We start from the raw sequence: 99,133 nt of genomic DNA on the forward strand, positions 1-99,133 counted from the left end.
GCGGGACAGCGCCCCCCTCTGTCCTGCCGGACATCTCCCCCACGAGGGGGGAGATTGGCCGTCACCGTCGACGGTGCTCACTCCAACCCGGCCAAGCTCTCTTCCTCGACCACCTCAGCGCCACCCAGTCTGAACGGCGCGAACGAGGTCCGGTGCAGCCTTGCCACCGGGCCATGCGCCTCGATGGCGGTGCGGTGCCGGACCGTCGCATAGCCCATGTGCACTTCGAAACCGTAGTGTTCGTGATGGCCGCCGCAGCCGCACATCATGCGGTCGCGCATCACCTTGGCGATGATCGAGGCGGCGGCAATCGACTGCGAGCGCTGGTCGCCCTTGATCAGCGCGCGGCCCACGCAGGTGAGGCCTGGCGGGACGTCGCGGCCGTCGGCCAAGGCGAGTTTCGGCTGCAGCGAGAGACCCGCGGCGGCGCGGCGCATCGCCTCGAGACTGGCTTTCAGGATGTTGCTGTTGTCGATGCCTTCGGCGCTGATCGAGGCCATCGATACGCTGAGCGCCGAGCCAAGGATCTTGAGGAACAGCGCCTCGCGCTGCAAATGGGTGAGGCGTTTGGAATCGTCGAGGCCTTCCGGGATATTCGCCGGATTGAGCACCACCGCCGCAGCCACGACCGGACCCGCCAGCGGCCCGCGGCCTGCCTCGTCCATGCCCGCGACCGGCCACAACCCGTCGGCCATCGCCTTCGTCTCGATCGAGAAGTCGGGCTTCTCGACCATTTCAAAGAGAAGCGGAGAATCGGAACGCGCGCGAGCCATGGTGCGGCGAGGTTCGCATCGGCTCCGATTCTCCGCAAGTCCCTCCGGGTCGGGTGGGGCGCCGGACCGGGAGGGCACCGTCTCACGGCCGGGGGGACAAGGGCCGGACGGAATTCTTGAAACAAGAGCAATTCCAGACGGAAAATCGCTTTGCCTGGAACTGCTTAGGGCCGGCCGTCGGGGCCGGCGCCATCTTCACAGCAGCATCAGCTGCTCGCCGGCGCCGGAGCCTGCGACGAATTGATCGACGCGAAGCTGCCGCCGTTCGACATTGAGGCCGAGGCGCTTGGCCGCGATCTCGAAGCGCCGGCCGATCTGCCAGGCATAGGGTCCGGCGCCTTTCATGCGCTTGCCCCACTCGGAATCGTAATCCTTGCCGTCGCGCATCGAACGGATCAGCGACATCACATGCCGGTAGCGGTCCGGATAATGCCGCAACAGCCAGTCCTTGAAGATCGGCGCCACTTCCAGCGGCAGGCGCAGGATGACGTATCCGGCCTCCCGGGCGCCGGCGGCCCGCGCCGAATCGAGGATGCGCTCCATCTCCGGATCGTTGAGGCCCGGAATGATCGGCGCCACCATCACCGAGGCCGGGATGCCGGCGTCCGACAATTGCCTGATCGCCTCCAGCCGCTTCGTCGGGGTCGACGCGCGCGGTTCCATGGTGCGGGCCAGCATGCGGTCCATCGTCGTCACCGAAAGCGCCACCTTGGCAAGGCCGCGCTCTGCCATGCGCGACAGGATGTCTATGTCGCGCGTCACCAGCGCCGACTTCGTCACGATGCCGACCGGGTGTCCGCGCGCCTCCAGCACCTCGAGGATCTCGCGCATGATGCGGTACTGCTTCTCGATCGGCTGGTAGGGATCGGTGTTGGTGCCGATGGCGATCGTGCGCGGCTGGTAGCCCGGCTTCGACAGCTCCCGGTCCAGCATGCGCGCCGCGTCCGGCTTGGCGAACAGCTTCGATTCGAAATCGAGCCCCGGCGACAGGCCCATGAAGGCATGCGTCGGCCGGGCGAAGCAGTAGACGCAGCCATGCTCGCAGCCGCGATAGGGGTTGATCGAACGGTCGAAGGAAATGTCCGGCGACTCGTTGCGGGTGATGATGGTGCGCGGCTTCTCGACCTGCACTTCCGTCTTGAACGGCGGCAACTCCTCCAGCGAGTTCCAGCCGTCATCGAAGACATGCCGGCTAACCGGCTCGAACCGGCCGGACGGGTTGATGCCGGCCGAGCGGCCGCGATTGCGGTCGGGCCGCACGCGCATGCCGCTCTGCTCGATCATCGCGTTCGCCATCTCGGCTCTGCCTGCTCCGAAAGCGGCAATGTCGGCGCGCACGATCTGTTCCATTTTCGCCCTCTCCCAGGGACTGTCGGCAGGCTGTCGAATCGCTCTGTTCATGAAACTATTCCTATTTTCTTGATGGGAACAAAGCAAGAACTTTTTCGCTTGAAGCGCGCAACTGGCGCATCGCCGCACTTTCCGCTATTCGGCTAGGCATGCTCAGCGTTCTTATCGAGACCCGCAACGACGAAGAGGGACTTGCCCGCACGCTCGCCTCGCTGGTCGGCGGCGCGGTCGAAGGCGTCGTGCGCGACGTGATCGTCTGCGATCAAGGCTCGACCGACCAGACGCATCGTGTGGCCGAGCATGCCGGCTGTCATTATGTGAGCGGTGGGATCGGTTCCGGCATCGGCCAGGCCAAGGGCGACTGGCTGCTGCTTCTGGAACCCGGCGCCCGGCTCGCCGAAGGCTGGATCGACGAGGTCGTGGCGCACACGGCGAAACAGACCATGCCGGCGCGTTTCTCACGCGCCCGCGCCGACCGCTCGCCCTTCCTGGCCCGCGTCTTTTCGGGCAGCCGGGCGCTCGCCGAAGGTCTTGTCATCAGCAAGCGCCAGGCGTCCGCTCTGGCAAAGAGCGCGCGCAGCGCCGAAGCTCTGGCTCGCGGCCTCGCGACCAGGCGGTTGAACGCCGAAATCTGGGTGGCGCCGCCGAAGTGACGCCTGCGCCCCTTACGAAGTGGGCTTGCCGCCGCGCCTGAGATGCTCGTCCAGCCGCGGCATGATCTCGACGAAGTTGCAGGGCATGTGCCGGTAGTCGAGCTGTGCCTTGATGATGCCGTCCCACGCGTCCTTGCAGGCGCCGGGCGAGCCCGGAAGCACGAAGACGAAGGTGGCGTTGACGACGCCGCCGGTCGCACGGCTCTGGATCGTCGAGGTGCCGATCTTGTCGTAGGAGATGCGGTGGAAAACTTCCGAAAAACCGTCCATGCGCTTTTCGAAGATCGGCTCCAGCGCCTCCGGCGTCACGTCGCGGCCGGTGAAACCGGTGCCGCCGGTGGTGATCACGACGTCGATATTGTCGTCCTTTGACCAGCCGAGGACCTTGTCGCGGATCTTTTCGCGGTCGTCGGTGACGATGTCGCGCGCCGCAAGCACATGGCCGGCTTCCGCGATGCGGTCGGCCAGCGTCTGGCCCGACTTGTCGTCGGCAAGGCTGCGCGTGTCGGATACCGTCAGCACCGCGATGCGCACCGGAATGAACGGTCGGCTCTCATCAAGTTTCGCCATCGCTCACGTCCATGCTGCGCGTGGCGGCCACGAACCAGTCGGGATGACGCGCGCGGATCTCGATCGCCGCGCGCTTGGCCACATTGCCGGTCTCGAACAGGCCGAAGCAGGTGGCGCCCGAGCCGGACATGCGCGCAAAGGCTGCGTCGGCGCGTTTGAGCGCTTTGAGCGCCTCGCCCACCGCAGGTTCGATCGAACTGGCGGCGCCTTCGAGATCGTTGCGGGTCGTTTCCAGCCAGTTGCGGACGGCATGGAAGTCGAGGCGCCTTGGCAGCGGCGGCAGCGCGTCATTATCGCGACGGGAGAGCGCCTTGAACACGTCCGGTGTCGAGACCGCGACGCCCGGATTGACCAGGACCAGACCTAGCGCCGGAAACGCGGAGAGCGGCGACACTTCATCGCCGATGCCGCGCGCGACCAGCGGCTTCGACTTCAGGCACATCGGCAGGTCGGCTCCGAGCGAAAGCCCGATCCGCGCCAGCGAAATCTCGTCGATATCGAGCTTCCAGAGCCGCACCAGGCCGTTGAGCGCGGCTGCCGCGTCGCTGGAGCCGCCGCCGACTCCCGAGGCGACCGGCAGGTTCTTCTCCAGCCGGATGGCGACCGGCGGCGTGCGCTGCACGCCGGCTTCGCGGCGCAGGGCATCGCGCGCCTTCACCACCAGATTGCCGTCGTCGAGCGGCAGGCCGGCGGCATATCGGCCGGACACCGAGAATTCATCCTGCTCCGCCGGTTCGATTTCCAACCGGTCGCCGAAGCGGGTGAACACGGCAAGGCTGTCGATGAGATGATAGCCGTCGCCGCGCCGTCCGGTGACATGCAGCGCCAGGTTGATCTTGGCCGGCGCAAGCCATGTCCGGACCTCTGTGCCGGGCTCCAGAATGTCGGCTGCTGGCGAGATGGGATCAGTCCTTGGCGAGACGATATTCGCCGGTCTTGGGATCCTTGACCAGCGTGCCCATCGTGCCGTTCGCCGCCTGTTTCTCGGTGCGCCGGATCTTGGCCGTCACGCGCTCGGCCTCGCGCACGAAAGCGCGGTAGCCGAAATAGGCGGCGGCGCCGACAACAGCGAAGAAAATGATCTGCGGCATATCCAAACTCCTCCCGCGTTCTCGCGGCAAGGCCGGCCGAAGGGCTCGGTCAAGCGATCATGCTATCCGCAATCATGGCTTTTTCAAAGCCCGAAGCGCGCCCACAGCGCGCGTTCTTCCGCCGCATCGAGGACGCCGTTTGCGGCCGCAGCAGCGATATCGGGCGCCGAGAAGCGCGAGCCGAACAGGCCGAAACGGCCGAACAGGCCACGCGGCGCGGTGATCAGCTTGAGCTGCGTCTTGTCGCCGAAACGGGTCTTGAGCACGCTGCGCATGTCGCCCAGCGCATCGACAAGGCCGAGCTCGAGGCCGCGCTTGGCGGTCCAGAACAGGCCGGTGAACAGGTCGGGGTCGTCTTTCAGCTTGCTGCCGCGCCGCTCCTTGACGAGGTCGATGAAGGTCTCGTGCACTTCGAGCTGCAGCGCTTTCAGCCGCTCCACGTCTTCCTTCTTCTCGGGCTTGAACGGATCGAGCACCGCCTTGTTCTGCCCGGCGGTGTGGACGCGCCGCTCGACGCCAATCTTCTTCATCAGCTCGGGGAAGCCGAACGAGGCCGAGACCACGCCGATCGAGCCGACGATCGAGGACGGGTCGGCGAAGATCTCGTCGCCGGCGACCGCGATCATGTAGCCGCCGGAAGCCGCGACATCCTCGACGAAGACCAGCACCTTCTTGTTCTTTTCCGCCGCCAGGTCGCGGATGCGCTTGAAGATCAGCCGCGACTGCACCGGCGAGCCGCCCGGCGAATTGATCGAGATGGCGATCGCCGGCGCGTCGAAGCCGAATGCCTTTTCGATGAGGCCGGCCGTCGAGGCGAGCGACAGGCTCGGCCGGAACTGGCCGCCGCCGGCCATGATGGTGCCCTGCAGCCGGATGACCGGAATGGTGACGACTGTCGAGCGCCAGGATTTCGGCAGCAGGCGGTTGAAAAGGCGTTTCACGAACGGGTGTCTCCGGACAAGATGCAAAGGAGCAGGGTAAGATCAGGCAAGTCGGTAATGTCTTTCGGGCGCGATGTCACCTTGCCTGCCATGTAGGCATTTGCCAGCCAACGGCAATGCCGCATCGCGCGGCTGGGATCAATCGCCGAACAGCGATGCCAGGCCGTTGTTGATCATTTCCGTCCGCTCGGTCGGCGCGTTTCCGGATGGTCCGTGCAAGGCGAGCGGCGGGCGGATCGACAGTTTCCCGCGCGCGCCCAGCACCGCCCTGATGACGATGCGGATCGCCGCCGCGTCCGGACGCGGATGCACGCACAGCAATTCGGCATCGCCAAAGCGCCCTTGGATTGCATCGAGAATGGCGACCAATTGCTCGGGCCGGGCGATGACTGCCAGACCGCCGCGCGGCCTGGCGACGGCGGCGGCGCTCCTGATCCAGCTTTCGAACAACCCGTCCTCCGCCACATGCGCCTGCCGGCGCAGCGCGTCGGGCGTCGAGCGGTCCTGCGCCGCGTTGAAAGGCGGGTTCATGATGACGAAGTCGAAGGAATTGTCGGCCAGTCCGGCTTCGACTCGTGCCCGGCCGGTCAGCGTCACGTCGGCCGTCAGCAGCGAGGCGCGGTCGCCGAGATGCGCATTGCCGGGATGCGAAAGCGTGGCGGCGGCGAACCCTGCCATTTCGGCGGAGCGCTCGACGAGCACGGCCTGGGCCGACGGGCAGCGCGAGAGCACGGCAAGCGCGGCAGCACCAGCCCCGGCGCCGAAATCGGCGAGCCGCCCGGAAAAATCGGCCGGCACGGCGGCCGCCAGCATCATGGCGTCCATGCCGGCGCGATGACCGCTCCGGCTCGGCTGCACCAGCCAGAAACGTCCGCGATGGAAGGCATCGACCGTGTGCGCCGGCGTATCTGGGGCGGTTGTCGCAGCCATTATTTCTGGCGGATCTCGTTTTCGATGCCGGCATCCTTGAGGATGCGGCGCGCGGCATCGGCCTTCTCGGCGTCGACCATGACGCGCTTCTGCAAAAGGCCGATCGACCCTTCGAGCACGCTCATATTCTGGTCGGCGACGAAACAGGCGATGCCGGCGTCGCGCATCAGCGATTCGACAAAGGAGATCACGACGGCGTCATTGGTGCGGACAAGCTCGATCATCGAACGAAAATCGCAGGTTGCGGCGTTCGTGTAAACGTGCGGGTAAACACAGCGTCGGCAGAGCGCGCCAATTCGCCTCTTGCCGTGCCCGGTTGTGCCGCCCTAGAGTCGGTGCGGGATCAAGGGTGCCGTGGGTGCGCGCTGCTCGTGCGCGTCAATGTAGACGGGAGTTGTCGTGGTGGGTGTCGTTCTCAACATCGAAGGCAAGCGGGAACCCGCTTCCATCAAGGATCTGATCGATCTGACGGCCGCCGACATGGGACGCGTCAACGAACTGATCCTGTCCAAGGCGGGCTCCGACGTGGAGATGATCCCGGAGATCGCCAACCACCTGATCTCTTCCGGCGGCAAGCGCCTGCGCCCCATGTTGACGCTGGCCGCCGCGCAGATGTTCGGCTATTCGGGCGAAGGCCATGTCAAGCTCGCGACCGCCGTCGAGTTCATGCACACGGCGACGCTTCTGCATGACGACGTGGTCGACGAGAGCGCGCTGCGCCGCGGCAAGAAGACGGCGCGCATGATCTGGGGCAACCAGGCGAGCGTGCTCGTCGGCGATTTCCTGCTCGGCCAGGCTTTCCGCATGATGGTCGAGGTCGGCTCGCTGGAAGCGTTGGACATCCTGTCGGCCGCCGCCTCCATCATCGCCGAGGGCGAGGTGATGCAGCTTGCCGCCGCCAAGAACCTCGACACCACCGAGGACGAGCATTTCGCCGTCATCAAGGCCAAGACCGCGGCGCTGTTCTCGGCTGCCGCCGAAGTCGGGCCGGTGATCGCCCAGGCCTCGCGCACCGATCGCGCCGCGCTGCGCTCTTACGGCATGAATCTCGGCCTTGCCTTCCAGCTCATCGACGACGCGCTGGATTACGGCGGGTCGAGCACGGATCTCGGCAAGAATGTCGGCGACGATTTCCGCGAGGGCAAGGTGACGCTGCCGGTGATCCTCGCCTATCGGCGCGGTACCAAGGCCGAGCGGACCTTCTGGAAGCGCGCCATCGAGGAAAACGTCACCGACGATGCCGGGCTCGAAAAGGCGATCGGCCTGATGGCCCGCCACGGCGCCATCGCCGACACGATCGGCCGCGCCCGCCATTTCGGCGAGATCGCCCGCGACGCGCTGGCGCCGCTGGAGGCGACGCCGCAGAAATCGGCGCTGATCGACGTCATCGATTTCTGCATCAGCCGGGTGAACTGAGGCTGCTTGGCACCCTGCGCCTGGCTGGCATCCGCCGGGCAGGGCGCTTGTGAATCCCGCTTTGGCCGCCTCGACAAAAGGCCGTTGGCCAAATTATCTATAAATATGGCCAGCACAGAAGACACGATCGCCGTCCGCATCAGCAAGGAACTGGCGGACCGCATCATTTCAGGCGCGATCGAGCCCGGGTCGCGGCTGCGCCAGGACCATGTCGCCGAGGAATTCAAAACCAGCCACGTCCCGGTGCGCGAGGCCTTTCGCCGTCTGGAGGCGCAAGGCCTGGCGATCAGCGAGCCCAGGCGCGGCGTGCGCGTCGCCTCCTTCGACCTCGGCGAGGTCCGGGAGGTGGCCGAGATGCGCGCCGCGCTCGAAGTGCTGGCGTTGCGCCATGCCGCGCCGCATCTGACGGCATCGATCCTCGACCAGGCCGAGGAGGCGACCAAGGCCGGCGACAAGTCCCGCGACGTCCGCTCCTGGGAAGAGGCCAACCGCACCTTCCACCGGCTGATCCTGGCGCCCTGCAACATGCCGCGCCTGCTCTCCACCATCGACGACCTGCACGCGGCGAGCGCGCGGTTCCTGTTCGCCGCCTGGCGCTCGGAGTGGGAAACCCGCACCGACCAGGACCACCGCGCGATCCTCAGCGCGCTGCGGCAAGGCAACACCGAATCGGCCGCCGCCACGCTCGGCCGCCACGTGCAATGGATCGGCCAGAAGCCGGTCAAGACCGCCTCCGGCCGGACCCGCGACGCCTTCGCCATCGTGGGGTAGTGGGCTGCGGCGATTGGCCTGAGGCCTCTCAGCCTCGCCACCGTCGGAGCGACTGGTCGAGGCCTCTCGGCTTCGTCATTCCAGGGCGGAGCAAGGAGCGAAGCGACGCGCGCAGACCCTGGAATCCATGCCGTTACGTCAAAGCTTTACAGCGGTGCAGAACGACCCCTGTTCTGCGCCGCTTTTGCCATTCGATCCTCGGGTCTCCGCGTCCGCTTCGCTCCCGCTCCGCCCGTGGATGACGAACCTGCGGGCTTGCCATCGTCGCGAAAATATGGATTCGATAATAGATCGAATAAAGAAATTATCTATAATTTCACACAAGCCAGGGAAGACACCGTGACCAACGCAGCCATTTCGACCCAAAAACCCTCCTTCAGCCCGCTCAAGCTGCACAGCCGTTCGCTCTCCTGGCGGATCGGCGCCATTGTTCTCGGCTCGCTGTTCCTGGCGCTGTCCTCCTATATCGAGGTGCCGATGGTGCCGGTCCCGGTGACCATGCAGACCTTCGCCGTCACGCTGGTCGGCGCGCTCTACGGCTGGCGCTTCGGCGCGCTGACCATCGCCGCCTGGCTGGTCGAAGGCGCGGCAGGGTTTCCGGTGCTGGCCGGCGGAGCGGCCGGAATACAGCATTTCGTCGGCCCGACCGGCGGGTACCTCCTCGCCTTCCCGGTCGTCGGCGCCGTCGTCGGCTGGCTGGCTGAGCGCGGCTGGAACGGCAACCGCGTCATGCTTGCCTTCGCCGCCATGCTCATCGGCAACCTGCTCTGCCTGGTTCTGGGCACCGCCTGGCTTGCCGTTATGATCGGCGCCGAGAAAGCAATCACCTTCGGCTTCCTGCCCTTCATCGTCGGCGGACTGCTCAAGTCGGCGCTGGGCGCGGCGACGCTGAAGCTGTTTTCGAGCAACCGACCAGCCCATCCCCGGTAAGCCGCCGGGTGGATGACCGAACCCGACACCAGATGACCGTCAGGCTGCGCGCCCATCATCTGCTCTGCCTGTTGACCTATGTCGGCAAGGGCTACTCGCCGGCCTTCACCGCCAACTATGACGTTGTGGTGGAGCGCCTGGCCGGCGGCGAGGATATCTTGATCGTTTCCGGCCCGGACGACATCTGCGCCCCGATGCTGGACGAGAGTGAGCCGCACTGCCTGGGCGAAAACGCCGCCGGGCGGGACGCCGTCGCGGCTCGCGATGTCGCCGGTCTTCTCGGCCGGCCGCTCCCGGCCGGCGCTTGGCTCGAGCTCGATCCCTCGACCCTCGCGCGCATGCGCGAGGCATTTTCTTCCGGCCTGACGCGCAAGGCGTGCCCGGGCTGCGAATGGTTCGACCTGTGCGGCGCGGTCGCGGCGAGCGGCTTTCACGGAACGCGCATTTAGACGCATATGGCGAAATTCGGCCGCCGATCCGCATATTTTCGCTGGCTGGCATCGTTTTTTAAGCCGGATGATTGCATTGTGATTCGCTCGGCGATTGAAGCCCGACCCCAAAAAGGCCATGCTTTGGCCGGAAAAGATCGAGTCTGTGGGCGGTCCGCCGAGGGCGGGATCGCATCTGGCTGAAAGGGATACGATGCGGCAAGGACGTGCGCGCTGGCTGACGAGGCTGGCATTTTTGACCGGAGTGGCGCTCTGGGTGCTGCCGGTCCAGGCCAAGGAAGAAGCCCAACCGCTGCAGATCACGTCTTTCTCGGGCGCCTATCTTGCGGCCCATATCGCCGAAAGCGACAACGACCTCGACGACGCGATCGCCTATTACAAGCAGGCGCTGGCCTTTGCGCCGGACGACAAGGACCTGCAGCAGAGCCTGATGCTGGCGCTGGTCTCGCAGGGCCGCTTTGAGGAATCGCTGGTCTATGCCGACAAGCTGAAGGAAGTGCCCGATGTCGAGCGCTTCTCGCGCCTCGCGCTGGCCATCGATTCCTTCCACAAGAAAGACTACGCCAAGGCGCAGTACTGGCTGAAGCTGTCGCTCGAATCCGATCTCGACCGGCTGCTCTCCGGCGTCATGGACGGCTGGGCCAAGCAGGGCGCCGGCAATGCGTCCGAGGCCATGGATGCCATCGACAAGCTGAAAGGCCCCGATTGGTTCGGCCTGTTCAAGTCGTTCCACCGCGCGCTGATCGCCGATGCCGCCGGCCTCAGCGACAAGGCCGATGCGATCTACGCCGCCACGCTTGCCGACACCGCCGCCGGCGGCTCCGCGCCCGAAACCTGGATGCGCAATGCCCAGGCCTATGCCTCCTTCCTCGCCCGCAAGGGCGACAAGTCGAAGGCCGAGGCGGTGTTGAACCAGGCCGAAACCTTCGCCCCGGGCAAGCTCGAGATCACCACGCTGCGCGACCGCATCGCCAAGGGCGACAAGATCGAACCACTGGTCGCCGGCCCGGCCGACGGGGCATCCGAAATCCTGCTCGACCTTGCCACCGCGCTCAACCGCGGCGGCGGCGAGCCTTTCGTGCGGCTTTATCTGCAATACGCGCTGGCGCTGAAGCCGGACAGCGATGCTGCCCTTGTGCAGCTTGCCGCCGTTGCCGAGCAGCTGAAGGACGGCGAGGGCGCGGTCGCGCTCTACCGCCGCATTCCGGCGTCCTCGCCGCTGAAAGAGCTCTCCGACCTGCAGATCGGCCTCAACCTTGCCGATCTCGACAAGCATGACGAAGCGATTTCCCATCTCAAGGCCTATCTCGACAAGCACCCGGACGACATGCGCGCCTATCTGGCGCTTGGCGGCGTCTATGGCTCGAAAGAAGATTTCCGCTCGGCCGCCAATCTCTACGACAAGGCCGTCGAGCAGCTGAAGACGCCGACCGCCGCCAACTGGAACATCTTCTACCAGCGCGGCATCGCCTATGAGCGGCTGAAGGAGTGGCCGAAGGCGGAGCCCAATTTCCGCAAGGCGCTGGAGCTGCAGCCCGACCAGCCGCAGGTCATGAACTATCTCGGCTATTCCTGGGTCGACATGAACATGAACCTCAAGGAAGGCCTGGCGATGATCCAGAAGGCCGTGGATCTGCGGCCGAACGACGGCTACATCGTCGATTCGCTCGGCTGGGCCTATTTCCGCATGGGGCGCTTCGACGACGCCGTGCGCGAGATGGAGCGCGCCGTCTCGCTGAAGCCGGAAGATCCCGTCCTCAACGACCATCTCGGCGACGCCTACTGGCGTGTCGGCCGCAAGCTCGAGGCCACTTATCAGTGGACCCAGGCGCGCGACCTGAAGCCCGATCCGGATGTGCTCGCCACTTTGCAGCAGAAGCTGCTCAAGGGCTTGCCGCCGATCGAATCCAACACAGCGCAGGAAACCCCCAAGGTGAAACCGGACCCGACGCCCGCGCCGAAGGGCTGAGCGTTGCGCTATTGATCTTCTGGCGGGGCCCTTCGGGGCCTCGCGGCATTTTCAGAACATCTTTCTGTAAACGACGAACCCGGACTTCTCGGCGACCTTGTCGTAGAGCTGCATCGCTGTGTGGTTCGTCTCATGCGTCAGCCAGTAGACGCGGTTCGCGCCCGCTTCACGGGCGCGTTCGTAGACGTCTTCGATCAGCGTCCTGCCGACGCCCTGGCCGCGCGCGGCCTGCGTGGTGAAGAGATCCTGCAAATAACAGCTCGGCGTGATCGACGTCGTCGAGCGATGATAGAGATAGTGCACGAGGCCGAGCAGGTTGCCTTCGCGCTCGGCCACCAGCGCATGCACCGGCTCATAGGCGTCGAAGAAACGCGACCAGGTCATCTGCGTGATCTCGCCGGCAAGCGCCGTCGGGCCGGAGCGCCCGTAAAACGCGTTGTAGCCGTCCCACAGCGGCAGCCATTGCTCGTAATCCTGCCTTGTGATGGGGCGGACGGCAAGTTGACCGGACATGGCGAAACCTCTGTCGTTGACGTGGAACGGAGCAAACGGCGACCGCCGCTCGACGGCAATGGGCCAGCCTGCCGCAAAGCTTTCCGCCTTGCCGGACCTGAGCCACCGCCTTGACGCTCGCCGGCCCGGCAACTAGGGAAGCGTCATCTTGCGCTTTCCGAGGCCGCCGTGACCATCGAGATCCCCGCCCATATGCATCCCAGCCGCTCCTTCCAGGGGCTGATCCTGACCTTGCACAACTACTGGGCGGACTATGGTTGCCTCATCCTGCAGCCCTACGACATGGAGGTCGGCGCCGGCACTTTCCATCCGGCGACGACCTTGCGCGCGCTGGGCCCGCTGCGCTGGAACGCCGCTTACGTGCAGCCCTCGCGCCGCCCGAAGGACGGCCGCTACGGCGAGAACCCCAACCGGCTGCAGCACTATTACCAGTACCAGGTGATCCTGAAGCCCAACCCGCCGAACCTGCAGGAGCTCTATCTCGGCTCGCTGGCAGCCATCGGCGTCGATCCGCTGCTGCACGACATCCGCTTCGTCGAGGACGACTGGGAAAGCCCGACGCTTGGCGCCTGGGGGCTCGGCTGGGAGTGCTGGTGCGACGGCATGGAAGTCTCGCAGTTCACCTATTTCCAGCAGGTCTGCGGCATCGAATGCGCGCCGGTGGCGGGCGAGTTGACCTACGGCCTGGAGCGGCTCGCCATGTATGTGCAGGGCGTCGACAATGTCTACGACCTGAACTTCAACGGCCGCGAAGGCGCCGAAAAAGTCACCTACGGCGACGTCTTCCTGCAGGCCGAGCAGGAATATTCGCGCCACAATTTCGAATTCGCCAACACCGCGATGCTGCTGAGGCACTTCGAGGACGCCGAGGCCGAATGCAAGGCGCTGCTCGATGCCGGCACGCCCAAGCCGAGCGACAATCTGGCCATGCATCGCATGGTCTTCCCGGCCTACGACCAGTGCATCAAGGCAAGCCATGTCTTCAACCTGCTCGACGCACGCGGCGTGATCTCAGTCACCGAACGGCAGAGCTATATCCTGCGCGTGCGCAATCTTGCCAAGGCGTGCGGCGAGGCGTTCCTGAAGACGCGGGCTGGCGGGCTGGCGGCGGCTTAGAGCAATTCCAGGAAAAGTGCGTTGCGGTTTTCCGTCCGGAATTGCGTCAAAACAAGATAGAGCGAAATCGCCGTTTCCATGAAACGGCGGATCGCTCTAGGCCGGTACGGCTTTCTCGGTCTCGGTGGCGGCGCCGACGGGCAACACAATCTGCGCGGTCGCGCCGTCGATCGTGCGCATGGCCTGCCTCACCCCTGGCATCGTGATCACGCCGTGCATCTGAGCGGCGAAGCAGGCGCTGAGCGCCAGGATCTGCAGGGTTCTCGATGCCGTCTTCATCGTCGTTCAGCCAATAGGTCTCTGCCTGAGCGTGTGTCGCTTCAGCGCAGCGTTCGGTTCATGGGAAGTTCTGCTCCAAGGACGACCGACCTCGCTGCGTCCCGACAGCGGATCGGAAAATTCCGTGAAATCGCTTGAAGAGGCGATCTGCTAGCGGGGTGACAGCGGCCGGCCGAGTTGCTATTTCCCGCCCATTCGTGACGGCGCTGACGCGCCGGCCCTCCCCATCAAGGGGAGGGTGGGAGCCTAATCATGCCTGACCTACTGCTAGAACTTCGCTCGGAAGAGATTCCCGCCCGCATGCAGCGCAAGGCTGCCGGCGACCTCAGGAAGATGCTGACCGACGGTCTGGTCGAGGCGGGTCTGACCTATGAGGCGGCGCGCGAATATTGGACGCCGCGCCGGCTGGCGCTCGACATCCGGGGCCTGACCGCGCGCTCCAAGGATATTCGCGAGGAGATCAAGGGTCCCTCGACGACGGCGCCCGAGCAAGCGGTGCAGGGCTTCCTGCGCAAGGCCGGGCTGTCGTCGATCGCCGAGGCGCATGTCCATTCCGATCCGAAGAAGGGCGACTTCTACGTCGCCCACATCACGAAGCCGGGCAGGGCGGCCGAAGAGATCATCGCCGAGCTGGTGCCGGGCATCATCAAGAGCTTCCCCTGGCCGAAATCGATGCGCTGGGGGCCGGCTTCGGCGAAACCCGGCTCGCTGCGCTGGGTGCGGCCGCTGCAGTCGATCGTCTGCACCTTCGGCCCGGAGACCGAGGAGCCGGTCGTGGTCGATTTCGAGATCGACGGCATCCGCGCCGGCAACGTCACCTATGGCCATCGCTTCCATGCGCCGGGCTCAATCACGGTGCGCCGCTTCGACGACTATGTGGCCAAGCTCGAAGCGGCCAAGGTCGTGCTCGACGCCGACCGGCGCAAGGAGATCATCCTTCACGACGCCCGCAATCTCGCCTTCGCCAATGGCCTCGACCTCGTCGAGGACGAGGGCCTGCTGGAGGAGGTCTCCGGCCTGATCGAATGGCCGGTCGTGCTGATGGGCGAGTTCGAGCAGGATTTCCTCACCATTCCGGGCGAGGTCATCCGCCTCACCATCCGCGCCAACCAGAAGTGTTTTGTCACCCGGCCGCAAGGCGCGGGTGAGGATCTCTCGAACCGCTTCATCCTGGTCGCCAACATCGAGGCGAACGACGGCGGCAAGGAGATCGCCTACGGCAACGGCAAGGTGGTGCGGGCGCGCCTGTCCGACGCGCTCTATTTCTGGAAGACCGACCAGAGCGACCTGCCGGACCTCGACCAGCTTGGGGAATCGGCGGCGAAGTTCGGCCTCGATTTGAAGAAGCCGCTCGACCAGCGCATGGCGCGGCTCGATCATCTGAACGTCACCTTCCATGCCAAGCTCGGCACGCAGGGAGAGAGGGTTGAGCGTATCAAGAAGTTGGCGATAGAGCTTGCCCCGATCGTCGGCGCCGATGCAGCGATCGTCGCCCGCGCAGCCGTGCTCGCCAAGGCCGATCTGCAGACCGAGGTGGTCGGCGAGTTCCCTGAATTGCAGGGCGCCATGGGCCGCAAATACGCGTTGCTGCAGGGGGAGAATCCCTCGGTCGCGGCCGCCGCCGAGGAGCATTACAAGCCGCAGGGTCCGTCCGACCGCGTGCCGACCGATCCGGTCTCGGTAGCGGTGGCGCTCGCTGACAAGCTCGACACGCTGACGGGCTTTTGGGCGATCGACGAGAAGCCCACTGGCAGCAAGGATCCGTTCGCTCTGCGCCGAGCAGCACTTGGCGTGGTCAGAATCCTCATCGAGAACCGTATCCGTCTGGCGTTGACCTCCGTCTTCGCCACGGCTTTCGCAAACTTCAAAGGTAGCGCGGATCAGTCGTCCGACCTCCTCGCCTTCTTCCACGATCGCCTGAAGGTCTATCTGCGTGAAAGCGGTGCACGGCATGACTTGATCGATGCCGTGCTGTCAGCGGGCTCGCGCCCAATCTCCCCCCTTGTGGGGGAGATGTCGGCGAAGCCGACAGAGGGGGGCGCTGTCCCGCCAGCCTCTCATTCTGTCGCGCCCCCCTCTGCCCTGCCGGGCATCTCCCCCACAAGGGGGGAGATCGGCCAATCGCCGAACGACGATCTCCTGCAGATCGTGCGCCGCGTCGAGGCGCTGGGCTCCCTGCTCGACACCGAGGAGGGCAAGAACCTGCTCGCCGGCACCAAGCGCGCCGCCAACATCCTTGCCGCCGAGGAGAAGAAGAAAACGCTCGTCGCCGAGACCGTTGAGCCGGCTCTGTTCCGCGAAGACGCGGAAAAGAAGCTCTATGCCGCGGTGAATCAGGCCGAGAAGGAAGCCGGCCAAGCGATTCAAAACGAAGATTTTTCCGCCGCCATGCTGGCGCTTAGCGTGTTGCGCGAACCGGTTGATTCATTTTTTGAGGGCGTTCTCGTGAATGATGAGGACCAGGCCGTGCGCGCCAACCGCCTTGCGCTGCTCGCCCGCATCCGCGCCGCCACCGATCAGGTCGCGGATTTTTCAAAAATCGTCGGCTGACGGCTCGAAAAATCGAACATTTGGACCTGCCCGCATCCGCTAGGATGCAGGCAGGCTTCAACAATTCTGCGCCCGAAATTTAACGCGCCGGAGCCGGCTTACAGTCATACGGCGATGACCTCCGCGTGGCAGAACCGATGCATGGCGCCCGGACGTGTGCAGCGGTTCCGGGACAACGACATGCATCAGACAAAAGACGTTCCCAACCACGGAGGCATGCCATGAATTCCGTTGACGATATCGACCTGATTGAAGAGACCCCGGCCGCCGCCGAGGCCGTCGAAGCCGCTTCCGACGACATCCTCGACCATGCCGCCGCCGCGGCGGTCGAAGCCGCCGACCCGTCCGAGGACGACGAGGAAGATGGCGACGAGGAGGCCGCTGCCTCGGCCGACGATGAGTCGGAAGACGAGGATGAGGATGACGACGGCGACGACGAGGATGATGACGCCGACGAAGAAGCCAAGGCCTCGGCCGACGATGAGTCCGATGGCGAGGATGATGACGGCGATGAGGATGAAGACGACGCCGACGAAGACGATGACAAGGAAGAAGCGGCCTGAGCTGTCCGCAGTCGTCTAGCGAATGAAGGGCGGCGCATTGCGCGTCGCCCTTTTGTCGTCAGGCTGCTCCGTCAATCTTCCACGACGCTAACCCGCACGCTGTCGGAGTAGACATCCACCTCGATCAGCGGCTCGCCATTGACGATGGCGCGCCTCGTGGCGCTGCTCATGGCGCCGCCGCGTTCCAGCATGCGCTGCAGGTCGGCGCGCGAGCCATCGCTGCGGAACCAGGGATCGCCCTGGTCGTCGCCGTCGCGCCGGTGGAACTTGTGCCAGTTGGCGCGGTCCTGCCGCACCATCTGCGCCGCGCTGCTCAGCGGATAGCCGTCGCTGGCGCGATGGTCGCGATCGGAAATCCGCGCGACGTAAGAGCCGAGCATATCGTCGCCCCGCGCCGAACCCACGCCGAGTATCGTCGCCGCCACCAACCCCGCAACGGCCATTGCTTTCGAAACAGTCATGGAACCCCCTTTGAAATGCCAGCGCGATAGTGCCCGATCCCGATGACGAGAATCGGACAATGTTAAGCGCCTAGCACATCGGCCTGGCGTCCAGTTTGATTTACATCGCCTTGCCGACACGCGGCAGCGGCTGGGCATTTTGCGGCTGCGCCTGTGGCTGCGTGCCGCCCGACGCATTGGCTGTCGCGGTCGGCTGGCTGCCAGCCTTGTCGTTGCCCTTCGAAGCGGAGGCCGTGCCGTTCGGCGGCGCTGCCGTCGAAGTGCCGTTTGCCGGCGCGGTTGCCGGTGTTCCGGGCTTGGCCGAAGCGGTCGCCGCGGGCGTTGCGAAGGCGCCGCCGACAATGCCGCCGCGGATGATCATCGGCGCCGGCTGATGCCCGGACTCTTCGGGAATAGCCGCGACCTTTTCGTCGGTGACCGCGGGCATGGGATCGCCCAGCGCAATCATCGATGGCGCGGAGAGCGCCGACAGCTTGGCCGGATCGATCGCCTCCAGCCTGACCACCGAAGGCGTCGAGGTCGAGACGCCAAGCACGACGATCGACGACGCATGCGCCGCGCCGCTCATCGCCAAAAGACCGATGCCGAACGCTCCGAGCAAACGCATCACAAAAAACTCCCCAGCCGGTAACCACCGGCCCGCACCTTAAGGCCGGCAGATTGAAGCCGGCTTGCGCGGAAACTTAACATTTTAGGGATTGATAAATCGCCAATGCCCGCACTTGCCCGATGGAAGCCGTCGTATTACGGGACCGGCATGTTTGAGACTGGTGGCAAACTTGGCTGAGATCTTGGCGGTTAGCGAGGCGCTTGAGCGGGCTTTGGCGTTGCTGCAAGCCGGCGACGTCGTCGCCATCCCGACTGAGACGGTTTACGGTCTGGCGGGCGATGCCACGAACGGCGTTGCCGTGGCGCGTATTTTCGAGGCCAAGGGCCGGCCGCGCTTCAACCCGCTGATCGCCCATGTTGCCGATCGCGCAATGGCCGACCGCATAGCCGGCTTCGACCCGCTTTCGGCCAAGCTTGCGCAAGCCTTCTGGCCCGGCCCGCTGACGCTGGTGCTGCCGCAGCGCGCGGACAATGGCATCCATCCACTGGTCACCGCAGGGCTGGATACGATCGCGCTGCGCATGCCGAGGGGGTTCGGCGGCGAGCTGATCGCGCGGCTCGGCCGGCCGCTCGCCGCTCCCAGCGCCAATTCCTCAGGCAGGATTTCCGGCACGACGGCGCAAGCGGTCGCCGCCGATCTGGGCGACAGGATCAAGCTGGTCGTCGATGGCGGCGCAACGCCCGTCGGCCTGGAATCGACCATTCTCAAGGTCGAGGACGGCAAATTGCGGCTGCTCAGGCCGGGCGGCATCGGCGCCGAGGAGATCGAGGCCGCTGCCGGCGCGAAACTGCTGCGCGGCGCCGCCGGCATCGAGGCGCCGGGCATGCTTGCCTCGCATTACGCGCCGGGTGCGGCGATGCGGCTCAATGTTCAACAGATCGTGAGAGGCGAAGCATTGCTTGCCTTCGGCCGCAGCCGCGCCGAGGGCTGGCAGAATGCGGCGGCTATGCGCAATCTCTCCGAGGCCGGCGACCTGCGCGAGGCGGCCAGCAACCTCTTTGCCGCCATGCAGGCGCTCGACCGCGTCGGCGCCGCGACCATCGCCGTCGAGCCGATCCCTTTCGAGGGACTGGGCGAGGCGATCAACGACCGGCTCGCGCGCGCCGCTGCCCCCCGTGACAAGCAGGCCTGAGCGCCATAGGTTCTTGCCGCCATGAACGATCAGCCCTTCGACCTCGACCCTGCCGTCATCGACCGCTTCGCGGCAATCGTCGGCGACAAATATGCCTTGCGCGACCAGGTCGACATCGCGCCTTACATCACCGAGCGGCGCGGCCTCTGGCATGGCCGCACGTCGCTGGTGCTGAGGCCCGGCAGCGTCGAGGAAGTGAGCCGCATCATGCGGCTCGCGACCGAGACCGGAACGCCGATCGTGCCGCAGAGCGGCAACACCGGGCTGGTCGGCGCGCAGGTGCCGGACAAATCCGGCCACGACATCGTACTATCGCTGTCGCGGTTGAACCGCATTCGCGAGATCGATGTCCTGTCGAACACGGTGACCGTCGAGGTCGGCGTCATCCTGCAGACCCTGCAGGAGGCGGCCGACGCCGCCGACCGGCTGTTTCCGCTCTCGCTCGCCGCGCAAGGCTCCTGCCAGATCGGCGGCAATCTGTCCTCCAATGCCGGCGGCACGGGCGTGCTTGCCTATGGCAATGCGCGCGAGCTCTGCCTCGGCGTCGAGGTGGTGCTGCCGACCGGCGAGGTTTTCGACGATCTGCGCAAATTGAAGAAGGACAACACCGGCTACGATCTGAAGAACCTCTTCGTCGGCGCCGAAGGCACGCTCGGCGTCATCACTGCCGCGGTGCTGAAACTGTTTCCGAAGCCGAAGGGCAGGGAGGTCGCCTTTGCCGGCCTGCCATCGTCCCCGAAAGACGCGCTCTCGCTGTTCACTTTGGCGATGGACCGCGCCGGCGCTTCGCTCACAGCTTTCGAGCTGATCGCCAGAAGGCCCTATGATTTCACGCTGAAGCACGGGCAAGGCATCACGCGGCCGCTGGCCGACGACTGGCCGTGGTATGTGCTGATGCAGATTTCGTCCGGACGCTCCGAGGAGGACGGCAAGGCGCTGATCGAGGAGATTCTTTCAGCCGGCCTCGAGCAAGGCATCGTCGGCGACGCGGTGGTGTCGGCAAGCCTGGCCCAGGCCGACGCCTTCTGGAATTTCCGCGAGACGCTGCCCGAATGCCAGAAGCTTGAGGGCGCCTCGATCAAGCACGACATCTCCGTGCCGATCGCCTCGATCCCCGACTTCATCGAAAAGGCGGCCGGCGTGGTGGAAGGCGTCTGCCCCGGCGCGCGCGTGGTCTGCTTCGGCCACATGGGCGACGGCAACCTGCACTATAACATCTCGCGTCCGGTGGATTGGCAGGACGAGCCGTTCCTCGAGCTCTACCACCCGATGAACAAGGCCGTGCACGATGTCGTGCGCGCCTTCCACGGCTCGATCTCGGCCGAGCACGGCATAGGTCAGCTGAAGCGCGACGAGCTCATCGCCACGGCGCCGCCGATGGCGATCGACCTGATGCGCCGGGTGAAGGCCGCCTTCGATCCCGCAGGCATCATGAATCCCGGTAAGGTTATCTGATCCTTCCCATATCTGGTGGGCGGTCGCATTCCGATAACCATCCCTGAGATCAGCAAAATTTAACCGACTTTCTTAAGCGCGCCGGTAAGAAGCCAGCGCTAACATTTCTTCCCATAACGAGGCCGGAAAAACCGGCCCTGAGAGAACCGGAAAACGGCCCTCAGGAGTAACAGGGAAGACATCGATGAACACTGGACTGAAGCCAGTCTGGGCCGGGCGCAACATGCGTCTCGACCCGTTTCGCCTGCCGCAGATGGTGAGCTACGCCACCCGCGACGACTATGGCGATGTGACCTTCACCATCGACCAGCGCGGCGCCGTCATCCGCCGCATGCTGGAGATGAGCGGTTTGCCGGCGATCATCGCGCTGCCCGCCAAGGCGTTCCGCGGCGTGGCCGCGCGCGCCATGGAGGATCCGGACGGCAACGTCACCGTGACGCTCGAGCTCCTGCACAATGATCCGATGCTCTCGGTGCCGCTGCTGGTAGCCGACGATCTCGAGGATGTCGCCGCCGACTGGCGCGCCTGGGCCGACGCCTATCGCCTGCCGATGCTGCTGATCGAGGCCGACGGCATTGCCCGCACGCTGGAAGAATCGCTCGGCGCCGCCATCAAGGCGCGGACGCCGCAGGAGCGCCGCAAGGGCCGCGTCTCCACCACGCGCCGCCCGCGCTTCCTCGCCCGCCGCAAGGCCGGCAATCTGGGCCTGAGGCTCGTCATCGACGGCCAGGAGATTATCGCGAGGGAGTAGTGCAGCGCTCTTCCTTCTCCCCTTGTGGGAGAAGGTGTCGCCGAAGGCGACGGATGAGGGGTGCTCCAGGGAAAGCCAACGTCTCACTCCGCTGGAACACCCTCATCCGTCTCGGCGCTGCGCGCCGATCCACCTTCTCCCACAAGGGGAGAAGGGGAAGCGCCGCCGCTACACCAGCGGCTTCAGCCATATCCAAACCGAACCGCCGATCAGCCCCAGGAAGATCAGCCAGCCGACCTGGTTGTTCGACTTGAACAGTTTCAGGCACTGGTCCGGATTGTTGATGTCGAGCCGGATAATCTGGCGCCCCATATGCGCGCCGGCGGCGATCAGTCCCGCCAGCGCCACGATCGGCACCTGCGCCGAGGCGAAGGCGATGGCGAAGCAGATCAGCGTGCCGCCATAGAGCCCGCTAAGCCACATCTTGGTGTTGTCGCCGAACAGCCGCGCCGTCGAGCGCACGCCGACGATGGCGTCGTCTTCCTTGTCCTGATGCGCGTAGATCGTGTCGTAGCCGATCACCCACAGGATCGAGCCGATATAGAGCATGATCGCCGGGTCATCGATGTCGCCGAACTCGACCGCCCATCCCATCAGCGCGCCCCAGGAGAAGGCTAAGCCCAGCACGAATTGCGGCCAGTTGGTGATGCGCTTCATGAAGGGATAGACCGCGACGATCACGAGCGAAGCGATGCCGAGCGGAATGGCGAAGCTGTTGAACTGCAAGAGCACGGCCAGGCCCGCCAGCGCCTGGATGATGACGAAGATCCAGGCCTGGCGGCGCGTCACCTTGCCGGCCGGCAGCGGCCGCGAGCGGGTGCGCTCGACCTGGTTGTCGATGTCCTCGTCAGCGAGATCGTTATAGGTGCAGCCGGCGCCGCGCATGGCGACGGCGCCGACGAAGAACAATACCAGATACCAGGGAGCCGGAAGCAGCGTCAGCAGCGGGTCGGTCGGACGCGGATAGGCGCCCGCGGCAAGCGCCGCCGACCACCAGCAGGGCCACAAGAGCAGTTGCCAGCCGATCGGCCGGTCCCAGCGCGCAAGCTGCGCATAGGGCCACAGCCAGCGCGGCAGCACGCGGTAGACCCAGTGCCCGCTCGGCGCGTCGGCGACGCGGCCCTGGATCGCTTTCGACTGGACGGTTTCCATCACGCTGGAGTGGCAGCAGCAGGCAGCGCCGTCAAGCGGCCGCGGTGTCGCTCAAGCGTCGAAAACTCAGGCGGTGAAAACATCGTGATCGGCAAACCATGCCTTGGCGACCTCGATGAAGGCCGTGGCCGCCTTGGACAGGCGCTGGCGCGTGTCATGCGTCAGGATGATGCGCTGCATCGGCAGCGGATCGGAGAGCGGCTTGCAGATCAGCGGCAGGCCGTCATAGCTGCGGTCGCCATGGGGTCTCGTATAGCTGACCGCGACGCCGAAACCGTTGGCCACCATGGAGCGCTGCAACTCGAACGAACCGGTCGTCGCCCTGGCGACCGGCGACAGGCCGCGGCTGAGAAAAAGGTCCAGCATGTGCTGCCAGCTATGCGGCTGGTCGGTGGTGATCAGCGGATGCTGCGCGAGCTCGGCCAGGCTGACGGCATGCTTGTCGGCCAGCACATGGCCGGCAGGCAGGAGCGCGTGCGGTCGCAATTCATGCAGCAGGACGCGTTTGAAATGCCCGGGAAGGCCGAGATCGTAGGTGAGGCCGAGATCGACGGCGCTGTCGGCCAGGCGCCGCCCCAGCGTCTCGAAGGTCTCGTCGCCGATGACGACCGTGACGGCCGGGCAGCGCTCGGCGAAGGCGCGCATCAGCGCCGGCACGAAATAAGGCGCCAGGTCCTCGAAGCAGCCGAGGACCAGCTCGCCGCCGATATCGGCGTCGCGCGATCCGAGCGCCGCCAGCTCGTCCGCCTCGCCCAGCACTTGCCTTGCCTTGGCGACGGCCCTGCGGCCGAAGGAGGTCAGCGCGACGCCGCTGCCGCGCTGGCGCACGAAGATTTTCTGGCCGAGCGCGTCCTCGACATGGTCGATCGCCACCGAGATCGACGGCTGCGACACGTTCAGCGCCTGGGCCGCCATGGTCACGCTGCCATAGCGGGCGACGGCGACGACATAGCGCAGTTGCGTGAGTGTGAATTTCATAGGTAAAAACTATAAGAGAGATGGCAAGTTATTATTTTACGTAATGTGAGGCTCTTGCGATAGTGGGCCATCGACAAGCAGGAGAGCACGATGGCCAGCCCGAAGATCGACGCCGCGACGATAGCCGATTACCAGCGTGACGGCGCGGTCTGCATCCGCGGCGCCTTCAAGGACTGGGTCGATGTCATCGCCGACGGCATTGAACGCAATATTCAGAACCGCAGCGCCACGGCCTCCGACATCGCCGGCGGCAAGGGCAGCTTCTTCGACGACTACTGCAATTGGGAGCGCATCCCGGAATTCGTCAGGATCGTCAGGGAATCGCCGGCCGCCGAACTTGCGGCGGCCGTCATGCAATCGCGCAGCGCCCAGTTCTTCCACGACCACGTCCTGGTCAAGGAGCCTGGCACGCAGAAGCCGACACCCTGGCACCAGGACATTCCCTATTACTTCGTCGATGGCAGCCAGACGGTGAGCTTCTGGATTCCGATCGACCCGGTGAAGGAGGCGACGCTGCGGCTGATCGCCGGCTCGCACAAATGGGAAAAGATGGTGCTGCCGGTGCGCTGGCTGAACGACGCCAATTTCTACGCCGGCGAGGGCGACTACCGGCCGGTGCCCGATCCCGACAACGATCCCTCGATGAAGGTGCTCGAATGGGAGATGGAGCCGGGCGACGCCATCCTGTTCGATTTCCGCACGGCGCACGGTGCGCGCGGTAATTTGACCTCGGCGCGACGCCGGGCGCTGTCGCTGCGCTGGGTCGGCGACGACGCGCATTATGTCGAGCGGCCGGGCCGCACCTCGCCGCCCTATCCCGGCCACGAGATGAAGCCGGGCCAGAGGCTGCGCGAGGACTGGTTCCCCGTTATCTATCAGAGCTGAGTCGTTTTTCCGATCCGGCCGAACGCGGGACTTATCTTATCCCTCTTGATCAGGGCCATGTTCCCGTGCGCAATTGCCGCCAAAATGCCAAGACGACTTGACCGGTCGCCTGCGGACCAATAGCGGGTTCGGGGAGACGACCAGCAAGAGGTGGCCATGAACGTTCTTCTTCTCGGCTCGGGTGGCCGCGAACATGCGCTCGCCTGGAAGATCTCTGCCTCGCCGCTGCTGACGAAGCTTTATGCCGCGCCCGGCAATCCCGGCATCGGCCGCGTCGCCGAACTGGTGAAGCTCGACGTCGCCGACCATTCCACCGTCGCCGCCTTCTGCCAGGAAAAGAAGATCGATCTCGTCGTGGTCGGCCCTGAAGGCCCGCTGGTCGCCGGCATCGCCGACGATCTGCGCGCCTGGGGTATCCGCGTCTTCGGCCCCTCCAAGGCGGCGGCCCGGCTCGAGGGCTCGAAAGGCTTCACCAAGGACCTTTGCGCGAAGTTCAACATTCCGACCGCCGCCTATGGCCGCTTCAGCGATCTCGCCTCGGCCAAGGCCTATGTCGAGAAGGTCGGCGCGCCGATCGTCATCAAGGCCGACGGGCTCGCCGCCGGCAAGGGTGTCACCATCGCGATGACTTCTGACGAGGCGAACGCCGCGCTGGAAGCCTGTTTCGACGGCGCTTTCGGCGCCGCTGGCGCCGAGGTCGTGGTCGAGGAATATCTGACCGGTGAGGAGGCGAGCTTCTTTTGCCTGTGCGACGGCGCCACGGCGCTGCCCTTCGGCACCGCGCAGGACCACAAGCGCGTCGGCGACGGCGATACCGGGCCGAACACCGGCGGCATGGGCGCCTATTCGCCGGCGCCGGTGATGACGCCCGAAATGACCGAGCGCACCATGCGCGAAATCATCGAGCCGACCATGCGCGGCATGGCCAATCTCGGCGCGCCCTTCGCCGGCATCCTCTTCGCCGGCCTGATGATCACCGAGAGCGGCCCGAAGCTGATCGAATACAACACCCGCTTCGGCGATCCTGAATGCCAGGTGTTGATGATGCGACTGAAGGACGACCTGCTCGTCCTGCTCAACGCCGCCGTCGACGGCCAGCTTGCGCATATGTCAATCCGCTGGAGCGACGAGACGGCGCTGACCGTGGTGATGGCGGCGAGGGGCTATCCCGGCACGCCGGAAAAGGGCTCGGTCATCCGCGGCCTTGACGAGGCCGAGCGTGATGGCGCCCAGATTTTCCACGCCGGCACCGCCATCAATGGCGGCGCGCTGGTCGCCAATGGCGGCCGCGTGCTCAACGTAACCGCGCTCGGCAAGACAGCCGGCGAGGCGCAGGCCAAGGCGTATGCGGCGATCGATCATATCGATTGGCCGCAGGGCTTTTATCGGCACGACATCGGCTGGCAGGCCGTGGCGCGCGAGAAGACCGGCGCGTAACCCAGCTTCAGGCGGCCGCGCTCTTTCGTCCGCCACGCGCCCAGGCCGGCAGCCAGTCGCCATGCGCGGCGAGGAGGTCGTCGACCAGCGACCAGATCTGGTCGAGATCGAGCTCGGCGGCGGTGTGCGGGTCCATCATCGCCGCGTGGTAGATGTGCTCGCGGTTCTCGTTGATCAGCGCCCGAACCGTCAGCTCCTGCACATTGATGTTGGTGCGGATCATCGCCGTCAGTTGCGGCGGCAGCTCGCCGATATAGGTCGGCTGGATGCCGGAGGCGTCGACCAGGCACGGCACTTCTGCCGCGCAGTCGGAGGGCAGCGAGGTGATGCAGCCATTGTTTCGGACATTGCCGTAGATCACCGACGGCTCGCCGGTCCACACGGAGTTCATGATCGAGGAGGCATACTCCCTGGATTCCTCGACCTCGATGCGCTGGGCCGAGCGGTAGGCCTGCGCCTGGTCTTTCCAGCGCTCGATCTGCTCGATGCAGCGCTTGGGGTATTCGTCGAGCGGAATGCCGTATTTCTCGATCAGGTCGGGCCGCCCGTCCTTGATGAAATAAGGCGTGTATTCGGCGAAATGCTCCGAGCTCTCGGTGACGAAATAGCCGAGCCGGGTCAGCATCTCGTAACGCACCTTGTTCGGGCAGCGCGGGTTCCAGCCCGGTTTCGGCGCGCGGCCTTCGCGATAGGCGCGCACGAGATCGGGGTAGAGGTCGCGATAGGAGCCGTCCGCCTGGCGATGCTCGAATTTGAGATAGAACGCCATGTGATTGATGCCGGCCGAGCGGTAGCGGATCTCCTCATAGGGAAGGTCGAGGTCGTGCGCCAGCTCCATCGCAGTGCCCTGCACGGAATGGCAGAGCCCGACCTGCTTGATCATGGGATATTTCTCGGCGATGGCCCAGGTGTTGATCGCCATCGGGTTGACATATTGCAGCATGATCGCCTCCGGGCAGACGGCGAGCATGTCCTCGCAGATCTTCCACAGATGCGGCACGGTCCTGAGACCCCGCATGATGCCGCCGACGCCGAGCGTGTCGGCTATGGTCTGGCGCAGGCCGTATTTCTTCGGCACCTCGAAATCGGTGACGGTGCAGGGCTCGTAGCCGCCGATCTGGAAGGCGACGACGACGAAGTCGGCCCCTTTCAATGCCTTGCGCTGGTCGGAATAGGTCTCGGCCTTCGCCTTGACGCCGAGCGTCGCGATCAGCTTGTTGACGACGACGGCGCTTTCTTCCAGCCGCTGCGGGTTGATGTCCATCAGCGCGATCGTCGCGCCCGACAGCGCCGGCCGCTGCAGCACGTCGCCGACGATGTTTTTCATGAACACCGTCGAGCCGGCGCCGATGAACGTGATCCTGGGATTTCTAGCCACTGTAAGCCTCCGGTACTTGTCTACGCCACCTCGAAAGCGGCCCTGACGAGCCGTTCGGTGTAGGCGGTCTTGGGATTGGAAAGGACCTCGTCGACGGGTCCCTGTTCGACGATCCTACCGTGCTGCATGACGATGACGCGGTGGCACAGCGCCCGCACCACTTTGAGGTCGTGCGAGATGAAGAGATAGCTCAAGCCCCGCTCGTCCTGCAGCTTGCGCAGCAGGTCGATGATCTGCGCTTGCACCGAAAGATCGAGCGCCGATGTCGGTTCGTCGAGCAGGATGAATTCCGGCTCCAGCGCAATGGCGCGCGCGATCGCGATGCGCTGCCGCTGGCCGCCGGAGAATTCATGCGGAAAGCGCGACAGGATGTTGCCGGGCATGCCGGCGCTGACCAGTGCCTCGCGCACCCGCTCGACCCGCTCGCGCCGCGTGGCGCCCAGCCTGTTGACGACCAGCCCTTCCTCGATGATCTGGCCGATCGTCATGCGCGGGTTGAGCGAGGAGAACGGGTCCTGGAAGACGATCTGCATGCGCGAGCGCAGCGGCCGCATCTCGCCGCGCGACAGCGTCTCGATCGGTTGGCCGTCGAAGCGGATTTCCCCGCGCTTGGCATCCTGCAACCTGAGCAGCGCCTGGCCGAAGGTGGTCTTGCCGGAGCCGGATTCGCCGACCAGCCCCAGTGTCTCGTGGCGGCAGAGCTTCAGGTCGAGATCGTCGACCGCGACCAGCTCGCGCCAGTCGGGTTTGAGGAACGTTCCGTGGCGCAGCATGAAGCAGACACGCACGCCGTTCGCCTCGAGGATGGCGCCGGAACCTTCCGGCAGCGGCTGCGGCCGCCCATGCGGCTCGGAGGCGAGCAGCCGCTGCGTGTAGGGGTGCTGCGGATTGGCAAAGAGCCGCTCGGTGACATTGTGCTCGCACATCTCGCCATGCTGCATGACATAGACATAGTCGGAGAATTTGCGCACCACGGTAAGGTCGTGGGTGATCAGGATCACCGCCATCTTCAGCTCTTTCTGAAGATTGCGGATCAGGTTGAGGATCTGCGCCTGCACGGTGACGTCTAGCGCGGTGGTCGGCTCGTCGGCGATCAGCACGTCGGGATCGTTGGCCAAGGCCATGGCGATCATCACACGCTGCCGCTGGCCGCCGGAGAGCTGGTGCGGATACTGCTTGAGCCGCGCTTCCGGTTCGGGAATCTGGACATGCTTGAGGAGCTCCAGCGCCCGCGCCCAGGCTTCCCTGCGGCTCACCTTGCGATGCACCCTGATCGCCTCGACGATCTGGCTGCCGACCGTGTAGATCGGGTTGAGCGAGCTCATCGGTTCCTGGAAGATCATCGAGATGCGGTTGCCGCGCAGCTTGCGCCGGGCGGCCTCGGGGAATTTCAGGATATTCTGCCCGAGATAGTCGACGCTCGAACGTGGCGACACGGTCGCCCGCCGCGACAACAATCCCATGACGGTGCGCGCCGTGACCGATTTGCCGGAACCGGATTCGCCGACGATGGCGATCGTCTCACCGCGATAGAGCTGGAACGAGACGTCCTTCACCGCCTCGACCGTGCCGTGCTCCACCTTGAAGGCGACCTCGATGTTGCGGACGTCGATGATGGGCTGTTCATGGCGCGCGGCGTGGTCGAGCCGGACGGCCGGTGCGAAATTCTCTGCGAGCGCGATCGTCGTCATCCCGGCCACCTCAATAGGGATCGACGGCATCGCGCAGGCCGTCGCCCAACGCGTTGAATGCAAAGACGGTGACCAGCACGAAGCCGACCGGCGACAGGATCCAGGGATAGGTGCCGATGACCGAATAGGTCGCCGTGTCCTGCAACATCAGCCCCCAGGAGATCAGCGGCGGCTTCACGGCGAAGCCGAGGAAGCCGAGGAAGGCTTCGAGCAGCACCACCGTCGGGATGGCGATCGTCACCGCGACAATGACATGGCTCATCACATTGGGAAAAATGTGCTGCATGATGATGCGCCGGTCGTTGGCGCCGACCGCCATGGCAGCGCGCACATAGTCGATCCGCGCCAGCGCCAGCGTCTTGCCGCGCACCTCGCGCGACATCTGCGCCCAGCCCAGCGCCGACATGACGATGATGACGAAACCGAGGAAGACATTGGTCGGCGCGGTGACCGGGATCAGCGTCGTCAGCGCGAGATAGAGCGGCAGCTGCGGGAAGGCAAGCACCAGCTCGACGAAGCGTTGCACCCAGACATCGAACTTGCCGCCGAAATAGCCGGAGACCATGCCCACGGTGGTGCCGATCAGCGTGATGATGAAGACCACCGTCAGCGCGATCATCAGCGAAACCCGCGAGCCGTGGATGGCGCGCGACAGCACGTCGCGGCCGAACTTGTCGGTGCCGAGGAAATGCACCGGCTGGCCGTCCATCGAGGCGAAGAAATGCCGGTCGGCCGGGATCAGCCCGAACAGCCTGTAGGGTGCGCCTTCGACGAAGAATCCGAGCAGGCGCGGGTGGTCGTAGTCGGGACCGACGATCGGCTGGAAGGTAACCGGATCGAGGTCGGCCGAGTCGGCCAGCGCATAGATCCTCGGCCGGAAGGTGAAATTGCCGTCCTTGTCATGAAAGCTCGGCACCTGGGGTGGCGCGAAGGCGACATCGGTCGCCTTCGGATCCGAGGGTGCGATGAAATCCGCGAACACCGCCATGACAAGCAGAAGCACGACCAGGAAGAGCCCGGCCATGCCGGTCCAGGAGCGCTTCAGCCGGCGCCAGACCAGCGCGATATAGCTCTCATTGCCATGCGCCGGCTCGGCGATGGCCACGCCTTCGGCTGGCGGCGGCGGGGAGGGGTCGCGCGCCAGCATCTAGCGCTCCCCGAACTGTCGGATGCGCGGATCGAGCAGCACCAGCAGCATGTCGGCAATGATGTTGCCGACGATCAGCGTCGCCGACAGCACCATCATGAAGGTGGCGGTCACATAGACGTCGCCCACCGCCATCGAGCCGACGATGGCCGGGCCGACGGTCGGCAGCGCGAAGATGATCGCCGTCTCGATCTCGCCGGTGAGCATATAGGGCAGCACCACGCCCTGATACATCACTAGCGGATGCAGCGCGTTGGGCACGGCATGCCGCATGACGACGGCACCCCCGGTCAGGCCCTTGGCCTTGGCCGTCTCGACATATTGCATGTTCAGCGTGTCGAGCAGATTGCCGCGCATGACGCGCATGTTGTAGGCGAGGCCGCCGAAGGTCGCGATCGCCACCACCGGCCAGACATGCTTCACCAGGTCGACGAACTTCGCCCACGACCATGGCGCGCCGCCATATTGCGGCGAGAAGAACGAGCCGATCTCCGACACGTTGAACTGGAAGACCAGCAGATAGACGATGATCAGCGCCATCAGGAAGCGCGGCACCGTCATGCCGAGGAACGAGATCGCCGAAAGTGTCGAGTCGATCCAGCTATACTGCCTTGTCGCCGCCCATATGCCGAAGGTGATGCCGAGCACCGAGGCGAGCAGGTGGCAGACCAGCGCGAGCAGCAGCGTGCGCGGCAGGCGTTCGCCCACCACGTCGGCCACCGGCTTGTTGTAATAGAGGCTGTAGCCGAAATCGCCGCGCGTGATGATGCCGCCGATCCAGTTGAGATACTGGACGGGCAGCGGCTTATCGAGGCCATGTTCGACGCGATAGGCCTGCGCCTGCGCGTCGGCTTCGGCATAAGAGGCGCCGCCTTGGTTGATCAGCTGCGACTTGATGTAGTCGGCATAGTCGCCCGGCGGCGCCTGGATGATGGCGAAGGTGACGAGACTTAAGATGGCGAAAACCGGAATCGCCGAAGCGATGCGCATGAGCAGGAATCGCAGCATCGGATCGTCCGCCTTCTTGTCTGCCCGCCGCTCCCCTCGGGTGCGTTCGGAGATTTCGCTTGTCCGGCCGCACCGCGGCGCGGCCGGACGTCTCTCGGTCAGGGGAGGTAAGCTTAGTCCATCGGTCCCTTATCGCCAGGCTTGCCGGGCAATTCCTTGGGGAACAACTCATACTTTGCCTGCTTGTCCGCCTTGACGAACACGCGCTCGCGGACGATCGAATCCTCGGCCCAGTTGAACATGAAGATCGGCGTGCCCTGCGGGATGTTGGAGAAGCGCTTGTTGATGATGAGCGCGCCCGGATATTCCGTCAGGCCGACATTGTAGACATGCTCGGTCGATATCTTCTGGAACTTTCGCATCAGCTCGGCGCGCTGGTCGTTGTCCTGCGTCGACACGAACTTGTTGACGATGTCGACGAGGTCCTTTTCGAAGGGCATCAGGTCGACCTGGCCGCTTTCCGGCGCGCGATGGTTCCAACTGGTCTTCGGCCCGACTGGCGCGAGCTGCTCGGTATTTTGAACGACGGAGGTGAGCTCGGTCTCGTTGCGCCGGATCAGCCAGTCGAAGCGGCCGGAATATTGTGTGGCATCGCGCTGCGTGCCGTTGAGCCCGTTGAGCACCACCCTCAGGCCCAGCTTCTCCATCTGCGCGATCACGCCTTCGGCAAGGCTCTTGTCGGTGGTGTAGTCGTTGTTGACCAGCATCACGATCTCGACATCCTTGCCGCCGGCGGTGCCGGCCGGGAAGTTCACGATGCCATCGCCATCCGTATCCTTGAGACCGGCCTTGGCGAGCAATGCCTTGGCGCCTTCGAGGTCGAACGGATAGTAGACCGTCGACTTACGGTCATAGAAGCTGGTGCCGGATGAGAAACCGCCCGGATAGATGGCGGTGAACGGACCCTTGACCAGAGAGTCGCCCAGCGCCTTGCGATCGAGCGCCATGGTGACGGCCTTGCGGAAGTCCTCGTTGCGGTTCAGCTCGCGGATCGCCTGGCCGCGCTCGTCCGGGTTGCCCCAGCCATTGGCGGAAAAGTTCATGCGCAGATTGTAGCCGATCAGGCGCGGGCCGAAGGCGAGGCGGGCCGGCGCGTTCTTGTCGGCCGCGCGCTTCAGCGAGGCGACGAAATTTTCCGGCTGCTCAAGGTTCGAGAAATCGCCCGAGCCGGCAACAGCCTGGACGTCGCGGTCGGCCCAGGTCGAGAGCTTGTATTGCAGCTCGTTGAGATAGGGCAGCTGGTTGCCCTTCTCGTCGACCTTCCAATAATAGGGATTGCGGCGCATGACGATGATGTCGTCCGGCCGGTATTCGACCGGCACCCAGGCGCCCATCACCGGCATGTTCATATATTCCGGGGGGAAGGCGTTCTTGAACTGGTCGTAGGTGTTCTTCGAATATTTCGGATGCTGCGGCTTCAGGATATGCGACGGACCGGGGCAGAAAGTGCCATAGGCCATGGCATAGAGATATTGCCGCGGGAACGCCTCCTTGAACGTCCATTCCACGGTGTAGTCGTCGATCTTCTTCAGCGTCGTGCCGACGCCGAAAGTCTCCGGCGTGGCGCCGTTCAGCGGCGAGACGTTGGGGTCGACGACCTCGTCGTCCCAATAGAACATCACGTCGTCGGCGTTGAAGGGCGCGCCGTCGGACCATTTGGCGCCTTCGATCAGATGCATGGTCAGCTTGTGGCCGTCGCTCGACCAGTCCCAGCTCTTGGCGAGGTTGGGCAGCGGCTCGGTGTCCTTGGCCTCGACCTGGAACAGCGGCGCCGTGCGCGTCAGGCATTCGGACAGGCCGATATCGATGCCGCCCCACCCTTGCGTCTGGCCGGCGCCGTAGTTCCAGCCTTCCGGCCTGCCACCGATCACATGGCGCATCGTGTCGCCATAGACGCCGATGCCGTCCGGCATGTTGGCGGTCTTGAAGACCAGCGGTTCCTTCGGCAGCCTGTCCTTGACCGGAGGCAGCTTGCCGGTCTTGACGTATTTCTCCGTCACCCAATCCGGCTCGTGATATTCGGGCAGCGCCTTGAACTCCAGGATGGAGTCGCGCGCCACATAATGGATCTTGCCTTCGGCCGGGAATGTCGCAGGCTGCGGCGGGATCGTCGGCTCGGAAGCGAAGGCGTTGAGTGCATGGACTGAAACGCCGAGCATCAGCCCGGCGGCAATGCCTGTTCTACGAAAAGTCCTCATAGTCTCCTCCCAGATGTTTTTGGACGTCTGCTGCTGCCCGCCTCTTGTGAATTTCTTGCCGAGCTGCCTCCTGCGACCCGGCCTGCTTGCCTTTAGGCCTCAGCCGGCCTGTTTCAGTGCCGCCTTTTCGGCGCGTAGTTCCTCGATCGAGCGCACGTTGCGGCGCGCGGCACCCGCCCATTCGCGGGTCTTGACGTGTGCTTTCGAAAGCCGCTCCTTCGCCGCCGGAACGGCGTGCGCATATTGCGGCAGCCACGCGGCTTCAGCGACCACCATCTCGTCCACCATCTGCCAGACCTCTTCCGGCGTCGACACCGCACCCACGAGCGGATCGTGCAGCACGGCGAGCTTCAAGAGATCGATGTCCCCGGCGATCGCCGCATGCACCGACATGCGCTGCACGTTGATCGAGGCCATGCAGGTTGCCGCACAGGCTTCCGGCAGCGTGATCCCGGCCGCCATGTTGATGCCGAAACGGTCGACAAAGCCGGGCGACTCGATGATCGCGTCCTGCGGCAGGTTGGCGATCACGCCATTATTCCGGACGTTGAAGTGACCGCGATAGACGCGGTTGGTCTCCAGCGCTTCGAGGATGTGGCTGGCATGCTCGTTGGAGCGCTTTGACGGATCGATCGGCTTCGACGCGGCTTCGAGGAACTGCGGATATTCCGTCTCGAACCAGTTGCGGGTTTCGGTCGAGTAGCGCAGATAGCCGCCGGTCTCGCCATGGATCCAGTCCGACATGTCGATCCAGCGCGTGATCTCGTCGGGGCGCTTGCGGTACCAGGGGAGGTATTCGGAGAGATGCCCGTTGCTCTCGGTCGAATAGACGCCGAAGCGCTTCAGCACGTCGATCCTGAGCTTCTCCTGCTTCGAATAGACCGGATGCGCCTCGAAGGCGGCGACCAGTTCGTCCTTGCCGATCGGCCGGCCGTTCAGCTTGAGCTCGATGAACCAGGTCTGGTGGTTGATGCCGGAACAGACATAGTCGAGCTCCCGAGGCGATTTCGCGCCGAGCACTTCGGCGATCTGTTCGGCGCCGTGCTGCACGCCGTGACAGAGCCCGACCGTGTCGACCTTGCCATATTCGATCGCCGCCCAGGTGTTCATCGCCATCGGGTTGGCATAGTTGAGGAATTTCGCGCCGGTCGCGGCGACCTCGCGAATGTCTTTGCAGAAGTCGAGGATCACTGGAATGTTGCGCTGGCCGTAGAGGATGCCGCCGGCGCAGATCGTGTCGCCGACGCACTGGTCGATGCCATATTTCAGCGGGATGCGGATGTCGTCGGCATAGGCCTCCAGTCCACCGACGCGCACGCAGCTGATGATGTAGCGCGCGCCCTCCAACGCCTCGCGGCGATTCGTCGTCGCCGTCACTTTGGTCGGCAATTTGTTGGCTTCCACGATCCGGTCGAGGATCGCCTTGATCATCCCGAGATTGTGCTCGCTGATGTCAGTCAGCGCGAATTCGATGTCCTGGAATTCAGGCACGCACAGAATGTCGGTGAACAGCTTCTTGGTGAAGCCGACGCTGCCGGCGCCGATAATAGCGATTTTGAAGCTCATCACCTTCACCTCGATCCAATCGAATGCTAGGCAAGGAGCAGCAAGGGAGGACAGGGTCGCGCGCCGTTGCGCACGCACCGCTCAAAGCCGGAAACCCGGCTTTTTCTCCTCCCGCCCGCTCCTCGACCGCGGGTCATTCCCGTTCTTGAGGGTCGGATTATGCCCTTATTGGCGGGCACCGCCAGAGAAGGATTATGCTTTCGAGGGTAATTTTGTGCTGCGGGACCTGATCGCCAATGGAAAGCTGATGCGGACGATCTCGCTGCCGCGCGGCCGCCAGCGGCTGCATGCCATGCCGACAAGCACCGGCTATGAGGTGCGCGAGGACGAAACCTATGACTGGGACGGCAGAAAGCGTGGCCAGACCCCGTTCACGGTGCTCCAGCACACGATCAGCGGCACCGGGCAGTTGCGCTACGAGAACCGCAACTACCGTCTGCAGGCCAACGACACGCTGCTGGTTCTGGTGCCGCACAATCATCGCTACTGGCTGGGCCAGGGCGACCGCTGGGAATACTTCTGGATCTCCATGAACGGTGAGGAGGCGCTGCGCATCCACAAGTCGATTCTCAGCGTCTCCGGCCCGGTGTTCCGGCTGCAGCCGGCGACGATCGATCACCTTGCGGATTGCAGCCTGCGCCTCATCAAGGGAGCGGGTTCGCCTGGTGCGGCTTCCGCAATCGCCTATGAAGCGGCGATGGCGCTTTACGACGATGTCTTCGGCTCGCATGCCTTCGCCGAGAAGCAAAGCGCCATGCAGCCGGTCATCGACCACATCAACGCCAATCTCGACAAGCCGCTGCCGGTGGCGGAGCTGGTCGGGATCAGCGGCCTCAGCCGCGCCCATTTCTCACGCTGCTTCGCCGAGAGCGAAGGATTGCCGCCTGCCGAGTTCGTGCTGCAGCAACGCCTGCAGCGGGCGGCCAAGCTGCTCACCAAGGCCGATTTCCTGCCGGTCAAGGAGGTGGCTGTGCTCTGCGGCTTCGAGGATGCGAATTATTTCTCGAAGGTCTTTCGCCGTTTCTACGGCATCACGCCGACGCAGTTCCGCACCACCGGCATGTATGCCAGCCTCGGCAGCCATCGCTGATGCTTGGGAATCAGTGCCGCCTTTGGTCGAGAGCCGTCGACGCGGTCTTCACCGGATCGGCGGCGGCGAAGGCCGCGTCGATCTGCTCGGGCGTGCGCTGCCCGGTCCGCTTCCAGGCGACATATTGCACGATGCCGAAGATCGGGCGCTGCGGCACCGTCTTCACCACCGGCATGCGGAAGCCGTCGCGGAATTTCTCCCAGCGCGCGCCGAGCACCGCGACCATTTCCTCGACCGTTGGCGGCGTCGCCACATCGGCATAGGTGATGGTGACCTTGCCGGCGAGGGCTTTTTGGCGCGAGAAAGGCACCGGGATCGAGGCGAGATAATCGGCCGGCACGTCGAGCAGACCGCCGAAGGCCCATTGCTCGCGCAGCTGGTCAGCGCTCATCGGCGCGACGCTGACGTCGATGTCGTTGGGCGTGCCCGGCACCCGGTAGGGGCAGCGGAAGCGGCCGCAATTGGCCTGCGCCGAGAATTGCCACAGCGCATAGCCCTGCCAGTTGCCCATCGGGAAATGCACGTCGATGTCGGGCTTGTAGCGCGCATACCAGAGCGGCAGCCGTGACAGGAGCCGATACTGGTAACGGTTGTCGGCGATATACTGCGCCGTCTTGCCGTTGACATAGAGCACCGGGAAGCGGCCGAGGCGGCGATGCACTTGGCGCACGAATTCCTCGGCGTCGTCCAGCGACATCCATTGCGTCGGATCGATGCCTTCGATGTCGAGAGCCATCAGCTCATCCGGCGCCGGCTCGGCGAAGTCGATGAAATTATTGGCCTGCTCGACCGGGTTGCCGGGCCGCGCAAGGTGATAGGCGCCCCATTTCAACCCGAGCGCCTTGGCCACGACCTTGCGCGTCTGGAATAGCTCGCGCGTCACCGCATAGCGCTTCCACTGCGCCTTGCAGAGTTTGACATCCGGTTCGGCGCCGAAGCAGAAGTAGGGCGGAGGCAGCCCGTCTGACGCCTTGTTGATGAAGCCGGCGATGCGCTTGTCGGTGACGAGCTGCTGCCAGTTGATCGAATTGTATTCGTAAGCGTCGATCACCAGCGGGCGGTCGGCATTCTTCCACGGCTCGGAGAAATCCGAGGCCTGTGCCGCCGTACCCAGCGCAACCGCCGCAGCGAGAAACGCCAGGCGGCGAAGAGGGCGCGCCGGCTTTTTCAATCAGGGTGTCCCCACTGACCAGGGAACGATCCTGAACCGCTATGGTTAAGGAATTGCTTTCAGAACATCGGCTTGCTTCCGTCCGGTCCAAAACATCAAAAAAGTATCGGTCGGGTGGACAAGCCGTGGTGGCAGGGGCTTCAATTGCCGCCTAAGCTTTCAATAACGGCGGCCAGTGGGAAGACGCGGGCACGCCTGACGAAGCGCAGCAACCGGTCACAAGACCGGACCCGCGCGGGAGGAAAATGAACATGAATCCGGACCTGGAAGTCGTCCAGATCAGACAGGGAGAGTCGTTCAAGGCCTGGGCCCACGGCTATCCTTTCCGCACCGTACGCTGGCACTTCCATCCCGAATACGAACTGCATCTGGTGGTCGCCACCACCGGCCGTTATTTCGTCGGCGACTTCATCGGTGAGTTCGAGCCGGGCAATCTGGTGCTTACCGGACCCAATCTGCCGCACAACTGGGTCAGCGACGTGCCGCCGGGCGAGACCGTGCCGCTGCGCGGCCGCGTCGTGCAGTTCTCGGAAGAATTCATCGCCAGCGCTTCCGCCGCCTTGCCCGAGCTTGCCGCCTGCGCCGGCATCCTCGAGACCAGCCGCCGCGGCGCGCTGTTCTCGCCGGCGACGGCCGAGCTTGCGGCGCCCCTGCTGGCGGAGCTGACCGAGGCGCAGGGCGTGCGCCGCCTGTCGCTGTTTATGGCCGTGCTCGATATCTTGAACCGCGCCGGCGATGTCCGCACGCTGGCCAGCGCCGGCTATCTGCCCGACCCCTCCGGCTTCATGTCAGCAGGCATCAACCAGGCGCTCGCCTACATCAATTGCCACCTGACCGAGCCGTTCAGCGAAGGGACGCTGGCCGAGATCGCCGGGCGCAGCCCGAGCGCCTTCTCGCGCAGCTTCCGCCGCCACACCGGCATGGCGCTGGTGCAATATGTCAACCGGCTGCGCATCAACCTTGCCTGCCAGCTGTTGATGAGCGAGGCGCAGATGTCGATCACCGAGATCTGCTACGCCGCCGGCTACAACAACATCTCGAATTTCAACCGCCAGTTCCTGGCGCAGAAAGGCATGTCGCCTTCGCGCTTCCGGGCCTTGCTGGCTGAGAACATCAACGCGGAGATTGCCGCCTAACAGGGAGGAACCGGGAGGAGCTCAAGGCGATTCCGAGAGGAATTGCATCAAGACCAAAGAGACATTCAGGGAAGGAAGAACGCGGGGTGCAGGGCACCCGGTGCTGGAGGCCGTTTGTCCCGAAATCCAGCATTTCAGGAGGATGTTTGCGCGGCTTTACCGGGATCGGATCGATCCTCAGCCGACTGATCATACTCCTTTCAACAGTTCGACATGCAGTCAAGGCCTGCCGCGCCGTTCACCGCGCAGGTGCTCGTGAAACCATTTCTCGAAAGGGAGACATTCGAATGACCAGACATGCTTGGAAATCGCCGTTTGCCTTGAAATCGACGATCGCGGCCGTTTTCGCCGTCTCGCTGCTCGGCAGCACGGCAGCGTTTGCCGACACCGTCACCGATGCAACGGTAGCCTTCCTGATGCCCGACCAGGCATCGACCCGCTACGAGCAGCACGACTATCCGGGCTTCGTCGCCGAGATGAAGAAGCTCTGCCCGGGCTGCAAGGTGATCTACCAGAACGCCGATGCCGATGCGGCGCGCCAACAGCAGCAGTTCAATTCGGTGATCTCGCAGGGCGCCAAGGCGATCGTGCTCGATCCGGTCGATTCCACCGCCGCCGCCTCGCTGGTGAAGCTGGCGCAGAGCCAGGGCGTCAAGGTGATCGCCTATGACAGGCCCATCCCGACGGCGCCCGCCGATTTCTACGTCTCCTTCAACAATGAAGGCATCGGCAAGGCGATCGCTGATTCGCTGGTCGAGCACCTCAAGGCGCTTAAGGTCGATCCGGCCGGCGGCGGCCTGCTGCAGATCAACGGCTCGCCGACGGACGCCGCCGCGGGTCTGATCAAGAAGGGCATCCATGAGGGCCTCGACAACAGCGGCTATCCGATTCTGGCCGAGTTCGACACGCCGGAATGGGCGCCGCCGAAGGCCCAGCAGTGGGCGAGCGGCCAGATCACCCGCTTCGGCGGCAAGATTCTCGGCGTCGTCGCCGCCAACGACGGCACCGGCGGCGGTGCAATCGCGGCCTTCAAGGCGGCCGGCGTCGATCCGGTTCCGCCCGTGACCGGCAACGACGCGACGATCGCCGCCTTGCAGCTGATCATCGCCGGCGACCAATACAACACCATCTCCAAGCCGAGCGAGATCGTCGCGGCGGCCGCGGCCAACGTCGCCGTCAAGCTGCTGTCGGGCGAGACGCCGAAGGCCGAGATGACGCTCTACGACACACCCTCGCAGCTCTTCACGCCGGCGGTGGTGACACAGGAGAACCTCAAGGCCGAGATCATCGACAAGAAGATCAACACGGCAGCCGAGCTCTGCGTCGACCGCTATGCCGAAGGCTGCAAGAAGCTCGGGATCACCAACTGATCAAATGGCATCCGGCCGCCGCTCGGCGGCCGGATGCCAGGCAACGACTGTCAAGAAAGGCGGCGCATGATCGAGAGTCCTGAAGGGTCGGCCTCCGTCGGCGAGCTGGTGCTCAGCCTGCGCGGCATATCGAAGAATTTCGGCGCCGTCTCGGCGCTGACCGATATCGATTTCGACGTCCATGCCGGCGAGGTCGTAGCCTTGGTCGGCGACAACGGCGCCGGAAAGTCGACGCTGGTCAAGATTCTCGCGGGCGTACATCAGCCGAGCTCGGGAACGATAAATTTCCGCGGCCGGCCGGTCACGCTGCCCGACCCGCGCGCGGCGCTGACGCTCGGCATCGCCACGGTGTTCCAGGACCTCGCGCTTTGCGAGAACCTCAATGTCGTCGCCAACATTTTCCTCGGCAACGAGCTCAGCCCGTTGCGGCTGGACGAGGTGGCGATGGAGATGCGCGCCTGGACGCTGCTCAACGAATTATCGGCGCGCATTCCGAGCGTCCGCGAGGCGGTCGCCTCGCTGTCCGGTGGCCAGCGCCAGACGGTGGCGATTGCGCGCTCGCTGCTGCTCGAGCCGAAACTCATCCTGCTCGACGAGCCGACCGCCGCGCTCGGAGTCGCCCAGACGGCGGAAGTGCTCAACCTCATTGACCGCGTCCGCGCGCGCGGTCTCGGCGTCGTCATGATCAGCCACAACATGGAGGATGTCCGCGCCGTCGCCGACCGCATCGTGGTGCTAAGGCTCGGGCGCAACAACGGCGTCTTCGAGCCGGATGCCTCCAACCAGGACCTGGTGAGCGCCATCACCGGCGCGTCGAACAACGCGGTGTCGCGACGCGTCGAGCGCCTGCGCATGGAACGCGACCACAGCGCACAGGCGGGGGAGCCGCGTCCATGACGGAGCAAGGCAATTCGACTCCCCTGGCGCTCGATCGCGCCGATGCGCGCGTGAAGCATGAGGCAGGCCTCAGTGGAGCGGTGCAAACCTTCCTCAATCGCGTGCGCAGCGGCGATCTCGGCTCGCTGCCGGTCATCGTCGGTCTCGTAGTGATCTGGACGGTCTTCACCAGCCTCAACCCGGTCTTCGTGTCGAGCAGCAATCTGGTCAACCTCCTGTTTGACTGCTCGACGGTCGGCGTTATCGCGCTCGGCATCGTCTGCGTGCTGGTGGTCGGCGAGATCGACCTTTCCGTCGGCTCCATCAGCGGCTTCGCCTCGGCCCTGGTCGGCACGCTCTGGGTCAACCAGGGGTGGCCGGTCGCACTGGCGATCCTCGCCGCGCTCGCCTTCGGTGCCCTGATAGGCTCGCTCTATGCGCTGCTGTTCAACCGGCTCGGCATGCCGAGCTTTGTCTCGACGCTGGCCGGCCTGCTCGCGGTGCTGGGCATGCAGCTCTATATCCTCGGCTCCACTGGTTCGATCAACCTGCCCTATGGCTCCGCTTTGGTGGATTTCGGCCAGCTGATGGTGATGCCGAAATGGGTGTCCTACACGCTCGCGGTTATCCCAGGGCTGGCGATGCTGATCACAGGGATTCGCAGCGTTGCACGCCGCCGCGCGGCCAATCTGTCGACGCCGTCCGTGGCCGGGCTCGTCCTGCGCGTCGCCACTATTACCATCGGCCTCGAGCTGATCGTCGCCTACCTCAACCAGTCGCGAGGCATCCCGTGGATGTTCGGCCTCTTCGTTGGCCTCGTCGTGGCTATGAACTATGCGCTGACCCGGACCAAATGGGGGCGCTCGATGACCGCCGTCGGCGGCAACCGCGAGGCGGCACGGCGCGCCGGCATCAAGGTGCGCGCCATCTATCTCAGTGCCTTTGCGCTCTGCTCGCTCTTTGCCGCGTTGGGAGGTGTGCTTGCGGCCGCCAGGCTCGCTTCGGCCAGCCAGCAGGCCGGCACCGGCGACGTCAACCTGAACGCCATCGCGGCCGCGGTCATCGGCGGCACCAGCCTGTTCGGCGGCCGCGGCAGCGCCTATTCCGCGCTGCTCGGCATCATCGTCATCCAGTCCATCGCCAGCGGGCTGACGCTGCTCGATCTGTCCTCGTCGCTCCGCTACATGATCACCGGTGCCGTTCTGGCCATCGCCGTGATCGTCGACTCCCTCGCGCGCCGCTCCCGTGCCTCGCACGGCCGCGCCTGATCCGTTCAAACGAGAAGGGTACACATGGCTCAAGAACTTTCGGGAAAAGTCGCCGCCGTCACCGGCGCGGCATCGGGCATCGGCCTCGAATGCGCCAGGGCAATGCTTGCCGCCGGCGCCCGCGTGGTCCTGGTGGACCGCGCCGAGGACAGGCTGAAGGAAGTCGTCGCCGAGCTCGGCGACGGCGCGATCCCGCTGGTGATCGACCTCACCACCCCCGCCAGCGTGGCGACCATGCTGCCCGGCATCCTCGACAAGGCCGGCCAGCTCGACATCTTCCACGCCAATGCCGGCGCTTATGTCGGCGGCGAGATCCTCAACGGCGACCCGGATGCCTGGGACCGCATGCTGAACCTCAACATCAATTCGGTGTTCCGTTCGGTGCACGCGGTGCTGCCGCACATGGTCGAACGTAAGACCGGCGACATCATCGTTACCAGCTCCATCGCCGGCCTCGTTCCCGTCGTCTGGGAGCCGGTCTATACGGCCTCGAAGCACGCCATCCAGGCCTTCGTCCATACGCTGCGCCGTCAGGTCGCCAAGCACGGCCTGCGCGTCGGCGCTGTGGCGCCCGGCCCGGTGGTGACGGCGCTGATCAGCGATTGGCCGAAGCAGAAGCTCGAGGACGAGCTGGCGGCCGGCGGGCTGATGCAGCCCACCGAGGTCGCGGAGGCAGTCCTGTTCATGCTGACGCGGCCGAGAAACGTCACCATTCGGGATCTGGTGATCCTGCCGCAGAGCAATGATTTGTGAGGAAGGAAGGCAGTAAGGCAGTAAGGCAGTAAGGGAAGCAGCGTCGCCCTTGCGACCGACCGCTCACGACTGACGATCTCCCTACTGCCCTACTGCCCTACTGCCCTACTGTCCTACTGCCCCACTTCTGAGGTTCTCCCATGCCTTCCCACTTCCTTGGCATCGATGTCGGCACCGGAAGTGCGCGCGCCGGCGTCTTTGACGAGCGCGGCGAGCTGCTCGCTTCCGCCAAGCGCGACATCGCGCTCTTCGTCGAGCCTGGCGAGATCGCCGAACAGTCCAGCCGCGACATCTGGCAGGCGGTCTGCGCCAGCGTGCGCGAGGCGGTCGAGAAGGCTGGCGTCGATCCCAGAGACATCGGTGGCATAGGCTTCGACGCGACCTGTTCCCTGGTGGTGGTCGATGATAATGGCCAGCCTTTGCCTGTGGGCCGCTCTGGAGACAGCGACAGAAACATAATTGTCTGGATGGATCATCGCGCGCTCGACCAGACCAGGCGCATCAACGCCCTCCGCCATCCTGTCCTTGACTATGTCGGGGGCGTCATTTCCCCGGAAATGGAGACCCCGAAGCTTTTGTGGCTGAAGGAGAACCTGCCGGAGACCTTTGCCAAGGCGCGCCATTTCTTCGACCTTGCCGATTACCTGACCTGGCGCGCCACCGGCAGTCTTGCGCGCTCGGTCTGCACGCTTGCTTGCAAATGGACCTATCTCGGCCATGAGCGGCGCTGGGACGACAGCTACTTCTATTCCGTCGGACTCGGCGATCTTGCGGATGAAGGATTTGCCCGCATCGGGACCGAAGTGGTCGATCCCGGCACGGCGATGGGCGCCGGCCTGACGGAAGCGGCCGCGACCGAACTGGGGCTGGTCGCGGGCACGATCGTCGCCGCCGGGCTGATCGACGCCCATGCCGGCGGCGTCGGCACGGTGGGCGCCGCGGGCGATGCCGGCACCGTGGCTTCGCGCATGGCCTATGTCGTCGGCACCTCGGCCTGCACCATGGCAAGCAGCGAAGCGCCGGCCTTCGTTCCAGGAGTGTGGGGACCCTATTATTCCGCCATGGTACCTGGCTTATGGCTGAGCGAGGGCGGCCAGTCGGCTGCCGGTGCGGCCATCGATCTCCTGGTGCGTTTCCACCCGGCGGAAGCCGAGGCTTCCGCGCGCGCCGCAGCCGAAGGCAAATCGTTGGTCGATTGGCTCGCCTCTGCCGCTACGGCGAGTTCGCCCGATTTATCCGCCGCCGCCAGGCTCGCGGGAAGCATCCATGTCGTGCCCGAATTCCTCGGCAATCGTTCGCCCTTGGCGGATCCCGATGCCCGCGGCCTGATCGCCGGGCTAAGCACCGACCGTTCCGTCGAAAGTCTCGTCGGCCTCTACGTGGCCGGCCTTTGCGGCCTCGGCTATGGCGTGCGTCAGATCGTGGCGGCAATGGCGTCGTCCGGTCTTGCCGTCGACACCATCGTTATCAGCGGCGGCGCCGGGCAGTCGCCGCTGGTGCGGCAACTGCTTGCCGACTCCGCCGGCCTGCCGGTCGCCGCGTCGCAATCAGCCGAGCCGGTGCTGCTGGGCGCCGCCATGCTCGGTGCGGTCGCGGCCGGACGTTACCCCGACCTTTCCAGCGCCATGCCTGCCATGTCCCGGCTCGGCGACGTTTTTACACCTGCGTTGGACGACATGCGCGCTTGGCACGACAAGCGTTACGAAGCCTTCCTGGCACTGCAGGCAGTAGGCCGCAGCATACGCTGAGGGATCGATCAGCGTCTGAACAGTGACGGCACCTCGAATGGATCGTGCGCCGGCTCCTGCGGCAGCGTGCCTTCGGCCTTGCGCTTCTTGTGATGCGCGATCGAGCATTGCGCCGAGCACAATATGCCCCGATCGGTCCAGTACGCGGGACCTTCTTCCAGCATGCCATGATGGTAGCTGAAGCCCGGCGCCCGGTAGGGCAGCCCGCATTCGATGCAGCGATAGGCGTCGGGTCCGGCAAGCATGGGTGTTCCTGTCTCTTGTCGGCCAAATGCCGGCTGTCTGCAAATCTAATGCCGGCCGCAAAGAATGCAAAATCCGCGTGACAAAGTTTGACGTTTACGTAAAAAGAAGGTGCGAAATCGACGCATGGTTTCGCTTCAGCCATGTACTACGATTGGCTGGGATGGTGGAGGATGAGACATGTATCGCGCGCCGGTCGAGGACATCGCCTTTACGCTCAAGCACGTGGCGGGGCTGAAGCCGGCGCTCGATGCCGGCACCTTCGGTGACCTCGGCGAGGATATTGTCGACGCGATCCTTGCCGAAGCCGGCCGCTTCGCCAGCGAGGAGGTGGCTCCGCTCTACAAGGTCGGCGACGAGCATGGCGCTGTGCTGAAGGATGCGGCCGTCACCACGCCGCCCGGCTGGAAGGAGCTTTACCGGCGCTGGATCGAGGGCGGCTGGAACACGCTGTCGGGGCCGGAGGAATTCGGCGGCCAGGGCCTGCCGACGATGCTCGGCGTCGCCGCGCTCGAAATGTGGAACTCCGCCGCCATGGCCTTCGGCATCGGCCCGACGTTGACCATGGGCGCGGTCGAGGCGCTCGACAAACACGCCTCGGAGGAACTCAAGGCCAAATATCTCGCAAAGCTCGTCTCCGGCGAGTGGATGGGCACGATGAACCTCACCGAGCCGCAGGCGGGCTCGGACCTCGCTGCCTTGCGCAGCCGCGCCGAGCCGGTCGGCGACGGCACCTATCGCATCTTCGGCCAGAAGATCTTCATCACTTATGGCGAGCACGATTTCACCGACAACATCGTGCATCTGGTGCTGGCGCGGTTGCCCGACGCCCCGGCCGGCACGCGCGGCATCTCGTTGTTCCTGGTGCCCAAGTTCTTCGTCAATGACGACGGCTCGCTCGGCGGCCGCAACGATGTCTTTTGTTCCGGCCTCGAGCACAAGCTCGGCATCCATGCTTCGCCGACCTGCACCATGATCTATGGCGACGGCTTCCAGGGCGCCAAGCCCGGCGCCATCGGCTGGCTGATCGGCGAGGAGAACAAGGGGCTCGCCTGCATGTTCACGATGATGAACAACGCCCGTCTTGCCGTCGGCATGCAGGGCGTGGCCGTGGCCGAAACCGCGACGCAGAAGGCGATCGCCTATGCCAATGAGCGCCGTCAGGGCAAGGCTTCCGCCTATTCGGGTTCCGGCATGGCGCCGATCGTCCATCACCCGGATGTGCAGCGCAATCTCCTCACCATGCGGGCGCTGACCCAGATCGCCCGCTCGATCAGCTATTCCTGCGCGCATGCCATCGACCGCGCGCGCGTCGGCGAGGGCGAGGCAGGAGCGAAATGGCATGACCGCGCCAGCCTGCTGACGCCGCTCGCCAAAGCCTTTTCCACCGATGTCGGCGTCGAGGTCGCCTCGCTCGGTGTCCAGGTGCATGGCGGCATGGGCTTCATCGAGGAGACGGGTGCCGCGGCGCTTTATCGCGACGCCCGCATCGCGCCGATCTATGAAGGCACCAACGGCATCCAGGCGATCGACCTTGTGGTGCGCAAACTGCCGCTCGGCGGCGGCGAGCATGTCCACTCTTACATCGGCGAGTTGAAAGCGGTCGCCGAGGCCGTGCGCACCTCGAACATCGAAGGTTTCGGCCGCACCGCCGACAATCTCGACCGCGCGCTTGCCGATCTCGACGCGGCGACGCGCTTCCTGCAAAAACTGCTTGCCGACGGCAAGGCCGATGCCGCGATGGCTGGCGCCACGCCCTATCTGCGCCTCATCTCGCTCGCCGCCGGCGGCGCCTATCTGGCGCAAGGCGGCCTCGCCGACCGCGACCGCATCCCGCTTTGCCGCTTCTTTGCCGAGAATCTGCTCGGCGAGACGCGCGCCCTAAAGGAGCGGGTCATCGACGGCGCCGAAAGCCTCGCCGTCGCCGGCAAGGCGTTGATCTCCGCTTGATCCCTGATCGTCAAAGGAACCGATTGTGACAGACCATATCCTCATCGAGCGCCGGGGCGCCGTGCAGATCATCCGGATGAACAGGCCGGACAAGAAGAACGCGCTGACGCGCGCCATGTACGCCAAAATGTCGGCCGCCCTTGCCGAGGGTGATGCCGATCCGGCCGTCCGCGTGCATGTCTTCCTCGGCGTTCCGGGCGCCTTTTCCGCCGGCAACGACCTCGCCGATTTCCTGGTCATCGCCACCGGCGGCGAGGGCGGCAATGAGGTGTGGGATTTCCTGATGGCGCTGGCCAACGCCGAAAAGCCGATGGTGTCGGGCGTCGACGGCATGGCCGTCGGCATCGGCACCACGCTCAATCTGCATTGCGACCTGACCTTCGCCACGCCGCGCACGCTGTTCCGCACACCTTTCGTCGATCTCGGCCTGGTGCCGGAGGCCGGCTCCAGCCTGATCGCGCCGCAACTGCTGGGGCGGCAGGGCGCCTTCGCGCTGCTCGGCCTCGGCGAGGGCTTTTCGGCCGAGCGCGCCAAGGCCGCCGGCCTGATCCACGACGTCGTCGCCGAAGAGGCGTTGGAAGGCACGGTGCTGGCCGCCGCCGAGGGCATCGCCGCCAAGCCGCCGCAGGCGCTGAAGATCGCGCGCGACCTGATGCGCGAGCCGCGCGAAGCGCTCGTCGCGCGCATCAAGGTCGAAGCCGAGCATTTTCGCGAGCGCCTGACCTCTGACGAAGCGCGCGCCGCGCTCACCGCTTTCATGACTCGCAAGAAGAGCTGAACGCGTCGCCCGCCCTCAGGGGTAAAGCCTGGTCTTGTCCCAGCCGCCGGCGGCGTTGCGTGAAAACACGACACGGTCATGCAGCCGGAACGGTCTGTCGTGCCAGAACTCGATCGTCTGCGGCACAATGCGGAAGCCCGACCAGTGTTTTGGCCGCGGGATCTCGCCGATGGCGTAGCGCGCCGTGTATTCGGCCACTGCCTTCTCCAGCGCGAAGCGGCTCTCCAGCGGCCGCGACTGTTTCGAGGCCCAGGCGCCGATGCGGCTGCCGCGCGGGCGCGTGGCATAATAGGCGTCGGCCTCGGCGTCGTTGACGATCTCCACCGGCCCGCGCACCCGCACCTGGCGGCGCAGCGATTTCCAGTGGAAGCACATCGCCGCCTTCATGCTGCCAAGAATTTCGCGGCCCTTGGCGCTCTCGAAATTCGTGTAGAAGACAAACCCCTTTTCATCGAACCCCTTGAGCAGCACCATCCGCACATCCGGCATGCCGTCGGCGTCGACGGTTGCCAGCGCCACGCCATTGGGATCGTTGGGCTCGCTCTTCGTGGCGTCCTCCAGCCATGCGGCAAAGAGCCGGAACGGCTCCGCCGCTTCGGTGAAGTCACTGCTTGTTAACTCGGTTTCGTTCATAGTTTTCCAAATTTTTAACATTGCGGGAGGAGTTCGCCGATTGTCGCGTATCGCGCAAGCTTTTGACAGCGGGCAATGGAGCGTTATCGCTTCGGCCAGTGCCAAGGCTGCGCTGCTGACCTTGGCGCTTCCCCTTGCCGCCTGCGGCGCCGGCGGCTTCAGCCTGCAAAAGGCCGAGGTCGACCGCTCGATCATCACCGCCAGCGCGCCGTCCTCGCCTGCCGCCCCGGCTGCCTCCGACCAGGATTCCGACCAGACCACCATCGGCAACGCCGTCTCTTCAGCCGACATCAAGGAGCTTGGCGGCCAGACGGTGCCTTGGGCCAATGCCGGCACCGGCTCGCGCGGCGCGATCACCGAGCTGGTCGAGCTGAAGGATGGCGGCCTGACCTGCCGCCGCTTCAGCGCCACGCGCGAGAGCTTCGATGGCGTCGCCCTCTACAAGGGCGAGCTGTGCCTCGCCGAAGCCGGCGGCTGGCGCATGCAGGAATTCAAACCGCTCTGATTTTGGGCCCCTGATTTTCGGGCGCTAATTCCCCTTGCGCCACTGGAATTTCTTCCTATGCGAGCGCATATAGGGGGCGACCACAATTCCATTCTCTCTAGCAGGCAGGAAGTATGCGCGACCCCTATGAGGTGCTGGGCGTTGCCAAGAACGCATCGGCCAAGGACATAAAATCGGCCTACCGCAAGCTCGCCAAGAAGCATCATCCGGACCAGAATCCGAATGATCCCAAGGCGAAGGACCGTTTTGCCGCCGTCAACCAGGCTTACGAGGTCGTCGGCGACGAGAAGACGCGCGGCGCCTACGATCGCGGCGAGATCGACGCCGAGGGAAAGCCGAAATTCCAGGGCTTTGAAGGCGCGGCCGGCGGCGACCCGTTCGCCGGCTTCCGCCGTCAGCAGGGCCCCGGCGGCGCGCATTTCGAATTCCGCACCGGGCGTCCGGGCGGCGATCCGTTCGACGGCAACAGCGACATCTTCAGCCAGATCTTCGGCGATGCCTTCTCCGGCGCCCGCGGCGCTGGCCGGGGCGATCGCCGCCAGCCGGTGCAGGCTGCCGACCTCAACGTCACCATGGACATCAGCGTTGAGGAGGCGGCCACCGCCGACAAAGTGACGGCAATGTTCCCCGACGGCCGCAAGGTGGCGGTCAAGCTGCCCGCCTATGTCGAGGACGGCCAGACGATCCGCCTGAAGGGCCAGGGCGAGCAGGGGCCTGGACAGCCGGGCGACGCGCTGGTCAAGATCCATATCCGCCGCCACCCACGCTACCGCATCGAGGGGCGCGACCTGCATGTGGATCTGCCTGTCGATCTGGCCGACGCCGTGCTCGGCGCCAAGGTGGCGGTCGAGACGCCGACCGGCAAGCTCGCGGTCAACGTTCCGGCATGGTCGAGCTCGGACAAGGTGTTGCGGCTGAAAGGCCGGGGCTTGCCGGAAAAGGCCGGCGGCCACGGCGATCTCTATGCCCATGTGCGGCTGATGCTGCCGGAGGGCGGCGATGCCGAGCTTGAGGCCCTGATGCGCCGCCAAAAAGGCTGATCGAGGGAATTTTGTTCCCGTTACAGTGTCTTTTGAGCGCTTGAAGGGGCTCTGTGCCTGTGCGATAGGGCTCTCCACAAAGCAGATATTCTTGCGGAGAGCTTGCACATGGCAGGTGGACAGGGCCTGATGGCCGGTAAGCGGGGCCTGATCCTGGGCGTCGCCAACAATCGGTCGATCGCTTTCGGGATCGCCAAGGCTTGTGTCGATCACGGCGCCGAAATCGCCCTGACCTATCAGGGCGAAGCCTTCAAGAAGCGCGTCGAGCCGCTGGCGGCCGAGCTCAACGCGCATGTCGCCGGCCATTGCGACGTCACCGACCCGGAAAGCCTTGACGCGGTCTTCGGCGACATCGCCAAGCACTGGGGCAAGCTCGACTTCCTCGTCCATGCCATCGCCTTCTCCGATAAGGACGAACTGACTGGCCGTTATGTCGAGACGACGCGCGACAACTTCCTGCGCACCATGGACATTTCGGTCTATTCCTTCACCACCATCGCCAAGCGCGCCGAGCCGCTGATGACCGATGGCGGCTCCCTTTTGACGCTGACCTATTACGGCGCCGAGAAGGTGATGCCGCATTACAACGTCATGGGTGTCGCCAAGGCGGCGCTGGAAGCGAGCGTGCGCTATCTCGCCGTCGACCTCGGCGCCAAGAAGATCCGCGTCAACGCGATCTCGGCCGGGCCGATCAAGACGCTCGCCGCCTCAGGCATCGGCGATTTCCGCTACATCCTGAAGTGGAACGAATACAATTCACCGCTGAAGCAGACGGTCACCCAGGAAGAGGTCGGCGATTCCGGCGTCTATTTCCTGTCCGACCTGTCGCGCGGCGTGACCGGCGAGGTCCATCACGTCGATTCCGGCTATCATGTCGTCGGCATGAAGGCGGTCGACGCGCCGGATATCTCGACCGTCAAGGACTGATCTTTCCGCCTATCCTTCGTCCAAGCAATTCCAGGAAAAGTGCGAAGCGGTTTTCCGTCCGGAATTGCTTGCAAAATCAAATAGCGCCCGACCTTGGAAGACCTGATGTACCCGCTCGTCTACATCGCGCGCCACGGCCAGACCGAGTGGAATACCCAGCGTCGGCTGCAGGGTCAGGCCGACACCGACATCAATGAGCTTGGACGCCAGCAGGCGACTGCCAACGGACGGCGGCTGGCCGCGATGATCGGCAAAGGTGAGGATTTCGACTTTGTCGCAAGTCCGATGCGGCGCACATGCGAAACCATGGAACTGATGCGCGCGGCAATGGGGCTCGACCCGCTCGCCTACCGGACGGAGCCGCGTCTGGTGGAATTGAGTTTCGGCGAATGGCAGGGTTTTACGTTTCGGGAACTCGAGGCCCGGAATCCTGGATCCACGCATGGCCGCCGCGCCGCCAAATGGGATTTCCAGCCGCCCGGCGATGGCGCGGAAAGCTACGAGATGCTGCTCGAACGGGTGAAGCCTTGGTTCGACGCGCTTGACCGGCAGACGGTGTGTGTCACCCATGGCGGCGTCATGCGCTGCCTTTTCCGCTTCGTCACCGGCCTTTCCAAGCAGGAAGCCGCCAGTCTCGATGTCCCGCAGGACCGCCTGCTCCGGCTGGAAGGCCGCAGTTTGGAGTGGTTGTAACAAATTGCGGCGTGGCAAATTCAGGTCAGGCCGAGTCGAAAATGGTGGGTTCCGAGAACCGGAGCGGAGCGTACTTTTCGTACGTGAGCACCGGAAGCGCAGGAAGCCGCCATTTGCAGGCCGGCCTCACCTGAATTAATTCTGGTCGCTGTCGGGCAACTGCATATCGGTGACGACATTCTCGCCATTGCTCACGTCATAGGCGATGACGATGTCCATGCCCGGCTTCAGCGAGTCGATATCGGTTTCGGCGTTGAGCTTGTAGGCCTTGCCGTCGTCCAGCGTCAGCGTCAGCGTGTCCTTGTCGACCTTCTTGATCAGGCCTTCGGTCTGGCCGGCGAACGCGGCGGCGGTGGAAATCATGAGCATGGCGCAGGTGGCGCCAATCAGGGTACGCATCGTCGTCCTCTTTAGGTCATTGCGCCGGCTGGTCAGCGGCGGGTCCTCAACGGCGGATGGGAAGAGAGCAGAAACCAACCGAATGTGTCAAAACTAAATCCGCCAGATCACAGTTTGATGCAGCCGTTTGACCACTGTGGAAAACGCCAATAGAAGGCACACCACAGCGCCGCGCGTCCTCCTGGGCGCGCAAAGGACGCTGTGGCACTTAAGACTTCCGGTTTCCTCACCGGGCAGGGCGTTTTCCATGTCTCACAACACATTCGGCCACCTTTTCCGCGTCACCACCTGGGGTGAAAGCCATGGCGCGGCGCTCGGCTGCGTTGTCGACGGCTGCCCGCCCGGCATCCGCTTCAAGCGAGAGGACATCCAGGCCGAGCTCGACCGCCGCCGCCCCGGGCAGTCGCGCTTCGTCACCCAGCGCCGCGAGCCGGACGAGGTCAAGATCCTGTCCGGCTTCATCCTCGACGAGGACGGCGAGACGATGATCACCACCGGCACGCCTGTCTCGATGCTGATCGAGAATGTCGACCAGCGCTCCAAGGATTATGGTGAGATCGCCCGCCAGTACCGTCCGGGCCATGCCGACTATACCTACGACGTCAAATACGGCCTGCGCGATCATCGCGGCGGCGGCCGTTCGTCTGCACGCGAGACGGCGGCGCGGGTCGCGGCAGGCGCCCTGGCGCGCAGGGTTGTGCCCGGCATGACGGTGCGCGGCGCGCTCGTTTCGATGGGCGAAAAGTCGATCGACCGCGCCAACTGGAACTGGAATTTCGTCGGCGACGCCGAAAACCCGTTCTTCACCCCGGATCCGGCCTCGGTTCCGGTCTTCACCGCCTACCTCGACGGCATCCGCAAGGCCGGCTCCTCGGTCGGCGCGGTGATCGAGATCGTCGCCGACGGCGTGCCGCCCGGCCTTGGCGCGCCGATCTACGCCAAGCTCGACCAGGACATCGCGTCCGGCCTGATGTCGATCAACGCCGTCAAGGGCGTCGAGATCGGCAACGGCTTCGAGGCGGCCCGCATCACCGGCGAGCAGAACGCCGACGAGATGCGCATGGGCAATGACGGCAAGCCGGTGTTTTTATCCAACAACGCAGGCGGCATACTGGGCGGCATCTCGACCGGACAGCCGATCGTCGCCCGCTTCGCCGTCAAGCCGACTTCGTCGATCCTGACGCCGCGCAAATCCATCGACAAGGACGGCAAGGATGTCGAGGTGATGACCAAGGGCCGCCACGACCCATGCGTCGGCATTCGCGCCGTGCCGATCGGCGAGGCCATGGTTGCCTGCGCGATCGCCGATCATTATCTGCGGCACAGAGGACAAACGGGAAGGGAGTAGGGCAGTAGGTTATTGCCGCCGCCCGCAGCCCGCCAAACTTTTTCCTTTTCCCTACTCCCTTACTGCCCTATTCCCCTACTCCCTTGCGAGCGAAGCGAGCACCTATGCCTTACGACCAGAAGAAGATCGTCGAAGCGATCCGCGCCTTCGAGCGCGGCGAGATCGTTGTCGTCATGGACGATGACGGGCGCGAGAACGAGGGCGACCTGATCGTCGCCGCCGTGCATTGCACGCCGGAGAAGATGGCCTTCATCGTGCGCAACACCTCCGGCATCGTCTGCACGCCGATGCTGCGCGAGGACGCGAGGCGCCTGAATCTCGCGCCGATGGTGGCGGACAATGATTCCGCTCACACCACCGCCTTCACCGTCAGCGTCGATTTCAAGCATGGCACGACGACAGGCATTTCCGCCGACGACCGCACGCTCACCGTGCGCAATCTCGCCAACGGCAATGTCGGCCCATCGGATTTCGTGCGCCCCGGCCACATCTTCCCGCTGATCGCCCGCGAAGGCGGCGTGCTGATGCGTTCCGGCCATACGGAGGCCGCGGTCGACCTCTGCAAGCTTGCCGGCCTGCCGCCGGTCGGCGTCATCTCCGAGCTGGTCAATGACGACGGCACGGTCAAGCGCGGGCCGCAAGTGCAGGCCTTCGCCGAGGAACATGGCCTGAAGCAGGTTTCGGTCGCCGATCTCATCGCCTACCGCCAGCGCAAGGAAACACTGGTCCAGCGCGTCGCCTGTTCCGACATCGAAACGCCCGGCGGCAAGGCGCAGGCCTTCACCTACACGCTGCCATGGGATTCCATGCACCATCTGGCGGTCGTCTTCGGTGACATCCGCGACGGCGAGGAGGTGCCGGTGCGCCTGCATCCGGAGGACGTCGTGACCGACGTGTTCGGCACCAGCCACCGGCTGGACGGCATCATGAAGGCGATGGGCGAGCGCAGGCGCGGTGTCATCGTCTATCTGCGCGAAGGCTCGGTCGGCGTCGCGCATCAGGAGCGCAAGCGGCCGCTAAGCGGCGACCGCGAGGACCACGAGGAAGCCCGCCGGCGCGAGAACGAATGGCGCGAGATCGGCCTCGGCGCCCAGATCCTCAAGGATCTCGGCATCTCCTCGATCAACCTGATCGCCTCGCGCGAGCGCCACTATGTCGGCCTCGAGGGGTTTGGCATCCATATTGCGAAGACCGAGATTCTGTAGGCGTCGAAGTGCTGACGCTTTGACGCGGTGCTGCGTGTAGGACGCATGCGTTGGCGATTGGCCGAAGCCTCCGCGACTTCGTCATCCACGGGCGAAGCAAGGAGCGAAGCGACGCGCGCAGACCCGGGGATCCATTCCGTGACTTCGACGCGCTGCAGCCGTCCAGAATTCTGCTCCGTTGCATTCCACGATCAACGTAACGGAATGGATCCTCGGGTCTTCGCTCCGCTGCGCGTCGCTCCGCCCGTGGATGACGACGTCGTAGTTCTCGGCCAACTGCCAACGTCTGCGCTCATGATAGCCGAATAATCATCACTCCGCAGGCGCCACCGCTTCGCCTCTGTCCACATCGCAATCGTCCGTCGCCAGCCGGCACTGGCCAGCAAGCACGGTGACCAGTGCGATCGCGCCAGCAGCCACAGAGACCCAGAACCCGTTCTGCGGGCCGAAAGTGTCGACCATCCAGCCCGCGGCGAAGGAACCCAGCGCCATGCCGATGCCGATGCCGGTCGTCACCCAGGTGACGCCTTCCGTCAGCATGGCCGGTGGCACGTGGCGCTCGATCAGGCCGAAGGCGGTGATGAAGGTCGGCGAGATCGCGACGCCGCTGACGAACACCGCCAGCGCCAGCGTCGGCACCGTGTGGGCGAAGAGCAGCGGCAAGGTGGTGAGCGCGATCACGGTGACCGCGAGCGCCAGCTGCCGCTGCAGCGGCGCCTTCAGGCTGAGCGCGCCGACGATGATCCCAACCACGAAGGATCCCAGCGCATAGACGCCGATGACAAGGCTCGCCGCCTCAGGCTGGCCGAGCGCCTTAGTGATGGCGACGGTGGTGACTTCCGTTGTGGCGAAGGTCGCGCCGACGAAAATGAGGGCGAAAGTGATTATCTGCACCGGTCGCAGGCGGATCGCCGAGCCGGTCGCCCCACGCTCCGCCGGCCGCACTGGCGGCTCCGTCGAGCGCTGCAGCAGGAATGCCGCTGAGCCCAGCGCAAGCAGCAGTGTGCTGACGACCATGCCGGCCTCGGGAAACAGCGCCGCGCTCAACCCCACCGACAGCGAGGCGCCGGCGACATAGACAAGTTCGTCCGCGGCTGACTCGAAAGCAAACGCCGTGTTGAGCTCCGGCCGATCGCGAAAGATCTCGGTCCAGCGCGCCCTGACCAGGGCGGGAATGCTGGGCATGGCGGCGGCGAGCAGGGCGGACAGGAACAAGGTCCAGGCCGGCCAGTGCTGGTTGGCGGCCACGATCAATGTCGCAAAGGCAAGCACCGAGAGGAGCGTCATGGGTGCCGCGATCGCCGTCTGGCCGCGCCGGTCCACCAGCCGCGACACATGCGGCGAAAGAAAAGCGTTGACCAGCGCATAGGTGGCCGAGACGGCGCCGGCCAGCCAATATTCGCCATGCGTCTGCGACAGCATAGCCACGATGCCGATCGGCGCCATGGCGATCGGCAAGCGCGCGACGAAGGCGGCTGCGGCGAAGCCTTTCGTGCCGGGAGCCCGAAAGATGTCCGCATAGGGGTTTCGCATGATCCTGCTCCTCGACAAGGTTGCATAGTAAAACTACATACGCTGCGTATGAATGTGAGATAGTTCATACGTCGCGTATGTCAATTGGCATACGAGGCGTATGTGAATAGGGCCAAGGCATGCACAGACCGCGCAAGGAGATGATCGCCGAGACGCGCGCCAAGCTGATCTCGGCGGCACGCCACGCCTTCGGCACGATCGGCTATGCCGAGGCCTCGATGGACGATTTCACCGCCTCGGCCGGCCTCACGCGCGGCGCGCTCTACCATCATTTCGGCGACAAGAAGGGGCTGCTGCAGGCGGTGATCGCCGAGATCGACGGCGAGATGGCTGTGCGGGTGAACGAGGCGGCGTCCAAGGCGCCGACCCGCTGGCAGCATTTCGTCGACGAATGCACCACCTATATCGAGATGGCGCTGGAGCCGGAAATCCAGCGCATTATGTTCCGTGACGGCCCGGCCGTGCTCGGCGACCCGGCGCAGTGGCCGAACGCCAATGCCTGCATCGCGTCGATGACCGAACATCTGAGCGCGCTGCAGGACGAGGGTGTGGTCGTTGCCGATCTCGATCCGGAAACGGTTGCGCGGCTGATCAACGGCGCCAGCAGCCAGGCCGCGCAGCGCATCGCCAATTCGAAGGATCCCGAAGCCACCTCGAAAAAGGCGATCGCGGCCTTCAAGCAGCTGCTCGAAGGCTTGCGCAAGAAGGCGTGACCGCACGCTTGGGTAACCAATTGACCGCGTTGTGCACCGGTTTCGGCCCGGTGCAACCTGGCCGCGGTTGACAATAACCGGGGCGAGCGCATCCTCCTGCGCCATCGCTTAGGGCGTGGAGAGTCGGGGCCATGTGGGACTTCAGCATTGGCCGGTCGGTGTCCATCATGATGCGGACATGGCCGTTTATCGTCTTTCGCATGATCGTCTATTTCGGCATCACCGTCGCCTACATCATGGCGACCGGCACGGGCGCCAGCGTCGGCTACGGCGTCGGTCACATCTCGACCGATCCGGATGGCCCGATGTCCTTCGCTCTCTGGGGCGGCGTCGTCGGCTTCGGAATCGTGTCGATCGCAGTCTACTGGATCCGCGAATACATCCTTTATGTCCTGAAGGCCGGTCATATCGCCGTCATGGTGCATCTGATCGACGGCCATGACGTCCCCGACGGCCAAGGCCAGATCGCCTATGCCAAGGAAGTGGTCAGCCAGCGCTTTGCCGAGGCCAACATCCTTTTCGTCGTCGACCAACTGGTCAAGGGCGCCATCCGCGCCATCACCGGCCTGATCGGCGGCATTGCCGCCTTCCTTCCCATTCCCGGACTAAGCGGCCTAGTCAGCTTCATCAACACGGTGATCCGCCTGTCGCTGACCTATGTCGACGAGATCATCCTCGGCTACAACATCCGCATCAATTCGAACTCGCCCTTCGAGACGGCGCGGCAAGGCGTGGTGCTTTACGCCCAGAATGGCAAGCACATGGTCAAGAACGCCGTGTGGCTGGCGGTGATCATGTGGGGCGTGTCCTTCGTCATCTTCCTGCTGATGCTGGCGCCCGCGGCCGCGATCCTGTGGGTCATGCCGGGACAATTGGCCGGCTGGGCCTTCGTGCTGGCCATCGTCTTTGCCTGGGCCTTCAAGGCGGCCTTCATCGAGCCCTTCGCCATCGCCTCGCTGATGCAGGTCTATTTCGAAGCCATCGAAGGCCAAGTGCCCAATCCAGAATGGGACAACCGGCTCGCCGAGGCGTCGTCCAAATTCAGGGAGCTGCGCGACAAGGCGCTGGGCTCCTTCGGTGGCGGCTCGCGCTGGGATACGCCCCGGGCCGCTTGATCACGGCCTTGGCTGGCGACCTAACCTTTCAATCGCCGATTTGAGCGGCGCCTCGCCGGCGCCGCGAAACGTCTCGCTCATCACCAACTCGGGCAGCGGCAGGCGCTTGCCCCAGCCATGCGATTCGAGGTCGGGCCTCGGCGCAAATTCCGAGACGCGGCCGACGCAGAGATAGGCGATCGGCGTGACATGCTCCGGGATCGCGAGAAGCCGTTTCAGCGCCTCCGTCTCGATGATGCTCACCCAGCCGACGCCGACGCCTTCGGCGCGTGCCGCCAGCCAGAAATTCTGCACCGCGCAGACGGTGCTGTAGAGATCCATCTCAGGATTGTGCCAGCGCCCGAGTGGCGAGTCCTTCGAGCGCTGCCGATCGCAGGTAATGCAGAGGTTGAGAGCGCTTTCGCAGATGCCTTCGAGCTTCAGCTTGCGGTAGAGCGCCTGCCGCTCCGCTTCGATCGCCGGCAATTCCTGCTCGCGCGCGGCGAGGAACAGGTCGCGCACTCTCCTGCGCCGCTCGGCATCGCGGATGACGATGAAATTCCAAGGCTGCATGTAGCCGACCGACGGCGCATGGTGGGCGGCGGTGAGAAGTCGCGCCAGCACGCAATCGTCGAGATCGTCGGGGACAAAATGGCTGCGCACGTCACGCCTGGTGAACATCGCCCGGTAAACGGCGTCGCGCGCCAATTGGTCAAAGTCGTCGCCGCTCCCGGCGATCGCTGCTGCCGTCATCGCTTTTCCCCTTGCGACAAGCAGTCCTCCGCCTGACCAAGCGGACGACCATGTCTGCCGGGCCGGTCTTCTGGCTCGGGATCGTCCCGCTCCGGCGCCTTCCCGTCATCGACAGTGGCATTTGCCGGCGCGGTCCCCCTCACAGCGTTGGGCACGCCACGGAATAAAACCGTGTTCCCGATTCTCCCGCGTCGCGGGCACCAGGCAGCGGGATGACCTTACCGCGAAGTTCGGCACCCGCCAATGGCGCGGACGACATGGGCTGGCGCAATTTCCCCAGCCATTCGGCTTTTCAAACATGGTCATTACGGCCGCGGGTGCCTAGATTAGGCGCCATGGCCACCCGTCTCTACACGCACCCGATCTTCCTCGAACACCTCACGCCGCCCGGCCACCCCGAGCGGCCCGACCGCCTGCGCGCCATCGAGCGCGTGCTGGACGACGAGGCGTTCTCGGCGCTCGACCGCGTCAAGGCGCCGGAAGGCGATGAGAAAACCATCCTCTACGCGCACCCCGAGAACTTCGTCGAGCGTGTCCGCGCGGCGATCCCTCAGAGCGGCATCGTCTCGATCGACGCCGATACCAGCGCCAGCCCGAAAAGCTGGCAGGCCGCGGTGACGGCGATCGGCGCGGCCAACGCCGCCGTCGACGACGTCTTCGAGGGCCGCGCCTCAAATGTCTTCGTAGCCGCCCGACCGCCCGGCCATCACGCCGAAAAGGCGACGGCGATGGGTTTTTGCCTGTTCAACACGGCGGCGATCGCCGCCCGCCATGCGCAGAAGAAGCACCAGGCCGAGCGCGTCGCCATCGTCGATTGGGACGTCCATCACGGCAACGGCACGCAGGACATTTTTTGGGACGACCCGTCGGTGCTCTATTGCTCGACCCATCAGATGCCGCTTTACCCGGGCACCGGGGCGAAGAGCGAGACCGGCGCCGGCAACATCGTCAACGTGCCGCTTGCGCCGCGGACCGGCAGCGACATGTTCCGCGACGCTTTCCGGTCGCGCGTGCTGCCGTCCATCGATGCCTTCGCGCCGGACCTGATCATCATTTCCGCCGGCTTCGACGCCCACCATCGCGATCCGCTGGCCGAGATCAATCTGACCGAGGACGATTTCGACTGGGCGACAGGCCAACTTATGGAGCGCGCCGGGCGTCACAGTAGCAACAGGCTCGTCAGCCTGCTGGAAGGCGGCTACGATCTGCAGGGGCTGGCATTTTCAGTCGCCGCCCATGTCGGGCGGCTGATGAAGGGATAGGGTATGGCAGTGGAAGGCAATGAGGACGTCAAGGCGATGAGCTTCGAGCAGGCGCTCGACGCGCTGGAGAAGATCGTCGATGACCTGGAGCGCGGCGACGTCCCGCTCGACCAGTCGATCAAGATCTATGAGCGCGGCGAGGCGCTGAAGGCGCATTGCGACCGGCTGCTGAAGGCGGCCGAGGACAAAGTCGAGAAGATCAGGTTGTCGCGCGACGGCAAGCCGGTGGGAACGGAGCCGCTCGACGCCGAGTGAGGTGTATTGATATTCAGGTGAGGCCGGCCTGCAAATGGCGGCCTCCTGCGCTTCCGGTGCTCACGTGCTTCAAGTACGCTCCGCTCCGGTTCTCGGAGACCACCATTTTCGGCACGGCCTGACCTGAATCTCAACACACCTCGGTGCTTAATCGAGGAAACGAAAGACAGGAGGCTTGCAGACCATGTGCCGCAACATCAAGACCCTGGCCAATTTCGAGCCGCCGGCGACCAATGACGAAGTGCATGACGCCGCGCTTCAGTTCGTGCGCAAGCTGAGCGGCTCGACCAAGCCGTCCAAGCGCAACGAGCATGCTTTCCACCATGCCGTCGAGGCGATCGCCGCCGCCGCGCGTGAATTGATCGACTCGCTCGAGACCAACCAGGAACCGCGCAATCGTGAGGAAGAGGCCGCCAAGGCGAAGGCCAGGTCGGCGCTGCGTTTCGCCTGAGGGATAATCATGAGCTTTTTCCCCGGAAACGACCCTGAACCAGGCGATGCTTTCGCCTGCGACCAGATCGAGCTGATGGTCATCCCCAACGCCAAGGACATCGGCGGGTTCGAGGTACGCCGCGCCTTGCCGACGGCAAAGCGCCGTCTGGTCGGGCCGTTCATCTTCTTCGACCGCATGGGCCCGGCCATCCTGCGCGCCGGCCACGCGCTCGACGTGCGTCCGCATCCGCATATCGGCCTTTCCACCGTCACCTATCTGTTCGACGGCAAGATCAGGCACCGCGACTCGCTCGGCACCGAGATGGTGATCGCGCCGGGCGACGTGAATTTGATGACCGCCGGGCGCGGCATCGTTCACTCCGAGCGGACGCCGGAGGAGCTGCGCGGCGCGCCGATGTCGGTCTCCGGCCTGCAGACCTGGCTGGCGCTGCCGGACGGCAAGGAGGAGATCGCCCCGGTGTTCGCCAACACGTCGGTGGCCCGCTTACCCGAGATCGATGCCGGGGGCGTCAGCGGCCGCATCGTCATCGGCGAATTCTTCGGGCTGCGCTCGCCGGTCGCGACCGCATCGGACACGCTTTATGCCGATCTGCGCCTGGCGGCAGGCGCCAGCGTGCAGATACCCGCCGATGCCGAGGAGCGCGCCATCTACACGCTGGAAGGCGATGTCTCGATTGCCGGCGATGTCTTCCCGGCCGAGCGGCTTCTGGTGTTCAAGCCCGGCGAGGAGATCGTCGTCTCCTCCGAGCGTGGCGCGCATTTCATGCTGTTCGGCGGTGCCTCGCTGGGTTCCCAGCGCTACATCTGGTGGAATTTCGTCTCGTCCTCGAAGGAACGCATCGAACAGGCCAAGCAGGAATGGAAGACTGGCCGCTTCGATATCGTTCCCGGCGATGAGGAGGAGTTCATTCCGCTGCCTGAGAGCTAGGATCCTCTGGCCCACGCGTCACTGGCGCGCATTTACATTCGCCTGGCGGCGGCCTATGCCGCGCATGATTAAGGCGCAATCTGCTGGTAGCGCCGTGTTCGATTAATTGAGGCAGGACGCGCCCGAGTGAAGCCAGACACGCCGCTGCTCGACAAGGTTCGCATCCCGGCGGACTTGCGGAAGCTCGATGAGGGGGCATTGCCGCAGCTTGCCGCGGAACTCCGCGCCGAGCTCATCGACGCCGTGTCGCAGACGGGCGGCCATCTCGGCGCCGGCCTCGGCGTCGTCGAGCTGACGGTTGCCCTGCATTACGTCTTCAACACCCCGGACGACCGGGTGATCTGGGATGTTGGCCACCAGGCCTACCCGCACAAGATCCTGACCGGCCGCCGCGACCGCATCCGGACGTTGCGCCAGGAAGGCGGCCTTTCCGGTTTCACCCGGCGCGCCGAGAGCGAATACGACCCGTTCGGCGCCGCGCACTCCTCGACCTCGATTTCGGCCGGTCTCGGCATGGCTATGGGACGCGACCTGTCGGGTGGCCGCAACAACGTCATTTCGGTCATTGGCGACGGCTCGATGTCGGCCGGCATGGCTTTCGAGGCGCTGAACAATGCCGGCGCGCTCGATGCCCGCCTCATCGTCATTCTCAATGACAACGACATGTCGATCGCGCCGCCGACCGGCGCCATGAGCGCCTATCTGGCCAGGCTTGCCTCCGGCAAGGCTTATCTCGGCCTGCGCGATTTCGGCAAGAAGCTGACATCCTATCTCGGCAAGCGCGCCGACCGCGCCATCACCCGCGCCGTCGAGCATGCGCGCGGCTATGTCACCGGCGGCACCTTGTTCGAGGAACTCGGCTTCTACCACATCGGCCCGATCGACGGGCACAATCTGGAGCACCTGATCCCGGTGCTGAGGAATGTCCGCGACAACGCCGACGGTCCGGTGCTGATCCATGTCGTGACCCAGAAAGGCAAGGGCTACGCGCCGGCGGAGGCCGCCGCCGACAAATATCACGGCGTCAACAAGTTCGACGTCATCACCGGCGCGCAGGCCAAGGCGCCGGCCAACGCGCCCGCCTACACCAAGGTCTTCGCCGAGAGCCTGATCCGGGAAGCGCGCGAGGACGAGCGCATCGTCGCCATCACCGCCGCCATGCCGAGCGGCACCGGCCTGGATCTCTTCGGCGAGGTCTTCCCAAAGCGCACCTTCGATGTCGGCATCGCCGAGCAGCACGCGGTGACATTCGCCGCGGGGCTGGCCACCGAAGGCTACAAGCCTTTCGCCGCCATCTACTCGACCTTCCTGCAGCGCGCCTATGACCAGGTCGTCCACGACGTGGCGATCCAGAAGCTGCCGGTGCGTTTTCCCATCGATCGCGCCGGCTTCGTTGGCGCCGACGGCGCCACCCACTGCGGTGGCTTCGACACGACTTTCCTCGCGACGCTGCCGGGCTTCGTCGTCATGGCCGCGGCCGACGAGGCGGAACTGCGCCATATGGTGCGCACCGCTGCGTCCTATGATGACGGCCCGATCGCATTCCGCTATCCGCGCGGCAACGGCGTCGGCGTCGACATGCCGGAGCGCGGCTCGGTGCTCGAGATCGGCAAGGGCCGCGTCGTCAAGGAAGGGACCAAGGTCGCGCTGCTTTCCTTCGGCACGCGGCTTCAGGATTGCCTGCTGGCGGCCGAGGAGCTCGGCGCCGCCGGTCTCTCCACCACCGTCGCCGACGCCCGCTTCGCCAAGCCGCTGGACGAGGATCTGGTCCGCCGGCTCGCCCGTTCGCATGAAGTGCTGGTGACCGTGGAGGAGGGCGCCATCGGCGGCTTCGCCAGCCAAGTCCTGCATTTCCTTGCCCATCAAGGCCTCTTGGAAAGCGGACTCAAGGTGCGCCCGCTGGTCTTGCCGGACGTGTTCACCGACCACGCCAAGCCCGAAAAGATGTATGCCGATGCCGGCCTGGATTCGGCAGGCATCGTGCGCACGGTCTTCGCGGCGCTCGGCCATGGCGTTCAGGCGCAGCGCGCCTGAATCAAGACGTTAGCTTTTTGAATCAGTTTGCCGGCTTTCCATGCTAACCTTTTGTTAGTGCTTCCCTTTGGCGGTTCGCTTACCCTGTCTCTTGGCCGATTTTCAACGGCGCCCTGCTAAGACCTTGGTCCCAGAGCAATTCCAGGAAAAGTGTGAGCGGTTTTCCGCCCGGAATTGCGTAAAAACAAAGGGATAGAGCGGTTCGCCGTTTCACTGAAACGGTGAAACGCTCTAGGCAGGGGTAAGAACTATGAAGTCGTTTCTTTGCGGCGTGGGCTTGTTGACGGCCATGATCGCTTCGGCGGCAGCCGAGACGCGTTACGACCGCAATATCGAAAAGGCGGCGATGGACATCGTCGCCGGCAAGATGGGCAACATCCGCGGCGGCTTCTCCTACAAGCAGAGGCCGCAGCTCGTTCTGCTGCCGTACGCCCCGCCACCCGCGCCGGTGCCGGTCGAGCCGCCGCGCAAGGAAGCGTCCGGCAATGACGGCCTGACGCCAGCCGTCGAGCGCCGCGTCTCGCGAACCGTTTTCTAAAACCACATATCGCGCACGCAGCGCCCGTCGCGCGGCAGGTCGTCGAATGTGTCGAGACCGTCGAAATGGTCGATCGGCAGGTCGGCAACCTCCTCGGGCGGCGCCAGCCTGACATTGACGGCGATGCGTGTGCGGCCGCTCTTGGCCGCGCGCAGGCCGCGCCAGGCGACCACGCAGGCGCAGGTCGAGCAGAACAGGATCTCCAGCGCGGGCTCCGGCACCTCGGCGCGCGTATAGGACTTCAGCGGTCCCGTGATGCGGATGCGCTCGTCGAGATAGTCATACGCCCAGAGGGCACCGTAGCGGCGGCAAAGCGTGCAGTTGCAGGCGGTGATCCCACCCGGATCGCCTTCCAGCGTCCAATGGACCGCGCCGCAATGACAGGTCCCCTTCAGCATCGCCACCTCCACCGACTGACAAACGGCCTGTTCCGTCGGGCATTCTGCAGCCTCTTGCACCATATTCAACCATTGCGTTCGCGCCCGGCTTTCGCCAATGAAGGCCGATGAATTCCCCGTTGTTAGCCAGCCAGCGCCAGCGGCTCGACGAATTGCTCGTCGGGCGCGGCCTGTTTGCCAGCCGCTCGCGTGCCCGCGACGCGATCGAGCGCGGCACGGTGACGGTTGACGGCACAATTGCCCGCAAGCCCGGCCAGCCCGTTGCACCGGACTGCGTGGTCGCCATCGACGATCCGGCCCAGGCCTATGTGTCGCGCGCGGCATTGAAGCTGATCGCCGGCCTCGACCGTTTCGGCCTTGATCCTTCCGGCAGCGAAGCGCTCGATATCGGCGCCTCGACCGGCGGCTTCACCCAAGTGCTGTTGAAACGCGGCGCGGCGCATGTCACGGCGATCGATGTCGGCCACGGCCAGATTCATCCCGATATTGCCGGCGACCCGCGCGTGACGGTGATCGAAGGGCTGAACGCCCGAGATTTGACGGCAGCCGATCTCGGCGGCCGCGTTCCTGATTTCCTGGTCTGCGACGTCTCCTTCATCTCGCTGAAGCTGGCGCTGCCGCCGGCGCTTGAACTGGCAGGCGAGGGCGCCAGGGCAGTTCTTCTGGTCAAGCCGCAATTCGAGGCCGGCCGCGAGGCGATCGGCAAGGGCGGCCTGCTCAAGGATCCAGGCGATGCCGAGCGCATTGCCGGGAATCTGCGCGATTGGCTCGCCGGCATTTCCGGCTGGCGTGTGCTGGGACTTCATCCCTCGCCGATCGAAGGTGGCGACGGCAACCGCGAGTTCCTGCTCGCCGCCGTGAAGGACGCAAGATCCCGATGAGCACACGCTTCACCATCGCAAGGCTGGGCTCGCAGGGCGACGGCATTGCCAATGCCGAGGGCGGGGAGGTTTTCGTCCCGTTCACGCTGCCGGGCGAGACGGTCACCGCCGCGCGCCAGAAGGACCGCGCCACGCTGATGTCGGTGCTGGAAGCCTCGCCGCTCAGGACCGACGCGGCCTGCCGCCATTTCACCGAATGCGGCGGCTGCGCACTGCAGCACTACGAGGCCGCAGCCTATCAGGAATGGAAGCGCGAAAAAGTCGTGCAGGCGCTGAAGGCCAAGGGTATCGCTTGCGAGGTCGACGCGCTGGTGCCTTGCGCGCCGCACAGCCGCCGCCGTGTCACCTTCAGCGCCAGGCGCACCGAGGCCGGCATGCTGCTCGGCTTCGTGCGCGCGCTTTCGTCGGAGATCATCCCGATCGAGGAATGCCCGATCTCGCTTCCGGCGATCGTCGCGGCGCTCGATAAATTGCGCGCCTTGGCCGGATTGGTCTGCGCCACGCCGAAAGCGTTTCATATGACGGTCACCGTCACTGCTTCCGGCCTGGACATTGCCGTCCATGATGCCGGCAAGCTTGGCGACCACCAGCGCCGCATCGCGTCCAACTTCGTCATGGCCGAAGGCCTGGCCAGGCTGTCCGTCGATGGCGAGATCGTCGTCGAGCCGAAGAAGCCGGTGGTGCAGTTCGGACCGGTCGCCGTCGCCGTGCCGCCCGGCGCCTTCCTGCAGGCCACGGAAGCCGCCGAGCAGGCGATGGCCGGCCTCGTCGGCCAGCATCTGTCGCGCGCGAAGAAGGTCGCGGATCTGTTTGCCGGCTGCGGCAGCTTCGCGCTCAGGCTGGCGGCGAAATCCGAGGTTCATGCCGTCGAAGGCGAAGCCGCGGCACTTGCCGCGCTCGACCGTGCCTACCGCTTCGCCACCAGCCTGAAGCGGGTGACCAGCGAACGCCGCGACCTGTTCCGCAGGCCGCTGACCTTCAAGGAGTTGAACGCCTTTGACGGCCTGGTCTTCGACCCGCCGCGCGCCGGCGCCGAGGATCAGTCCAAGCAGATTGCCCGCTCCGACGTGCCGCTGGTCGCGGCCGTCTCCTGCAATCCGGTGACGCTGGCGCGGGATTTGCGCATCCTTCTCGACGGCGGCTACACGCTGAAAAGTGTCACTCCGATCGACCAGTTCCTGTGGTCGTCACACGTCGAGGCCGTGGCGCTCTTGGAAAAGCCAAAGCGGCGGCGCTAGTCGGCTGCCGGAGGTTCACTGGAAAGATTGTGAAGTCGCTGTTCTTTCGGTGAAATTGTGCCCTAAAGCCGCCTTTTTGCCGGGCCTTAATTTCGCTGTTAGGGAAACATTCCTGCCTCTCTGGCGTTATCGCGCGGGTCCGGCGTTATCGCGCGGGATGGATGGCGAACAAGGATGGCGAATTGCTATGCTCTCGCTTCGGAAAGTCATCGGTCTTCTCGTTGTTCTCATCGCGTTCACCGTCGCCTCCGCGACGGGTGTGCTCGCGCAACAGCAGAAACGTCTCGCTTTCGTCATCGGCAACGCCGCCTATCCCTCCGATGCGCTGGTCACCTCCGCGAACGACGCCGGTCTGATCGCGCAGACCCTGCAAGCAGCCGGGTTCGATGTGGTCGGCGCGCGCGATGTCGACCAAGAATCGCTGCGTGGCGCGCTGCGTGATTTCCTTGCGAAAGTTTCCGCCGCCGGTCCGGACGCTACCGTTTTCGTGTACCTCGCCGGCCGTGGCGTGCAGTTCGAAGGCGAGAACTACTTCTTGCCGGTCGATGCCCAGATCGCCAATCCGGCCGACGTGCCGCTCCAGGCCATGCGGCTCTCCGATATCACCAAGTCGCTGGCCGGACTGCCGACGAAGGTTAATATAGTCGTCCTCGACGCGGCCCGGCCGAATGCCCTCCCAAAAATGAGCCAGCCGCTGGCCAGCGGGCTGGCGCTAGTCGACCCCGACCCCAATATGCTGATCGCGTTCAACGCCGCCCCCGGAACGGTTGCGCCGGAAGGCAAGGGCCCATACGGCGCCTATGCCCAGGCGCTCGCCGAGATGATGCGCGACGGCGGCTTGTCGCTCGACGAGGTTTTCGACCGCACGCGGCTACGCGTCAACGAGGTGACGCAAGGCGCCGAAATCCCGTGGAGTGTCTCGAAGATCGATGCGCCTTTCGTCTTCTTCGAGCGCGCTCCGGACGCGCCGCCGCCGAAGGTTTCCGAGGCCGAAGAACGGACTAACCGGACCAGGGCGATCCGCGACTTCAATGCGCACGACGCGTATCTCGCGGCACTCGATCGCGACACGATGCGCGGCTACGAGGATTTCATCGTCGCCTATCCGCACGACCCAATGGCCAAGCGCGTGCGCGCCATCATCGCGGCGCGACGCGAGGCGATCACCTGGCGTGAAACATGGCTGCGGGACACGCCGGAGGCCTATTGGTCCTACCTCGAACGCTATCCGCACGGGCCGCATGCCTGGGACGCGCGGCGCCGGCTGGAGCATTTCGACGCCGAGCTCGAGCCACCGGCGAGCTTCACAGTTATCGTGTACGATGTGCCGCCGCCGCCGGAGGAGGAAATCGTCTATGTCGATAGGCCGGTGCTCTATTTCGACGATCCGGATTTCGATTTCGAGCCTCCGCCGCCGGTCGACGTGATATTCCTGCCGCCTCCGCCGCCGGATTTTGTCGTGCTGCCGCCGCCTCCGCCGCCGGTCGATGTTTACGTCCTGCCGACGCCGGTCTTCGTCCCCGTGCCGGTCTGGGTCAGGCCGCCACGTGACATCGTGCCGCCGCCGGACAACATCATTTTCAACAACATCCACAACACGACCGTCATCAACAACATCAATAACACCACGATCCGCAACGAGACCGCCAATCAGGCCGGGCAGCCAGACGGCAATGCAGAGGGCGGCCTCACCGCAGGCCAGAAAGTGACCGGAGCTGCCATCGGTGCCGGCGCGACGCTGGCGGCCAGGGTCGCGCTGCCGCCGCTCTTGAAGAAGAGGGCGGCCGTATCGGGTCAGGCTCAGTTCAATCAGAATCAAGGCGGCCAGAATGAGGGCGCCTTGCCACTGAAGCCCGGTCAGGGTGTGACGCAGGGCCAGCAGCCTGGTGCCGCGGGTCCGCTGTCGAAGAACCTGTCCACCCGCAAGCTCGGAACCGACCACGCCTTGCCGGGAGCCGATGGCAAAACGCTGCCGCTCGTCAACGGCAAGCCGGTGCTCAACGGCCAGAATCTGCCCAACGACAGGTCGAGGAAGCTGCTTGGCAAGCAAGGCATTGTCGAGGGCAACCAGGAGGCGACGGGAGATGCCGGCGCCGCGGCGACCGGAGTGCAGGGCACGGATCAGCAGAAGGGCAAGAAAATCCGCAAACTGCCGACCGTCAACGGCTTACCCGCCGATAACGGGCTGAGCGCACGGGAAAAGTTCAGGAAGAACAATCCCAACGCGTTGTCCGACCAGGGCAACGGCAAACCGAAGAGGCTGATGCGCAAGGATTTGTCAGCCGGCCAGTCCATAGTCGAACCAGGCGATCAGGGCTCGGCCAACAGAAACGACAAAGGCAGGAAATTCGGCAAGCTGCCGACCGTCAATGGTGAGCCGGCTGACAACCGGCCGAGCGTGCAGAAGCACCTGAGGAAGAACAATCCGGACGTGTTCTCCGACCAGGGCTCGATCGACGGGAACGTCAAGAAGTTTCGCAGACTGCCGACCGTCAATGGTGCGCCGGCCGACAATGGGCCGAGTATGCAGAAGCGGCTCAGGAAGAACAATCCGGATGTCTTCTCCGGCGAGAATCAGGGCTCCACCGGCGGGAACGACGGGGCCAGGAAGTTCCGCAAGCCGCAGAATGAGGAAGGTTCCGTCGGCCCGGAAGTCAACGTCCAGCGCAATTTCAAGGTCAACCGGCCGAACGAGAATGTGCAGCGCCAGCTCAAGCTTCAGGAAAACCCCAACGCTCAGGAGCGGCGTCTGCCACAACAGCCCAAGGAACAACCGCCGCAGGGTAACAACAAGAAATTCGCCTGCGGCAACCCGGGCGAGCCGCCCTGCAAACAATAGCGGCAGGGGTTGGACAGCAATTCTCCGTTGATGGGCCGGGGTTTCCTGGCTCATCGCCTGCAAATCAAGTGATCGCTGGCTCGCGGCGCTTCAGCGGATGCTGGCTGCACGGGACAGGCGGACAATTCGGCCTATGAGCTCGGCGATAGCCGCTTTGCCGTGCCGCCACGCTGGTTGATCGAAACCCAGGTGTTCGGGTTCTGCTGCGACTGCCGCTTCAGGAAATAATAGCCGGTGGCATTCCACGGCCTAACCTCGTCGACCAGATTGTCCAGCACGAGATCGCCCTTGTCGGTCTTCACCGTCAGGATGGTATGGCCCTCATTGTGCAGGTCGCGAACCACGGTCATCAGCAATGCCTGCCGGGGAAATCCTGCTTCCTGGAGAAGCTTGCGCTTGTAGAGCGCGTAGATCTTGCAATCGCCCTTGCCGTCCACGGGATAGTCCCAGTGATCCATCATCGTGCCCCAGTGATCGTAGTTGCTGACGGGCTTGATGGAGCGGTTCGCCTTCTGGTTTACCCGCTTGAGGATGCTCATGTTCCGCGCGGTCAGCTTGACACTGGCGGCCGGCAGGGCAGGCACCTTGCACTCCTTCGGCCGGCGATGACAGAAATCGAGCCACCCATACGGGACGCTGGTGCTGCCGCCGACTGCGGCGGAACTGGCGACAGGTCGTGTCGACGCTAGCTTGAACAGCGACGACTGCGCCGCCGCAGGGCCTGACGGCAGCGAAGTCGCGCCGATCAACGAGACAAAACCAAGGAAGAGGGAAGAGGTCAGGACGCCTGGGGAATGCTTCACTACCGACACCACCGCAACGAGAAGACTGGCCGCAGGCTAATGGGCAGAGGCAGGCCAACGCAACTGAACAATTAATAATGTTCTAACGCGATTGTGTTTTGCGTTGGGCGAAGGCTGCCGCAGACCGGTCTCAAACGGCAGTTTGGCGCCGCTGCGCTTCAGCGGACAAGGCGATGTCGATATCCTCCAGTGTTTTTGGCTTGCCAGGGGGAGGTAGGATACCGAACACGTCCTTTGCTCGCGTCGGGGCAAAGCGCGTTGCCGGTTTCAGATCAGCGCCCTCTGATGGGCTTCGGATTTCGACATTACGGGCTCCGTCGGTGAGCATCGCAGGCACGCCAGAATTGCGGGACGGCTCCGGCGCCTCAAACCCTGGTGCCGCCCACCGTCATCTGGTTCATCCGCAGATGCGGCTGGCCGACGCCCACCGGCACGCCCTGTCCAGCCTTGCCGCACATGCCGATGCCGTTGTCGAGCTTCATGTCGTTGCCGATCATGCTGACGCGGTGCATGGCGTCCGGCCCGTTGCCGATCAGCATCGCGCCCTTGATCGGCTGCGTCACCTTGCCGTTCTCGATCATGTAGGCCTCGGTGCAGCCGAACACGAACTTGCCGGACGTGATGTCGACCTGGCCGCCGCCGAAGGAGACGGCGTAGATGCCGTTCTTGACCGAGGCGATGATCTCTTCCGGCTGCATGTCGCCCGCGGTCATGTAGGTGTTGGTCATGCGCGGCATCGGCTGGTGCGCATAGCCCTCGCGCCTTCCGTTGCCCGTCGCCTTCATGCCCATCAGCCGGGCGTTCTGGCGGTCCTGCATGTAGCCGACGAGCTTGCCGTCCTCGATCAGCACGTTGCGCGCCGAAGGCGTTCCTTCGTCGTCGACGGTGAGCGAGCCGCGCCGCTCGGGGATGGTGCCGTCGTCGACAACCGTGACGCCCTTCGCCGCTACCTGCTGGCCCATCAGGCCGGCGAAGGCCGATGTCTTCTTGCGGTTGAAATCGCCCTCGAGCCCGTGGCCTACCGCTTCGTGCAGCATCACGCCCGGCCAGCCGCTGGACAGCACGATGTCGAACGTTCCGGCGGGCGCTGGAACCGCCTCGAGATTGACCAGCGCCTGCCGCAGCGCCTCGCTTGCCGCATGCTTCCAGCTTTCCTCGCTGACGAACTCGCCGAAGCTCTTGCGGCCGCCCATCCCGTAGGAGCCGCTCTCCTGCCGGTCGCCGCTGCCGACCACGACCGATACGTTGATCCTGACCAGCGGGCGGATGTCGCGCACGATCTGGCCGTCGCCACGCACGATCTCGACATGCTGCCAGGATGCGGCCAGCGAGGCCGTCACTTGGCGCACGCGCGGATCCTTCGCGCGCAGCCAGCCGTCGATCTCCTGCAACAGCTTGGCCTTGGCCTCGAAGGAAGGCGAGGGGATGGGGTTCTCGTCGCCATAGAGGTGGCGGTTGGTGCGGGCCGGCGCGCCGGCAAGCGTGCCGGAATAGCCGCCCTTGACCGCCGAGACGGCATCGGCTGCGCGCAGCAGCGAAGCTTCGGAAAGATCGCTGGAATGCGCATAGCCGCTGGCCTCGCCGGCCACGGCGCGCAGGCCGAACCCCTGATCGGTGTTGAAATTGGCCGTCTTCAGCCGGCCATTGTCGAACATCAGCGCCTCGCTCTCGCTGTATTCGAGGAACAGCTCGCCGTCGTCGGCGCCCTTGATGGTCTCGGTGACGATCTCCTTGACGCGATCATCGGAAATATCGAATTGGCCGATCAGGCTGTTCATGGCAAATCCATTCGTGGAAACAAATCTTGCAACGGATGTAGGCGCGAAGCTGCCGCCAGACAATCGCCGACGAGAATGAAGCCGGCGATTGCGACGCCGTCACCTGCCGTTGACGAAGTCCTTGATGTTGCCGGCCATCGCGTTCCAGTTGGAGAACTGCTCCTCCAGATTGGCCCTGGTGATGCCGCCGGCGAAGCTGACATCCATCTTGAAATTCGAGCCGTCGCCCGAATAGGCCTTCACCCAGCGGTACTTTGCGTTCCAGGCGTTGGCCTGGTCGGCGGTCAGCGGATCTGTGTAGCCGGTCGAGAACTGCAGCGACTTGCAGTTCTCATGGTCTTCGCAGCCGTAGAAATAGATGACGTATTTGACGCCTTCGACGCGGCCGGAGATCATCGGGTCGCCATTGTCGTCCTTGTCCATCCTGGCCGAGCCGAAGCCCTTGGCGATGTCGAGAACCGTGGCGGGATCCGGCGTCTGGAGGATTTCGGCATCCTCGGCCCGGGCTGCCGAGGCCGCGCAGGCTAGCGCCAGACCTGCAATGGAAATGGTCAACGTCGCGCGCATCAAGCCTCCTGGCCGCCCTCCTGGCCGCCAAGCGCGCATCACCGCCGCACCTTGGGCATGAGGGACGGCCGCTGCGCGTGGGCGACAAGATCAAGGTAGGGCGGCGAAGCCTTCCGCAAAGCCCTTGAGGTCGACGGGAATGCCGATGCCTTCTTCCGGCGTCTGAAAGACGATGAAGGTAGCCGAGGTGCCGCTCTTCAACGTGTCGAGCAGCGGCTTTTCGAGGATCACTTCGGCATAGCAGCCGTCCTGGAAGCAGCGCACGAAATAGGCGCGGCCGATATCCTTGCCGTCGACATTGAGGCCGAGGCCGTTGGGCAGGAGAACGCCGAGCGGCGCCAGCACGCGCAGGATCTCGGCCTTGTTGTCGGCGGTGCGCAGCACCACGACCGAAAGGCCCATTTCAGGACGATCCTCGGCGACGACATTCTGCATCATCACGCATTGCTCGGAGGTCGCGCCCGCCGGCGTGTCGCAGATGATCGACCATGCGCCATGCGTCGACTTCACCGTGCCGCTGGGCGGCGTGGCGTTGTTCGGCGAGGCGGCGGCGCCAACGGCTATGCCGACACCGAGCAAGGCGACGGCAAGAACGACCTTCGCCAAGGTTCTCGAAAGCCAGGAAGTCATGACGGCTCCATTGCGAATCACGGCACTTTAAGCTGCGCCCGGGCCAAGTAAAGGACGAGACCGTCGCCGGTGCGCCCCGATACCGGCAATTGCGTGCTTTTCCAAAGCAAATTCGCCCGAATTGGGGCCGCCCGGCATATAGCATGGCGAGCGCCGAACACGGCCTTCGGGCTGCGCGCAAAAATGCCGCACGGTTTCCTCCGCTCCTTTCTTGCGGAGGGAAATAGAGTATGGTTTGAACCACCCAGGGACAGACCGGGATTCCCAATCCCGGCATCGTCCGCTATTGGTGCGACAAAATCGCGGGAAGTGGGAGACGAGAGGGCGATGAGGAAATTCCTGGCAAGCGCTAAATTCTTGGCAGGTACGGCAGCTTCGGCCGTGCTCTTCTCCGGTGCGGCCCGTGCCGACCAGCCGCGGGAATGGGAGGTGACCTTCCAGGCTCCGGCCACCGAGATGATGCGGCAGATCGAGCGGTTCGGGAACTACACCATGTGGTTCATCGTCCCGATCACCGTTCTCGTGCTGGTGCTTTTGCTGGTCTGCATCGTCAAGTTCCGCGCCAGCGCCAATCCGGTGCCGTCGAAGACCAGCCACAACACGCTGATCGAGGTGATCTGGACGGTCGGGCCGGTGATCGTGCTCTTGCTTATCGCCATTCCCTCCTTCCAACTGCTCACCGCGCAGTACACGCCGCCGGAAGAAGCCAAGCTCACCGTCAAGGCGACCGGCAACCAGTGGAACTGGGATTACGAATACCAGGTCGACAAGACCTTCTCCTTCAACTCGGCGGTTCTGCAGGATGGCGACCGCGCCAAGGCCGGCAAGGAGGATCGCGCCCTCTATCCGCGCCTGCTCGCGGTCGACAACGAGCTGGTCGTGCCGGTCAGCACCACGACCCGGGTGCTGATCACCGCGACCGACGTCATCCACTCCTTCGCCGTGCCGTCCTTCGGCATCAAGATGGACGCCGTTCCCGGCCGCACCAACGAGACCTGGTTCAAGGCGGAGAAGGAAGGCCTCTACTACGGCCAGTGCTCGCAGCTCTGCGGCAAGGATCACGCTTTCATGCCGATCGCGGTCCGCGTCGTTTCCGATGCGCAGTTCAAGACCTGGCTGGAGACGGCCAAGACCGACGTGCCCGCCGCCAACAAGGCGCTGATGGCCGAGATCGATGGTACCAACAAGATAGCGGCCGCCGGCAACTGATGCCGCGGGTTAGCAAGATTTAGGGAACGGAGCGGAACATGGCAGAGGCTGCAGCTCACGATCACGGCGACCACAGGCCGCATGGCTGGGTCCGCTGGGTCTACTCGACCAACCACAAGGACATCGGCACGCTCTACCTGATCTTCGCGATCATGGCCGGCATTATCGGCGGCGCGCTCTCGGTCGCCATCCGCATGGAGCTGCAGGAGCCGGGCATCCAGATCTTCAGCGGTCTGGCGCAGATGGTCTACGGCATGCAGGGCGACGCCGCCATAGACGGTGGCAAGAGCATGTACAATGCGTTCGGCGCCGCGCACGGCCTGATCATGATCTTCTTCATGGTCATGCCGGCTCTCATCGGCGGCTTCGCCAACTGGATGGTGCCGATCATGATCGGCGCGCCGGACATGGCGTTCCCGCGCATGAACAACATCTCCTTCTGGCTGCTGCCTCCGGCCTTCATCCTGCTGCTCTCCTCGATGTTCGTGCCGAGTGCGCCAGGTGCCTTCGGTGTCGGCGGCGGCTGGACGATCTACCCGCCGCTCTCGACCTCCGGCCAGCCCGGTCCCGCGATGGATCTGGCGATCCTGTCGATCCACATCGCCGGCGCTTCGTCGATCCTCGGCGCCATCAACTTCATCACCACCATCTTCAACATGCGCGCTCCCGGCATGACGCTGCACAAGATGCCGCTGTTTGCCTGGGCCGTGCTGATCACCGCCTTCCTGCTGCTCTTGTCGCTGCCGGTTCTGGCGGGCGCCATCACCATGCTGCTCACCGACCGCAATTTCGGCACCGCCTTCTTCGTGCCGGACCAGGGCGGTGACCCGCTGCTCTTCCAGCACCTGTTCTGGTTCTTCGGTCATCCCGAAGTGTACATCCTGATCCTGCCGGGCTTCGGCATCATCAGCCACATCGTCTCGACCTTCTCGAAGAAGCCCGTCTTCGGTTATCTCGGCATGGCCTACGCCATGGTCGCGATCGGCGCCGTCGGCTTCATCGTCTGGGCGCACCACATGTACACGACCGGCCTGTCGCTCGACACGCAGCGCTATTTCGTGTTCGCCACCATGGTCATCGCGGTGCCGACCGGCGTGAAGATCTTCTCCTGGATCGCCACCATGTGGGGCGGCTCGATCTCCTTCAAGCCGCCGATGCTGTGGGCGCTGGGCTTCATCTTCCTGTTCACCATCGGTGGCGTCACCGGCGTCCAGCTCGCCAATGCCGGCCTCGACCGTTCGCTGCACGACACCTATTTCGTGATCGCCCACTTCCACTACGTGCTGTCGCTGGGCGCCGTGTTCGCGATCTTCGCCGGCTGGTACTACTGGTTCCCGAAGATGACCGGCTACATGTACTCGCCGGTGATCGCCAACACCCACTTCTGGGTCACCTTCGTCGGCGTCAACCTGATCTTCTTCCCGCAGCACTTCCTCGGCCTCGCCGGCATGCCGCGCCGCACCGTCGACTATCCTGACGCGTTCGCCGGCTGGAACATGATCTCGTCCTACGGCTCCTACATCGCGGCCGTCGGCGTCGCGATCTTCCTCTACGGCGTGTTCGAGGCCTTCCAGAAGAAGCGCGTCGCGGGCGCCAATCCGTGGGGCGAAGGTGCCACCACGCTCGAATGGCAGCTGCCTTCGCCGCCGCCCTTCCACCAGTGGGAGCAACTGCCGAAGATCAAGTAAGGCAGCCCTATTACGAGACCGCCGGACAGCCGGCGGTCTTGGCCAACGGAATAATGGACTTTAAGTACGCATGGCCCTTGCCGACCACAGATTGATGAAGGACGCGGGCTTTCGCATATCGGAAGCGACAGCGGGCGATTACTTCGCCCTGCTGAAGCCGCGCGTCATGTCGCTGGTCGTCTTCACCGCCTTTGTCGGCCTGGTCGCCGCGCCCGTCGCCATCAATCCGCTGATCGCGATGGTCGCCATCCTGGCAATCGCCATAGGCGCCGGCGCCTCCGGCGCGCTCAACATGTGGTACGACGCCGATATCGATGCGGTGATGACCAGGACAGCTTCCCGCCCGGTGCCGGCGGGCCGCGTCACGCCAGGCGAGGCGTTGACCTTCGGTCTTGTCCTTTCGGTGCTGTCGGTGATGACGCTCGGCGTGCTGGTCAACTGGCTGTCGGCATCGCTTCTCGCCTTCACCATCTTCTTCTATGCCGTCATCTACACGATGTGGCTGAAGCGCTGGACGCCGCAGAACATCGTCATCGGTGGCGCCGCAGGCGCCTTCCCGCCGGTGATCGGCTGGGCCGCCGTGACCGGCTCGGTCAGCCTCGAAAGCGTGATCCTGTTCCTGATCATCTTCCTGTGGACGCCGCCGCATTTCTGGGCGCTGGCGCTGTTCAAGTCCGACGACTACGCCCGCGCCGGCATCCCGATGATGCCGAACGTCGCCGGCCAGGCCTCGACCCGCCGGCAGATCTTCGCCTATGCGCTGATCCTGGCGCCGATCGGCGTGCTGCCCTGGGCGCTCGGCTATACCACCGCCGGCTACGGCGTGGTTTCCGCGGCGCTGGGACTCGGCTTCGTCTGGTATGCCTGGAAAGTGCTCGGCATAGCCGACGGCGATCGCGCGATGAAACCGGCCAAGGCGCTGTTCGGCTATTCGCTGCTCTATCTCTTCGCCATCTTCGCTGCCTACCTCGTCGACTGTGTGGTCGGGCGCGCCCTCATCATGGGGGGGATATGATCGTGGCCGACAAGAAGATCGAACTGGTCACGCTCACCGAGCGCCAACTGAAGGCGCGCCGCAATCGTTCCGCGGCCATCGGCCTGGCGTTGGCCGCTTTGGTCATCATCTTCTACGTCGTCACCATCGCGCGCTTCGGCCACCATGGCGCGAGCCTGACCGGCTCGGGTCTGTTCGGAGGCGGCTGATGAGCGGCAACGTGAGCAAGCCCCGCAAGCTGAACAACGGCATCGTCGCCGCTGTCTGCCTCGCCTTCTTCACCGGCATGGTCGGGATGGCCTACGCGGCGGTGCCGCTCTACAAAATGTTCTGCCAGGTCACGGGCTATGGCGGCACCACGCAGCGCGCGGAGAAGCAGTATGCCGGCCGCGTGCTCGACCGTGACATCACCATCCGCTTCGATGCCAACACCAACGGCATTCCGTGGCAGTTCGAGCCGGTCGCCCGCTCGGTGACGATCAAGATCGGTGAGACGACGCAGGCGCATTACAGCGCCACCAACAAGTTCGACCGCCCCATCACCGGCCGCGCCTCGTTCAACGTGCAGCCGGAAATGGCCGGCGCCTATTTCAACAAGGTGGAGTGCTTCTGCTTCACCGACACGACGCTGAAGCCCGGCGAGACGCTGGACATGCCGGTCGTGTTCTATGTCGATCCAGACATCGTCAACGTGCCGGAACTGAAGGACTTGAAGACCATTACCCTGTCCTACACGATGTTCCCGGTCGAAAAGAAACAGCCGGTCGCTTCGTCGGCGCCGGCCGCTGGCAGCAGCAAAAAAATTCCAGATTCCGAAGCAAGCCTCGGGGGTTGATATGGCAGACGCGCACGCAAAACCACACCACGACTACCATCTCGTCAACCCGAGCCCCTGGCCCTTCCTGGGTTCGGTCGGCGCGCTGGTCACCGCCATCGGCGGCGTCTGCCTGATGCAGTATCTGAAGGGCGGCAACTTCCCGGTCTTCGGCCACAACATCGCCAATCCGTGGCTGTTCTTCATCGGCATGATCATCGTGCTCTACACGATGTTCGCCTGGTGGTCGGACACCATCAAGGAAGCGCATGAGGGCTACCACACGCGCGTCGTGTCGCTTCACCTGCGCTACGGCATGATCATGTTCATCGCCTCCGAGGTGATGTTCTTCGTCGCCTGGTTCTGGGCCTTCTTCGACGCAAGTCTCTTCCCCGGCGAGGCAAATCAATATGCCCGCACCGCCTTCACCGGCGGCGTATGGCCGCCGAAGGGCATGGAAGTCCTCGACCCCTTCCACCTGCCGCTTTACAACACCATCATCCTGCTCCTGTCGGGCACGACGGTGACCTGGGCGCACCACGCGTTGCTGCATGGCGACCGCAAGGGCCTGGTCAACGGTCTGGTGTTGACCGTCGGCCTCGGCATGCTGTTCACCATGGTGCAAGCCTACGAGTACATGCACGCGCCCTTCGCGTTCAAGGAATCGATCTATGGCGCCACCTTCTTCATGGCGACCGGCTTCCACGGCTTCCACGTCATCATCGGCACCATCTTCTTGGCTGTCTGCCTGGTGCGCGCCATGCGCGGCGACTTCACGCCGAAGCAGCATTTCGGCTTCGAGGCGGCCGCCTGGTACTGGCACTTCGTCGACGTGGTCTGGCTGTTCCTGTTCAGCGCCATCTATGTCTGGGCCTCGAACGGCGCGCTGATCGAAGGCCACTGATAGAGGGCAATTTCGGGAAAAACGCGTAGCGATTTTTCCGGAATTGCTTGGAGCGACGGGCGGCCGCGGCGACGTGGCCGCCTTATCTTTTCAAGCGAAAGGGTCTACGGTGCCGGTATGAGCGAAGACAAGGCGATCTGGCCCCCCATCGACCCGATCTCGGCGGGCCTGCATGGCCGCTGCCCGCGCTGCGGCGAGGGCAAGCTGTTCTCGGGTTTCCTCACCGTCGGCAAGCGCTGCTACAATTGCGGGCTCGACTATTCCTTCGCCGATGCCGGCGATGGGCCGGCGGTGTTCGTCATTCTGATCATCGGCTTCCTCGTCGTCGGCCTCGCGCTCTGGATGGAGGTGACGCTCAGCCCGCCGCTCTGGCTGCACTTCATCTTGTGGATACCGCTGGCTCTGGTGCTCTGCCTGACGGCGCTGCGCCTGATCAAGGGCGTGCTGATCACCTTGCAGTACTCGAAGAAGGCCTCCGAGGGCAGGCTGGAATCCCACGAATGACCGAGGCGACCGGATCGGCGGCCGGGCGTTCGCGGCCGCGTTCGGCGTTGCTTATCGGCCTCGGCCTCGTCCTGTTCGCCATCCTGATCGGGCTCGGCACCTGGCAGGTCCAACGCCTGCACTGGAAGGAAGACCTGCTCGCGACCATCGACAAGCGCACGCATTCCGCGCCATTGCCGCTGGCCGACGTCGAGAGGGAGTTCGCCGCTTCCCACGATGTTGACTACACCCCGGTGACGGTGACGGGCACCTTCCTGCATCAGGGCGAGCGGCACTTTTTTTCGACCTGGCAAGGCGACAGCGGCTTCAACGTATACACGCCCCTGCAGCTCGAGGACGGCCGCTTCGTGCTCATCAACCGCGGCTTCGTTCCCTACGACCTCAAGGATCCGGCCAAGCGCCGACAGGGCGCAATTGCCGGCAAGGTGACGGTCACCGGGCTTGCGCGCAACCCTCTGCCCAGCAAGCCGTCGATGATGCTTCCCGACAATGACGTCGCCAAGAACATCTTCTACTGGAAGGACCGCGATGTCATGGCGGCGACCGCCGGCCTGCCGGCGGGGTTCGTGCTGGTGCCGTTCTTCATCGATGCCGACAAGACGCCGAACCCCGGCGGCCTGCCCGTCGGCGGCGTCACCATCATCGACCTGCCCAACAATCACCTCCAATATGCGGTCACCTGGTATGGCTTGGCCGCGGCTCTCGCCGCCGTGCTGATCCTGAGGCTGCGCCGCCCGGCAAAGGAAGCGTGAAGCCCGCGCTCTTGACAGGGCAGGGGTGCGCACTTCATTTCGCGTGAAGCTATTCCAGGAAAAGTGTGAGCGGTTTTCCGTCCGGAATTGCGTCAAAACAAAGAGATAGTTTCCGACTTAACCGGCCAGAATTCATGATTGAGAAAAAGCCACCGCTCACGATCAGGCTCTGCCAGCCGCGCGGCTTCTGCGCCGGCGTCGACCGCGCCATCCAGATCGTCGTGCTGGCGCTGAAGAAATACGGCGCGCCGGTCTATGTCCGCCACGAGATCGTGCACAACCGCTACGTCGTCGAAGGGCTGCAGAGCCTCGGCGCCGTCTTCATCGAGGAACTGTCCGAGATTCCGCCGGAGCATCGTCAGTCGCCCGTGGTCTTTTCCGCGCATGGCGTGCCGAAATCGGTGCCGGCGGATGCCGAGGCGCGCAATCTCTTCTACCTTGACGCCACCTGCCCGCTGGTCTCCAAGGTGCACAAGCAGGCGATGCGCCACCAGCGGCTCGGCCGCCATGTGCTTCTGATCGGACACGCCGGGCACCCGGAGGTGATCGGCACGATGGGCCAGTTGCCGGAAGGCGCCGTGACGCTGATCGAGACCGAGGCCGACGCCGCGCGCTTCGTGCCCGTCGACGCATCGGCGCTGGGCTTCGTCACCCAGACGACCTTGTCGGTCGAGGACACCGCCGGCATCATCCGGGCTCTGCAGGAGCGGTTTCCCGAATTGCACGCGGCCGCGGCCGAATCGATCTGCTATGCCACCACCAACCGCCAGGAAGCGGTGAAGGAGACGGCCGCCGGCGCCGATCTTTTCCTTATTGTCGGCGCGCCCAATTCGTCCAATTCGCGTCGTCTTGTCGAAGTGGCGGAGCGCGCCGGCGCCACCATGTCGCTTCTCGTGCAGCGCGCCGCCGAAATTCCGTGGGATGAGATCGCCGGGATCAGGACACTTGGCCTGTCGGCCGGCGCCTCGGCGCCGGAGATCATCGTCGACGAGATCATCGACGCGTTCCGGCAGCGCTTCGACGTCACCATCGACCTGGCCATCACGGCCACGGAAACGGAGGATTTTCCGGTGATGCGGGTGCTGCGCGATGTCGAACTCACGGCGGCCGACATGGCCTTCGTCAATGGAGCGGCGTGAAACGGGATGGCCGTCTACACCGACGTCAACGAAGGCGAACTGACCGCGTTCCTCAGAGCCTATCCGGTCGGCGAACTGCTCTCCTACAAGGGCATCGCCGAGGGAACCGAGAATTCCAATTTCCTGGTCCACGCCTCGACCGGCTCCTACATCCTGACCCTTTATGAGAAGCGCGTCGACAAGGCCGACCTGCCGTTTTTCCTCGGCCTGATGGGCCATCTCGCCAGGAAAGGCATTTCCTGTCCGCTGCCTGTTACTGCGCATGACGGCACCGTCATCGGCACGCTCGCCGGCCGTCCGGCCGTCATCATCACCTTCCTCGAAGGCCTGTCGCTCAGGCGCCCGACCGCCGCGCATTGCGCTGAAGTGGGCAAGGCGCTCGCCAGCCTCCATATTGCCGGCCAGGATTTTCAGATGAGAAGGCCGAACGCGCTGGCGATCGACGGCTGGCGCAAGCTCTGGGCGGCCTCGCGCGAGCGCGCCGACGAGGTCGAGCCGGGCCTTGCCGCCGAGGTCGACGCCGACTTCGCCGATTTCGAGCGCAACTGGCCGAGCGGCCTGCCGCAAGGCATCATCCACGCCGACCTGTTCCCAGACAATGTCTTCTTCCTAGGCGAGAAGCTGTCCGGGCTGATCGACTTCTATTTCGCCTGCGACGACCTCTACGCCTACGATGTCGCCACCTGCCTCAACGCCTGGTGCTTCGAGAAGGACTTTTCCTTCAACCTGACCAAGGGGACGGCGCTGCTCGCCGGTTATCAGTCGGTGCGGCCGCTTGGAAACGACGAGAAGGCGGCTATGCCGATCCTGGCGCGCGGCTCGGCGCTGCGCTTCATGCTGACCCGCCTCTATGACTGGCTGACCATTCCGGATGGCGGGCTGGTGATGAAGCGCGACCCGACCGAATATATCCGCCGCATGCGCTTCCACCGCGCGATCAGGTCGCCATCCGAATACGGGCTGACATGAACAAAAAGATCGAGATCTTCACCGACGGCGCCTGCTCGGGCAATCCCGGGCCGGGCGGCTGGGGCGCCGTGCTGCGCTATAACGGCGTCACCAAGGAATTGTCCGGTGGCGAGGCCGAGACCACCAACAACCGCATGGAGCTGCTGGCCGCCATCACGGCGCTCAATGCGCTGAAGGAACCTTGCACGGTCGACCTCTACACCGACAGCAAATACGTCATGGACGGCATCTCCAAGTGGATCCATGGCTGGAAGAAGAACGGCTGGAAGACCGGCGACAGGAAACCGGTCAAGAATGGCGAGCTCTGGCAGGCGCTCGACGAGGCCAACCGGCGCCACAAGGTCACCTGGTACTGGGTGAAGGGCCATGCCGGCCATCCGGAAAACGAACGCGCCGACGAACTGGCCCGGCAAGGCATGGCGCCGTTCAAGCCGAACCTGGCAAGGCCCGCGCCGGTGGCGGCAGCGTCAACGCAGGAAGGCGCCCCGGCAAGGAAGCCTACACCCAGACGTTCGACCCAAAGTTATTGAGAGTCCGACGGCTTCTCGCTTCAGCGGATCAGCAGCGCCGTCGAGAACATACCGAGCGCGAACACCGTATGCGCCACGAGATTGAGCGCGCGCACCTTCGTTGGGTTGGGGAGCTTGGATGCCGCCCAGCCGGCGCCCATGCCCGGCGCCAGCAGGAACCATCCGGCGCCGACCGTGACGATGCCGAGGATGAAGGCGGGCAGGAAGGTCGGCGCGGCCAGCCAGCCCGCGCCGGCGAGCACGACCAGGATCACGCCATAGAGGATGCCGACGAGATAGTGGAAGACCCAGCCCAGCGCCTTTTCATGCGTATAGGGCGCGGCCTTGCCGATATCGTCGTGAAAGACCTTTTCGGGCAGATGCCGGACCCAGCGTCCGACCATGCCCCAATTGGGCAAGGGTTGGCCGATCGCCTTGTTGAGGATGATCGCCCAGATATCCATGAACACCGTGGCGCCGATGCCGATCGCCACCGCGCGCCAGGCGATGTCGAGCATCAGAGCATGATCCCGAACCGGAGGTCAGCGCACGCAAAAAGTGGGAACCGGTTTTCGAACAAGATCATGCTCCAGCAAAGAGTGAGATCAGGATGGCGGGTCAACGAAACGTCATCCTGATCTAGAGCTGCCCGAGGATATGAGCCGCGCCGCTCTCGTCGACGCCCGGCTTGGTTTCGACATTGAGTGCCACGACCTTGCCGTCGTCGACGATCATCGAAAAGCGTTTCGAGCGCAGGCCCATGCCGGCCGCGGAAAGATCGTTGTCGAGCCCGACCGACTTAGCGAAATCGCCGCTGCCGTCGGCGAGGTAGAGGATCTTGCCTTCGCCGCCGGTGAAGTGCGCCCAGGCGCCCATGACGTGGACGTCGTTGACCGAAACCACGGCGATGGTGTCGACGCCGCGCGCCAGGATGGCGTCATGGTTCTCGAGATAGCCGGGCAGGTGGTTGTTGCTGCAGGTCGGCGTGAAGGCGCCGGGAACGCCGAACAGCACCACCTTCTTGCCGGCGAAAATCTCGTCGCCGGTGATCGGCTTGGCGCCGTCGGCGGTCATCACCTTGAAGTTCGATGCGGGCAGTTTTTCGCCAACCGAAATGGTCATGGGTTCCTCGCTTGCGAGATGGGAAGGATCGACGCCTTCGATACCGGACCGGACGATTTCCCGCAACCATTGCGCTAATGCTGGATCAAGGGAAAGGCAGCAACCCGTCGACCGAACCCTCGGCGCTGGTCAGCGTGTAATACAGCCCGCCATCGCTCGGCGTGGCAGATGGCCGGTCGAGGATCGGCACGGTGAAGACAAGCTTGCCGTCCTTCTGGCTGCGCACCGGCGCGCCGAACATGTAGTCGCGCTCGCCGGCGATGAAGAAGTCGACGGATTCCGGATCGCCGGGCGACTGCGCCTGGACGACAAGGGTCTCGTGGTCGCCGGGCAGCACGTTGATGCCGAAATCGGGCCGGGCCGGGGAGGGCAGCGTCGCAAGCGCGGTTTTGACCAATGCGGCGTCGGTCGCGTTGTCCGGATCGGACGCGGGATCGACGCTGAGCCGGGTCTGCACCGGAATGCAGATCGTCTCGCAGATGCCGAGGAAGACATGGGCGTCGATGGTCGCTGGTTGGCCGGGCGAGGACACCGTGAAGGTCACTGGCAGCGAAACGGGACGATCATAGCCGGCCCATTTGCCGTAGCCGTCGTCATGACGCTGCGGCGGCGGGAAAGACAATTGCGCGTCGGCGATGTTGGTGCTGCCGGATATGTCGAGCTGCGGCGGCACGCCGGCATCGCCCGGGTCGCGCCAATAGGTCTTCCAGCCCGGCTTCAGCGCGATGTCGAGCACGCCGCGGATCTTGCCGGCCTCATCGGGCTTGCCGGTAGTCACCAGCCGGACCTTGCCGCCCTCCGAATTGTACCAGATCGAGGAAGAGGCCTCGGCCGGGAGGCTTGCAGCCCACCCCAAAACGACGCCGAGAACCAGTATCTTCATGTATCGCATGGCGGTGATTTGACCGTCCGTTCTTGGCCGCGCAATGGCCTGATCGCTCTCCCGGTATCATATTTGCGTGACATCGGGGACTGACACCATCTTTTCGGCGCAGCCGAAACGCGTTACCCTCAACCTATGGACTTGCTGCGCCACAAAAAACCGGCCGCCGGACGCGGCTTCCTCGACGACCAGTTCCTGATTGCCATGCCTGGCATGAAGGACGACCGTTTCGCGCGCTCCGTCATCTACATCTGCGCCCACAGCGACGAGGGCGCGATGGGCCTCATCATCAACCAGACGCAGCAGATGCTGTTCCCGGACCTGCTGGTGCAGCTCGGCATCATGAACGAGCAGGAAGCGATCCGCCTGCCGGCGCATACGCGCGATTTCGTCGTGCGCAATGGCGGGCCGGTCGACCGCAGCCGCGGCTTCGTGCTGCACTCCGGCGACTATCGCGTGGAATCCTCGCTCAACGTTTCCGACGATATCTGTCTGACCGCGACCGTCGACATCCTGCGCGCCATCTCCACCGGGCGCGGCCCGCGCCATGCGCTGATGGCGCTCGGCTATTCCGGCTGGGGCGCCGGCCAGCTCGAAACAGAGATCGCCGAGAATGGCTGGCTGACTTGCCCAGCGACGCAGGAACTTCTGTTCGACGCCGATATCGAGCGCAAATACGATCGCATCCTGGCCTCGATCGGTATCGATCTTGCCCATCTGAGCGCCGCCGCCGGCCACGCGTGATCCATCACCGACGCAGACGCCGTTTCGAAACTCGCTCATGCGAGTCATATAGTGGTGATTTCGAGAACCGGAGCGGAGCGTACTTGAAGTACGTGAGCACCGGAAGCGCAGAAAGCGGCACCAGATAGCTGCAGGAGTAGAGCTTCCAAACGGCCTCTAAGCCTGGGTCAGCGGATACTGCTCCCTCAGCGTCTTCAGCACCTGGTCGCCGGGCATCGGCGCGCCGAACATGAAGCTCTGCACATATTCGCAGCCCATCTGGCGGAGTTCCAGCGCATCGCTTTCGTCCGAGATGCCTTCGGCCACGACCGACAGACCGAGCTCATGCGCCATGTTGACCATGGATTTGAGCAGCACGGCGCGCTTCGGTGTGGCGTCGTCAACAAAGCTCTTGTCGATCTTGATCGTGTCGAAGGGGAAGCGCGTCAGATAGGAGAGCGAGGAATAGCCGGTGCCAAAATCATCGAGCGACAGTCCGATGCCGAGCTGCTTCAGCTTGGTCAGCACATGCGCGGTTTGCTCGGGATTGTCCATCACCAGGGATTCGGTGAGTTCGAGCCGGAAGCAGCGCGGCTTCAGATTGGCGCGTGCGATGACGGAGCGCACGTCGCTGACCAGGTCGCGGCGGATCAACTGGCGGCTCGACAGGTTGACCGACACCGACAGCGGCGCGTCGCCGATCTGCTTCTGCCAGCCCGCGAGGTCCTCGGCCGCCTGCTGCATGGCGAACAGGCCGAGCTGCACGATCAGCCCGCAATTCTCCGCCACCGGGATGAAATCCCCCGGCGGGATCATGCCGCGGCGCGGGTGGTCCCACCGCAGCAGCGCCTCGAAGCCGGCGACGCTGCCGTCCTCCAGCCGCACGATCGGCTGGTAGGCAAGCGTGAACTCGCGCCGCTCGATGGCGCGGCGAAGGTCGGATTCGAACTGCAGGCGATCAGTGCCGACGGTGCGGAAGGCAGGCCGGAACGGCTCGATGCGATCGCCGCCGAAGCGCTTGGCCTGGTGCATGGCAAGCTCGGCGTCCTTGACCATGTCCTCGGCGGAAGTCTGCGCCGTCGTCCAGGTGATCAGGCCGATCGAGGCGGTGAGCACGATCTCGCGCTTGGCGAAGGTGATCGGGTTGTTGATCGCGTGCTTGATGGCGTCGGCCATGGCCGCGATGCGGGCAGGGTCCTGCTCGGAAAGCAGCATCAGCGCGAACTGGTCGCCGGCAAAGCGCGACAGAGAATCCTTCGGCTTCAACAGCCGGTGCAGCCGGCGCGCGACGGTGAGCAGAATCGTGTCGCCGGCGGAAATGCCAAGGCCGTCATTGACCTGCTTGAAGCGGTCGATGTCGATGATGAAGACCGTCGGGCGCACCTTGTCCTCGGTGCGGGCGATCGAGATGATCGCCTCCAGCCGGTTCATGAACAATTCGCGGTTCGGCAGGCCGGTGAGGTTGTCGTGCACGGCATCGTGCAGCAGCCTTTCCTCGGATTTCTTCTGCTCGGTGACATCGACCATGGTGCCGACGCAGCGGATCACCTCGCCGTCGGAGCCGATCACCGGGCGGGCGCGCAGCGAGAACCAGTGGTAGTGGCCGTCGGCGCCGCGCAGCCGGAAATTCTGCGCCACCTTGCCGCGGCGGTGCTCCAGCACCACGTCGAGCGTGGTGCGGAAGGTGTCGCGATCATCGGCATGCAGCACCGGGAGCCAGTTGCGGGCGGCGCCGCCAAGGCTGTTGGGCGCAAGGCCGAGCTGCAGGCTGATGTCCGGCTTGGTCACCACGCGGTCGCGCAGCACGTCCCAGTCCCAGACGATGTCGCCCGAGCCGGCGACGGCCAGCGCCTGCCGCTCGAGGTCGGAGAACAGGCCCTGATGCGCCCCGCTGCCGGCAAAGGCATGCTGCATGACGGTGAAGCCGATCAAGAGGATGATCAGGATCAGCCCGCCGCCCAGCGCCGGCTGCGCGATGTCGTTGTCCAGCATGCCGGTGATCGCCATCCACGACCCGCATAGCCAGAGCAGCACCATGACCCAACTCGGCACCAGCATGATGGCCCGGTCATAGCCGCGAATGCCGAGGAAGATGATGAGGCCGAGGCCGGTGAGCGCGGTGGCGGCGAAGGAGATGCGGGCGATGCCGGCGGCGACCGCGGGATCGACGATGGCGACGCCCGCAATCAGAAGCAGGCCAAGGATCCAGACCAGCGCGCCGTAGCTGAAATGGCCATGCCACCGGTTGAGGTTGAGATAGGCGAACAGGAACACCACGAAGGTTCCGGCAAGCGCCACCTCCGTGCCGGCTCGCCATATCTGCTCGTTGCCGGGCGATATCTCGATGATCTTGTTGAGGAAGCCGAAGTCGACGCAGATATAGGCCAGCACCGCCCAGGCGAGCGCCGCGGTCGCCGGAAACATCGAGGTTCCCTTGACCACGAACAGGATCGTCAGGAACAGCGCCAGAAGGCCCGAGATGCCGATCACGATGCCGCGGAACAGCGTGTAGGAATTGACCGAGTCCTTGTAGGAATCCGGGTCCCAGAGATAGACCTGCGGCAGTTTCGGTGAGGCGAGCTCGGCGATGAAGGTCACCACCGTTCCAGGGTTCAGCGTCACGCGGAACACGTCGGCGTCGGGGCTTGTCTGGCGGTCGAGCGCGAAGCCCTCGCTGGGCGTGATCGCGGCGATGCGGGTCGAGCCGAGGTCGGGCCAGAAGATGCCGGAGTTCACCAGGCGGAAATGCGGCGCGACGATCAGGCGGTCGAGCTGCTGGTCGGTGGTGTTGGCCAGCGCGAAGACGGCCCAGTCGCCGCTCGAACGGGCGTCATTGGCCTCCACCTCGATGCGCCGCACGATGCCGTCGGGGCCTGGCGCGGTCGAGACCTGGAAGTTCTCGCCCTGGTTCCGGTAGATTTGCACGGCGCCGGAAAGGTCCAGCGCCTTGTCGTCGCGCGCGATCTTGATGGGCTCGACGGCGAAAGCCGGCATGGCCGCAAAAAACGTGACGACGACCGCCAGAATAAGGGCGAACAGCGACGCTAATCGCGAAAAATTCGTCACATTCAGCCCTTCGTTCCATCACCCGGCGGGTCGTCCGCGATCCGGGCGTAGAGGTAGTGATCCTGCCAGATGCCGTTGATCCTGAGATAGGATCGGAGAAGTCCTTCGCGCCGGAATCCGGCTTTTTCAAGCACGCGGATCGACCGGGCGTTTTCGGGAATACAGGCAGCCTCGATCCGGTGCAACCTCAGCGTATCGAAGGCGAAGCGCGACACCAGCTTGACCGCCTCGGTCATCAGGCCGCGGCTGCCGAAGCGTTCGCCGATCCAGTAGCCGATATGGCCGCTCTGCGCGACACCGTGGCGGATGTTGCCCAGCGTGATGCCGCCGGCAAGCTTGCCGCTCGATTTCTCGAAGATGAAGAAGGCGATGGCCGTGCCCTGCGCGTAATCCTCGCGGTAGCGGCTGATGCGCAGCCGCCAGGCGGTGCGGTCGAGCTCGTCGGGTTGCCAGCGCGGCTCCCAGGGCTCGAGGAAGGCGCGGCTTTCGCCGCGCACCGTCGACCATTCGCGATAGTCGTTGGTCAGCGGCACGCGCAGCATGACCTTTTCGCCCTTCAGCGCCGGCAGGTCGCGGCGAAAGAAAGGGAGCGCGAACACGACTCTGGAACGGAGGCTAGACGGCGAGCCGGCGGGCCGTCGTCTGCGGACCCGCAAGCGATTCGAGGATCGCCTCATAGGGCGCAAGCGTGCCCACGGGGCCGACCGCGGTCAGCGTCGGCTTGGTCGAGAACAGCCGCGAGGAGAGATCGGTCAGCCGCTCGACGGTCAGCGCCGAAAGGCGCTCCATCAATTCCTCCTTGGCGATCGGCCGGCCGAACAGGAGCAACTGCCTGGCGATCTGAGATGCGCGGCTGGCCGGGCTTTCGGCCGACATGATGAGGCCGGCGCGATATTGCGCGCGCGCCCGGTCGAGCTCTTCCTGCTGGATGCTCTGGCCGGCCTTCTGCAATTCGTCGATGATCACCGGCACCAGCTTGGCGATGTCGCTCTGCCCGGTCGCGGCATGCACGCCGAAGATGCCGGTGTCGGAAAAACCCCAGTGGAAGGCATAGACCGAGTAGCAGAGGCCGCGCTTCTCGCGCACTTCCTGGAACAGCCTGGACGACATGCCGCCGCCCAGGATCATCGACAGCACCTGCGAGGCGTAGAAATCGCGCACATGGTAGGCGCGGCCCTCGAAGCCGAGCACGATCTGCGCATCCATCAGGTCGCGGTCCTCGCGGAAGTCGCCGCCGACATATTGCGCGTATTGCGGGATATTGCCCGCCGCCTTGGCGCGGAAGCCGCCGAGTTTCTTCTCGACCTCGCGCACGAAATTGTCGTGCTTGATGTCGCCGGCCGCCACGAGGACCATGCGCTCGGCGTCGTATTGCCGCTCGATGAAGTCGTGCAGCTGTCCCGAAGTGAAGGATTTGACCGTCTCCGGCGTGCCCAGGATCGAGCGGCCGATGGTCTGATGCCGGAAGGCGGTTTCGGTGAAGCGGTCGAAGACGATGTCGTCGGGCGTGTCGTGCGCGGCGCCGATCTCCTGCAGGATCACATGCTGCTCGCGCTCCAGCTCGTCGGGATCGAATTCGGATTCCTGCAGGATGTCGGCCAGGATATCGACCGCCAGCGGCACGTCGTCGGAAAGCACCCTGGCATAGTAGGAGGTCGTCTCGACGCTGGTGGCGGCGTTGATCTCGCCGCCGACATTCTCGATTTCCGAGGCGATCTCGAAGGCGCTGCGGCGCTTCGTGCCCTTGAACGCCATGTGCTCGAGCAGATGGGCCATGCCATGCTCTTCGTCGCGCTCGTTGCGGGCGCCGGACTTCACCCAGGCCCCTAGGGCAACCGATTCGATGCTTGGAAGGGTTTCGGTGGCGACTGTCAGGCCGTTCGACAGACGGCTTACCTCAACACCCATATGGCAAGTACTCCCTAACGCGCCGCCCGCGAGTGGCGGTTCACGTAATCTTCCACCATTTTCAAGTCGGATGGAAGTATCGTGTATTTTTCGTCGGCTGTCATCAAGCCGCCTAGCCATGCGGGCAGGGCAGGGGTGACGCCGCTCGCTGCCTCGACCGCGGCCGGGAATTTCGCTGGATGCGCGGTGCCGAGCACCAGCATGGGCACCGGACCGGAAGCGTGGGAAGCGGCGACATGAACGGCGGCGGCCGTGTGCGGATCGAGCAGGTAGTTGCTTTTCTCGAGCGTCGCGCGGATGGTGGCCGCGACCTCGTCCACCGTGGCACGGTCGGCGTCGAACTCGGCGCGGATGCGCTTAAGTTCGCCTTCCTCGATGGTGAAGGCGCCCGACTGCTTCAGCCCGTTCATGTAGCGGCGCACCGTTTCGGCGTCGCGGCCAGCCGCCTCGAACAGCAGCCGCTCGAAATTCGACGACACCTGGATGTCCATCGACGGGGAGGTCGTGGCGAACACGCCCCTGGTGCGGTATTCGCCGCTCGCCAATGTGCGCGCCAGGATGTCGTTGTCGTTGGTGGCGATGATCAGCCGCTCGATCGGCAGGCCCATGCGCTTGGCGGCATAACCGGCGAAGATGTCGCCGAAATTGCCGGTCGGCACGGTGAAGGAAACCGGCCGGTCCGGCGCGCCGAGCGACAGAGCGGACGAGAAATAATAGACGATCTGAGCCATGATGCGGGCCCAGTTGATCGAATTGACGCCCGACAGCGACACCCTGTCGCGGAAAGCGTGGTCGTTGAACATATCCTTCACCAGGCCCTGGCAGTCGTCGAAATTGCCTTCGACCGACAGCGCGTGGACGTTTGCCGCGCTCGACGTCGTCATCTGGCGCTGCTGCACCGGCGAGACCTTGCCGTGCGGGAAAAGGATGAAGATGTCGGTGCGGTCGCGGCCGGCGAAGGCGTCGATCGCAGCGCCCCCGGTGTCGCCGGAGGTGGCGCCGACGATCGTCGCGTGCTGTCCGCGTTCGGCGAGCACATGGTCCATCAGCCGCGCCAGCAACTGCATCGCCACGTCCTTGAAGGCCAGCGTCGGGCCGTGGAACAGCTCGAGGATGAAGGTATTCTTGCCGGTCTGCACCAGCGGGCAGACGGCCTCATGCCGGAACGTGGCGTAGGCCTCGCGCACCAGCCGCTCGAAGACGGGCGCCGCGATCTCGCCGCCGAGGAATGGCGTCAAGACGCGGATGGCAAGGTCGGGATAGGCAAGCCCGCGCATGGCGCGGATGTCGGCGGCCGAAAACCGCGGCCATTCGCTGGGCACGTAAAGCCCGCCGTCGCGCGCCAGGCCGGCCAGCACCGCGTCCGAAAATCCAAGCGCGGGAGCATCGCCGCGGGTACTCACATATTGCATCGTAAAAAGCCCATTGCTGCCGGTCGCGTCATCCACGGCAATTGGTTAATTTTCCGAGCCGGCTCAGTCGCATTTTTGCCGCGCCGTTGCTATACGTCACCGGCATTGTGAGAGGGAAGTGCAGTTTCATGGCGTTTTTTTCGGTCAACCGTCGCTTTGTCGCGGGTCTGGCGTTCACCGGCTTTATGCTTGCCGCCGCCGGCTGCCAATCGAGCGACAATGGCATATTGAACCTTGGCATCGGCAAGAAACCCGATCCGACAGCTCCGATACCGCCGCAGGACCCCAAGATACTCGCCAGTCAGCTGCAGGCCTATTGCCCGAAAGTGACGCTGCGCGACGGGACAGCCTTCTTCAACACCTATGCCAAGGGCGCGACGGCGAAGCCGAAGAAAAAGAAGGCTGACGCTGAGGCTGAGGCGGCCGCCGCCGCTGCGGCCCAGACCGGTCCCAACGGCCAGCCGGTCGATCCCGCTCACGATCCGTCCAAGATCATCTACCAGGCCTCGATCTCGGACATGACGCGCGACTGCACCCATGCCAACGGCCAGCTGTCGATGAAGATCGCGGTCGCGGGCAAGGTCGTGCCGGGTCCGATGTTCGCGCCCGGAACCGTCACGATGCCGATCCGCATCGCGGTCCAGCATGGCGACGAGGTGCTTTATTCGCAGCTTCACCAGTACCAGGTGCAGGTCACCGATCCGTCTGCCGCAACCCAGTTCGTCTTCACCGATACCAATGTCGTGGTGCCGGAGCCTTCCGCAAAGGATTACCAGGCCTATGCCGGCTTTGACGAGAACACGCCGGTGCCGGCCACCGACAAGGCGAAGGGCAAGAGGAAGAAGCGCGCTCCGGTGACGAATTAGTCGGTCTGAACAGGCGTGGACTGTTCGGAACGACGGCTAGGCGTCTTCCGACCACTCCGAGAGCGCGGCGAGCGTACCGCTCAGCTCCGCCCAGCGCCGGATGACCGTCTCGGCGCCGGCCTCGGTCAGCGCATCGGCATGGCCCGGATAGCTGTGCCCGGCGCCGGTGAAGCCGATGACGCGCATGCCGGCCGCCCTGGCGCCGGCGATGCCGTGCACGGAATCCTCGATGACGAAGGTGTTCCTCGGGTTGGCGCCGAGCTTCTCTGCGGCGTAGAGGAACACGTCCGGCGCCGGCTTGGTCTTCTTGCTGGGGATATCCAGCCCCGAAAAAATACGGCCGGCGAAGAAAGGCAGCAGCCGCACCTTCTCCAGCATGAACTCGACCCGTTCGGTGCGTGAGTTGGAGCAGACGGCGCGCGGCGCGGTGACGGCGGCCACCGCCTCGCGGGCGCCGTCGATGATGCGCACGTCGTTGCGCAGCTTGCGGTCGACCAGCTCCTCGGCGCGGTCGATCAGCGAGGCCTGGAACGGAATGTGCGACTTCTCCTCGAGCCGCAGCATGATGTCCTTGAAGGTCAGCCCGGCATAGGTCTCGGAAATTTCCTCCGCCGAAATCTCGAATCCGGCAGATGTCAGAAGCTCGGCCTCGACGCGCGCGGCTATGATTTCGGAATCGACGAGCACGCCGTCGCAATCGAAAATGACAAGATCTGGCTGGGGCATGGCAATCCGGGTCGTTGGGGGAGGAGCCTGACTGGCTTAAGCGGCGCGGCATACACCAACGGGCCGGCCGGCGCAAACCGCTGAGGGTCAGGCGCCGGGCCTTCACCGAATGTTTACGCTGATCGGTAACCATAACAGCCAGTAAACCGTAACGCGTTTGTTTGGGTGTTTTGATGTCTGCCGTGCGTCTTCTCGACGAGCTTTCCCACGCCCCTCTTAAGTCCGAATGGCTGGACACGATCCTCAAGGGCGATTGTGTCGCCGCCCTCGACCGCCTGCCGGAAAAGTCGGTCGACATCATCTTTGCCGACCCGCCCTACAATCTGCAGCTCGACGGCGACCTGCACCGTCCCGACCAGTCCAAGGTCGATGCCGTCGACGATGACTGGGACCAGTTCGAGAGTTTTGAAGCCTATGACGCCTTCACCCGCGCCTGGCTGCTCGCGGCGCGCCGGGTGCTGAAGCCCAGCGGCACCATCTGGGTCATAGGCTCCTACCACAACATCTTTCGCGTCGGCGCCCGCATGCAGGATCTCGGCTTCTGGATCCTCAACGACATCGTCTGGCGCAAGACCAACCCGATGCCGAATTTCCGCGGCCGCCGTTTTCAGAACGCGCATGAGACGATGATCTGGGCCTCGCGCGACCAGAAGGCCAAGGGCTACACCTTCAACTACGAAGCGCTGAAGGCCTCGAACGACGATCTGCAGATGCGCTCCGACTGGCTGTTCCCGATCTGCACCGGCGGCGAGCGGCTGAAGGACGAGAACGGCAACAAACTGCATCCGACACAGAAGCCGGAGGCGCTGCTGGCCCGCATCATGATGGCCTCGACCAAGCCGGGCGACGTCGTGCTCGATCCCTTCTTCGGTTCCGGCACCACGGGCGCGGTCGCCAAGCGCCTCGGCCGCCACTTCGTCGGCATCGAGCGCGAGCAGGCCTATATCGACGCCGCCAATGAGCGGATCGCCGCGGTGCGCCCGCTGGAAAGCGCCGACCTCACCGTGCTTTCGGGCAAGCGCGCCGAGCCGCGCGTCGCCTTCATCAGCCTGATCGACAACGGCCTTGTCGCGCCCGGCGCCACGCTCTACGACGCCAAGAAGCGCTGGGCGGCGAAAGTGCGCGCCGACGGCACGCTGGCGATCGGCGACAGCGCCGGCTCCATCCACAAGATCGGCGCCGAGGTCCAGGGGCTCGACGCCTGCAACGGCTGGACCTTCTGGCACTATGAGCGCAGCGGCGGCCTGACCCCGATCGACGAATTGCGCCGCATCGCCCGCCTCGGCATGGAGCGGGCAGGGGGCTGAGCCGCCAGGCTCGCCCTTGATTCGACGCTTAAACAGATCGCTGCAAGCGATTCAGTTCAGGCCCTAATCCCAAGCCGTCCAAGATCCGCTTTAAGCGTCCCGGCGTCGGTGAACAGCACCGCCTGCCAGCCGGCGGCCTTGGCGCCGTCGACATTCTTCTGGCTGTCGTCGATGAACAGCGAGGCCGCCGGATCGAGCCCGAACGACGCGACGTGATGGTCGTAGATGGCGCGGTCCGGCTTGATCAGGCCGATGTCGCCGGAGACGGTGACGCCGCGCGGCTTTTCCAGGAACGGAAAACGGGCGCGGGCCTCGCGAAACGTGTCCGAGGCCCAGTTGGTGAGCAGCGTGACGTCGCGGCCGTCCTCGATCAGGCCTTCCAGCAACGCGACGCTGTCTTCATAGGCGTGCGGCGCCATCTCGTGCCAGTAGCGGCGGAAATTGCGGATGTTCTCGGCATGGCCGGGATGCTCGGCGATCAGCAGCGCTTCGGCTTCTTCCCAGGTCCGGCCGCGATCCTGCTCGAGATTCCAGGCGCTGGTGCAGACATTGTCGAAGAACCATTTCCGCTCCCCGGCATCGGGGATCAGCCGGCTGAACGGGATGTCGGGATCGTAGTGGACCAGCACCTTGCCGATGTCGAACACGATATGGCGGATTTCAGTCATTGCGGGCCTTTCACTGCGAGTGCCGTTTTTTAGTCGCGCCCGGTATGGCCGCCTCGATTACCTTTTTCATGACGGTGGGCAGCGCTTCCCCGGAAATTTCATGGGCCAGCGACCAGAAATGCCCCGACGGCGCATCGCCTCTGACTCTGGCATGAAAGATTTCGAGCTCAAGCGCGAAATGGGTGAAGACATGGCCGATCTGCCCGGCGCGCCGCCAATCGGCGGGAAAGGGCGCGGCGTCGGCCGTCGTGGCGCCGTCGATCCGCGCCGTCCAGCCCGTGGTCGGCACCTCGGTCATGCCGCCGAGCAGGCCTTTCTCAGGCCGCTTGCGCAGCAGGATGGCGCCGTCATTGCGCTCGGCGACGAAGGCCGCGCCCTTGCGCAACGGCTTATCGTCCTTCGGCAGGCGGACCGGAAAACGCTCGGGATCGCCGCTGAGAATTGCGCTGCAATCCTCGCGGACCGGGCACAGCATGCAGCGCGGCCGTTTCGGCGTACAGATCGTCGCGCCGAGATCCATCATCGCCTGGGCGAAATCGCCGGGCCGCGTCTGCGGCACCAGCTCTTCGATCAGCGCGCGGATTTGCGGCTTGGCCTCGCTGAGCGGGGTTTCGATCGAATAGAGCCGGGTCATGACCCGCTCGACATTGCCGTCGACGACCGCCGCCGGCCGGTCGAAGGCGATCGCCGCGATGGCCGCCGCGGTATAGGCGCCGATCCCGGGCAATTCGCGCAGGCCCGCCTCGGTGTCGGGAAAGCGGCCGCCCCGCAGCGCGACGAGGTCGGCGCAGGCCTTCAAATTGCGCGCCCTGGAATAGTAGCCAAGCCCGGCCCAGGCTTTCATCACGTCTTCGGCGGGGGCCGCCGCCAGCGCCTCGACCGTCGGCCATTTCTCGACGAAATTGCGGAAATAGGCCTTTACCGCCTCGACTGTGGTCTGCTGCAGCATCACCTCGGACAGCCACACGCGATAAGGATCGGCCCTCACGCCGCGCGCAAACCCAACCGGCGTGACGCGCCAGGGCAGGTCGCGGTGATGCGCGTCGTACCAGGCAAGCAGGCGGGACGCGATGCCCATGTCTTCGGACGCGGCTTTCTGTGATGCCTTGCGGGTCTGGTCGAGCGGTGCCATTGATCGGATGAACTGGGGACTGGAGAACGCACATGGCAGGGAAAAGGGCCTTCGGCAATCCCGTTCCGGTAAGCGATCTCGCCACCGAGATCCTCGACCCGGTGCTGAAGAAGCGCGCCGGCATCTCGATCGGGCTGGTGCAGTCCTGGGAGGAAATCGCCGGGCCGCGCTTGGCCACTCATTCGCGCCCGGAAAAAATCCAGTGGCCGCGCCGGCTGCATGAGGACGATCCGTTCGAGCCGGCGACGCTGATCGTCGCCTGCGAGGGCATGGCGGCGCTGCACCTGCAGCACGAGGCCGGTGAGGTCATCAACCGCGTCAACGCCTTCCTGGGCTTCAACGCCATCGGCCGCATCAAGATCCTGCAGAAGCCGGTGCTTTCGCAAAGGGCGCGGCCGAAGCCTGCGCCGCGACCCTTGACCGAGCCCGAGAAGGCGAAGCTTTCGCATCTGGTCGGCAAGATTGAGGATGACGGCCTGCGCGCTTCGCTGGAGCGGCTCGGCGCCACAATTTTGGGTGAAAGGAAGCCCAAAGGGTCGTAAGAAGCGTCATGAATGCGTCACCAATCTCGCGCATTCGTGATGCTCGTGATTAAGTTTCGCGATTGGATTGGGGATCGCGATGCCTTAATTCGCGCCAACTCTCGCCTTTTCTAGCCCTTGCATTGCAAAATCCAACCGATATCAGGTGATTCGCATGAACCGTGCCCCGTTTGGCAATAGCTTGTCCCGCAGAAACCTTCTGACAGCGCTGGCCGTTGTTCCTGCGGTGGCGCTGCTTGCCGCATGCAGCGACTCCGGCGAGGAGGCCAAGGCCGCCGACGTGGAGCCCGCCGACCCGTCGACGCCTGCCAAGCCCGCCGCTACTCCGGCGGCCGCACAGGTGCCGGAAGCACAGGGCACGGTCGACATGGCGGAACTGCTCAAGCCCGGCGCGCTGCCCGAAAAGCAGCTCGGCAAGGACGACGCCAAGGTCACCATCGTCGAATATGCGTCGATGACCTGCCCGCATTGCGCGCATTTCGCCATGACCACTTTCCCTGAGTTGAAGACCAAGTACATCGACACCGGCAAGGCGCGCTATATCCTGCGCGAATTCCCGTTCGATCCGAGCGCCGAGGCCGGCTTCATGCTGGCGCGCTGCTCCAAGGACAATTACTTCGCCATGGTCGACGTGCTGTTCAAGCAGCAGCCGAGCTGGGTTGGTGTCAACAACACCAAGGAAGCGCTGCTGCAGATCTCGAAGCTCGCCGGTTTTACACAGGAGTCCTTTGAGTCCTGCTTGACGGACCAGAAACTTCTGGACGATGTGAGAGCGGTCCAGAAACGCGGAGCGGACGAGTTCAAGGTCGACTCGACGCCGACCTTCTTCATCAACGGAAAGACCTACAAAGGGGCGATGTCGATTGAGGAAATGTCGGCCATCATCGACCCTCTGCTCTGACATCCAGGCCGCGCCGAAGCGGTCCGGCTTCGGCGCCCACGCCTGTAGTGTTGGGCGGCGCGAATGAAATTTTCGCGCCTTCGCCTTCTCGGTTTCAAATCCTTCGTCGAGCCTGGCGAGTTCGTCATCGAACGCGGGCTGACCGGCATTGTCGGGCCGAACGGCTGCGGCAAGTCGAACCTCGTCGAAGCTTTGCGCTGGGTGATGGGCGAAAGCTCCTACAAGAACATGCGCGCGTCCGGCATGGACGACGTGATCTTCTCTGGCTCCGGCGCGCGTCCGGCCCGCAACACCGCCGAAGTCACGCTTTTCCTCGACAACACGGACCGTACCGCGCCCGCCGCCTTCAACGATGCCGACGAACTGCAGGTGTCGCGCCGCATCGAGCGCGAGGCCGGCTCGCTCTACCGCATCAACGGCAAGGAGGCCCGCGCCAAGGACGTGCAGTTGCTCTTTGCCGACCAGTCGACCGGCGCACGCTCGCCCTCCATGGTCGGCCAGGGCCGCATCGGCGAGCTGATCCAGGCAAAGCCGCAGGCGCGCCGCGCGCTGCTCGAAGAAGCAGCCGGCATTTCCGGCCTGCACACGCGCCGGCACGAGGCCGAGCTTCGCCTCAAGGCTGCCGAGCAGAATCTCGAACGGCTGGACGACGTCGTCGGCGAGCTGGAAGGCCAGATCGAAAGCCTGAAGCGCCAGGCGCGCCAGGCCTCGCGCTTCAAGAACCTGTCGGCCGATATCCGCAAGGCCGAGGCGACGCTCCTGCATCTGCGCTGGACGCTGGCAAAAGCCCAGGAAGGCGAGGCGCGCTCCGCCCTTGCCGTTGCCACCACGCTGGTCGGCGACCGCGCCGCCGCCCAGATGGCCGCGGCCAGGGAGCAGGGCATCGCCGCCCATCGGCTGCCGGACCTGCGCGACGCCGAAGCCGCCGCGGCCGCCGCCTTCCAGCGCCTGTCGATCGCCAAGACGCAGATCGAGGAAGAGGCCGGCCGCATCCGCGCGCGCCAGACCGAGCTTGAGCGCCGTCTGCAGCAGCTCGACGCCGACATCGCCCGCGAGGAGCGGATGGTGCGCGACAATGCCGACATCCTCGAGCGCCTGCGCACCGAGGAAGCAGAGCTCAATTCGGAAAACGCCGGCGCCGTCGAGCGCGAGGCGACCACACGCGCCGCCTTCGAGCAGGCAGGTGCTACGCTGTCGCAAAGCGAGGCAAGACTTACCGCGCTGACCGCCGAGCGCGCCGAGGCGGCGGCCTCGCGCCACCAGATTGAGCGCTCGCTGCGCGAAACCGCCGAGCGCCGCGATCGCTTCGCCCGCCAGCTCGCCGAGGTCGACCGCGAGCTTTCCGACATCGTCGCGCGCATTTCCGGCCTGCCCGATCCCGCTGAAAAGCGGCTGCTGGTCGAGGACGCCCTGGTCCGGCTGGAAGAGAGCGAGGCCGGCGCCATTGCCGCCGAGCAGGCGGTCGCCGAGGCCCGCGCCACCGAGAGCGCCGCAAGGCCGCCGCTGCAGGATGCCAGGGCGGAACTGGCGCGCATTGAGACGGAAGCGCGCACGCTGGCGAAGATCCTCAACGCCACCAGCGGCGGCGATCTTTTCCCGTCGGTGCTTGAGCAGATCAGCGTCGAGCGCGGCTACGAGACGGCGCTTGGCGCGGCGCTTGGCGAGGACCTCGACGTGCCACTCGACCGCAGCGCCCCGGTGCATTGGGGCGAAAGCGCGGTGCAGCCGGGCGATGCCGTATTGCCCGAGGGTGTGAAGAGCCTGGCAAGCGTGGTGCATGCGCCGGCGCAACTCGCCCGCCGCCTGGCGCAGATCGGCATTGTCGACGCCGCCGACGGCCGTCGTCTTCAGG

At 64.7% G+C, this 99,133-nt stretch carries 97 protein-coding genes, 1 pseudogene and 1 riboswitch; of the genes and pseudogenes, 57 read left to right on the forward strand and 41 right to left on the reverse strand.

Features of this window, described 5'->3' with window-relative positions; genetic code table 11:
* Positions 1–77 precede the first annotated feature (77 nt).
* The gene (locus E5X34_RS07925) at positions 78–773 is read right to left on the reverse strand and encodes a ribonuclease HII (protein ID WP_292562849.1); all 696 of its coding nucleotides are present in this window, start codon (positions 771–773) and stop codon (positions 78–80) included.
* A gap of 195 nt (positions 774–968) precedes the next feature.
* Complete coding sequence (locus E5X34_RS07930) at positions 969–2,123, reverse strand: PA0069 family radical SAM protein (protein WP_127251902.1); 1,155 nt, start codon at positions 2,121–2,123, stop codon at positions 969–971.
* 149 nt (positions 2,124–2,272) lie between these two features.
* Here E5X34_RS07930 and E5X34_RS07935 point away from each other — a divergent pair, with 149 nt between their 5' ends.
* Positions 2,273–2,776 (forward strand): glycosyltransferase, encoded by a 504-nt coding sequence (locus tag E5X34_RS07935; protein WP_292562850.1) that lies wholly within the window; start codon positions 2,273–2,275, stop codon positions 2,774–2,776.
* A gap of 12 nt (positions 2,777–2,788) precedes the next feature.
* Here the strand turns inward: E5X34_RS07935 and moaB are convergent, their stop codons facing one another.
* The 6 genes from moaB to E5X34_RS07965 form a co-directional block, all read right to left on the reverse strand.
* The gene (gene moaB / locus E5X34_RS07940) at positions 2,789–3,346 is read right to left on the reverse strand and encodes a molybdenum cofactor biosynthesis protein B (protein WP_292562852.1); all 558 of its coding nucleotides are present in this window, start codon (positions 3,344–3,346) and stop codon (positions 2,789–2,791) included.
* Positions 3,333–4,226: a 4-(cytidine 5'-diphospho)-2-C-methyl-D-erythritol kinase gene (locus E5X34_RS07945; protein ID WP_292563270.1), complete on the reverse strand. Its 894-nt coding sequence runs from the start codon at positions 4,224–4,226 to the stop codon at positions 3,333–3,335. The genes moaB and E5X34_RS07945 overlap by 14 nt, the downstream gene beginning before the upstream one ends.
* A 25-nt stretch (positions 4,227–4,251) precedes the next feature.
* A complete protein-coding gene (locus E5X34_RS07950; RefSeq protein ID WP_027164591.1) occupies positions 4,252–4,437 on the reverse strand; it encodes a membrane protein in 186 nt (61 codons plus the stop codon).
* A gap of 83 nt (positions 4,438–4,520) precedes the next feature.
* On the reverse strand, positions 4,521–5,378 hold the full coding sequence (locus E5X34_RS07955; RefSeq protein WP_292562853.1) for a S49 family peptidase: 858 nt from the start codon (positions 5,376–5,378) through the stop codon (positions 4,521–4,523).
* A 138-nt stretch (positions 5,379–5,516) separates the two neighbouring features.
* Positions 5,517–6,308 (reverse strand): methyltransferase, encoded by a 792-nt coding sequence (locus E5X34_RS07960; protein WP_292562855.1) that lies wholly within the window; start codon positions 6,306–6,308, stop codon positions 5,517–5,519.
* Positions 6,308–6,532: a DUF2007 domain-containing protein gene (locus E5X34_RS07965; protein WP_127875481.1), complete on the reverse strand. Its 225-nt coding sequence runs from the start codon at positions 6,530–6,532 to the stop codon at positions 6,308–6,310. Before E5X34_RS07965 ends, E5X34_RS07960 begins: the two co-directional genes overlap by 1 nt.
* A gap of 178 nt (positions 6,533–6,710) precedes the next feature.
* On the opposite strand from E5X34_RS07965, the gene E5X34_RS07970 reads away from it, so the two are divergent.
* The 5 genes from E5X34_RS07970 (at position 6,711) to E5X34_RS07990 (ending at position 11,843) form a co-directional block, all read left to right on the forward strand.
* The gene (locus E5X34_RS07970; RefSeq protein ID WP_292563273.1) at positions 6,711–7,724 is read left to right on the forward strand and encodes a polyprenyl synthetase family protein; all 1,014 of its coding nucleotides are present in this window, start codon (positions 6,711–6,713) and stop codon (positions 7,722–7,724) included.
* A gap of 105 nt (positions 7,725–7,829) precedes the next feature.
* Positions 7,830–8,495 carry a GntR family transcriptional regulator gene (locus tag E5X34_RS07975; RefSeq protein ID WP_126062266.1) on the forward strand — a complete coding sequence of 222 codons (666 nt, stop codon included), beginning with the start codon at positions 7,830–7,832 and terminating at the stop codon, positions 8,493–8,495.
* 339 nt (positions 8,496–8,834) lie between these two features.
* Positions 8,835–9,425 carry a biotin transporter BioY gene (locus E5X34_RS07980; protein ID WP_292562858.1) on the forward strand — a complete coding sequence of 197 codons (591 nt, stop codon included), beginning with the start codon at positions 8,835–8,837 and terminating at the stop codon, positions 9,423–9,425.
* Positions 9,426–9,457: 32 nt separating this feature from the next.
* Positions 9,458–9,874 (forward strand): DUF1284 domain-containing protein, encoded by a 417-nt coding sequence (locus E5X34_RS07985; protein ID WP_292562860.1) that lies wholly within the window; start codon positions 9,458–9,460, stop codon positions 9,872–9,874.
* 193 nt (positions 9,875–10,067) lie between these two features.
* Positions 10,068–11,843: a tetratricopeptide repeat protein gene (locus E5X34_RS07990; RefSeq protein WP_292562862.1), complete on the forward strand. Its 1,776-nt coding sequence runs from the start codon at positions 10,068–10,070 to the stop codon at positions 11,841–11,843.
* A 51-nt stretch (positions 11,844–11,894) separates the two neighbouring features.
* Here E5X34_RS07990 and E5X34_RS07995 read toward each other — a convergent pair whose 3' ends face one another.
* A complete protein-coding gene (locus tag E5X34_RS07995) occupies positions 11,895–12,356 on the reverse strand; it encodes a GNAT family N-acetyltransferase (RefSeq protein WP_292562864.1) in 462 nt (153 codons plus the stop codon).
* Positions 12,357–12,548: 192 nt separating this feature from the next.
* Here E5X34_RS07995 and E5X34_RS08000 point away from each other — a divergent pair, with 192 nt between their 5' ends.
* Entirely contained in the window at positions 12,549–13,472 is a 924-nt protein-coding gene (locus E5X34_RS08000; RefSeq protein ID WP_292563276.1) for a glycine--tRNA ligase subunit alpha, read from the forward strand.
* A 96-nt stretch (positions 13,473–13,568) separates the two neighbouring features.
* Here E5X34_RS08000 and E5X34_RS08005 read toward each other — a convergent pair whose 3' ends face one another.
* Positions 13,569–13,751: a hypothetical protein gene (locus E5X34_RS08005; RefSeq protein WP_292562867.1), complete on the reverse strand. Its 183-nt coding sequence runs from the start codon at positions 13,749–13,751 to the stop codon at positions 13,569–13,571.
* Positions 13,752–14,003: 252 nt separating this feature from the next.
* Here E5X34_RS08005 and glyS point away from each other — a divergent pair, with 252 nt between their 5' ends.
* Positions 14,004–16,301, forward strand: a complete 2,298-nt coding sequence (glyS, locus tag E5X34_RS08010; protein WP_292562869.1) for a glycine--tRNA ligase subunit beta — start codon at positions 14,004–14,006, stop codon at positions 16,299–16,301.
* Positions 16,302–16,522: 221 nt separating this feature from the next.
* Entirely contained in the window at positions 16,523–16,864 is a 342-nt protein-coding gene (locus E5X34_RS08015) for an ATPase (RefSeq protein ID WP_292562871.1), read from the forward strand.
* Positions 16,865–16,935: 71 nt separating this feature from the next.
* On the opposite strand, the gene E5X34_RS08020 is transcribed toward E5X34_RS08015, so the two are convergent.
* The gene (locus E5X34_RS08020; RefSeq protein ID WP_292562873.1) at positions 16,936–17,325 is read right to left on the reverse strand and encodes a hypothetical protein; all 390 of its coding nucleotides are present in this window, start codon (positions 17,323–17,325) and stop codon (positions 16,936–16,938) included.
* Between the two features lie 100 nt (positions 17,326–17,425).
* A complete protein-coding gene (locus E5X34_RS08025) occupies positions 17,426–17,932 on the reverse strand; it encodes a hypothetical protein (RefSeq protein ID WP_292562875.1) in 507 nt (168 codons plus the stop codon).
* A gap of 172 nt (positions 17,933–18,104) precedes the next feature.
* Here E5X34_RS08025 and E5X34_RS08030 point away from each other — a divergent pair, with 172 nt between their 5' ends.
* The 3 genes from E5X34_RS08030 (at position 18,105) to E5X34_RS08040 (ending at position 21,273) form a co-directional block, all read left to right on the forward strand.
* Complete coding sequence (locus E5X34_RS08030) at positions 18,105–19,067, forward strand: L-threonylcarbamoyladenylate synthase (protein WP_292562877.1); 963 nt, start codon at positions 18,105–18,107, stop codon at positions 19,065–19,067.
* Between the two features lie 21 nt (positions 19,068–19,088).
* Entirely contained in the window at positions 19,089–20,522 is a 1,434-nt protein-coding gene (locus E5X34_RS08035; RefSeq protein ID WP_292562879.1) for an FAD-binding oxidoreductase, read from the forward strand.
* A gap of 184 nt (positions 20,523–20,706) precedes the next feature.
* Positions 20,707–21,273, forward strand: coding sequence for a DUF6101 family protein (locus tag E5X34_RS08040; protein ID WP_042641462.1), 567 nt, complete (start codon positions 20,707–20,709; stop codon positions 21,271–21,273).
* Positions 21,274–21,441: 168 nt separating this feature from the next.
* Here the strand turns inward: E5X34_RS08040 and ubiA are convergent, their stop codons facing one another.
* Both ubiA and E5X34_RS08050 read right to left on the reverse strand, forming a co-directional pair.
* Positions 21,442–22,425 carry a 4-hydroxybenzoate octaprenyltransferase gene (ubiA, locus tag E5X34_RS08045; protein WP_292563279.1) on the reverse strand — a complete coding sequence of 328 codons (984 nt, stop codon included), beginning with the start codon at positions 22,423–22,425 and terminating at the stop codon, positions 21,442–21,444.
* A 66-nt stretch (positions 22,426–22,491) separates the two neighbouring features.
* On the reverse strand, positions 22,492–23,403 hold the full coding sequence (locus E5X34_RS08050; RefSeq protein WP_292562882.1) for a LysR family transcriptional regulator: 912 nt from the start codon (positions 23,401–23,403) through the stop codon (positions 22,492–22,494).
* Positions 23,404–23,493: 90 nt separating this feature from the next.
* On the opposite strand from E5X34_RS08050, the gene E5X34_RS08055 reads away from it, so the two are divergent.
* Both E5X34_RS08055 and purD read left to right on the forward strand, forming a co-directional pair.
* Positions 23,494–24,288 carry a phytanoyl-CoA dioxygenase family protein gene (locus E5X34_RS08055; RefSeq protein WP_292562884.1) on the forward strand — a complete coding sequence of 265 codons (795 nt, stop codon included), beginning with the start codon at positions 23,494–23,496 and terminating at the stop codon, positions 24,286–24,288.
* Positions 24,289–24,444: 156 nt separating this feature from the next.
* Entirely contained in the window at positions 24,445–25,725 is a 1,281-nt protein-coding gene (gene purD, locus E5X34_RS08060) for a phosphoribosylamine--glycine ligase (RefSeq protein ID WP_292562885.1), read from the forward strand.
* Positions 25,726–25,732: 7 nt separating this feature from the next.
* Here the strand turns inward: purD and E5X34_RS08065 are convergent, their stop codons facing one another.
* From E5X34_RS08065 to E5X34_RS08090, 6 genes are all read right to left on the reverse strand, one after another.
* Complete coding sequence (locus tag E5X34_RS08065) at positions 25,733–27,103, reverse strand: alpha-glucosidase/alpha-galactosidase (RefSeq protein WP_292562887.1); 1,371 nt, start codon at positions 27,101–27,103, stop codon at positions 25,733–25,735.
* Positions 27,104–27,123: 20 nt separating this feature from the next.
* Entirely contained in the window at positions 27,124–28,794 is a 1,671-nt protein-coding gene (locus tag E5X34_RS08070; protein ID WP_292562889.1) for an ABC transporter ATP-binding protein, read from the reverse strand.
* A 10-nt stretch (positions 28,795–28,804) separates the two neighbouring features.
* Positions 28,805–29,941 carry an ABC transporter permease gene (locus E5X34_RS08075; RefSeq protein ID WP_292562890.1) on the reverse strand — a complete coding sequence of 379 codons (1,137 nt, stop codon included), beginning with the start codon at positions 29,939–29,941 and terminating at the stop codon, positions 28,805–28,807.
* Positions 29,942–30,949, reverse strand: coding sequence for an ABC transporter permease (locus E5X34_RS08080; protein ID WP_292562892.1), 1,008 nt, complete (start codon positions 30,947–30,949; stop codon positions 29,942–29,944). It lies immediately after the preceding gene.
* 113 nt (positions 30,950–31,062) lie between these two features.
* On the reverse strand, positions 31,063–33,147 hold the full coding sequence (locus E5X34_RS08085) for an ABC transporter substrate-binding protein (RefSeq protein ID WP_292562894.1): 2,085 nt from the start codon (positions 33,145–33,147) through the stop codon (positions 31,063–31,065).
* Positions 33,148–33,246: 99 nt separating this feature from the next.
* Positions 33,247–34,713 carry an alpha-glucosidase/alpha-galactosidase gene (locus tag E5X34_RS08090; RefSeq protein ID WP_292562896.1) on the reverse strand — a complete coding sequence of 489 codons (1,467 nt, stop codon included), beginning with the start codon at positions 34,711–34,713 and terminating at the stop codon, positions 33,247–33,249.
* A 247-nt stretch (positions 34,714–34,960) separates the two neighbouring features.
* Between E5X34_RS08090 and E5X34_RS08095 the strand changes: the two genes are divergently transcribed.
* Complete coding sequence (locus tag E5X34_RS08095) at positions 34,961–35,803, forward strand: AraC family transcriptional regulator (RefSeq protein ID WP_366664876.1); 843 nt, start codon at positions 34,961–34,963, stop codon at positions 35,801–35,803.
* A 10-nt stretch (positions 35,804–35,813) separates the two neighbouring features.
* Here E5X34_RS08095 and E5X34_RS08100 read toward each other — a convergent pair whose 3' ends face one another.
* Positions 35,814–36,974, reverse strand: coding sequence for a glycoside hydrolase family 25 protein (locus E5X34_RS08100; RefSeq protein WP_292562899.1), 1,161 nt, complete (start codon positions 36,972–36,974; stop codon positions 35,814–35,816).
* Positions 36,975–37,225: 251 nt separating this feature from the next.
* Between E5X34_RS08100 and E5X34_RS08105 the strand changes: the two genes are divergently transcribed.
* From E5X34_RS08105 to E5X34_RS08130, 6 genes are all read left to right on the forward strand, one after another.
* A complete protein-coding gene (locus E5X34_RS08105) occupies positions 37,226–38,110 on the forward strand; it encodes an AraC family transcriptional regulator (RefSeq protein ID WP_042641694.1) in 885 nt (294 codons plus the stop codon).
* 287 nt (positions 38,111–38,397) lie between these two features.
* Positions 38,398–39,480 carry a sugar ABC transporter substrate-binding protein gene (locus E5X34_RS08110; RefSeq protein WP_292562901.1) on the forward strand — a complete coding sequence of 361 codons (1,083 nt, stop codon included), beginning with the start codon at positions 38,398–38,400 and terminating at the stop codon, positions 39,478–39,480.
* Between the two features lie 66 nt (positions 39,481–39,546).
* Positions 39,547–40,377, forward strand: a complete 831-nt coding sequence (locus E5X34_RS08115; protein WP_292562902.1) for an ATP-binding cassette domain-containing protein — start codon at positions 39,547–39,549, stop codon at positions 40,375–40,377.
* A complete protein-coding gene (locus tag E5X34_RS08120) occupies positions 40,374–41,624 on the forward strand; it encodes a sugar ABC transporter permease (RefSeq protein WP_292562903.1) in 1,251 nt (416 codons plus the stop codon). Before E5X34_RS08115 ends, E5X34_RS08120 begins: the two co-directional genes overlap by 4 nt.
* Positions 41,625–41,648: 24 nt before the next feature.
* Positions 41,649–42,377, forward strand: a complete 729-nt coding sequence (locus tag E5X34_RS08125; RefSeq protein ID WP_292562904.1) for an SDR family oxidoreductase — start codon at positions 41,649–41,651, stop codon at positions 42,375–42,377.
* A 140-nt stretch (positions 42,378–42,517) separates the two neighbouring features.
* Positions 42,518–44,125, forward strand: coding sequence for an FGGY-family carbohydrate kinase (locus E5X34_RS08130; protein ID WP_292562906.1), 1,608 nt, complete (start codon positions 42,518–42,520; stop codon positions 44,123–44,125).
* Between the two features lie 8 nt (positions 44,126–44,133).
* On the opposite strand, the gene E5X34_RS08135 is transcribed toward E5X34_RS08130, so the two are convergent.
* Positions 44,134–44,370: a hypothetical protein gene (locus E5X34_RS08135; protein WP_292562908.1), complete on the reverse strand. Its 237-nt coding sequence runs from the start codon at positions 44,368–44,370 to the stop codon at positions 44,134–44,136.
* 178 nt (positions 44,371–44,548) lie between these two features.
* On the opposite strand from E5X34_RS08135, the gene E5X34_RS08140 reads away from it, so the two are divergent.
* Positions 44,549–46,318 carry an acyl-CoA dehydrogenase family protein gene (locus E5X34_RS08140; protein ID WP_292562910.1) on the forward strand — a complete coding sequence of 590 codons (1,770 nt, stop codon included), beginning with the start codon at positions 44,549–44,551 and terminating at the stop codon, positions 46,316–46,318.
* Positions 46,319–46,343: 25 nt separating this feature from the next.
* A complete protein-coding gene (locus E5X34_RS08145) occupies positions 46,344–47,096 on the forward strand; it encodes a crotonase/enoyl-CoA hydratase family protein (RefSeq protein WP_292562912.1) in 753 nt (250 codons plus the stop codon).
* A gap of 15 nt (positions 47,097–47,111) precedes the next feature.
* On the opposite strand, the gene pdxH is transcribed toward E5X34_RS08145, so the two are convergent.
* Positions 47,112–47,729: a pyridoxamine 5'-phosphate oxidase gene (gene pdxH, locus E5X34_RS08150; RefSeq protein WP_292562914.1), complete on the reverse strand. Its 618-nt coding sequence runs from the start codon at positions 47,727–47,729 to the stop codon at positions 47,112–47,114.
* 40 nt (positions 47,730–47,769) lie between these two features.
* On the opposite strand from pdxH, the gene E5X34_RS08155 reads away from it, so the two are divergent.
* The 4 genes from E5X34_RS08155 (at position 47,770) to E5X34_RS08170 (ending at position 50,894) form a co-directional block, all read left to right on the forward strand.
* The gene (locus E5X34_RS08155; RefSeq protein ID WP_292232045.1) at positions 47,770–48,234 is read left to right on the forward strand and encodes an RT0821/Lpp0805 family surface protein; all 465 of its coding nucleotides are present in this window, start codon (positions 47,770–47,772) and stop codon (positions 48,232–48,234) included.
* Between the two features lie 113 nt (positions 48,235–48,347).
* Positions 48,348–49,274: a J domain-containing protein gene (locus tag E5X34_RS08160; protein ID WP_292562915.1), complete on the forward strand. Its 927-nt coding sequence runs from the start codon at positions 48,348–48,350 to the stop codon at positions 49,272–49,274.
* 108 nt (positions 49,275–49,382) lie between these two features.
* Positions 49,383–50,201, forward strand: a complete 819-nt coding sequence (gene fabI / locus E5X34_RS08165; protein WP_292562916.1) for an enoyl-ACP reductase FabI — start codon at positions 49,383–49,385, stop codon at positions 50,199–50,201.
* A 105-nt stretch (positions 50,202–50,306) separates the two neighbouring features.
* Positions 50,307–50,894, forward strand: coding sequence for a histidine phosphatase family protein (locus tag E5X34_RS08170; protein ID WP_292562917.1), 588 nt, complete (start codon positions 50,307–50,309; stop codon positions 50,892–50,894).
* Between the two features lie 135 nt (positions 50,895–51,029).
* On the opposite strand, the gene E5X34_RS08175 is transcribed toward E5X34_RS08170, so the two are convergent.
* Complete coding sequence (locus E5X34_RS08175; RefSeq protein WP_292562919.1) at positions 51,030–51,293, reverse strand: DUF1344 domain-containing protein; 264 nt, start codon at positions 51,291–51,293, stop codon at positions 51,030–51,032.
* A gap of 247 nt (positions 51,294–51,540) precedes the next feature.
* Here E5X34_RS08175 and aroC point away from each other — a divergent pair, with 247 nt between their 5' ends.
* Together aroC and ribB are read left to right on the forward strand one after the other, a co-directional pair.
* Positions 51,541–52,641 carry a chorismate synthase gene (gene aroC, locus E5X34_RS08180; RefSeq protein WP_292562920.1) on the forward strand — a complete coding sequence of 367 codons (1,101 nt, stop codon included), beginning with the start codon at positions 51,541–51,543 and terminating at the stop codon, positions 52,639–52,641.
* A 104-nt stretch (positions 52,642–52,745) separates the two neighbouring features.
* Positions 52,746–53,846 (forward strand): 3,4-dihydroxy-2-butanone-4-phosphate synthase, encoded by a 1,101-nt coding sequence (gene ribB / locus E5X34_RS08185; protein ID WP_126078574.1) that lies wholly within the window; start codon positions 52,746–52,748, stop codon positions 53,844–53,846.
* Positions 53,847–54,158: 312 nt separating this feature from the next.
* Here ribB and E5X34_RS08190 read toward each other — a convergent pair whose 3' ends face one another.
* A complete protein-coding gene (locus E5X34_RS08190; protein WP_292562922.1) occupies positions 54,159–55,379 on the reverse strand; it encodes an MFS transporter in 1,221 nt (406 codons plus the stop codon).
* A 119-nt stretch (positions 55,380–55,498) separates the two neighbouring features.
* Between E5X34_RS08190 and E5X34_RS08195 the strand changes: the two genes are divergently transcribed.
* Entirely contained in the window at positions 55,499–56,092 is a 594-nt protein-coding gene (locus E5X34_RS08195; protein WP_292562924.1) for a TetR/AcrR family transcriptional regulator, read from the forward strand.
* Positions 56,093–56,223: 131 nt separating this feature from the next.
* Positions 56,224–57,207, forward strand: a complete 984-nt coding sequence (locus E5X34_RS08200) for a hypothetical protein (RefSeq protein WP_292562926.1) — start codon at positions 56,224–56,226, stop codon at positions 57,205–57,207.
* Here the strand turns inward: E5X34_RS08200 and bluB are convergent, their stop codons facing one another.
* Positions 57,208–57,939, reverse strand: coding sequence for a 5,6-dimethylbenzimidazole synthase (bluB, locus tag E5X34_RS08205; protein ID WP_292562929.1), 732 nt, complete (start codon positions 57,937–57,939; stop codon positions 57,208–57,210).
* Positions 57,940–57,981: 42 nt separating this feature from the next.
* Positions 57,982–58,159: riboswitch (cobalamin riboswitch) on the reverse strand.
* A 115-nt stretch (positions 58,160–58,274) separates the two neighbouring features.
* Here bluB and E5X34_RS08210 point away from each other — a divergent pair.
* The 6 genes from E5X34_RS08210 (at position 58,275) to E5X34_RS08235 (ending at position 63,409) form a co-directional block, all read left to right on the forward strand.
* The gene (locus tag E5X34_RS08210; RefSeq protein WP_292562931.1) at positions 58,275–59,201 is read left to right on the forward strand and encodes a histone deacetylase family protein; all 927 of its coding nucleotides are present in this window, start codon (positions 58,275–58,277) and stop codon (positions 59,199–59,201) included.
* Positions 59,202–59,204: 3 nt separating this feature from the next.
* Positions 59,205–59,456, forward strand: a complete 252-nt coding sequence (locus tag E5X34_RS08215) for an exodeoxyribonuclease VII small subunit (protein WP_027164646.1) — start codon at positions 59,205–59,207, stop codon at positions 59,454–59,456.
* 184 nt (positions 59,457–59,640) lie between these two features.
* Positions 59,641–59,907, forward strand: coding sequence for a DUF2277 domain-containing protein (locus E5X34_RS08220; protein ID WP_278160313.1), 267 nt, complete (start codon positions 59,641–59,643; stop codon positions 59,905–59,907).
* Positions 59,908–59,916: 9 nt separating this feature from the next.
* Positions 59,917–60,837, forward strand: a complete 921-nt coding sequence (locus tag E5X34_RS08225) for a pirin family protein (protein WP_292562934.1) — start codon at positions 59,917–59,919, stop codon at positions 60,835–60,837.
* A gap of 126 nt (positions 60,838–60,963) precedes the next feature.
* Positions 60,964–62,871: a 1-deoxy-D-xylulose-5-phosphate synthase gene (dxs, locus tag E5X34_RS08230; protein ID WP_292562936.1), complete on the forward strand. Its 1,908-nt coding sequence runs from the start codon at positions 60,964–60,966 to the stop codon at positions 62,869–62,871.
* A 250-nt stretch (positions 62,872–63,121) separates the two neighbouring features.
* Positions 63,122–63,409, forward strand: a complete 288-nt coding sequence (locus E5X34_RS08235; protein WP_292562938.1) for a hypothetical protein — start codon at positions 63,122–63,124, stop codon at positions 63,407–63,409.
* Here the strand turns inward: E5X34_RS08235 and E5X34_RS08240 are convergent.
* Positions 63,406–63,807, reverse strand: a complete 402-nt coding sequence (locus E5X34_RS08240; RefSeq protein ID WP_292562940.1) for a GFA family protein — start codon at positions 63,805–63,807, stop codon at positions 63,406–63,408. The two genes, E5X34_RS08235 and E5X34_RS08240, sit on opposite strands and share 4 nt — an antisense overlap.
* A 107-nt stretch (positions 63,808–63,914) precedes the next feature.
* Here E5X34_RS08240 and E5X34_RS08245 point away from each other — a divergent pair, with 107 nt between their 5' ends.
* The 3 genes from E5X34_RS08245 (at position 63,915) to E5X34_RS08255 (ending at position 68,765) form a co-directional block, all read left to right on the forward strand.
* Positions 63,915–64,688 (forward strand): TlyA family RNA methyltransferase, encoded by a 774-nt coding sequence (locus E5X34_RS08245; RefSeq protein WP_292562941.1) that lies wholly within the window; start codon positions 63,915–63,917, stop codon positions 64,686–64,688.
* Entirely contained in the window at positions 64,685–65,926 is a 1,242-nt protein-coding gene (locus E5X34_RS08250; RefSeq protein ID WP_292562943.1) for a class I SAM-dependent RNA methyltransferase, read from the forward strand. The genes E5X34_RS08245 and E5X34_RS08250 overlap by 4 nt, the downstream gene beginning before the upstream one ends.
* Before the next feature lie 187 nt (positions 65,927–66,113).
* Complete coding sequence (locus E5X34_RS08255; protein WP_292562944.1) at positions 66,114–68,765, forward strand: caspase domain-containing protein; 2,652 nt, start codon at positions 66,114–66,116, stop codon at positions 68,763–68,765.
* A 131-nt stretch (positions 68,766–68,896) separates the two neighbouring features.
* On the opposite strand, the gene E5X34_RS08260 is transcribed toward E5X34_RS08255, so the two are convergent.
* The 4 genes from E5X34_RS08260 to E5X34_RS08275 all read right to left on the reverse strand — a co-directional run bounded on the left by E5X34_RS08260 (position 68,897) and on the right by E5X34_RS08275 (position 72,543).
* Positions 68,897–69,568: a transglutaminase-like cysteine peptidase gene (locus E5X34_RS08260; protein ID WP_292562946.1), complete on the reverse strand. Its 672-nt coding sequence runs from the start codon at positions 69,566–69,568 to the stop codon at positions 68,897–68,899.
* Positions 69,569–69,933: 365 nt separating this feature from the next.
* Positions 69,934–71,346 carry a metalloprotease TldD gene (gene tldD / locus E5X34_RS08265; protein ID WP_292562948.1) on the reverse strand — a complete coding sequence of 471 codons (1,413 nt, stop codon included), beginning with the start codon at positions 71,344–71,346 and terminating at the stop codon, positions 69,934–69,936.
* A 99-nt stretch (positions 71,347–71,445) separates the two neighbouring features.
* Positions 71,446–71,913: a YbjN domain-containing protein gene (locus E5X34_RS08270; RefSeq protein WP_292562950.1), complete on the reverse strand. Its 468-nt coding sequence runs from the start codon at positions 71,911–71,913 to the stop codon at positions 71,446–71,448.
* A 90-nt stretch (positions 71,914–72,003) separates the two neighbouring features.
* The gene (locus E5X34_RS08275; protein WP_126078560.1) at positions 72,004–72,543 is read right to left on the reverse strand and encodes an invasion associated locus B family protein; all 540 of its coding nucleotides are present in this window, start codon (positions 72,541–72,543) and stop codon (positions 72,004–72,006) included.
* Between the two features lie 327 nt (positions 72,544–72,870).
* Here E5X34_RS08275 and coxB point away from each other — a divergent pair, with 327 nt between their 5' ends.
* The 11 genes from coxB (at position 72,871) to rnhA (ending at position 82,046) form a co-directional block, all read left to right on the forward strand.
* Complete coding sequence (gene coxB, locus E5X34_RS08280) at positions 72,871–73,752, forward strand: cytochrome c oxidase subunit II (protein ID WP_292562952.1); 882 nt, start codon at positions 72,871–72,873, stop codon at positions 73,750–73,752.
* Positions 73,753–73,790: 38 nt separating this feature from the next.
* Positions 73,791–75,440, forward strand: coding sequence for a cytochrome c oxidase subunit I (gene ctaD, locus E5X34_RS08285; RefSeq protein ID WP_292562954.1), 1,650 nt, complete (start codon positions 73,791–73,793; stop codon positions 75,438–75,440).
* A 70-nt stretch (positions 75,441–75,510) separates the two neighbouring features.
* A complete protein-coding gene (locus E5X34_RS08290) occupies positions 75,511–76,455 on the forward strand; it encodes a heme o synthase (RefSeq protein ID WP_292562956.1) in 945 nt (314 codons plus the stop codon).
* On the forward strand, positions 76,452–76,643 hold the full coding sequence (locus E5X34_RS08295) for a hypothetical protein (RefSeq protein WP_126078557.1): 192 nt from the start codon (positions 76,452–76,454) through the stop codon (positions 76,641–76,643). The genes E5X34_RS08290 and E5X34_RS08295 overlap by 4 nt, the downstream gene beginning before the upstream one ends.
* Positions 76,643–77,269, forward strand: a complete 627-nt coding sequence (locus tag E5X34_RS08300; RefSeq protein ID WP_292562958.1) for a cytochrome c oxidase assembly protein — start codon at positions 76,643–76,645, stop codon at positions 77,267–77,269. Before E5X34_RS08295 ends, E5X34_RS08300 begins: the two co-directional genes overlap by 1 nt.
* Position 77,270: 1 nt before the next feature.
* The gene (locus tag E5X34_RS08305) at positions 77,271–78,152 is read left to right on the forward strand and encodes a cytochrome c oxidase subunit 3 (RefSeq protein ID WP_042641766.1); all 882 of its coding nucleotides are present in this window, start codon (positions 77,271–77,273) and stop codon (positions 78,150–78,152) included.
* 117 nt (positions 78,153–78,269) lie between these two features.
* A complete protein-coding gene (locus tag E5X34_RS08310) occupies positions 78,270–78,656 on the forward strand; it encodes a DUF983 domain-containing protein (RefSeq protein ID WP_292562960.1) in 387 nt (128 codons plus the stop codon).
* Positions 78,653–79,408, forward strand: a complete 756-nt coding sequence (locus E5X34_RS08315; protein WP_292562962.1) for an SURF1 family protein — start codon at positions 78,653–78,655, stop codon at positions 79,406–79,408. Before E5X34_RS08310 ends, E5X34_RS08315 begins: the two co-directional genes overlap by 4 nt.
* 134 nt (positions 79,409–79,542) lie before the next feature.
* Entirely contained in the window at positions 79,543–80,547 is a 1,005-nt protein-coding gene (gene ispH / locus E5X34_RS08320) for a 4-hydroxy-3-methylbut-2-enyl diphosphate reductase (protein ID WP_042641772.1), read from the forward strand.
* A 6-nt stretch (positions 80,548–80,553) separates the two neighbouring features.
* Entirely contained in the window at positions 80,554–81,516 is a 963-nt protein-coding gene (locus tag E5X34_RS08325; RefSeq protein WP_292562964.1) for a homoserine kinase, read from the forward strand.
* Complete coding sequence (gene rnhA, locus E5X34_RS08330) at positions 81,513–82,046, forward strand: ribonuclease HI (RefSeq protein ID WP_292562966.1); 534 nt, start codon at positions 81,513–81,515, stop codon at positions 82,044–82,046. Before E5X34_RS08325 ends, rnhA begins: the two co-directional genes overlap by 4 nt.
* A 20-nt stretch (positions 82,047–82,066) precedes the next feature.
* Here rnhA and E5X34_RS08335 read toward each other — a convergent pair whose 3' ends face one another.
* The 3 genes from E5X34_RS08335 to E5X34_RS08345 form a co-directional block, all read right to left on the reverse strand.
* Positions 82,067–82,543, reverse strand: coding sequence for a DUF2938 domain-containing protein (locus E5X34_RS08335; protein ID WP_292562968.1), 477 nt, complete (start codon positions 82,541–82,543; stop codon positions 82,067–82,069).
* 121 nt (positions 82,544–82,664) lie between these two features.
* A complete protein-coding gene (locus E5X34_RS08340; RefSeq protein WP_292562970.1) occupies positions 82,665–83,147 on the reverse strand; it encodes a peroxiredoxin in 483 nt (160 codons plus the stop codon).
* Positions 83,148–83,232: 85 nt separating this feature from the next.
* Positions 83,233–84,039 carry a protein-disulfide reductase DsbD domain-containing protein gene (locus E5X34_RS08345; protein ID WP_292562972.1) on the reverse strand — a complete coding sequence of 269 codons (807 nt, stop codon included), beginning with the start codon at positions 84,037–84,039 and terminating at the stop codon, positions 83,233–83,235.
* A gap of 126 nt (positions 84,040–84,165) precedes the next feature.
* Between E5X34_RS08345 and E5X34_RS08350 the strand changes: the two genes are divergently transcribed.
* Positions 84,166–84,774, forward strand: coding sequence for a YqgE/AlgH family protein (locus E5X34_RS08350; RefSeq protein WP_127867091.1), 609 nt, complete (start codon positions 84,166–84,168; stop codon positions 84,772–84,774).
* Positions 84,775–84,930: 156 nt separating this feature from the next.
* Here E5X34_RS08350 and E5X34_RS08355 read toward each other — a convergent pair whose 3' ends face one another.
* The 4 genes from E5X34_RS08355 to thrC are packed head-to-tail and all read right to left on the reverse strand — an operon-like array spanning position 84,931 to position 91,139.
* Positions 84,931–87,819, reverse strand: a complete 2,889-nt coding sequence (locus E5X34_RS08355; protein WP_292562975.1) for an EAL domain-containing protein — start codon at positions 87,817–87,819, stop codon at positions 84,931–84,933.
* 2 nt (positions 87,820–87,821) lie between these two features.
* Positions 87,822–88,418, reverse strand: a complete 597-nt coding sequence (locus E5X34_RS08360; protein ID WP_127867093.1) for a GNAT family protein — start codon at positions 88,416–88,418, stop codon at positions 87,822–87,824.
* Positions 88,419–88,434: 16 nt separating this feature from the next.
* Entirely contained in the window at positions 88,435–89,727 is a 1,293-nt protein-coding gene (locus E5X34_RS08365) for a pitrilysin family protein (RefSeq protein ID WP_292562978.1), read from the reverse strand.
* 14 nt (positions 89,728–89,741) lie between these two features.
* A complete protein-coding gene (thrC, locus tag E5X34_RS08370) occupies positions 89,742–91,139 on the reverse strand; it encodes a threonine synthase (protein WP_292562979.1) in 1,398 nt (465 codons plus the stop codon).
* A 128-nt stretch (positions 91,140–91,267) separates the two neighbouring features.
* Between thrC and E5X34_RS08375 the strand changes: the two genes are divergently transcribed.
* Positions 91,268–92,005 carry a hypothetical protein gene (locus E5X34_RS08375; RefSeq protein WP_292562981.1) on the forward strand — a complete coding sequence of 246 codons (738 nt, stop codon included), beginning with the start codon at positions 91,268–91,270 and terminating at the stop codon, positions 92,003–92,005.
* A 36-nt stretch (positions 92,006–92,041) separates the two neighbouring features.
* Here the strand turns inward: E5X34_RS08375 and E5X34_RS08380 are convergent, their stop codons facing one another.
* Positions 92,042–92,731, reverse strand: a complete 690-nt coding sequence (locus tag E5X34_RS08380; protein ID WP_292562983.1) for an HAD family phosphatase — start codon at positions 92,729–92,731, stop codon at positions 92,042–92,044.
* Between the two features lie 173 nt (positions 92,732–92,904).
* On the opposite strand from E5X34_RS08380, the gene E5X34_RS08385 reads away from it, so the two are divergent.
* On the forward strand, positions 92,905–94,038 hold the full coding sequence (locus E5X34_RS08385) for a site-specific DNA-methyltransferase (RefSeq protein WP_292562986.1): 1,134 nt from the start codon (positions 92,905–92,907) through the stop codon (positions 94,036–94,038).
* A gap of 56 nt (positions 94,039–94,094) precedes the next feature.
* Here E5X34_RS08385 and E5X34_RS08390 read toward each other — a convergent pair whose 3' ends face one another.
* Both E5X34_RS08390 and mutY read right to left on the reverse strand, forming a co-directional pair.
* A complete protein-coding gene (locus tag E5X34_RS08390) occupies positions 94,095–94,706 on the reverse strand; it encodes an HAD family phosphatase (RefSeq protein ID WP_292562988.1) in 612 nt (203 codons plus the stop codon).
* Positions 94,707–94,716: 10 nt separating this feature from the next.
* Positions 94,717–95,838: an A/G-specific adenine glycosylase gene (gene mutY / locus E5X34_RS08395; RefSeq protein WP_292562990.1), complete on the reverse strand. Its 1,122-nt coding sequence runs from the start codon at positions 95,836–95,838 to the stop codon at positions 94,717–94,719.
* 32 nt (positions 95,839–95,870) lie between these two features.
* Here mutY and E5X34_RS08400 point away from each other — a divergent pair, with 32 nt between their 5' ends.
* From E5X34_RS08400 to E5X34_RS08410, 3 genes and pseudogenes are all read left to right on the forward strand, one after another.
* Complete coding sequence (locus E5X34_RS08400) at positions 95,871–96,380, forward strand: DUF721 domain-containing protein (RefSeq protein ID WP_292562991.1); 510 nt, start codon at positions 95,871–95,873, stop codon at positions 96,378–96,380.
* A gap of 154 nt (positions 96,381–96,534) precedes the next feature.
* Complete coding sequence (locus tag E5X34_RS08405; protein ID WP_292562993.1) at positions 96,535–97,281, forward strand: DsbA family protein; 747 nt, start codon at positions 96,535–96,537, stop codon at positions 97,279–97,281.
* Between the two features lie 63 nt (positions 97,282–97,344).
* Positions 97,345–99,133: pseudogene (locus E5X34_RS08410) on the forward strand (AAA family ATPase); the annotation flags it as partial.

The sequence above is a fragment of the Mesorhizobium sp. genome (assembly GCF_004963255.1).
In the GTDB taxonomy this organism is placed as follows: domain Bacteria; phylum Pseudomonadota; class Alphaproteobacteria; order Rhizobiales; family Rhizobiaceae; genus Mesorhizobium.

Coding starts and splice junctions, on each gene's coding strand:
- E5X34_RS07925 (WP_292562849.1), bottom strand. CDS start 773: ATGGCTCGCGCGCGTTCCGATTCTCCGCTTCTCTTTGAAATGGTCGAG.
- E5X34_RS07930 (WP_127251902.1), bottom strand. CDS start 2,123: ATGGAACAGATCGTGCGCGCCGACATTGCCGCTTTCGGAGCAGGCAGA.
- E5X34_RS07935 (WP_292562850.1), top strand. CDS start 2,273: ATGCTCAGCGTTCTTATCGAGACCCGCAACGACGAAGAGGGACTTGCC.
- moaB (WP_292562852.1), bottom strand. CDS start 3,346: ATGGCGAAACTTGATGAGAGCCGACCGTTCATTCCGGTGCGCATCGCG.
- E5X34_RS07950 (WP_027164591.1), bottom strand. CDS start 4,437: ATGCCGCAGATCATTTTCTTCGCTGTTGTCGGCGCCGCCGCCTATTTC.
- E5X34_RS07960 (WP_292562855.1), bottom strand. CDS start 6,308: ATGGCTGCGACAACCGCCCCAGATACGCCGGCGCACACGGTCGATGCC.
- E5X34_RS07965 (WP_127875481.1), bottom strand. CDS start 6,532: ATGATCGAGCTTGTCCGCACCAATGACGCCGTCGTGATCTCCTTTGTC.
- E5X34_RS07975 (WP_126062266.1), top strand. CDS start 7,830: ATGGCCAGCACAGAAGACACGATCGCCGTCCGCATCAGCAAGGAACTG.
- E5X34_RS07985 (WP_292562860.1), top strand. CDS start 9,458: ATGACCGTCAGGCTGCGCGCCCATCATCTGCTCTGCCTGTTGACCTAT.
- E5X34_RS07990 (WP_292562862.1), top strand. CDS start 10,068: ATGCGGCAAGGACGTGCGCGCTGGCTGACGAGGCTGGCATTTTTGACC.
- E5X34_RS07995 (WP_292562864.1), bottom strand. CDS start 12,356: ATGTCCGGTCAACTTGCCGTCCGCCCCATCACAAGGCAGGATTACGAG.
- E5X34_RS08000 (WP_292563276.1), top strand. CDS start 12,549: ATGCATCCCAGCCGCTCCTTCCAGGGGCTGATCCTGACCTTGCACAAC.
- E5X34_RS08005 (WP_292562867.1), bottom strand. CDS start 13,751: ATGAAGACGGCATCGAGAACCCTGCAGATCCTGGCGCTCAGCGCCTGC.
- glyS (WP_292562869.1), top strand. CDS start 14,004: ATGCCTGACCTACTGCTAGAACTTCGCTCGGAAGAGATTCCCGCCCGC.
- E5X34_RS08015 (WP_292562871.1), top strand. CDS start 16,523: ATGAATTCCGTTGACGATATCGACCTGATTGAAGAGACCCCGGCCGCC.
- E5X34_RS08020 (WP_292562873.1), bottom strand. CDS start 17,325: ATGACTGTTTCGAAAGCAATGGCCGTTGCGGGGTTGGTGGCGGCGACG.
- E5X34_RS08025 (WP_292562875.1), bottom strand. CDS start 17,932: ATGCGTTTGCTCGGAGCGTTCGGCATCGGTCTTTTGGCGATGAGCGGC.
- E5X34_RS08035 (WP_292562879.1), top strand. CDS start 19,089: ATGAACGATCAGCCCTTCGACCTCGACCCTGCCGTCATCGACCGCTTC.
- E5X34_RS08040 (WP_042641462.1), top strand. CDS start 20,707: ATGAACACTGGACTGAAGCCAGTCTGGGCCGGGCGCAACATGCGTCTC.
- ubiA (WP_292563279.1), bottom strand. CDS start 22,425: ATGGAAACCGTCCAGTCGAAAGCGATCCAGGGCCGCGTCGCCGACGCG.
- E5X34_RS08050 (WP_292562882.1), bottom strand. CDS start 23,403: ATGAAATTCACACTCACGCAACTGCGCTATGTCGTCGCCGTCGCCCGC.
- E5X34_RS08055 (WP_292562884.1), top strand. CDS start 23,494: ATGGCCAGCCCGAAGATCGACGCCGCGACGATAGCCGATTACCAGCGT.
- purD (WP_292562885.1), top strand. CDS start 24,445: ATGAACGTTCTTCTTCTCGGCTCGGGTGGCCGCGAACATGCGCTCGCC.
- E5X34_RS08070 (WP_292562889.1), bottom strand. CDS start 28,794: ATGACGACGATCGCGCTCGCAGAGAATTTCGCACCGGCCGTCCGGCTC.
- E5X34_RS08075 (WP_292562890.1), bottom strand. CDS start 29,941: ATGCTGGCGCGCGACCCCTCCCCGCCGCCGCCAGCCGAAGGCGTGGCC.
- E5X34_RS08080 (WP_292562892.1), bottom strand. CDS start 30,949: ATGCTGCGATTCCTGCTCATGCGCATCGCTTCGGCGATTCCGGTTTTC.
- E5X34_RS08085 (WP_292562894.1), bottom strand. CDS start 33,147: ATGAGGACTTTTCGTAGAACAGGCATTGCCGCCGGGCTGATGCTCGGC.
- E5X34_RS08090 (WP_292562896.1), bottom strand. CDS start 34,713: ATGAGCTTCAAAATCGCTATTATCGGCGCCGGCAGCGTCGGCTTCACC.
- E5X34_RS08095 (WP_366664876.1), top strand. CDS start 34,961: ATGCGGACGATCTCGCTGCCGCGCGGCCGCCAGCGGCTGCATGCCATG.
- E5X34_RS08105 (WP_042641694.1), top strand. CDS start 37,226: ATGAATCCGGACCTGGAAGTCGTCCAGATCAGACAGGGAGAGTCGTTC.
- E5X34_RS08110 (WP_292562901.1), top strand. CDS start 38,398: ATGACCAGACATGCTTGGAAATCGCCGTTTGCCTTGAAATCGACGATC.
- E5X34_RS08115 (WP_292562902.1), top strand. CDS start 39,547: ATGATCGAGAGTCCTGAAGGGTCGGCCTCCGTCGGCGAGCTGGTGCTC.
- E5X34_RS08120 (WP_292562903.1), top strand. CDS start 40,374: ATGACGGAGCAAGGCAATTCGACTCCCCTGGCGCTCGATCGCGCCGAT.
- E5X34_RS08125 (WP_292562904.1), top strand. CDS start 41,649: ATGGCTCAAGAACTTTCGGGAAAAGTCGCCGCCGTCACCGGCGCGGCA.
- E5X34_RS08130 (WP_292562906.1), top strand. CDS start 42,518: ATGCCTTCCCACTTCCTTGGCATCGATGTCGGCACCGGAAGTGCGCGC.
- E5X34_RS08135 (WP_292562908.1), bottom strand. CDS start 44,370: ATGCTTGCCGGACCCGACGCCTATCGCTGCATCGAATGCGGGCTGCCC.
- E5X34_RS08140 (WP_292562910.1), top strand. CDS start 44,549: ATGTATCGCGCGCCGGTCGAGGACATCGCCTTTACGCTCAAGCACGTG.
- pdxH (WP_292562914.1), bottom strand. CDS start 47,729: ATGAACGAAACCGAGTTAACAAGCAGTGACTTCACCGAAGCGGCGGAG.
- E5X34_RS08160 (WP_292562915.1), top strand. CDS start 48,348: ATGCGCGACCCCTATGAGGTGCTGGGCGTTGCCAAGAACGCATCGGCC.
- fabI (WP_292562916.1), top strand. CDS start 49,383: ATGGCAGGTGGACAGGGCCTGATGGCCGGTAAGCGGGGCCTGATCCTG.
- E5X34_RS08170 (WP_292562917.1), top strand. CDS start 50,307: ATGTACCCGCTCGTCTACATCGCGCGCCACGGCCAGACCGAGTGGAAT.
- E5X34_RS08175 (WP_292562919.1), bottom strand. CDS start 51,293: ATGCGTACCCTGATTGGCGCCACCTGCGCCATGCTCATGATTTCCACC.
- aroC (WP_292562920.1), top strand. CDS start 51,541: ATGTCTCACAACACATTCGGCCACCTTTTCCGCGTCACCACCTGGGGT.
- ribB (WP_126078574.1), top strand. CDS start 52,746: ATGCCTTACGACCAGAAGAAGATCGTCGAAGCGATCCGCGCCTTCGAG.
- E5X34_RS08190 (WP_292562922.1), bottom strand. CDS start 55,379: ATGCGAAACCCCTATGCGGACATCTTTCGGGCTCCCGGCACGAAAGGC.
- E5X34_RS08195 (WP_292562924.1), top strand. CDS start 55,499: ATGCACAGACCGCGCAAGGAGATGATCGCCGAGACGCGCGCCAAGCTG.
- E5X34_RS08200 (WP_292562926.1), top strand. CDS start 56,224: ATGTGGGACTTCAGCATTGGCCGGTCGGTGTCCATCATGATGCGGACA.
- bluB (WP_292562929.1), bottom strand. CDS start 57,939: ATGACGGCAGCAGCGATCGCCGGGAGCGGCGACGACTTTGACCAATTG.
- E5X34_RS08210 (WP_292562931.1), top strand. CDS start 58,275: ATGGCCACCCGTCTCTACACGCACCCGATCTTCCTCGAACACCTCACG.
- E5X34_RS08215 (WP_027164646.1), top strand. CDS start 59,205: ATGGCAGTGGAAGGCAATGAGGACGTCAAGGCGATGAGCTTCGAGCAG.
- E5X34_RS08220 (WP_278160313.1), top strand. CDS start 59,641: ATGTGCCGCAACATCAAGACCCTGGCCAATTTCGAGCCGCCGGCGACC.
- E5X34_RS08225 (WP_292562934.1), top strand. CDS start 59,917: ATGAGCTTTTTCCCCGGAAACGACCCTGAACCAGGCGATGCTTTCGCC.
- E5X34_RS08235 (WP_292562938.1), top strand. CDS start 63,122: ATGAAGTCGTTTCTTTGCGGCGTGGGCTTGTTGACGGCCATGATCGCT.
- E5X34_RS08240 (WP_292562940.1), bottom strand. CDS start 63,807: ATGCTGAAGGGGACCTGTCATTGCGGCGCGGTCCATTGGACGCTGGAA.
- E5X34_RS08245 (WP_292562941.1), top strand. CDS start 63,915: ATGAATTCCCCGTTGTTAGCCAGCCAGCGCCAGCGGCTCGACGAATTG.
- E5X34_RS08250 (WP_292562943.1), top strand. CDS start 64,685: ATGAGCACACGCTTCACCATCGCAAGGCTGGGCTCGCAGGGCGACGGC.
- E5X34_RS08255 (WP_292562944.1), top strand. CDS start 66,114: ATGCTCTCGCTTCGGAAAGTCATCGGTCTTCTCGTTGTTCTCATCGCG.
- tldD (WP_292562948.1), bottom strand. CDS start 71,346: ATGAACAGCCTGATCGGCCAATTCGATATTTCCGATGATCGCGTCAAG.
- E5X34_RS08270 (WP_292562950.1), bottom strand. CDS start 71,913: ATGCGCGCGACGTTGACCATTTCCATTGCAGGTCTGGCGCTAGCCTGC.
- E5X34_RS08275 (WP_126078560.1), bottom strand. CDS start 72,543: ATGACTTCCTGGCTTTCGAGAACCTTGGCGAAGGTCGTTCTTGCCGTC.
- coxB (WP_292562952.1), top strand. CDS start 72,871: ATGAGGAAATTCCTGGCAAGCGCTAAATTCTTGGCAGGTACGGCAGCT.
- ctaD (WP_292562954.1), top strand. CDS start 73,791: ATGGCAGAGGCTGCAGCTCACGATCACGGCGACCACAGGCCGCATGGC.
- E5X34_RS08290 (WP_292562956.1), top strand. CDS start 75,511: ATGGCCCTTGCCGACCACAGATTGATGAAGGACGCGGGCTTTCGCATA.
- E5X34_RS08295 (WP_126078557.1), top strand. CDS start 76,452: ATGATCGTGGCCGACAAGAAGATCGAACTGGTCACGCTCACCGAGCGC.
- E5X34_RS08300 (WP_292562958.1), top strand. CDS start 76,643: ATGAGCGGCAACGTGAGCAAGCCCCGCAAGCTGAACAACGGCATCGTC.
- E5X34_RS08305 (WP_042641766.1), top strand. CDS start 77,271: ATGGCAGACGCGCACGCAAAACCACACCACGACTACCATCTCGTCAAC.
- E5X34_RS08310 (WP_292562960.1), top strand. CDS start 78,270: ATGAGCGAAGACAAGGCGATCTGGCCCCCCATCGACCCGATCTCGGCG.
- E5X34_RS08315 (WP_292562962.1), top strand. CDS start 78,653: ATGACCGAGGCGACCGGATCGGCGGCCGGGCGTTCGCGGCCGCGTTCG.
- ispH (WP_042641772.1), top strand. CDS start 79,543: ATGATTGAGAAAAAGCCACCGCTCACGATCAGGCTCTGCCAGCCGCGC.
- E5X34_RS08325 (WP_292562964.1), top strand. CDS start 80,554: ATGGCCGTCTACACCGACGTCAACGAAGGCGAACTGACCGCGTTCCTC.
- rnhA (WP_292562966.1), top strand. CDS start 81,513: ATGAACAAAAAGATCGAGATCTTCACCGACGGCGCCTGCTCGGGCAAT.
- E5X34_RS08335 (WP_292562968.1), bottom strand. CDS start 82,543: ATGCTCGACATCGCCTGGCGCGCGGTGGCGATCGGCATCGGCGCCACG.
- E5X34_RS08340 (WP_292562970.1), bottom strand. CDS start 83,147: ATGACCATTTCGGTTGGCGAAAAACTGCCCGCATCGAACTTCAAGGTG.
- E5X34_RS08345 (WP_292562972.1), bottom strand. CDS start 84,039: ATGCGATACATGAAGATACTGGTTCTCGGCGTCGTTTTGGGGTGGGCT.
- E5X34_RS08350 (WP_127867091.1), top strand. CDS start 84,166: ATGGACTTGCTGCGCCACAAAAAACCGGCCGCCGGACGCGGCTTCCTC.
- E5X34_RS08365 (WP_292562978.1), bottom strand. CDS start 89,727: ATGGGTGTTGAGGTAAGCCGTCTGTCGAACGGCCTGACAGTCGCCACC.
- thrC (WP_292562979.1), bottom strand. CDS start 91,139: ATGCAATATGTGAGTACCCGCGGCGATGCTCCCGCGCTTGGATTTTCG.
- E5X34_RS08375 (WP_292562981.1), top strand. CDS start 91,268: ATGGCGTTTTTTTCGGTCAACCGTCGCTTTGTCGCGGGTCTGGCGTTC.
- E5X34_RS08380 (WP_292562983.1), bottom strand. CDS start 92,731: ATGCCCCAGCCAGATCTTGTCATTTTCGATTGCGACGGCGTGCTCGTC.
- E5X34_RS08385 (WP_292562986.1), top strand. CDS start 92,905: ATGTCTGCCGTGCGTCTTCTCGACGAGCTTTCCCACGCCCCTCTTAAG.
- E5X34_RS08390 (WP_292562988.1), bottom strand. CDS start 94,706: ATGACTGAAATCCGCCATATCGTGTTCGACATCGGCAAGGTGCTGGTC.
- mutY (WP_292562990.1), bottom strand. CDS start 95,838: ATGGCACCGCTCGACCAGACCCGCAAGGCATCACAGAAAGCCGCGTCC.
- E5X34_RS08400 (WP_292562991.1), top strand. CDS start 95,871: ATGGCAGGGAAAAGGGCCTTCGGCAATCCCGTTCCGGTAAGCGATCTC.
- E5X34_RS08405 (WP_292562993.1), top strand. CDS start 96,535: ATGAACCGTGCCCCGTTTGGCAATAGCTTGTCCCGCAGAAACCTTCTG.